The following is a 115,343-nucleotide window of genomic DNA, read 5'->3' on the forward strand; positions in this document are numbered from 1 at the left end:
GTCACACCCGTTCCCATACCGAACACGGAAGTTAAGCTCTTTAGCGCCGATGGTAGTTGGGGGCTTCCCCCTGTGAGAGTAGGACGTCGCTAGGCACATGAAAAACAGTCAACTATATGTTGGCTGTTTTTTTATGCGAATTTTATATATCGAGATACTTTTCAATCACATGCAATGTAGGCTATACATAAAGGCAGCTTAGTCATCAAAATTTTATGAGTGATTAAGCTGCCTTTAAATTTAAACAGTTATTCAATAGAAACCTACCTGAAAGAGTTACTAATCATTCCTATCCTCATTGTTTTCTTGTTTTTCTTTTGCTATATCCTCGCTTGATTTATCCTCAAATGTCGTATCACTAAAATCCTCTATTTTTTCAGCAACTGCTTCCTGCGTGTCTTGAATACGATTTTCTAGATTAGAAAGCTTTTCATATTTACGATCAATAAATATACCTCGATTAGCGTCTAAATTAACTTCGCTTTCTAGACGATGCTGTTCACGTTTTAATGCATCGTTAGTTGTATGTAACGTTTTAGCTTGATCTAAAAGTGTAGTTTTCACTAATAGTTCGTCAGTAGGAGTTGCTGAATGTTTGCCAGCGACTTGCATGTCTTCATTTGGTTTTTTCTGTTCAACTATCTGTTGTTCTGCAATCTGTGCGTCAATTTCGGCAATCTGCTTTTCAAATTCTTTTAGCTGCTCCTTAATCGATGTAATATCCTCACCGTTATCTATAGTACGCTCAGTCAAATTGCTTTTCATTTCCTGGATATTTTCACGTTGTTTTATTAAGCTCTCGATAAGATTTGTTTTGTGTTGTTGACCTTTAAATAAATTTCGGGCTTGTTGGCCAATTGTTAATTTATCTTTTTGGACACGATATTGTGTTTGTAGTATGTTCTTTTTTGAGGCTGACATAGTAGTAGTTTTATAGAAATTGATTGTTTCTTTACCAGTATTAATTTTCATTTTTTCACCTCTTTCATAAATGTATCGACTTTTTTTTTGTAGTTTAAAGTATACAATTAATTGTTATAAAATCTTACCTTCCCTATTAAGGATAACAATGTATAATTGGGTTTAAGTGAGGAAATCTATAAATGATACGAGAAGTGGAAGGAAGGACAACTTGGGAAAAAAGCAAATTTGGTATGAAGTAGAAGAAAATGAAACTATAGAAGAATGTTTGGCTCGAATGGAAAAGGATGGTTATATAGCGATGGGAAGAAAAGAAGAACCTGTCTTTCATATCGTAAATGGAGAACCAACGTATTTACGTCAAAAAATACAATTTAAAGCGATGTTATGTCAAGATTTTGAGTAGATATGACCGAAAACCGAACAATGCCATTTGGTGAAAATAAAACGTTCGCATTTTAGCATTGACGATAGTGTGTTCAATTGTTAAAATATGATAAGGAAAAACAATTAAATCCCCATATATGCTAGAGGATGGGCTCTAGTGTCTCTACCCGGCACCGTAAATGCCGGACTATGCGGGAAAGCAACTTTTGGCATGTTACGGGAAGGTGGATTACTAATGTGTAAATCTGCGTATTCTTTTCATCAATTGTCCTTAAGTAAGCTGCTTTCACGTGTACTGTAGAGAGTAGTTTATTTGAGGGTTTTTTTGTGCAGAAAAGTAAAAAATGCAGTGGCTATTGAAAAATAGTGGCGTGCACAACAATCGATCATTTTTCTATCGTTTAAAAGGAGCGACAATTCATGAATCCGAAAATCGGTGTCATTATGGGTAGTTCGAGTGACTGGGAAACAATGAAACATGCTTGTGATATTTTAGATGAATTACAAGTACCGTACGAGAAAAAGGTAGTATCTGCGCACCGTACACCTGACTTAATGTTTGAATATGCTGAAGCAGCAAGAGAACGCGGCATTCAAGTTATTATTGCAGGGGCTGGTGGTGCAGCGCATTTACCAGGAATGGTGGCAGCAAAAACAACATTGCCTGTTATAGGAGTGCCAGTGCAATCTCGTGCACTTAACGGTCTTGATTCATTATTATCCATTGTACAGATGCCAGGTGGTGTACCTGTAGCAACTGTTGCGATAGGTAAAGCGGGAGCAACGAATGCAGGTTTGCTTGCAGTGCAGATTTTGTCGACAACAGATTCAGAGCTTGCTAACAAACTAGATGCTAGACGCGAGGCGACGAAGCAACAAGTATTAGAAAGCACAGGTGACCTAGTGTGACAAAGATCATTTATCCCGGTCAAACGATAGGTATTATCGGTGGTGGGCAACTTGGACGTATGATGGCACTTGCAGCAAAAGAAGCAGGCTATAAAATTGCTGTACTTGAGCCATCCATGGATTCACCATGTGGACAAGTAGCAGACATTCGCATTCTAGCGCCATACGATGATGAAGCAGCGTTAGAGGAACTAGCAGAAGTAAGTGATGTGATCACGTACGAGTTTGAAAACATTGATTATGAAGGCTTGAAACGTTTAACAGAAATGGCATATGTGCCACAGGGTGCTGAATTAGTACGTATTACACAAGATCGTGTGATAGAGAAAGCGGCGATTGTAGAAGCAGGTTCCCCAGTTGCGCCATATGTTGTTGCTAGTACATATGCAGAGCTAGTAGAAAATATTGAAACAATCGGTTATCCGTGTATTGTGAAAACAGCAAGAGGTGGCTATGACGGAAAAGGACAGCAACTCTTAAAGTCAGCAGCTGATCTTCCGTTGGCTGAAGAGCTTTTTACACATTCACAATGTATTGCAGAAGGCTTTGTTCCTTTTGTGAAGGAAGTTTCAGTTATTGTACAACGTAATGGCGAAGGTGAATCATATTGTCAGCCGGTTGGCGAAAATATTCATGTGCATCATATTTTACATGAAACGATTGTGCCAGCTCGTATCCATGAGGCGACAGCACAGGCTGCTGAACGTGAAGCAATGAAAATTGCTGATTATTTAGATCTTGTGGGTACACTAGCAGTGGAGATGTTCGTCTTAGAGAATGGCGACATTGTCATTAATGAGTTAGCGCCAAGACCGCATAATTCAGGCCACTATTCAATAGAAGCATGTAATGTATCACAATTCCATCAACACATTCGAGCTGTTTGTGGTTGGCCATTGCGCAAACCAGAGTTATGGGCACCAACTATCATGGTGAACGTTCTAGGACAGCACGTAATGTCACTTAGTAATTCAATTGCAAAATATCCTGATTGGTCTTTACATCTTTACGGCAAAGCTGAAGCTAAAGTAAACCGTAAGATGGGCCACGTAACGATTATGACAAAAGATTTGGCACATACTTTACAAGAAATCGAACATTCTGGCATCTGGTCAGAATAGAAGGAGAAACGCGATGATCGAACGTTACACAAGACCCGAAATGGGCGCAATTTGGACAGAACAAAACAAATACCAAGCTTGGTTAGAGGTAGAAATATTAGCCTGTGAAGCTTGGGCAGAAATTGGTGACATTCCAAAAGCAGATGTAGCAAAAATTCGTGAAAATGCTTCATTTGATGTTGATCGTATTTTAGAAATTGAGAAAGAAACAAGACACGACGTTGTAGCCTTTACACGTGCCGTATCTGAAACACTTGGTGAGGAACGTAAATGGGTACATTACGGTTTAACATCAACAGACGTTGTAGATACAGCTCTTTCTTATTTGATTAAACAAGCAAATGATATTTTACGAAAAGATATTGTGAACTTTATTGATATTATTGCGGCGAAAGCGAAAGAACATAAACATACGGTAATGATGGGCCGTACACACGGTGTTCACGCAGAGCCAACGACTTTCGGTTTAAAACTAGGGTTATGGTACGAAGAAATGAAGCGTAACCTTGAACGTTTTGAAGCAGCAGCTAAAGTTATTGAAACTGGTAAAATGTCTGGCGCTGTTGGGACATATGCAAATATTGACCCACGCGTAGAACAATATGTATGCGACAAGCTTGGTCTTAGTGCATCACCTATTTCAACACAAACGCTGCAACGCGATCGTCATGCGCAGTACTTAGGTGCCCTAGCTTTAGTAGCAACGTCAATTGAAAAGTTCGCAACCGAGATTCGCGGTTTGCAAAAATCAGAAACAAGAGAAGTAGAAGAAGCCTTTGCAAAAGGTCAAAAAGGTTCATCAGCTATGCCACATAAGCGTAATCCAATCGGTTCTGAAAACATGGTTGGTCTGTCACGTTTAATGCGAGGTTATATGGTGACAGCTTATGAAAACGTGGCGTTATGGCATGAGCGTGACATCTCACATTCTTCTGCAGAGCGCGTGATTTTACCAGATGCGACAATTACATTGAATTACATGTTAAATCGCTTCGGTAACATCGTGAAAAACTTAACAGTATTCCCTGAAAACATGAAACGTAATATGGGTCGCACATTTGGACTAATTTACTCTCAACGCATTTTACTTGCACTAATCGATAAAGGTTTAGCACGTGAGGACGCGTATGACACAGTACAACCATTAGCGATGCAGGCATGGGACGAGCAAGTGCAATTCCGTACATTAGTTGATGCGAGCGACAAAATCACATCATTCTTAACAAAGGAAGAGCTAGATGATTGCTTCGACTACAACTACCATTTACAACATGTAGACATGATTTTTGAACGTCTTGGATTAAATTAGTTTTATTCAGTCAGTAGATTGAATAAAGTTAGTGCCTTGACGGATGTGATGGATATTGGATCGTGCGTGCACGGTTCAATATCTACACATGAATACGCCAAGGTGTATTTGAAAATATTATGGGGGAATGACGAAATGAAGAAAGATCAACTTTTGTATGAAGGTAAAGCAAAAAAACTGTATGCAACAGAGGAGCCCGATATACTCCTAGTTGAGTACAAGGATAGTGCAACAGCATTTAATGGTGAGAAAAAAGAGGATATTGTCGGAAAAGGTGTGTTAAATAACCGTATTACGTCATTAATTTTCGAAAAATTACAAGCAAACGGAATAGCGTCACATTTCTTAAAACAATTGTCTGATACAGAACAACTTGTGAAAAAGGTCGACATTATTCCAATTGAAGTCGTAGTTCGTAACATTGCGGCTGGTAGTTTAGCGAAACGCCTTGGCTTTGAAGAAGGCACACCATTAAAACGTCCAATCGTTGAATTTTACTATAAAGATGACGAGCTAGGCGATCCGTTCATTACGACGGAGCATATTGATGTACTAGACCTTGCAACACCGGATGAAGTAACAGCAATCTATGACGGCGCAATCGCTGTTAACAAAGTACTGCAACCAATCTTTGCAGATGTAGGTGTAACGTTAATAGACTTTAAGTTAGAGTTTGGGCGTGACACGGCTGGATCGGTATTACTGGCAGATGAAATTTCACCAGACACATGCAGACTATGGGATGCGTTTACGAAGAAAAAGTTAGATAAGGACGTCTTTCGTCGTGACCTCGGTAATTTAACTGAAGTTTATACTATTATACTTACTAGACTCGGAGGCAAATAAAATGAAAAAAGTTAAAGTTTACGTAACATTACGTGAGAGTATCTTAGATCCACAAGGTTCAGCAGTAAAAGGTTCATTAACAAAAATGGGATACGGTGAAGTTGAAGATTTACGTATCGGAAAATACTTAGAATTAACAATCGCTGACTCAGCTCGTGACATGGATACACTTGTAAAAGAAATGTGCGAAAAAGTGTTAACGAACGTTGTCATTGAAGATTACCGCTACGAAGTCGAGGAGGCTAACTAATCATGAAATTCGCAGTACTCGTATTCCCTGGGTCAAACTGTGACATCGATATGTATCATGCCATTAAAGATGAACTAGGTGAAGAAGTAGAATATGTCTGGCATTCTCAAACAGATTTAAGTAGTTTTGATGGAATTCTAGTACCAGGAGGTTTCTCTTATGGAGATTACTTGCGTTGTGGTGCAATGGCCAACCAATCGAACATTATGGCTGAAGTGAAAAAAGCAGCGGATGCTGGTAAACCAGTATTAGGTGTATGTAACGGATTCCAAATCTTAACGGAAGCAGGTTTACTACCAGGTGCTTTACTACGTAACAAAAACTTAAAATTCATGTGCCGTACAGTACAACTTAAAGTTGAAAACAACAATACAATATTCACAAACCAATATGAGCAAGGTCAAGTAATTGATATTCCAATCGCACATGGTGAAGGTAACTACTACTGTGACGAGGAAACATTACAACAATTAAAAGATAACAATCAAATCGTGTTTACATACTCAGGTGAAAATCCAAACGGTTCTTTACAAGATATTGCTGGGATTGTGAATGAGCGTGGAAATGTACTAGGAATGATGCCTCACCCTGAGCGTGCAGTAGATGCACTTGTTGGTGGAGCAGACGGTCTTGCCGTATTTAAATCAATTGTAAAGCAGTGGAGGGAAAATCATGTCAACAACTAAGTTTGAGCCAACAGCAGAGCAGATTAAAGAAGAAAAGCTATACGCTGGAATGGGTATGTCAGACGAAGAATTCGCAATGGTAGAAGGTATTTTAGGTCGTCTACCAAACTGGACAGAGACAGGTCTTTTCTCAGTAATGTGGTCGGAGCATTGCTCTTACAAAAACTCAAAACCAGTGTTAAGTAAATTCCCAACTAAAGGTCCTCAAGTATTACAAGGTCCTGGTGAAGGTGCGGGGATTGTAGATATTGGCGACGAGCAAGCCGTTGTATTCAAAATGGAATCACATAATCACCCTTCAGCAATCGAACCTTACCAAGGTGCAGCAACAGGTGTTGGCGGTATTCTTCGCGATGTGTTCTCAATGGGTGCACGTCCAATCGCAATGCTAAACTCATTACGTTTTGGTGAATTAAAAACAGCGCGTGGTAAATATTTATTTGAAGAGGTAGTAGCAGGGATCGCAGGTTACGGTAACTGTATCGGGGTTCCAACAGTAGGTGGGGAAATTCAGTTCGACCCTTGCTATGAGGGTAATCCACTTGTAAATGCAATGTGTGTTGGTTTAATCGACCATAAAGATATCCAAAAAGGTGTTGCTGCAGGCGTAGGTAACACAGTAATGTACGTTGGGGCAAAAACAGGCCGTGATGGTATTCATGGTGCGACATTCTCTTCTGAAGAACTTTCAGAGGATTCAGAGGAAAGCCGTTCAGCAGTACAAGTTGGTGACCCATTCATGGAGAAACTTCTTCTTGAAGCGTGTTTAGAAGTTGTAAAATCTGACGCATTAGTAGGTATTCAAGATATGGGTGCTGCAGGTCTTACATCATCTTCAGCAGAAATGGCTTCTAAAGCAGGCACTGGTGTGGAAATGAACTTAGACTTAATTCCACAGCGTGAAACAGGTATGACAGCTTATGAAATGATGCTATCAGAATCTCAAGAGCGTATGTTACTTGTTGTAAAAGCAGGTCGTGAAGAAGACATTAAAGCAATCTTTGAAAAATACGATTTAGACGCAGTAGCTGTTGGTCGTGTAACGGATGACAAACATTTACGTTTAATCCATAACGGTGAAGTAGTTGCGGATGTACCAGCTGACGCTCTTGCAGAAGATGCACCAGTTTACCATAAGCCATCTGCTGAGCCTGCTTACTACGCTGAGTTCCAAGCAATTGAAAATGCTGAACCAGCTGTAACAGATTATAAAGAAACGTTAAACGCACTTCTTCAAGCGCCTACAATCGCGTCAAAAGAATGGGTTTACGATCAATATGATTACCAAGTACGTACGTCAACAGTTGTTGCACCAGGGTCTGATGCCGCTGTTATTCGTGTACGTGGTACAAACAAAGGTCTTGCGATGACTACTGACTGTAACTCTCGCTACATCTACCTTGACCCAGAAGTGGGCGGTGCGATTGCTGTAGCAGAAGCGGCTCGTAACATTGTAGCAACTGGTGCGACACCACTTGCGATTACAGACTGCTTAAACTTTGGTAACCCAGAGAAACCAGAAATCTTCTGGCAAATTCAAAAATCAGCTGACGGTATCGCAGCAGCTTGTACAGCGCTAAATGCACCAGTTATCGGTGGTAACGTATCGCTTTACAATGAACGTTCTGGTGAAGCAGTTTACCCGACGCCAACAATTGGTATGGTAGGTCTAGTAGAAGACTTAGCACACGTAACAACACAAGATGTGAAGGCGGCTGGCGACGTAGTATTCGTAATCGGCGATACAAAAACTGAGTTCGGTGGATCAGAGCTTCAAAAATTACTAAATAATGGCGTGATTTCAGGTAAAGCACCTGCTATCGATTTAACGGTTGAAGTGGCTCGTCAAAATGATTTATTAAAAGCGATTAAAGCTGGACTTGTAGCTTCTGCTCATGACGTTGCAGAGGGTGGACTTGCAGTAGCAATTGCAGAAAAGACATTTGGCGCAACTGGTTTAGGCGTTGATGTAACACTAGATGGATCGGCTGTAACTGTTTTATTCAGTGAAACACAATCTCGTTTTGTGGTAACGGTTAAAGAAGAAAATGCAGCTGCGTTTATAGAAACAGTAAAAGATGCACAAAAAATCGGTGTCGTAACGAACGATGCGCTTGTTAAAATCAACGGTGACAACGGTGTGCTTGTAGAGGGTACAGTGGAGGAATTCCGTTCTAATTGGAAAGGAGCAATCCCATGCTTGCTGAACTCAGAGGCTTAAACGAAGAATGTGGGGTGTTTGGTATTTGGGGTAACTCAAGTCCAGCACACCTTAGTTATTACGGGCTACATGCTCTTCAACATCGTGGACAAGAAGGAGCTGGGATCGTCGTAACTGACGGCCAGCACCTTCGCGCGGTCAAAGGGGAAGGTCTAGTAAATGATGTGTTTAATGAGGATAAACTAAAGGCTGTTAGCGGCAAAGCAGCAATTGCACATGTACGCTATACGACAGCTGGCGGTGGAGGCATTGAAAACGTGCAACCGCTTTTATTTCATTCATCAACAGGTAGCCTTTCTGTTGCCCACAACGGTAACTTAGTCAATGCCAATCACTTAAAGCAGTATTTAGAGCGTCAGGGGAGTATATTCCACTCTAGCTCTGATACAGAAGTGCTTGCGCATCTAGTTAAGAAAAGCTCACATTCGCCATTTCGTGCGAAGGTGAAAAATGCCCTTTCATTATTAAAAGGCGCATACTCGTTCTTAATTATGACGAAGGATGAAATGCTTGTGGCACGTGATCCACATGGTTTACGACCGCTATCTCTAGGTAAGCTTGGGGATGGATGGGTTGTTGCTTCTGAAACTTGTGCATTCGATTTAATCGGTGCTGAGTTTGTTCGTTCTGTTGAACCAGGTGAGTTATTAATTATTAACGATGAAGGCGTAAAGTCTGATCGTTTTGCAGATATGGCAAATCGTGCGATGTGTGCGATGGAATACGTGTACTTAGCACGTCCGGATTCTGATATTGATGGTATTAATGTACATATGGCGCGTAAACGTATGGGGAAACAACTTGCACGCGAATGCGCACATATCGAAGCAGATGTTGTGACAGGAGTTCCTGATTCAAGTATTTCTGCAGCTATTGGATTTGCTGAGGAGAGCGGAATTCCTTACGAGCTAGGGTTAATTAAAAATCGTTATGTAGGTCGTACATTCATTCAGCCGACGCAAGAATTACGTGAACGCGGCGTAAAAATGAAGCTTTCACCAGTTGTCCAAGTTGTAAAAGATAAGCGCGTGATTATGGTCGATGATTCAATTGTACGTGGAACTACTTCTCGTCGTATCGTTAACATGTTAAAAGATGCGGGCGCAGCAGAAGTACATGTTGTGATTTCTTCACCACCAATGACGGACCCTTGTTATTACGGTATTGACACATCTACACATGAGGAGCTTATTGCTTCTAGTCATAGTGTCGAAGAAATTCGTGAGGCAATCGGTGCTGATTCTCTGACATTCCTTTCTGTAGAGGGCATGGTTGAGACAATTGCACGACCATACGATGACGAAAATCGTGGACTTTGCTTAGCATGTTTCACAAGTAAATACCCAACTGAAATTTTCCCAGATACAATCTTACCGCACGAAAAAGAACTGTTACGTTAAGATGATTCACTAGCGAAAAATCTTAATGAGCTTTGGCAATTGTCGTGGATTTTGTGCCATGTTAGCATGATACGAAATCTCGAGCCAAGGCGAATTTCATTTAAAGGAGGAACTCTGCATGTCAAAAGCATATGAACAAGCAGGTGTAAATATTGAAGCAGGCTATGAAGCCGTTAAACGAATGAAGTCTCACGTTGAGCGTACAAACCGTCTAGGTGTGATGGGTACGTTCGGTGGCTTTGGTGGTATGTTTGACTTGTCAGAACTAAATCTAAAAGAACCTGTTCTTATTTCAGGTACTGATGGTGTTGGGACAAAATTAAAACTAGCATTTATGGTAGACAAACACGATACAATCGGTGTTGACTGTGTCGCTATGTGTGTCAATGATATTGTGGCACAAGGCGCAGAACCACTGTATTTCTTAGATTACGTAGCACTTGGCAAAGCAGTACCTGAAAAAATCGAGCAAATCGTTAAAGGTGTAGCAGATGGTTGTGTACAATCAGGAGCAGCTTTAATCGGTGGAGAAACGGCTGAGATGCCAGGTCTCTATGAAGAAGATGAGTATGATTTAGCTGGCTTCGCAGTAGGTGCTTGTGAAAAATCTGCCATCGTGACAGGTGAGAAAATCGTAGAAGGTGACGTGCTTGTTGGTCTTGCTTCAAGTGGCGTGCATTCAAACGGTTATTCATTAGTACGTAAAATTGTTTTCGCTGATAACGGTTATGCAGTTGATGCAGTTGTAGAAGGATTCGAGGATTTAGGTCCAATTGGAGAAGCACTTCTAGTACCAACTAAATTATATGCAAAACCAGTGCTTGCAGCATTAAAAGCAGCTGACGTTCACGGTTGTGCACACGTAACAGGTGGAGGTTTCTATGAAAACCTACCACGTATGATGCCAGCAGGATTAGCAACTGAAATTGATCTAGGTTCTTGGCCAGTACTTCGAATTTTCGAATTCTTAAAAGAAAAAGGACAATTAGAAGATAAAGATCTTTATAATGTCTTTAATATGGGTATTGGATTCGTGATCGCTGTACCAGCTGCAGAAGCGGATAAAGTCATTGCTACTGCTGAAGCCAACGGTGAAAAAGCCTACAAAATCGGTCGCGTTGTGAAAGGTGAAGGTGTTGTATTTAACGGCTCACATGATGGGAGCTTAGTGTAATGACTGCACCAACCAAAATTGCCGTATTTGCTTCAGGCAGCGGCAGTAATTTTCAAGCGATTCAAGAAGCGATTGAACGAGGCGAGTTACATGCGAAAGTCGAGCTTGTTGTCACAGACAAGCCTGGCGCATTCGTTATAACTCGTGCTGAAAACTTTGATATATCAGTTTTAGCGTTAAATCCGAAAGAGTTTGCATCAAAAGCAGATTACGAGACTGCTATTATTGAAGCATTGCGCGAATGTGGCGTTGAGTGGGTAGTTCTTGCTGGCTACATGCGTTTAATTGGCGAAGTATTGTTAGCGGCTTATCCGCAGCGTATCGTCAATATTCATCCTTCATTATTACCGTCTTTCCCAGGCAAAGATGCCATTGGACAAGCGATGGACCATGGTGTCAAAGTAACTGGCGTAACAGTTCACTTTGTCGATGAAGGAATGGACACAGGTCCAATTATCGCACAAGCTGCTGTACCAGTTGTTGTTGGTGACCGCGTGGCGACTGAAACGGCGATTCATAAAGAAGAACATTCGTTGTATACAACAGCATTGCAACAACTATTGAAATAATTAAGATTGAAGTGGATAGGTAGCATAACAATGACCTATCCCTGCTCAATCATAAATTCCAAAGAGACAAATTAGGAGGATTTTGTTGTGACAAAACGTGCATTAATTAGTGTTTCAGATAAAGCAGGTATTTTAGAATTTGCGAAGGAATTAGTCGCATTAGGTTATGAAATTTTATCAACTGGCGGTACGAAAAAAATGCTACAAGACAACAATGTAGCGGTAACAGCTGTTGACGAAGTAACAAAGTTCCCAGAAATCTTAGATGGTCGTGTGAAAACATTAAACCCAATGATTCACGGGGGATTGCTAGGGAAGTTTGACGATGCAAGCCATCAAGCTCAAATGAATGAGCATGGCATTGAGCCAATCGAAATCGTATGTGTAAACCTTTACCCATTCGTTGAAACAATTTCAAAGCCTAATGTTACATGGGACGATGCAATCGAAAATATCGATATCGGTGGACCAACAATGCTACGTTCAGCAGCGAAAAACCACCAATACGTAACGGTGATCATTGACTCGAATGACTATGCAAAAGTTTTAGCGGAGTTAAAAGCAGATGGTGCAACAACTCTTGAAACACGTAAAAAACTAGCTGCAAAAGTATTCCGTCATACGGCAGCTTATGATTCATATATCTCAAACCACTTAACAGAAGAAGAGTTCCCAGAAAGTTTAACGATTACTTATGAGTTAAAACAAAATCTTCGTTATGGTGAAAACCCTCACCAAAAAGCAGCGTTCTACCAAAAACGTCTTGGCTCTGATTTCTCTTTAGCCTATGCAACGCAATTACACGGTAAAGAATTATCATACAATAACATCCAAGATGGTAACGCAGCACTTCAAATCGTAAAGGAATTCGAAATGCCAGCAGCAGTAGCTGTGAAACATATGAATCCTTGTGGTGTTGGGACAGGCGTAACATTAGAAGAAGCGTTTGATAAAGCATATGCAGCAGATCCAACATCAATTTTTGGTGGAATTATCGCGCTTAATATGGAAGTAGACGCAGCAACAGCTGAAAAACTAAGCCATATTTTCTTAGAAATTATTATTGCGCCATCATTTACACAAGAAGCGCTTGATATTTTAACGCAGAAGAAAAATATTCGCTTACTAACAATTCCATTTGAGCAAGCAAATAAAGATAAATTTAATGTTGTATCTGTTGAAGGCGGCTTACTTGTACAAGAGCCAGACCGCTACGGATTTGCAAATGCAGATATTAAAGTAGTAACAGACCGTGAACCAACTGAACAAGAGTGGGAAGCATTACAACTTGGCTGGTCAGTTGTAAAACATGTGAAATCTAATGCTATCGTTGTAACAGACGCACATATGACTTTAGGCGTTGGTGCTGGTCAAATGAACCGTGTTGGCGCAGCGAAAATTGCGTTCGAACAAGCTGGTGAAAAAGCAAAAGGTGCAGCACTTGCATCTGACGCATTCTTCCCAATGGGCGATACTGTTGAAGCGGCTGCTGCAGCTGGGATTACAGCTATTATCCAACCAGGTGGCTCAATTAAAGACCAAGACTCTATCGATAAAGCAAATGAATTCGGCATCGCTATGGTATTTACTGGCGTACGTCATTTCAAACATTAATTTTGAAAAATAATCAGCAAAATGACTCATCACTAAAAGTCGGGATGACCTTTAGTTAAAAGCATACCAATATTAGAATGCTCATTGATTGGAGTGGAGGCTGGGCGACTCCTGGGGGATTACAATAAAGGAACGAAGGCTAAAAACGTCACATCGTGTGACAACGCCTTCGTGACCAACATCATGTTGGCCCGAGAACCTGGAGCGAGCTTGTAGGGGAACGAAGGCTAAAAGCGTCACGTCCTGTGACAACGCCTTCGTGACCAACATCCTGTAGCCCCGAAGCGGCTCATCAGACGCCCCCCGGAAAGCGCCCGGCCGGAACGGAAATCAAGTTATGGTGACGAACCAACAATATACAGACACTTTAACCGAGATGGTGGTACATCTCGGTTTTACCTTCATTCAGCTGAATGAAGGTAAAGCCTCCGGCGGATGTCACAGATTTTGAAGGGAGTTAATTGTGCAAGCACAATTCAAAATCTGGACGCATTGTTTATCTGCGCGAAAGCAAAGTGACAACGAAGCGTCAGCGGCAAATACGCCAAGGCGAATTTGATTTACAAAGGGAGGATTTATCCACATGAACGTATTAGTAATCGGAAGCGGCGGTCGTGAGCATGCAATTGCCAAACAATTTAGCATCTCTCCGTCGGTAGAAAAAGTATTCGTAGCACCAGGTAATGATGGTATGCGCGGAGACGCAGAAGTAGTAGCAATCGATGCAATGGATTTTGCAGGCCTTGCACAATTTGCAAAAGAAAACGCAGTAGTCTTAACATTTGTAGGTCCTGAGCAACCACTTGCTGGTGGGATTGTAGACTTCTTCACAGAGCGTGGTTTACGCGCGTTTGGTCCAACGAAAGCAGCGGCTCAAATCGAAGGCAGTAAATCGTACGCAAAAGAAATTATGAATAAATATAATATTCCAACTGCCGCACACGAAACATTTACAGAGGCAGATAAAGCAGCAGCATACATTAAAGAGCAAGGTGCACCAATTGTTATTAAAGCGGACGGCTTAGCGGCTGGTAAAGGTGTAATCGTTGCTATGACGGAAGAAGAAGCGATTGAAGCGGTGCAAGATATGATTGGTAATCAACGCTTTGGCGAATCTTCATCTCGCGTTGTTGTAGAAGAATTTTTAGATGGCGAAGAATTCTCATTCATGTCGTTTGTTCATAAGGGGCAAATTTATCCGATGGTGATTGCACAGGACCACAAACGTGCATACGACGGCGATAAAGGTCCAAACACTGGTGGTATGGGCGCTTATTCACCAGTTCCACAAATTGCACAAGATGTTGTCGACCGTTCTTATAAAGAAATTGTTGAGCCAACAGTAGCAGCTATGGAACAAGAAGGTGTGTCGTTCACAGGTATTTTATATGCTGGCTTAATTTTAACGAAAAACGGTCCTAAAGTAATTGAGTTCAACGCACGCTTCGGTGACCCTGAAACACAAGTAGTATTACCACGTATGGCATCTGATTTTGGCGCATTCATGACAGCCTTAATGGACGAAAAACTGTTCGATCTACAATGGTCAGAGGATGCTATGTTAGGTGTGGTTATTGCGGCTGAGGGATATCCTGGCGATGTTGAAAAAGGTAATGCATTACCAAATCTAGCTGCACTATCCTCTTCACATGATGTGTTCCACGCAGGGACAAAATTAGTAGATGACAAGTTCGTTGGTAATGGTGGGCGTGTGCTATTAGTGGGTGCAAAAGCGGCAACATTAAAAGAAGCACAAGAAAAAGTGTATGCAGGTATTGCGACTGAGGAATGGGCAAACTTCTTCTTCCGTAAAGATATCGGTTGGCGAACATTTAAGTAATTAAGTCCATAAAAAACATGTCTCGCGATGAGACATGTTTTTGTTTTTAAGAAGGATTCTGTGTTTTGTTTGTGGAATTTGTATTGTCTGATGTGTTTTGCTTTTTTTCTGTCGCGTCGTTTGTTTTCGTAGTTGCCGGTTTATTTTCATTGGCATTACTTGAAAAAGCAGCAGAGAAATCTTTCATTAATTTATTCACGTCATCAGATGTCATAGAATTCTGACCACTGAGCATACTTTGCATAGTAGTGGACATGGCACTTTGCATGTTCGTGCTTAGCATTGCCTTTGTTGGGCAGTATTTAAAAATACCCTCTGCCATTTTCATGGCACCAAGGGCAATCATTAATTTGCCGGAAGTACAGTCAGGATTTCGTGAAACTTTAGCGATACCAAACGCGGTCATACTAGTACCTAAGAAAAAACGACAAAATGCATTTCTCTCACTTAAATTGGACTGTTGCAATATAAATTACCTCCTTTAGATTTTAGTGGTAAAATAACAAGCGGGCACTTTGCTTTACGAAAGTGCTGTGTTACGATTAAAACAAGATGGCTACATAAGCATAAAAGTTTAGGAGCTTATGCGATTGTAGTATGCGTTGTTTAAAATGATTTACACAAAGAAATATTACGTAATATAGGAAGGGGCGATTTTGATGAATCCAGTATGGAAAATTACAGAGCTTCGTCAACAATTAGCAGTAATAGACGGGAAAAAAGCGCCGGACATTGTTTTGAAAAATGCGCGTTATTTACATAGCATGCTGAAACAATGGATTGAAGGTAACATTTGGATTTTAGGTGATCGTATTGTTTATGCAGGTGACAAAATGCCTCCTTTCATAGATGGTACTGAAGTGGTGGATTGTACTGGGAAAACAATCGTGCCAGGCTATATTGAACCACATGTACATCCATTTCAACTTTATCATCCACAGTCATTTGCTGATTTTTGTGGCCAACTTGGTACAACGACATTTATCTCGGATAATTTGAGTTTTGCATTGGCTTTAGAAAACAAGAAAGCGTTTTCAATATTAGGTGATTTAAAGAAACTGCCATTTTCATTTTATTGGTGGGCACGTTTCGATTCGCAAACAGAGATGGAGCAAGAGGAAGAAATTTTCTCGAATACATCCATTTCAGAATGGCTAGAACGTGATGATGTTCTGCTCGGTGGCGAATTAACAGGTTGGCCGCGTTTGTTACAAGGTGATGATCGAATGCTGTACCGTATGCAAATGGCAAAGAGCGTGGGTAAAAAGATTGAAGGTCATTTTCCAGGTGCATCAGAACGTACATTAGCACGCATGAAGTTACTTGGTGCAGATGGGGATCATGAAGCGATGACGGTCGAGGAAGTGGAAAGACGTATATTACAAGGCTTTGCGGTAACGCTTCGCCATTCATCAATTCGACCTGATTTACCGAATCTGTTAAAAGGTATTATTGAAAAAGAACTTCCTATTTTCGATCATTTAATGATGACAACGGACGGCTCTACGCCTACGTTCCACCAAGATGGCGTTATGGATAAGTGTATTCAAGTAGCATTAGATGCAGGTGTATCACCAATTGATGCGTATCAAATGGCTTCATATAATACAGCACGCTATTACAATATGTCGAATTTACATGGATTCATCGCAACTGGTCGTTTTGCATCGCTCAATATTTTACAAGATGAATGGCATCCTGTTCCGGAAAGCGTGCTGTCGAAAGGGGTTTGGCTCAAACGTGATGGAGAACGAGTGCAAAGGCTGAGTAAGATTGATTATTCGGCGATTCCAGAATTTAATTTAGATTTTAGTCTAACATCTGAAAATTTTCAGTTCTCTATGCCGTTTGGAATTGAAATGGTCAACGATGTTATTACGAAACCATATAATTCAACGATTGCAAAGGAGAACCAGCTATCAAATCATGATGAATGCTATCTTATGCTCATAGATAGAAAGGGTAAATGGCATGTGAATACAATGATTAAGGGCTTTGCTACAGATCTACAAGGTTTCGCATCTTCCTACTCGAATACAGGTGATATTTTGCTCATCGGTAAAAATATAGCGGATATGGAAAAAGCATTCGAAGAGATGAAAGCAATGCGTGGTGGAATTGTACTTGTTGAAAAGGGTGAAGTTGTAGCTAGCCTCCCACTTACTATTGGTGGATTGTTATATGAGGGGAACGTTGAAGATTTAATAGAGCAAGAGATTGTATTAAAACAAGCTTTAGCAGAGCGAGGATATCATCTTGGAGACGCAATTTACTCGCTATTATTTTTACAATCGACGCATTTACCTTATATTCGTATTACGCAAAAAGGAATTTTCGATGTGATGAAAAATAAGCTATTATTACCAGCTGTAATGCTTTAATAGCATACAAAGATTGGGCGCAATTGACTTTAGGGAGGATATTATCTGTGTTTAAATCAAATAAGTTATTTATGGCTTTAGCAGTTAGCGCTTTATTCATCGGGGGATGCTCGAAGGAAAAAGAAGCGGAAGAAACACCAAAAGAAGAAAAGCCACCAGTTGTAGAGACTGTTGTTGAAGAGGTACATGTAGCACCGTTAACAGGAGAGGTTGTAGAAGAAGAAATCACACAACGTCCGATAATCGTGACAGTGAATAATCATCCTCAAGCCCGACCGCAGTCGGGTATAGCTGAAGCTGATATTATTTATGAAATGCTTGCAGAAGGTAATGTCACTCGCTTTTTAGCAGTCTACCAAAGTGCTTTACCTGAAAAAGTAGGGCCGGTGCGTAGTGCACGTAATTATTTTGTTGATATTGCTAAAGCCTATGATGCGTTTTACGTTGCCCATGGGTATAGCCCAGAGGCAAAGTCGATGCTTAGCAACAATGTAGTCGACAATATTAATGGGATGAACTATGATGGTACTTTGTTTAAACGCTCGACAGATCGTGTAGCACCGCATAATTCTTATATTTCCTCTGAAAATATATTAAAAGGCGCGGAAAAAGTAGGCGCTTCAATGAATTACAGTGAAAAAGTAGTTCAGGCTTTTTATGAACCTGATGAACATGGTAAGATAGGCATTGAAACAAGTCAAGTTGACGTTTACTATGGGAATAATAAGTCTTTCCACAATACTTATGTGTACGATCATCAAAACAATCATTATGAACGACAATCGGCAGGCGAAACTACAAAAGATTTGTTGACAGGCGATGCATTGACATTTGCGAATGTGTTATTTTTCGAAATGAACCATAAAACAATTGATAATGTAGGTCGACAAGATATTGATCTAACATCTGGTGGAAATGCGTACGTATTTCAGAATGGCTATTTGAGAGAAGTCAAATGGGCAAATGTAGATGGAATTCCAATGGCGGTTGAAGAGTCTGGGGAGCTTGTGAAGCTTGTGCCAGGAAAGTCTTGGGTTCATTTCGTACCATCCTCACCGGGGTTACAAGCAATAGTTAAAACGCAGCCTTAAAGGGAGGAAAGTTATATGCAAATCGAAAAAATTCGGGGGCATCAAACAGATCAATTATTTAAAGCCGTGTTAGAGCTTAATGATATTGAAGAATGCTATAAATTTTTTGACGACTTATGTACGATTAGTGAGATTCAATCACTGGCACAACGTTTTGAAGTGGCGCATTTATTACGTCTGAAGAAAACGTATGAATCCATTAAAAAGGAAACGGGTGCAAGTACTGCAACTATTTCACGTGTACGCCGTTGCTTCGATTATGGGAACGATACATATGATGAAATGCTAGGTCGTCTGTATCCTGATGAAAAGCCATTCCAAGCACCAAAAGAGTCAAATCATAAATAAGTCAATAGAGAGACTGGGTAGAACTTCTGCTCAGTCTTTTTCATTTTTTTGTGGTGTTGCTTCGGCTATACTTATTAATGAATATATATAAATAGAAAAGCTAGATAGGTGGTAATATAGATGGAATATTTAGAGTGGAGACATGTGTTCAAACTTGATCCAGCAAAAGAAATCTCTGAAGAGGCGTTAGAAAAAATCTGTGAATCAGGTACCGATGTCATCTTAGTCGGTGGCACTGACGGTATAACACTTGATAATGTGCTTGATTTATTAGTACGTGTACGTCGTTTTACGGTGCCGGTTGCTCTGGAAATTTCGACTGTTGAATCGGTTACGCCTGGTTATGATTATTATTTCATTCCAACAGTATTAAACAGTGATGACCCAAAATGGATTAAAAACTTACATCACGAGGCGATTAAAGAGTACGGGGATATTATGGTATGGGAAGAGCTTGTGGCAGAAGGGTATTGTATTTTAAATCCTGATTGTAAAGTGGCAAAACAAACGGGTGCAAATACGGATTTATCGGTAGACGATGTTATTGCATATGCACGTATGGCAGAAAACTTCTTTAAACTTCCTGTATTTTATGTAGAATATAGCGGCATGTATGGCGATATTGAAATTGTACAAGCTGTAAAAAATGAATTGAATCATACAAAGCTCTTTTATGGTGGAGGCATTACATCTGCAAAACAAGCGGAGGAAATGGCGAAGTACGCAGATACAGTAATTGTCGGCAATATTATTTATGACGATCTAAAGGCTGCTCTTGCTACTGTTAAGGCTGTTAAAAGTACGATATAATTAAGAACAAACGTTTGTGTATCTTCGTTCATCTGGCGCTTTAAAGCTAGTTGAATAAAGTGAAAGCCCCAGGTAGTGGTTTAATGTACCGAAAGTAGAGTAACAGGTACGATTTTACAGGGGTGAATTTAATAGGTGGTGCGAAATGGAACAATTAACGAAAAATTTATTAGCAGGAATGAATCCTGAGCAGGAAAAAGCGGTGAAAACAACAGAAGGGCCGCTACTTATTATGGCAGGTGCTGGATCGGGAAAAACACGCGTACTGACACATCGAATTGCATATTTAGTCGTTGAAAAAGAAGTCTATCCATCAAAAATTTTAGCCATTACATTCACGAATAAAGCAGCACGTGAAATGCGTGAACGTATTGACGCTATCCTTGGTAATGGAACTGGCGATAGTATGTGGGTATCAACATTCCACTCTATGTGTGTACGTATTTTGCGTCGTAATATCGATCAAATTGGCATGTCTCGAAACTTCTCGATTTTAGATTCTACAGATCAGCTATCGGTTGTGAAAAATGTTTTAAAGGAAGAAAATATCGATCCGAAACGTTTTGAGCCACGAGCAATTTTAAATGCCATTAGCTCAGCAAAAAATGAATGTATTACAGCAGATGATTTTGCTGCAAATATGAATGAAAATAACCCGTATGAAAAAACAGTAGCTAAGGTATATAAAGGCTATGAAAAACGACTGCGTCGCAATCAATCGCTTGATTTCGATGATTTAATCATGACAACCATTACTTTATTTAAGCGTGTACCTGAAGTACTGGAATACTATCAAAATAAATTTCAATATATTCATGTGGATGAATACCAAGATACAAATAAATCACAATATTTACTTGTGCAACTACTAGCAAAGAAATTCAAAAATATTTGTGTAGTAGGAGATTCTGACCAATCAATTTATCGCTGGCGTGGAGCAGATATCGGAAATATTCTATCGTTTGAAAAGGATTATCCGAATGCAAAGGCCATTATGCTCGAGCAAAATTATCGTTCTACAAAACGCATCCTCCAAGCGGCGAATGACGTCATTCAAAATAATACGACGCGTTATCCAAAAGAGTTACGTACAGATAATGCAGAAGGCGAAAAAATAGCTATGTACAAAGCGTACAATGAGCAGGAAGAAGCGCAGTTTGTCGTGCAAACAATTCAGCATTTAATCGACAAAGAAAACCGTTCACTCGATGATTTTGCTATTCTTTATCGGACGAATGCACAGTCACGTGTTATGGAGGAAGTGCTCGTTAAGTCGAATATGACCTATCAAATCGTCGGCGGTACGAAGTTCTATGATCGTAAAGAGATTAAAGACTTACTCGCATATTTACGACTTATCGCGAATAACGATGATGATTTATCTCTCGCACGTATTATTAATGAACCAAAGCGTAGTATTGGTGCCACTTCTTTTGAGAAAATGGCGCGCTATGCAATTGATCAAGATCGTTCAATTTTTGAAGCAATGAATGATTTGATTTTTATGGGGTTAACAGGTAAGGCTGCAGCATCTGCGGAGCATTTTTATGCGATGATTAAAGGCTTCACGGAGATGCAAGAATACTTATCTGTAACAGAGCTTGTGGAGCAAGTGATTGAGAAGTCGGGCTATCGTGCAATGCTACAAAATGAAAAAACGATTGAAGCAGAAAGCCGACTAGAAAACATTGAAGAGTTTTTATCTGTAACAAAAGCATTTGAAGAGCGTAGCGAAGATAAGTCACTGATTAGCTTTTTAACCGACCTTGCGCTGGTGGCAGATATTGATGCCCTCGACAAAGAGGATACATCTAAAGGCAGTATCATTTTAATGACGATGCATGCTGCAAAAGGATTAGAATTTCCGGTTGTCTTCATTATTGGGATGGAGGAAAATATTTTCCCTCACTCTCGTTCACTGGATGATAACGACGAAATGGAAGAAGAAAGACGTTTAATGTATGTTGGTGTGACACGTGCAGAAGAGCGATTGTATTTAACATGCGCCGGTTCACGTACGATTTTTGGGCGCACAAGCTATAATAATGCGTCGCGTTTCTTACGTGAGATTTCAGAGGATATTACAGAATCTATTTCTAAAGGTGGCAGTAAACCAGACGTGCCGTTTGCATCAAGTAATCGATCTGCTGGTGGCTATAAAAAACGTTCGCTTGGAGCGGTACAACAAACACAACCAGCATCTGCACGTTTACAATCAACAGGTGGCGACCAGTTTGGTTGGAAGGCTGGCGACAAAGCAGTCCATAAAAAATGGGGTACAGGCATGGTCGTTAGTGTAAAGGGTGAGGGTGATGGAACAGAACTTGATATTGCGTTCCCACAACCAATAGGTATTAAACGATTACTAGCACAATTTGCCCCAATCGAAAAAGCGTAAGCGGAGGAAATTAAATGAACGAAATTGAACAACGCATTGCGGAGTTAAATAAATTATTACATGAGTATGGACATGCATATTATGTGCTCGATAAGCCGGTTGTATCGGATAGCGTATATGACCAATTACTGCATGAATTAATAGCATTGGAAGAGGCAAATCCATCACTGGTTTACCCAGATTCACCAACACAACGAGTTGGCGGTGCAGTGGTTGATGGCTTTAAAAAAGTAACACACGATTATCCAATGCTCAGTCTTTCAAATGCCTTTAATGAGGCAGATTTGCGTGAATTTGACCGTAAAATTCGCCAAGCAATTGGTGATAATTTTTCTTATGTATGTGAACTGAAAATTGATGGCTTAGCGATTTCATTGAAGTATGAAAATGGTGTTTTTGTGCAAGGTGCAACACGTGGAGATGGTGAAGTTGGCGAGGATATTACTGCTAATTTGAAAACGATTCGTGCGGTTCCGCTTCGTTTAAAGGAGCCGTTAACGATTGAAGTGCGCGGTGAAGCATACATGCCTAAAAAATCTTTTGACAAGCTAAATACACAGCGTCTTGAAAATGGTGAAGAGCTATTTGCAAATCCACGTAATGCCGCTGCTGGTTCTCTGCGTCAGCTAGACCCTAAAGTTGCAGCTAGTCGTCAGCTATCAACATTTATTTATTCTATTGGTGGAGACGGTGAAGCATATGGTATCGATGGGCACAGCGAGATGCTTGATTATTTAGAAGGGCTAGGCTTCCCTTCAAATAAAGAGCGTCAGCATTGTACATCGATTGAAGAGGTATTAGGCTTTATTGAAAAGTGGACTGAAAAACGTCCAGATTTAGCATATGAAATTGATGGTATTGTTATTAAAGTCGATCGTTTTGCACAACAAGATGAGCTCGGATATACAGCGAAAAGTCCGAGATGGGCTATAGCGTATAAGTTCCCAGCAGAGGAAGTTGTGACAACATTACTTGATATTGATTTAACGGTTGGACGCACTGGTGTTGTGACACCAACAGCAATACTAGCACCAGTACAAGTAGCAGGAACGACTGTGCAACGTGCCTCACTTCATAATGAAGATTTAATTCGCGAGAAAGATATTCGTCTGGGCGATACTGTCATTATCCGAAAAGCAGGAGATATTATTCCGCAGGTTGTAGGTGTGCTAGTAGAGCAGCGCCCTGAGGATTCTGTCCCTTACGAAATGCCTGCAAATTGTCCGGTTTGTGACAGTGAACTGATCCGTATTGAAGGGGAAGTAGCGTTACGTTGTGTAAATCCCGCATGCTTTGCGCAAATTGCAGAAAGCATTAAATATTTTGTCTCTCGTAATGCCATGAATATTGACGGGCTTGGTGAAAAGGTTGTTGAACAATTACTACGAGCTAATTTAATTCATGACGTTTCAGATTTATATCAATTAAAGGTTGAACAGCTTATTGAACTAGAGCGCATGGGTGAAAAATCAGCGACGAATTTAGTAAATGCGATTCAAGCATCAAAGGACAATTCAATGGAACGTTTACTAATTGGGCTTGGTATTCGTCATGTTGGTGAAAAGGCAGCGAAAATTGTTTCGGAAGAATTTGAAACGATGGAGGCAGTCATGTCTGCGACTGAAGAACAGCTAGTGGCGATTCACGAAATTGGCGATAAAATGGCCTCATCGCTTGTCGAATACTTTGCAAATGAAGATGCCTGTGCAGTGATTGCTCGTCTTGCTGAAGTGGGCGTTAATATGACGTATAAAGGCAAAAAGGTCGAAGTGGCAGCAGGCGACAATCCATTCGCAGGTAAAACAATTGTGCTTACTGGTAAACTTGAGCAATTGACACGTAACGAGGCAAAAGCGAAAATAGAAGAGTTAGGTGGTATTGTCACTGGAAGTGTCAGCAAAAAGACAGATCTTGTTATTGCTGGTGAAGATGCAGGTTCTAAATTGACAAAGGCAGAGCAACTAGGCATTGAAGTTTGGGACGAAAACCGCCTAATCGAACAACTTTCATAGTAAAGGGGTATTAAAAAAATGAAGTCATTTCGACTCATTCCGGCATTAGTGGCGGCAGCAATGTTAGTAGGATGTGTGCCTGCTTCTAAGGAAGATACAGAGATTGCACAGGATAAGCAGCAGGAAAAAGCGGAAACAACGATTATTCCAAATATATCGATTGATGATTCTTATTATAAAACGTTAATCCCATATAAAGAAAGTGCTAGTCGTGGGTTAATTGTTTCAAATATTTACACGAAGTACGATATCAAGGAAGCAGAAACAGGGTTAATGCGTCTTTCTCAAAATGAGTTCGACACAGATAATTATTTTTTCCAAGAAGGTCAGTATTTAGCGGAAAGCACAGTGAAAGATTGGCTTGCGCGTAGCTCTCAAGAGGAGGATGGCTTAAACCCGCCAACCACTGATTCAATGACACCTGAAGAACGTGCAACAAAGGCACCTATTTATTTAGCGCATATTGTCGAGCAAAACTATTTAACAAAAACAGATGATAATAAAGTGAAACTAGGCGGAATTTCTATTGGTCTTGCCATGAATTCGATTTACTATTATCAAAAAGAACAGTACGGTGAATATTATGAGGAGCCAATTCCAGAAGCGGAATTAGTTAAGCAAGGGAAAAAGATGGCTGCTGAAATCGTATCTCGTTTACGTTCACGTGAGGAGCTAAACGATGTGCCAATTGTCGTTGGATTATTTAAGCAACAAGCACGCAATAAAATTATCCCAGGAACGTATTTCTCTTATGGTGTAGCGAAGGCTGGACAAAATGATATAAGTGATTGGCAAGCAATCGATGAAGAATATGTATGGTTCCCAACAGATGAATCTAAAGATGTCTACCGTGAAGTGAGTAAACACTTCAAAAACTTTAAGCAAGACGTCGATAAATACTTCTCAAACTATACAAGTGTTGTTGGTACAGGCTTCTATAAGAATAAAGAAATTCAAGAACTCAAGATAGAAATACCTATTCAATTTTTCGGCACTACTGAAGTAATTGGCTTTACACAATATTTGACGGGTTTACTCATTAAGCAATTCGATAATATTAATGTCGAGGTCAGCATTACATCTGTTAATGGTCCAGAGGCTTTAATTGTGAAAAAAGCGAATGATGGCGAACCTTACGTGCATATTTACGAAGGATGAAATATAGTCGGCATCGTGCTGACTATATTTTTATGCAATCAATTTTAGATGCTATGCTTTGGTATTAGAAGGCTTAACAAAACGCAACAACAGATATAATTCATTTCTTTTTTGCATATTATGACTGTCATCGTCAGTACTTTGTCATAGTAGAGAAAGTTTCCGTGTTTTTGGAGAAAGATGTGATTTTTAAGGTGAAAAATGTTATGATTGTTGGCATGGTTATCTTTCTTCAGCCCTATTGTTATCAATAAAAATAACGATTTTACCTTTATTCAGTTGGTATCGTAATTTCTGCTGAATAAAGATAAAGCCTCCGGCGGATGTCACAGATTTTGAAAGTAGAAGAGGGTGTCAGCTTAAGAACGTCGCATCCATGCGACAACAGCTGACTGACCTGCATCATGCAGGCCCGAGCACGATTCAAAATCTGGACTCAAATTCGCCGAGGCGAATTTGATGAATATTCGGAGGTGTAAATAATGGCGAAATTAACAAAAGAAGAAGTAAAGCACGTTGCTAATTTAGCACGTCTTGCAATTACTGAGGAAGAGGCAGAGAAATTTGCTGAGCAACTTGGTAAAATTACAGACTTCGCAGAACAATTAAACGAGCTTGATACGACAAATGTTGAACCAACTACACACGTTTTACCACTTGTTAACGTAATGCGTGAAGACGTAGCACACAAAGGTTTAGACCGTGAAGTAATGATGTTAAACGTAAAAGAACAAGAAGATGGTCAAGTAAAAGTACCAGCTATCATGTAATACTAAAATATAGGAGGATTCCTCATGACGTTATTCGAACGTTCAGCAAAAGAGCTACAAGCTGACATACAAGCAGGTAACTTAACGATCGCTGACTTAACAAAAGAAGCATACGAGCGCGTAGCAAAGCTTGATGGCGATGTACAAGCATTCCTGGCTCTAAATGAAGAAAAAGCAACTGCACAAGCAGCTGAAATGGATAAGGTACCTTTCAACGAACGTGGACCACTTTTCGGTCTTCCTATCGGGGTTAAAGACAACATCGTAACAGAAGGTTTAGAAACTACTTGTGCTTCTAAAATCCTTGAAGGTTTCATGCCAATTTACGACGCAACAGTTGTCCACAAACTACGCGAAGCGGGTATGGTGACAATCGGTAAATTAAATATGGACGAATTTGCAATGGGTTCTTCAAACGAAAACTCATACTATAAAACAACGAAAAATCCATGGAACTTAAATCATGTACCAGGTGGCTCTTCAGGTGCATCTGCAGCAGCAGTAGCTGCTGGCGAAGTTCCATTCTCACTTGGTTCTGATACAGGTGGTTCTATCCGTCAACCAGCAGCATACTGCGGCGTTGTAGGGATGAAACCTACATATGGTCGTGTATCTCGTTCTGGTCTAGTAGCATTCGCTTCTTCTTTAGACCAAATCGGACCGATTACACGTAATGTAGAAGATAATGCACTTTTACTTGAAGCAATCGCAGGCTTAGACCCGAATGATTCAACTTCAGCAAACGTAGAAGTACCAAACTATGTAGCAGCACTTACAGGCGATATTAAAGGTTTACGTATCGCTGTACCTAAGGAATTCCTTGGTGAAGGTGTTGGCGAAGCAGCAAAACAATCAGTACTAGATGCACTAGAAGTATTAAAATCTTTAGGTGCAACAGTAGAAGAGGTTTCACTTCCTCACTCTAAATATGCACTTGCAGCTTACTATATTCTTTCTTCTTCTGAAGCGTCTTCTAACCTTTCTCGTTTCGACGGTATCCGTTATGGCTTCCGTGCTGAGAACGTAGATAACTTACTAGACCTTTATAAAGAAACACGTGCACAAGGCTTTGGTGACGAAGTAAAACGTCGTATCATGCTTGGTACGTATTCACTTTCAGCAGGTACTTACGATGCTTACTACAAAAAAGCACAACAAGCGCGTACGCTTATCAAAGCAGACTACGACAAAGTATTTGAAGACTATGACGTAATTATTGGCCCAACTACACCAACACCAGCATTCAAAATTGGTGAAAATGTAAATGATCCAATGACAATGTACGCAAATGATATTTTAACAATTCCTATGAACTTAGCGGGCGTACCTGCGATTTCAATCCCATGTGGTTTTGAAAATGGTCTGCCATTAGGTTTACAAATTATTGGTAAACACTTCGATGAAGAGACAATTTACCGTACAGCGCATGCTTTCGAACAAGCAACTGAGTTCCATAAACAAGTTCCTCAAATTTGGGAGGGAAAATAACATGAACTTTGAAACAGTTATTGGTTTAGAAGTACACGTTGAGTTAAAAACTAACTCGAAAATCTTCTCTTCAGCACCTGCTCACTTCGGTGCTGAGCCAAATACAAATACAACAGTAATCGACCTAGGATATCCTGGTGTCCTTCCTGTATTAAATAAAAACGTAGTAGATTTCGCGATGCGTGCTGCACTTGCACTGAACATGGAAATCGAACAAGAAACAAAATTCGACCGTAAAAACTACTTCTATCCGGATAATCCGAAAGCATACCAAATTTCACAATTTGATAAGCCAATTGGTAAGAACGGTTGGGTTGATATTGAAGTAGACGGTTACACTAAACGTATCGGTATTACACGTCTTCACATGGAAGAAGATGCGGGTAAACTATCTCACGGTAGTGATCATTCTCTAGTTGACTTTAACCGTCAAGGTACACCACTTGTAGAAATCGTATCTGAGCCAGATATTCGCACGCCAAACGAAGCATATGCGTATCTTGAAAAAGTAAAATCAATCATCCAATATACAGATGTTTCTGACTGTAAAATGGAAGAGGGTTCTTTACGTTGTGACGCGAACATTTCAATCCGTCCGTACGGTCAAGAAGAATTCGGTACAAAAACAGAGCTTAAAAACCTTAACTCATTCAACTTTGTACGTCGTGGTTTAGAGCACGAAGAGTTACGTCAAGCAGACGTATTACTTTCAGGCGGCGTAATCGAGCAAGAAACTCGTCGTTTCGATGAAAAAACAGGGAAAACAATCCTTATGCGTGTCAAAGAAGGAACGGATGATTACCGTTACTTCCCAGAGCCAGACTTAGTGCGTCTTTCAATTGACGACGAATGGCTTGAGCGTGTACGTGCAGAAATTCCTGAGCTTCCAGATGCTCGTAAAAAACGTTATGTAGAAGAGTTAGGCTTAACAGCTTATGACGCAGGCGTACTTGTTCTTTCTAAAGAAATCTCTGACTTCTTTGAAGGTATGGTAGCAGCTGGCGCTGACGCAAAACTTTCGGCAAACTGGTTAATGGGTGATGTTTCTGCTTACTTAAACGCAGAACAAAAAGATCTTAAAGATACTGCTTTAACACCAGAAAACCTTGCAGCTATGGTGAAATTAATCGCGAACGATACGATCTCATCTAAAATCGGTAAAAAAGTATTTGCTGAATTAGTTGTAAATGGTGGTTCTGCGGATGAAATCGTTAAAGCTAAAGGGTTAGTACAAATTTCTGACGAAGGTGCATTATTAGCCATCGTTTCAGAAGTATTAGATAACAACCCACAGTCTATCGAAGACTTCAAAAATGGTAAGGATCGTGCAATTGGCTTCCTAGTTGGTCAAATTATGAAAGCAACTAAAGGCCAAGCGAACCCACCAATGGTCAATAAATTATTACAACAAGAAATTGCCAAACGCTAATTTCTTGTTGGTTGAAAAAAGCCAAGAGAGCAAAAGTGCTTTCTTGGCTTTTTATATGCAACAAAGATTCCAAAGAAATGTGTATACTAACAAATATAGTGGGATACTACATTTAATAGTTGTTTAAATTGAGTATTCATAGCAAAATATAGAATAGATGTAGTATTTGATTTCAAGGGGGAATGAAGTAAGATGAAAGCTGAACAAACATATTTCAATGAAGCAATTTCAATTCAACAATATATGGACGAGATGTCTACTTTAAAAGAGGAAAGTTTCCGAATTTATGATGGCTTTGAAGTACCGACAAAGGATGGTTTCATCGAGCTATTAAAAGAAAAGCAACCAAAGATCTTAACGATTACAGAAGATTGGTGCGGAGATGCTATGTTAAATAATCCAATTATTCGACGTGTTGCAGAAGCAGCTGGTTTGGACATGCGTACAGTATTACGCGATGCGGATACAGATTTAATTGATCGTTATTTAACAAATGGTGGTCGTGCTATTCCAATCTATGTATTATTAGATGATGAAGGACAAGTAATAGGCAAGTGGGGTCCTCGTGCACCAGAATTGCAAGAGAATGTCGTAAACAAACGAGCTAACTTGCCAGACAAAGAAGATCCAACATTTGAAGGCGCACAAAAAGCGTTGTACGCTGAAATTCGTGAAGAAAATATTTCGAACAAAGACTTTTGGACATTTGTCTATGAAGATTTTAAAAAACATGTAACAGCGGCATTACGATAAAAGCTATGCAACATTTCCGCGCAGTATGCGTTTAAGGAATAGAATCTTATGAAGCAGGAAGGTATGTTATGAAAAGAGCAAGAATCATTTATAACCCTACATCTGGACGCGAAGCATTTAAAAAGCATTTACCAGAAGTGTTGGAAAAACTAGAGGTAGCAGGCTATGAAACATCTTGTCACGCAACAACTTGTGAAGGCGATGCGACAAATGCGGCAAAGGCTGCTGTAGAACGAGGTTTTGATATTGTCATAGCAGTTGGTGGTGATGGTACGTTAAACGAGGTTGTTGCTGGTGTAAGTCAATTTGAAAATCGACCAAAAATCGGTTTAATACCTATGGGGACGACAAATGACTTTGCACGTGCGGTTCATATTCCAAGAAATATTGATGAAGCGATCGATATTATTGTTAAAGGGGATACGTTGCCGGTCGATGTTGGATTATTAAATGGAGAACGCTATTTCATTAATATTGCTGCAGGTGGTCGCATTACAGAGTTATCTTACGAAGTGCCGAGCAAGATGAAAACAATGCTTGGGCAGTTGGCGTATTATGTCAAAGCTGTTGAAATGATTCCATCCATCAAAGCGACACACATGCGTATTGAATACGATAATGAAGTGTTTGATGGCGATACAATGATGTTTTTATGTGGCCTGACGAATTCAGTTGGTGGCTTTGAAAAACTAGCGCCTGATGCGAGCATTAATGATGGTTTGTTTACATTAATTGTATTGAAAAAAGTAAGCTTACCTGAATTCGTACAACTTGCAGCAATGGCATTGCGTGGCGAGCATTTAAATGATGACCGCGTCATTTATAAAAAAGCTCGTTTTGTAAAAGTAACATCGCAGGATGAAGTACATTTAAATTTAGACGGAGAATACGGTGGAGATGCGCCGGCAACGTTTGAAAATCTAAAACGACACATTGAAATTTTTGTACCTATTGACGATATTCGTGAAGAAGATCGTGTGGAAAATCTCCAAAATGAGCAATTGTGAAATAAATAAGTGAAAAGTTTGACAATTGCACGTATATTAGTTGAACAAATATTGAAACCTTTATAATGGGCCGAATTTTCGGTTCATTATAAAGGTTTTTTTCATATCAATAGTGGAAAATGTGGGTATAAGAAGGAAAGGAAGTGTTGCATTTGTATAAATCGCAAGAAAAGAAGCTTATGTGGCTGAGCTTTGGAGTTGCAATTATTATGCTACTTTCCATACTCGGCAGAATATTTGGAAGTTAGGAGGGGGAAATGATGGTCAATGAATCAGCAGTCTTTTGGAGTAGAGCGTTAACGGAGTTGACTCTATCGTTCCACATTATCTATGCAACGATAGGTGTTGGTGTACCACTGATGATTATGATTGCACAGTGGACAGGATACAAAAACAATGACGAGCACTACATTTTATTGGCTAGACGGTGGGCGCGTGGATTTGTCATTACCGTTGCTGTTGGGGTCGTCACAGGAACAGCAATTGGGTTGCAATTATCACTGTTATGGCCAAATTTTATGCAGCTAGCCGGACAAACGATTGCATTACCACTTTTCATGGAAACATTCGCATTTTTCTTTGAAGCGATATTCTTAGGTATTTACTTATACACTTGGGATCGATTTGATAGTCAGAAAAAACATATGCTTCTACTCATCCCAGTAGCAATAGGTGCATCAATGTCTGCTGTGTTTATCACAATCGTTAATGCGTTCATGAATGCGCCACAAGGTTTTGATATTGTAGATGGTGAGCTCGTGAACATCCAACCATTTTTAGCAATGTTTAACCCTGCGATGCCGACAAAAGTTGCGCATGTACTTGTAACTGCCTATATGACATCGGCGTTTGTGTTAGCAGCAATTGCTGGATATCGCATGTTAAAAGGCTCAAACCATGTCTATCATAAAAAAGCTTTACTGTTATTAATGAAAATTGGATTAGTGTTCTCTATTGCATCAGCCATTATTGGTGACTTCTCGGGTAAATACTTAGCGGAATATCAACCAGAAAAATTGGCTGCAGCGGAATGGCATTTTGAAACAGAAGATAAAGCATCACTTGTGTTATTTGGTATTATGCAGGACGGTGAAGTGAAGTATGAAATTAGAGTGCCTTATGCCCTAAGTATTCTAGCGCACAATAATCCGAATGCAGAAGTAATTGGATTAGACCAATTTGCTGAAGAGGATCGACCACCTCTTTATATTCACTATTTATTCAACATCATGGTGTTTATAGGGATGTTCATGGTCTTTGTTTCATTGCTTTATGTTGTTGGTAAGGTACGGGGCTGGAAATTTATCCATGCACGTTGGTATAGATGGATTATTGTTGCAGGAGGACCACTATCTATTATTGCAATTGAAGCAGGCTGGTGGCTTGCGGAGGTTGGTCGTCAGCCATGGATTTTATATGGCCTAATGCGTACGCCAGAAGGAGCAACAACAAGTGATCATGTAGATTTAATGATGCTGTTATTTACAGGTGTTTATACGGTACTTGGAATTGGTAGTGTTATCGTACTGATTCGTATGTTTAAAAAGAATCCAATTGAACGTGAAATTGAAGATCGCCAATCTGAAAAGGGTGGTGACATCGTATGACGTTAGAAGTTTTAGGGATTTCAGTACTGTGGATTTTCTTATTTGGTTATGTGATTGTTGCATCAATTGATTTTGGAGCAGGTTTCTTTAATGCTTACAGTTTACTTATTGGGAAAAATCACATATTGACGAACATTATTAAACGTTATTTATCGCCAGTTTGGGAAGTGACGAACGTCTTTTTAGTATTTTTCTTCGTGGGGATTGTAGGATTCTTCCCGCAAACAGCGTTTTACTACGGTACAATTTTGCTCGTGCCAGTTAGTATCTCACTTGTATTACTGGCGATTCGTGGCTCGTACTATGCATTTGAATCGTATGGCTCGCGAGGGCATATCGGGTACACTTTAACTTATGGCATTTCAGGATTACTAATCCCAGCATCTTTTTCTGTCATATTTGCAATTGCAGGCGGTGGTTTCGTAGATATGGTGAATGACCAACCAGTACTCGATTATTGGGCGCTGTATACGAGCGCTTATGCATGGAGTATCGTCGTCTTGAGTATTGCAGCGGTGCTCTATATTTCAGCAGTATTTCTGACATGGTATGCACATAAAGCGAAAGATACGGAAGCGACTAGCCTAATGCGAAAATACGCACTTATTTGGGCAGCACCATTAATGGTTAGTGCGCTCGGCATTATGTATGAGATGAAAGGCATTAACCCAGAGAGCTACGACAATATGGTTAAACTATGGTGGCTGTTTGCTATCTCAGCGATCCTCTTTGTCATTACTGTTGTGCTTCTATGGATGAAGAAAAATTACGGTTTAGCAGTGGGATTACTAATTGCGCAGTTTGCCTTCGCGTTCTTTGCCTACGGTATCGCGCAATATCCGTATTTACTATATCCGTATTTAACAATTTACGATAGCTTCACAAGTAAACAAATGGCGATTGCATTAGTCATCGTATTTATTCTTGGGTTATGTTTATTGATACCGTCTTTATATTTACTGTTGAAATTATTCTTGTTCAACAAAGATTATCTAACAGGTAAAAAAGACAATCATGCATAGGAGGTATTAGGGATGGATGATTTCATCATTTTTTACGCGCCATTTATTGTGGTCATCTTAGGTATTGCCATTGCCTTTTGGTGGGCACCAAAAGATTCGCATGCTACGAAAAAAGATTTTATAGAGGATGAAAAATAAAGAAATGGACTATCCGAAAAGTCAGGTTGAGTGGCTTTATGGATAGTCCATTTTTTTAAAATTTTATAGCTTAAATTTTTGTGCGAGTATTTGAAGCTCATGTGCATTTTTGCTGAGTTCCGTTGATACATCTTCTATCTGATGTGTTGTATTAGATTGTTCTTCTGTTGTTGCAGCGATTTGAGCAATATTTGCGGAAGTTTGCTCCGTATTATAGGAAATCTCATTGACTGAAGCTGATACTTCCTCTGCGCTTGCAGAAATTTGTTGGGACGTTGCAGAAATGTCTTCAACCTGATCTGTAATGGACGCAATATTAGTTGAAATTGTAGTAAATGCTTCTCCAGCATGTTCAATCATATGGACACCTTCTGTGACAGAATGTAGGCCATGTTTAACAGCTTGATCCACATTTTTAGCATCGGTTTGAATATCGACTGTTAGACGGACGATTTGCGTTGCAGATTGCTTAGATTGCTCAGCAAGCTTACGTACTTCATCTGCAACGATGGCGAAGCCTTTACCATGTTCACCTGCTCGTGCCGCTTCAATTGCAGCATTTAAAGCCAGTAGGTTTGTTTGTTCAGTAATTTCTGTAATGACGTTTGTGATGTGATTGATTTCTTCAGTCTGCTTATTCAACTTATCTGTTAGTTCTGAAACGAGCGCTGTTGAGTCGTGAATAACTTGCATTTGAGAGCGAGCCTTTTCTACGGTTTCAACACCATCTGATGCTGTATGTGAAGTATCCAGAGCGTTTTGGTGAAGTACTTGAGTAGATTCAGCAATGCGTTGAACGCCAGTAGCTGTTTCTTCCATTGCGAGTGCACTTTCCTTTGCTGCTGCAGTCATCGTTAAAGCCATTTTTGATGTTTGATTTATACGTTCAACAATATCTCTTGAAGCGGCGGACATTTCAGTTGTATTAGTTGATAATTGACTGGAGGAAACTGTTAAATCATTTGTGTTGGCTTGTATGTTTTGTATCACGAGCTGGAAATTTTGTTTCATTTTATTAAATGCATCGGATAAATCACCAATTTCATCATTTTTTTCATGATGATAATCTGGGATCGATAAATCGCCATCGGCAAGTGTTCTAGCGGCATCCCCCACACGTTTTAGTGGCGCTGTAATTTGACGACGTACATAAATCATCAAGAGTGTCGCTATAATAATTGTTAGCACAATACAACCAATGGCTATAAATATAGAAAGTGAGGCGATACTTTTGGTGCTAGTTACAATATGTTCGAGCTCATTTGGTACGTCTTTACCGATTTGCTGTTGCACAATATAATCATTAATGGTTGCTTCTACTTTTTCACCAACTCGATAAAATTGAACTGACACGGTAATAAGCGATATGTATATTATTGCAGATAATGTTAAAAAACCGACGTTCAGTCTTGTACGAACGGACATCATGAAACATCTCCTTGCGCTATTTTAGTATAATTATAGTACAAGCATAGTGTAAACTATTTCCAATAATATCACAAATGAATAGTTTTTCATGTAAAGCAATCACGTTTAGGAGATGACATTTCGTGTGTGCATGCTACAATAGAAGAATTGAAATGGAGGATTTACGTATGTCAGCACCTGTAAAGAAGAATGATCGACTAACAGTTTATATAGAAGATTTAACGCATGACGGCAATGGCGTTGCCAAAATCGATGGCTATCCGTTATTTATTCAAGGCGCACTGCCTGATGAAACAGCAGAAGTGCATGTTTTAAAAACATTAAAGAACTACGGCTTTGCCAAAATTGTAGAAATCATCACACCATCACCAGACCGCGTAGAAGCGCCTTGTGAATATTTCTCACAATGTGGTGGTTGCCAACTACAACATCTGTCTTACGAAGGACAGTTAAAATGGAAAGAGAACATGGTGCGTAATGTCATGCAGCGTATCGGCAAAATCGACGCGCCAGTATTACCGGTAAAAGGGATGGAAGAGCCCTGGCAGTACCGAAACAAAGCACAAATTCCATTCTCAACAGATGAAGCAGGACAAGCAATTGCCGGTTTCTACAAAACGAAATCTCATACAATTGTGGATATGGAACGTTGTCTGATTCAAACAGGTGAAGCGGATGCCATTCTTGCAGATCTGAAAAGAGAATTATCTGCAATCGGCATTCGTCCATATAATGAAGGAACACACGAGGGGATGCTACGTCATGTAGTTGTACGTAAAGCACGTGCAACTGGTGAGGTCATGGTCGTACTCGTGACAAAAAAGAAAAAGTTCCCTCAAGCAGAAGCGGCTGTTGCGACAATTCAAAAGCTTGTACCGAATGTCACATCAATCATGCAAAACATTAATAGCGATAAAACAAATGTCATCTTTGGTGAGGAAACATTGAACCTTTGGGGCAAAGATGTCATTATCGATACGATTGGTGATATTCGATTTGAAATTTCAGCGCGTTCTTTCTACCAAGTGAATCCAATCCAAACAGAAGTGCTATATCAGCAAGCGTTAGATTACGCAAATTTACAAGGGGATGAACGTGTCATTGATGCTTATTGTGGTATCGGAACAATTTCATTATTCTTAGCGCAAAAAGCAAAAGCTGTCATGGGCGTGGAAATTGTGCCACAAGCAATTGAAGATGCAAAACGTAACGCTGAGTTAAACGGCTTTACAAACACGTATTTCGAGGCGGGACCAGCAGAAGAGGTCATTCCACGTTGGTACGAAGAAGGTAAAGAAGCGGATGTACTTGTAGTGGATCCACCGCGAAAAGGCTGTGACGAGGCGTTGCTTACAACAATTCTAGAACAACGACCAAAACGTGTTGTCTACGTGTCATGTAACCCAGGTACACTTGCTCGTGACCTTCGTATTTTAGAGGATGGCGGCTATAAAACACAGGAAGTACAGCCAGTAGATATGTTTCCGCACTCGACACATTGTGAAGCAGTTGCATGGCTTGAACTAGTATAATAATTAAAGAGCAAATTTCCACTATAGGAAATTTGTTCTTTTTTATTAAAAAGGAGTAAAGGTATTTTTGTTGAAGTTGTTGAACGAGGCAAGTTAGTTTAATAAGCAATTATATTTGGTAGTCTGTCGAAGTAGTTATATGACTATCCAACAATTTAATCAAGATGAACAACGTATAAAGGTTGTTATTCTAAAAAAGGAAGACGCCTTCCCAAATACATCGGATAGCGCCTTGATATTTTGAATAGTTCTTTTATGGGTTCGTCGACCAAAGTCCAGCATGTTTCAATACAACACGTGGATGGAGTTTTAGCTGTGCGATCATTAAGTCTGCTAAATCTTCAGCCTGCATTACTTTTTCTGGATTGCCGTCTGTTAAGTTTAACTCAACAGCCATATCTGTTGCAACCGTACTTGGTGTTAACGTTGTAACGCGGATATTTTTCTTACGTACTTCAAGCATTAATGACTCACTTAGTCCGATAACTGCAGCTTTTGAAGCCGAGTAAGCACTTGTGATTGGTGCACCTTTTTGACCAGCTGTTGATGAGATATTAATGATGTCGCCTGTGTTGCGCTCGATCATTTCTGGTAATACCGCACGTGTTGTGTAGTACACACCTTTTACGTTGACATCGATTATATTTGTCCATTCTTCGGGTGTTAAGTCCATAAAGCTACCGAATTTTGAAATTCCTGCATTGTTTACTAAAATATCGATTGCACCTAGCTCGCCACGAATGGATTCAACCGCTGTGGTGATAGATTCTAAATCCGCTACATTTGCCGCAGCGATTGCTACCTTCACATTATACTGTTTAAGTTCCTCTTTTACTTGTTGTAAATTTTCAAGCGTACGTCCAACAAGACCCACGTGAATACCTTCTTGCGCAAAAGCAACTGCTGTTGCACGTCCAATTCCACGCCCTGCTCCTGTAATTAACGCCACTTTTCCTGCGATTGTTTGCATGTTTTCGCTCCTTTAGATGAATTAAAGTATAGTAAACTAAATATAAAGGCTAAATTTGATGAACCTGAAGTAAATTCTTCTCTATCGCCAATATACTAACAATTGAGCTTGTAAGTGTTGAAATTATTTAGTAGTATCGTTTAATATTAAATGCATAAATCAATGTTAATCGAGATTTCCTACTTCAATACTTCGTATGTTTAAATATAAGAACTAACTTAATGCTTCAACCAGGCTTTTTCCAAATTCTTTTGCACCATCTGGGCCATCGCCTGTAATAATATCATCATGTGCTACGACATGCTGTTCAACGTATTCAACGTTAAGCGTTTTTAATTCGTTTTTTTGTACGTCAAGCGGGTAACATGTTGCTTTTCGGCCAGTCAGTAAACCTGTTTTCGCTACAGTTACAGCTCCTGCACAAATTCCTGTTACAAGAACATTTTGTTTATGAGCTTGTTTCAAGTAGCTTAGTAATTCTTGGTTTCCCCATAAATAATCGTTCGTACCAGATCCCCCAATGACTGCGAGAGCATCATAATCAGTGGCTGACACCTCAGAGAAGATCACTTCAGCGTTTGTCTTGCCTTGATAGTCACCAGTAATTTCACCTTTTTTTGTGCTTGCAATGGTTACTTCGATCCCTGCATTTTCTAATGCTTCTTTAGGTTGAAATAGTTCGTCTTCATTAAATCGCTCTGGTGGTATAATTAATAAAACTTTGTTATTCATAAATGTTTCCTCCTGAAATATAAAAAAGATATTTTTTAAGACTGACTTCATTCTACCTGCGGTGATCTACCTTGTGAAGAATGCACTTTTTTGTGCGTAGGTTACCAAACGGTTACTTATATAAGAAAAGGAGTTACACCCCTATGTCAGACATATTAAGAAAAGAGATTAAAGAGAGAATATTAAATCAAGATTATCATTGTGCAAAAGAACTTACTTTATCGATTATTAGTGGAAAATGGAAAGTTGTTATTTTGTGGCATTTAGGTGTAGAAGGGACACATCGCTTCAGCGAACTTCAAAAGCTTTTCCCAAAAATATCTCATAAGATATTAACAAACCAATTACGTGAACTGATAGAAGATGGAATCGTTCATAGAGAAGTGTATCCAGAAGTTCCTCCGAAAGTTGAATATTCAATGACGGAACTCGGGATGACGTTATTACCAATCGTTGAGATGATGTATGACTGGGGAAAAAAGCGAATAGATCAAATTAAACAAGAAAATAATTATATTGAATAAAAAATCTCGGACTTATTCTTTACTTATGAAAGAAGACCCTAGATAGGAAGAAAAACAGAGGGGAATATTAAAATTCTTTCTTCCACTAACAGGGGATTTAGTTGAATAAGCAACAGTATAAGATTAATAAGAAATATAGGCTCGATTCCATTGAAATAGGAATCGAGCCTATATTTATACCCACCAACATCTTTGAGTTGCCACATACACTCCACACATTGTGAAGCGGTGGCTTGGTTGGGGTTAATATAATTAAACAGTTAAATGAAAAAGAAGATGGTTTAGTAGTCCGATAATGTACTTCTAAATAATCTGCTTTTGCTTTTACATTTCCGATATAAATCAAGCTACTATTGTGGGAGAAAATTGATCAAAAGTATAAAATGGAACCGTGATTTTTAATATTTTTCTTCCTTAGTGAAATATATCGTAGAAGAGGACATTATGTGCAGATAAATTAATAAAGCTAGGTTATACTTTAAAATGATTTAATACCTTTAGCTCGCAAACATTTATGGAATGTCCACAGATATACCTAATCCTATTAGGTATTGGTGGACTTAATCTATCAATTATTAAACATGGCATAAGTGTTAAAGGAATAGAAACATTTTAGTTATTAATTTAGGGAAGAGCGTTTGACTATGTACCCATAATGAGAGGATTTGAATTTAGATATGACAGAAAATTTTTGGGAGGATTTACCGAAACCGTTTTTTGTACTCGCACCAATGGAAGATGTGACGGATGTTGTTTTTCGCCATGTAGTAAGTAAAGCGGGTAGACCGGATGTATTTTTCACAGAATTTACAAACTCGGATAGCTATTGTCATCCAGAGGGCATGAAAAGTGTGCGTGGCCGTTTGATTTTTACAGAAGATGAACAACCAATGGTAGCACATATTTGGGGGGATAATCCCGAATATTTCCGTCAAATGAGTATTGGCATGGCGGAGCTAGGATTTAAAGGCATCGATATTAATATGGGATGTCCTGTACCGAATGTGGCAACGAGAGGGAAAGGTAGCGGTCTTATCCTGCGTCCAGATGTTGCGGCAGAACTTATTCAAGCAGCGAAAGCGGGCGGACTACCTGTCAGCGTGAAAACACGACTTGGCTATAACGATGTAAGTGAGATGGAGGAGTGGCTAACGCATATTTTGAAACAGGATATTGCGAACCTTTCTATTCATTTACGTACAAGAAAGGAAATGAGCCAAGTAGATGCGCATTGGGAGCTAATTCCGGAAATCAAAAAATTACGTGACCGTATCGCACCAAATACGCTACTAACAATCAATGGAGACATTCCTGACCGTCAAACTGGGCTACAGCTTGCTGAACAATACGGTATTGATGGAGTTATGATCGGGCGAGGTATTTTTAAAAATCCTTTTGCTTTTGAAAAAGAGCCAAAAGAGCATAGTAGTAAAGAGTACCTTGATCTTTTAAGACTGCAGCTTGATCTTCAGGATCAATATGCGGAAGCACTACCACGTTCAATCACAGGGCTTCATCGCTTTTTCAAAATTTATGTCAAAGGATTCCGTGGAGCTGGTGAATTAAGAAATCAATTGATGAACACGAAATCTACAGATGAAGTGCGTGCATTGCTCAATAACTTTGAATCAAACAATGTTGATTGACGATGGGCTGTAGAATGATGTAACCGCCAAAAAGTTAGAGCCTATTAAGCAGTAAATTGGCAGGAATGAATGCGGTATTGAACCCACCAGCACGACATACACTCTGCATATGTCGCATCTCATATAAAAAGAAGGCAACTAATCCTATAGGGAAGTTGCCTTTTTCTTATTTTATTTGTAACGGATCATCCAAAGGTAAGTTAATTTTAGCTTCTAATTTTTGTTCAAGAACTTGAATACGTTTCTCTAACTCATTAATTTTTTCTTGTTGCTTTTTTATTTGATTGGTAGGAGTATTCATTGAATCGTAAGTATGATCAGATTTTGAAGAGCTATTTTTTATGTTTACGCTTTCTACATTAGTAGCACTTACAAAGATGATTTCATATGATTGTTCAAATATTTCCTTTATGATTTCTGAAATCATATGTCCATAATGATTTTCTATCCAATCTCTAGCAAAAGAGTTAGGAGAAATAATAGTCAATGTATTTTCGTTTAGTTCAGCTTTTGTACTTTTAAACCACGTTTCGTAACTTGGCTTTGAAATGTTTTCTCTAATTTTATGTAAGACGTTCTCCCACAAAAACTCCATTTAATAATTACTCCTTTTGGTTTTATTTAAATAATATCCAACTCATTTTACAATAAATTAATTATTAAAACCAACTTATGCCGACATGTCCTAATAGCTAGTTATTCCATCAACGTCCCTTAACTTCAAATGTTACACGGCTTCAAAAGTGCATTTCGAACTTCACCAAATGCTCTATAGTGCGAGTAAAATATACTGAAAAAATTTCTAATTTAAATTAAAAAATAACTCTGAAAAACAGGGTTTTACCGTTACATGCATTCATATACATAGAGTAAAAGCTAATAGGGAGTAGAAATCATTGGACAAACAAAATAGCAAATACAGATGGATTGTATTTGTTTCTGTATTGTTTACTTATTTGTTAATGGCGAGCCAACGGACTGCTCCAGGATTGATTACAGACCAATTGATGAGGGATTTTCAAGTAACTGCATCAACGATTGGGTTATTGACGAGTATACAATTTTTTGTTTACACGAGTTTGCAAATTCCAATGGGGATATTGGCTGATCGTTATGGGCCAAACTTTTTTCTAATTATAGGTGCTACACTTACAGGTTTAGGTACAATCATTTATAGTCTTGGTGCACATGAATTGATTCTGTTTTTTGCCAGAATACTTACTGGCGTAGGGGATGCGACCATTTGGGTTAATATGGTGCTTATTTTGGCTCAATGGTTTCATAAAAAGGAATTTGTTCGATTAATTGGCCTGGCGGGCATGACAGGAAGTCTAGGTTTTTTATTAGCGACAGTACCTTTCTCTGCATGGATAGATTTACTTGGTTGGAGGTCAGCATTTTTCTCAGCGGGACTACTATTATGTTTATGTGGGTTACTTCTTTATTTTGTACTTGTAATAAGAACAAAACGAATATTTTTGGATGAGCCGGTAGTTGTAACAGAAGAAGTACAACGTGAAAAAACATTAGTTTTACTACGAAGGATTTTTTCAAGTCGGCAAGCATGGGCTCTATTTTTTTGTCATTTTGGCGTAGTCGGCGGTTATGTAGGGTTTATCAGTTCTTGGGCAGTACCATATGGGATGAATATGTATGAAATGACACGCTCAGATGCAAGTCAGATGATTATGATCGGTCTTATCGGGGCACTTATTGGAGCTCCTCTAACTAGTTGGATTTCAAGCCGGTTAGAAACAATAAAAAGGCCCTATATTGTCGTTCATATTACTGTTTTATTGGGGTGGTTTTCATTCCTTTTATGTAATGGACATCCGCCATTGTTCTTGTTAATTATCCTGTTCTTTATCATTGGCTTTGGATATGGGGCAAGTGCATTAACCTTTGCAGGTGTACGTCAATCTTTCCCTATAAAAGAATCTGGCATTGTTTCTGGATTTGCGAATACTGGTGGCTTTCTAAGTGCTGTCTTGCTACCAATCATTTTTGGATTTATATTAGATCATTTCCAAACTACTTCGGGCAATCAAGCTGATGGTTATTATTATGGTTTCATAATACCAGTTATCTTCTCCATAATTGGCTTGATTGGAGTGACTTCATTTAAGGAAAAGCGTCAGGTAGCAGAGCATAAAACGAATATCCGCACATCTTAACTGGTATATTGTGAAGCGGTGGCATGGTTGTAGTTAAAGTGATAGCTGAGAGTTAAATCTCTAACATTTAAAACAAACCGCTGGCATCAGCAAAGTAAAATCTCGGTAATTCAGGAAACAACGATAAGCAGGAGTAAAGAGCTTGGACGCAAAGCGGCCATTCTTTACTCCTGTTTTTTATGTCCTTTTAACGTGATTTACAAGGTATACAAAAACAGTAAGAAGTTAGGTATAATTATATAATTGAGAAAAGGTATGAGGGGTTCTACGGGCTCTTGAAATTTGAATAAAGAATGATTAGAAAAGTCACCGAAGGCATTAAATTATAATTGGTAGAAGGTACATTATGATTAGATTAAAGCTTGTAACGAAAGGAAGACAAACCTGAATTGACAAATAAAAATAAAACGGTTGTCCGTTCAATGGACATCTTAAATCTATTTATCGATCATACAGAACTGTCATTTCAAGAAGTAATTGAGTTATCTGGAATTCCTAAAACTACTGCTTTCCGCATGTTAAAATCATTAGAGGAAATGGAGTTTTTGGAAAAGGGGTCTGATGCAAAATATAGGTTGGGTATTCTCTTCCTTAAATTTGGGCACCTAGTTTCCATACGTTTGGATGTACGGAAAATTGCATATCCGATTATGAATGAGTTACATAATGATGTAAAAGAAGCGGTTAATTTAATTGTTCGTGATGGTAACGAAGCTATGTATATTGAGAAAATTGATACGAAGCAAAAAGTCCGACTCTATACGGCAATCGGTAGAAAGAGTCCGCTTTATGCAGGGGCATGTTCTCGGGCAATCTTATCCTTTTTACCGGAGGCTGAAATAAAGGACTATCTCGAATCGATAGAACTTGAATCATTTGCAATGGGGACGATTACTGATATGGAACGTCTTTATGAAACGGTTGTACAAGCGAGAGAACTTGGCTATACAATCAGCCGTTCAGAATTAGAAAATCATACATCTGCTATTGCAGCACCGATTTTCAATCATAAAGGGGAAGTCATTGCAGCGATGAGCATAGCAGGATTAGAAACCAATTATCAAGGAGAAAATGTTGAAGTCTTCGTTGAGAAACTGAAGAATGTTACCGCAGAGATTTCCAAACAGTTGGGTTATGAACAGCATTAAAAAAGGTGTCTCAAAAGTCATTTGAGACACTTTTTTTGAGCTGAAATCACTCGTTTTTCACTCACAGTTGATGTAACCTTTTTAAACGAAGTCCAAATGCCAATTCGTTCATTTCTTTCTCTTGATGAATTAATGCCCTTTGCGCTTCTTCAAGCGTGACCTCTTTAAAATATACCTGACCATTTGTTTGCATTTGTGCTAAGGACGGTAAATCCGCAGAAATCACTTGGCCTATTTTAGGATAGCCACCAGTCGTTTGACGATCCGCCATTAAAATAATGGGTTGTCCATTAGAGGGCACTTGAATTGTTCCAAACGTAACCCCTTCGGATAATAATTCAAACGGCTCTTTTAATTGGATGTCTTCTCCTTCTAATCGATAGCCCATTCGATCTGAGTGTGTTGAGATGGTGTAATGCGTTGAAAAAAATTTTTGTAAACTTTCTTCATTAAAACGCTGATATTCAGAGCCCCTGATAATGCGGATTGTTTGAGTTTTGTTAAATGTAACAAAGGGTGCGTAATAAACTGACCAAGAAAGGTAAGTGTCTTTCTTTAGTAATTGATTAAAAAGATCCTCGCCTGACTCTGTTCGTTTATTGCATTCAAAAACATCATTCTTTTGCAGTCTTCTACCTTGAAAGCCACCAATGCCAGCACGTATGTAGGTACTTTTACTACCCATCACTTCGGGTACTTGAATGCCGCCACTAAATGATACATAGGCGCGGCTGCCACTAATCGCAGCATTAAATTTTAAAGTAGATCCTTTTCGAATTAAAAGTGGTTGCCACATTGGTACTTCTTTTCCGTCTATTGTAGGTTGTAGATTCCCACCTGTAATTGCAATTAGTTCATCACTTTCAAATAAAAGGCTAGTGCCAAAAAGTGTCACTTCAAGAGCGCCTTCTCCTTCAGAATTTTCAACGAGTAAATTGGCAATTCGTAAGGAAATTGAATCCATCGCTCCTCCTACGATAACACCAAACTTCTGTAGTCCATATCTTCCTAAGTCTTGAATGGTTGCCAGCATACCCGGCTGTAATACCTTTACGCCCATACTTTCATCTCCCAATCGCTTGTATATTCCTCCAATGAAATTGGTACAAATTGAATTCGATCGCCCGGTTGCAATAAGGTCGGAGGAGATTGTTCAGGTAGAAATAAACGAGAAGGTGTTCGTCCAATGATCTGCCATCCACCCGGTGTTTCTAATGGGTAAATCCCTGTTTGACTTCCCGCAATTCCAACAGATCCAGGAGCAATTGCTAAACGTGGCGTTTCTTTACGCGGTGTTGCAATTTGCTTGTCCATGCCGCCCATAAAAGGGAAACCTGGAGCAAAGCCTAACATATAGACAAGATATTCCGTGGAAGAGTGGATTTTAATGACTTCACTAGGAGTTAAACCATTATAAGATGCTACAAATTCTAAATCTGGTCCCATCTCACCACCGTATACTACAGGTATTTTTACAATACGATCAGTCGTCGTTTCAGTTCTGTGAAATTGGTTCATTAAGGAAATAATCGTTGTTTTCACATTTTCGTAAGGCGTTTTTACACCTTTTTCTAAATTTGAAAAGTAGACATTAATCGGATTGTAATAAACCGTCACATTGTTATAGGCAGGCACGGCCTCAACAAATCCACTAAATGGATGATTCTCTAATAAATTTAGTATATTTTTTACTTTCGTATGTGTTACCTCATTGATTCCTTCGCCCACTTGAATGACAAGTGCAGAATCGCTCAAAGGTCTTATTTGTACATTTTCTTTTAAATTTGGCATGAAAACCACCTCCTTAAGTTTCATAATTCGGTATGTAGGTTTTAAATAACGGATTATTAATATTATATTTTAAGAATAAACAAAAACAAGCTGAATCTTAATAAAAGTGAAAAAATTGTATTATTTCTTAAGATTTAAAATTTATTCTTTCCTACGATAATAAAATATGCTAAAATTTTTTTACATTTCAAAACTGAAGTTCCGAATATCGGTACCAAATATTTGGAAACGCATTCATTATAATGCGTTAGTGAAAAGAAAGTGGGGAAGAAGATGTTTCGTGTTGATTTGAACTGTGATTTAGGGGAAAGTTTTGGTCGTTATCAACTTGGAGAGCAAGAGGAAATCTTAAAATATGTAACATCTGCTAATATTGCATGTGGCTTTCACGGTGGAGATCCAACGGTTATGCGTGAAACCGTTAAGTTAGCGATTGCTAATGGTGTGAAAATTGGCGCACATCCAGGATTACCGGATTTAAATGGCTTTGGACGACGTGAGATGAATATCACGCCACAGGAAGCCTATGATATGGTCGTTTATCAAGTGGGGGCATTACAAGGTTTTTTAACAATCCACAATGAAACGATGCAGCATGTTAAGCCACATGGAGCACTTTATAATATGGCGGCTAAAGACGCAGCAATTGCTGAGGCAATCGCACAAGCCGTTTATGATATTTCACCTTCAATTGTGTTATTCGGTCTTTCGGGTAGTGAATTAACAAAAGCTGGAGAGAAAATTGGGCTTCAAACGGCTCATGAAGTATTTGCAGATCGCACTTATCAGCAGGATGGTTCGTTAACATCTCGCAAACAACTGGATGCATTGATTACCGATAACGGACAAGCTGTCGGGCAGGTTGTGAAAATGGTGAAAGAAGGAAAAGTATTGTCACAGCAACAAATCGAAGTCTCATTACAGGCAGATACAGTTTGTATTCATGGAGACGGGGAACATGCTGTTGAATTTGCGAAAGATATTCATGCTAAATTAACGGAGCAACAAATATCTGTACGTGCAATCAAGGAGGAACTCAATGGGAGCTAATAAAATCGAAGTTACTGCAAAAGAAATCGAGCACAAGAATAAAAGTAAGTTTGTGAAGAAAACAGCGAGTAAAAGTGTATTACTAGGCGCTGCATTTTTAATGGCTACCTCATCTATCGGACCAGGTTTTTTAACACAAACAACAATATTTACACAGCAATTAGCTGCTAGTTTTGGGTTTGTCATTTTAATTTCTTTAATTTTAGACATTGTCGCTCAGGTTAATGTTTGGCGAATCATCGCTGTTTCTGGTTTGCGTGGGCAAGAGATTGCCAATAAGGTATTGCCAGGGCTAGGTGTTGTCCTTGCCATCATGGTCGTTATAGGCGGTTTAGCATTTAATATAGGGAACGTTGCTGGAGCGGGTCTAGGGTTAAATGCCATGATTGGTTTAGATCCGATTACCGGAGCAATAATAAGTGCACTATTTGCCGTTTTTATCTTTGTCTATAAAGAAGCAGGGAAGGCAATGGACAAAGTAGCGCAAATGGCTGGTGGTATTATGGTTCTACTAATGCTATTTGTTGCTTTTAAAACTACACCTCCTGTAGGTGAAGCGATTGTAAGTACCTTTATGCCTCAAGAAATTAGCTTATTTGCGATTGTGACTTTGGTTGGTGGATCAGTTGGAGGATATATCATCTTCGCTGGTGGTCACCGCCTTTTAGATGCTGGCATTAAAGGCGAAGAATCTTTACCCGAAGTAACAAAAAGCTCAGTGACAGGGATTGTGATTACAGGTGTGATGCGAATTGCATTATTCCTAGCAGTTCTTGGCGTAGTTTCACAAGGTTTAGCGATTGATCCTGCTAATCCACCTGCATCTGTTTTCCAACTTGCCGCGGGTGATATTGGCTATCGCATGTTTGGTATGATTATGTGGGCTGCAGCGATTACTTCTGTTGTAGGTGCGGCTTATACATCGGTTTCTTTTATTCGTTCATTCCATCCAAAGATTGAAAAATATCATAATTGGGTGATTATCGGATTCATCCTTGTTTCAACAACAACTTTTGCCTTCATCGGACAGCCTGTTAATGTGTTAATTATTGTTGGAGCAATAAATGCACTGATTTTACCATTAGCACTTAGTATTATGTTGATTGCGGCACATAAAAAAGACATTGTGGGTACATATAAGCATCCTCGTTGGTTAACTGTGACTGGCGCAATCGTAGTTGTTCTTATGGGATATCTAAGCGTTGTCACACTAACGGAACAAATACAAAAATTATTTAGTTAATCAAACAACCATCCATGAGCATCTAACCATGGATGGTTGTTTTACAAGGAGCGAATTGATGATGACTACATATAGCACTATAGAGCCAAATGAAATACGTAAACTTATTCGAGATCAAGACATAACAGGACCAACTTCTGGCATGTCAATTGGATATACACAAGCAAATTTAGTGATTTTAAAGAAGGAACATGCCTTTGATTTTCTATTATTTTGTCAGCGAAATCCAAAACAATGTCCGTTATTAGACGTGACAGAACCGGGATCATTTATACCAGCTACAATTTCAAAAAATGCAGATATTCGCAAGGACATTCCGAAATATCGTATATATCGTGATGGTGTTTTTACAGAGGAAGTATTAGATATTACGGATTATTGGGAAGAAGATATGGTTGGATTTTCAATTGGTTGTAGCTTTACATTTGAAACACCGCTTCTTGAAGCAGGTATTCCAATTAGACATATCCAAGAAAACTGCAATGTACCAATGTATAAAACGAATATCCCATGTGTGAAAGCAGGGATGTTTGAAGGACCAACTGTTGTAAGCATGCGTCCAATGTCACCAGAAGATGCGATTCGTGCGATTCAAATTACCTCACGCTTTCCAACTGTACACGGTGCACCAATACATATCGGTAGTCCAGAACAAATTGGGATTACGGACATTTCAAAACCAGATTTCGGTGATGCCGTGTCCATTAAGGCAGGAGAAATACCTGTATTCTGGGCGTGCGGCGTAACACCTCAAGCCGTGGCAATGGAAAGCAAACCTGCAATTATGATTACGCATGCACCAGGTCATATGCTAATCACAGATATTAAAGAAACAAGTTTAAGCATCCTTTAAGAGATGTTCGAAGACGTCTATTTATTTTCTTCATCAATGTAAAGCTCACCAAGTCATTTTGGTGGGCTTTACACATTGGTGAAAAACAATTACATCAATAAATTCTTTGTGTATGAGAGTTTAGTCAAGGCCCCATTGATTTCCGTTACAGGCGGCGCTTTCCAGGGGGCGAGCCTTGAGCCGCTTCGTCGCCACGCTCCTGCAGGGTCTCAAGTTGCTTGCTGATCCCCTAGGAGTCGCCGCCTTCCACTCCAATCAACTAGATTTTTATTAAGATAAAGTTATATCATGCTCGTAGGTAATTGTAAGCGGCAGACCTTATTCAGAAATTTTAGAAGTACCATCTTTTTTAGTAAAATACACGCTACTCTTGAAGTAACGAGCTTGTGTTTTTGCTGATGCCTACATTTTTAAGACAGATTTATTCAGATGACTTTTATGGATAAGATACTTTTCTTGTCGGTTGCAATTCTACTGTAAAGATAATCATGATAATTATCTGAGGTATTGCATTGAACTGGAGGAAACGGGTGCTATAATAGGTACTGATAATGTACTTGTTGCCAATCATCTTCAATTTGAATTGATGTTTATTCCAATGTTGGATGAGATGATTGCTTCCAGAGTATAAAAATATAAAAGCAATCGAACACTAATATCTCTGTAGATACAAAAGCAATCATGACAACTGATTGTTTTTGTTATTTTGAAATATGGTATTTATAGTACCAAGATGTGATTGGTGAATTTTATTTGGAGGTTTATAAATGGATAATAACGATATTTTAATTAGAGTGCGCTATGCGCTAGATATAAAAAATCAAGATATGATTGAAATCTTTAAACTTGGTGGGATTGAAGTTACAAAGGAAGATGTGCTTAAGATTCTAACTAAGTCAAAAGAAGAATTTGATGATGTTGAAGTTGAGGAAAATGGCGATCAAATCAAATGCAACAATAAGATGCTAGAGGCATTTTTAAATGGCTTAATCACGTTTAAACGAGGAAAACAAGAAGAAAGACCAGGACAACCTCAAAATCCAGAACCAACTGTTCAAAAATCAGATAATGTGAATAATATGTTGCTGAAGAAATTAAAAGTAGCATTACAATTAACGACAGAAGAAATGCTGGATATCCTTGATGACGGTGGTATAGCTGTATCAAAAGGCGAATTAGGCGCTATTTTAAGAAAACCAGGGCATAGAAACTATAAAGAATGCGGCGATAATTTCGCGCGTAAATTTTTAAAAGGTTTAACTATAAAATATAGATCATAAAAGTAAAGTTAATCGTAAAAAAGAACGGATCCCAATAATCGGAATTCGTTCTTTTGTTTTATTTAATTGTATTAGTTACCTTTTGTTTGTCTTGTTTGTTCTTGAGCCATTTGAACAAGTCGCTTCGTGATTTCTCCACCAACTGAACCGTTTGAGCGAGAAGAAGCTTCTCCTCCAAGCTGTACGCCAAATTCTTGTGCAATCTCATATTTCATTTGATTCACGGCTTCTTGTACTCCTGGTACTTGAAGCTTATTTGAACTTCGGTTATTTGTAGCCATATCTTTCTCACCTCCTCGTGATATTAGAATGGTCTTGGATTTGTTTTTAATACATTTTAGAAAGTGGTATATATTAAACCTATATACTGTTTTATGATGGTCTAACATCAATCCCCAAAATTAATAGATCCTTTTAATAAAGGGATTTTAAATAGTTTATTTTATGTTTTTTTCTCTGATGTTTTCTTGACTATGCAAGATTGTGATACGACTTAACTATAAGTAAGTGCTAATCAAAAGCTTTTATCTGGTATTTACACTTATTCAAAACTAAGTCGTATCTCGTTATTACCTTTTCTAACATTTCGCAAGTTAATGTATACAAATCAATTTTTTAAAGAGAATAAAAATAGCAGCTGACGAATAGTATTTCTATAATGGTTGAGCTTTCAATCGAATATAGATCTACAAGGTGGTATGTAAATGGACATAATCGTACTCCTATATGTCATAGGTATTATATGGATTGTTATAGCATATTTAGTGAAAAGCACTATAGTAACTGGTATTTGTATTATCATCGCACTCGGAATGTTTATCTGGGCGAATATAGAGAGAAGAAACCAAGCTGCTAGAAAAGATGCTGAAAGAAGAAGGATTAGTGAAGAAGCACTTGCAAGAATTCCACATACTCAACATTTCTTATCCACGGATTATTTAAGCGCATTGTTAATAAATGAAGATACAAAGAAATTCTATATGGTAAAAAGAGAAGAAGATCATCCTCAATTTGAGATAAAAGAATATACATTCAATCAAATACTGGAAGCTGCTATTGAAGAAGATGAAGCTATCCTTTCTTTGTATCCCAAAGAAGGACTACTAGGTAGCACATTGCCTGATAGTGAGGAAAGTTCTGTCGTTTACATTGTAGAGTCAGACGATGAAGAAGACGAAGAAGGTGAAGAAGAAACTGTTGAAAAGCTAAGCTTAAAAATGGTAGTCGATGATTTAGGGGAACCTATCGTAGAATATGTATTTATGGAAAATGAAGATGCGATTGCCAAAGACTCTGAGGAATATGAGGAAGCATTTAAAAACTGTAATGAATGGTATCAAAAGATAAGTGTTATTATTAGGCGCCTTGAAAGAGTGCCAGTGAGACAATGGCGTTAACGCAATTTCAATGCTATTAATGAGAAATAAATCTAATTATGTCCCATCAAACTGTCCTTTACTATGGTATAGGGCTTTTTCTATGCATAAAATACAAAATTAATGTTTTTTAATCAATGCTAGAGGATAAATGGCTGTAAGGTTAGAAGTTAAAGACAAGGTAGGTAAATATCAGCTATGATAAAAGGAAATATTAATCTTTTAGATTATTTAAACTGGATTTAATTAAAGAGACCAACAAGTAAAGGTGAGTTATAGAATGAATGAAACATTACTAATAAATGCTGATGGGTGCTATCGGCAAGAGGAGCAGAGAGCTGCTCATTATTTTGCATCACTTTACGAACAGGTCCAGCAAAAAAACTATGGCCCAACCTTAACAAAAGATATACAAGGGTGGAAACAACAGCATATTCAACCTCGATCATTATTTACCTTTTTTTCGCGTGGTAAGGAAAAAACGAGTCCAAAAGGATATCACAACTATATTAAATGGTTGAATTACACAGGGAAATTAGATGATTATTTGGATCGTAGCATCTCCTATATTTTTATGCGAGATTTGGGCAAAGCGTTGGACACACCTGATACACAGATAAAGATTAGGGATGTAGTTGAAACCCTAAAAAAACAACTGACAGCAGATCGAGAAGAAGACATTGAGATGTTTAGTGTGCCTAAATTGTATAGGCTGGCTCAAAAAGAAGGTATTGAGTCCGCTATGATTTGGGTTATGAACAAACTAAATACTGTCTCCACTAATATTCCAGACGGGATGGATGCTGTGCACGCTCAGCGGAAACTTATTAAAATCATTGCTGGGGTAATACTACATGTCGTTGAGGAAATGGGAGATGAGGTATCTCCTAAAGAACGTACTCAAAAGCTAGATGAAGCGATTCGATTAGGATACTCCTATGGTCTGACGTATCCTTTCGTCGACGACCTTCTAGATGCCAATGTATTATCTGTTGAAGAGAAAAAAAAATATTCCGATTTAATACGTATCACACTCACAACAGGATCTGTACCAGAATTGGGTGATTGGACTGGTGGAAACGTAGAGCTTATCAGCTTTATTCATTCCGAGCTACGGGAAGCCTTCGAGTATATTAAATCCCACCAGCTACCAGAGACATTAAAAAGTTTTTTCGAGCAATCTTATGTATTTTTTAATGCGCAGGACGTGGACCGAGTAAAGGATCTTTCACATGCAAATTACTCCAATGAAGAATTATTTATACCGATTATTTTAAAATCGTCTTCTTCACGATTAATTACCCGTTCATTAATTAGCGCTCCTGAGGACGAGGGCTTTGACAATCGAACATTTTTATATGGTATTTACAATCAGCTAGCAGATGATTTTGCAGATATGTTTGATGACATGGAAGTTGGCGCGGTAACTCCTTATACGTACTATATGAAATATCATGGTGAGCGTCCTGATCTTATAAACCCTTTTGAATTGTACTGGACAGTTATCGCCAATCTGATTCATAACGTATACAACTCAGATACAAAAGCTTGTGAGGTGATTTTGGATCGTGCTATAAACGGCCTGAAACGATTTAAAGAACGAATGGGTAACGAAAAATATAATGAAGTGATGGAGCTATTTGCCTCTGGAGATCCTAAATTCAACAAAGTTATTCAAAACATGGTTCGTAAAGCAGATGATGTGGATTTCTTTGATAAACTGCTTCGTGATCACATCATTACGATATTGAAAAATGAACGTGAGGAGCGAGAAGACTTTTTAGACACGATTGCTTCTTTACGCATTCAGATGAACAACATCTTAAGTATTCCTCAAAAAGAGCAAGCATTTTTGGTAGAAGAGCCAATCATTGATGCGGCAAATTACATTTTAGAGGGTAATAGTAAACGATTGAGACCAATAATAACTTGGTTCATGGGGGTAAAAGCATATGGACTAAATGAGTCAGCAATTATACCGCTACTAAAATCATTGGAATATATGCATACAGCCTCTTTAATTTTCGATGATCTACCATCCCAAGATAATGCAACTATTCGTAGAGGACGTCCAACTTTACATCAAGTATATAACAGTGCTATTGCAGAATTAACGGGTCTCTTTTTGATGCAGAAGGCGGTTGAGGAACAAGCGTCTCTGGATCAATTTGATTCGCAGACTGTACTAAAAATAATTCAATATTCTGCTCAGGTGACTGGGGATATGTGTAGGGGACAGGCGATGGATTTGGGCTCCAAAGGAAAACCACTAACATTAGAGCAACTAAATATGATGTGCTTTTATAAAACGGGGATAGGATTCGAAGCTTCACTAATAATGCCTGCAATTCTGGCTCAGGCAAAAGAAGCTGAGATTGAAGCCTTAAAAAAATTCGCACGACATGCTGGCATTGCGTTTCAGATTAAAGATGACCTCCTAGATGTGAAAGGAGACACTAATTTACTCGGAAAATCAATAGGCAAGGATGCAGAAAACAACAGCTCCACTTTCGTATCCATCTTAGGTCAAGAAGGTGCCAAAAAAGAAATGTGGGACCATTACTGTATGGCAATAGAAGCACTACAAGGAGTCTCACACAATACCACTTTCCTGAAGCATTTTATGAATTATATAGTAAATCGAGATCGTTAAGAGTAGTAAAATTAAAATGTGAATGGTAAAGAGAAGTCCCTCCAATTGTTAGATGCGTTTCAAACAATTGGGGGGATTCTTTGTGTTGTGTAATTGGAATAGGAGTTGGGTTGTAGATAGCACAATAAGTTAGTTCATATGTTCAATAAAGTTTTCAGCGAATTGAAATATCTTTTCCGAAGGCACTGCTAAATTTAAATTTTGCCCTTTATCAAATCCAGCAGTAATTAAACCTACTAACCGCCCATACATATCTAGCAGTGCACCACCTGAGCTTCCATTAGAAATTGGAGCAGTAAATTGAATCATAGGGATATTATTAATCTCTCTGAAACCGGAAACAATACCATCAGAGATAGAATTGAATAACCCTAAAGGACTACCTATGGCAACAACCTTCTGCCCTCTAACTAAATGATCGTCAGTTTTAATAGTGAGGGGTGAGCAGTTTTTATCAACTCTAATAATCGCCAAGTCATATAGCTGATGATATTTAATGAGTTTATCTGTAAAATGTTCTTCCGTTTCATTTTCATAGAGTACTGAATAATAATGGCCACCCGCAACCACATGTAGATTCGTTAAAATATATCCACTGCTATGGATGACAACACCTGAGCCACCGCACAAAATAGTATTTTCTTCATCATAAACTTTAATCATGACAACAGAGTTTGATAGACCAGCCAACTGCTCATAACTAAATTCTTCAGCCAGAGGTCGACTTTGATGCTGTTTGGTAGGCTTAGATATCTTGGATTGAGAAATTGCATTCTGTGTAGGAGGCATGGGAGTATGCTCTAAATTTGGTGCAGGTGTATATTCAGGAATTGTGATGCTACCTGAATATAGGGCGCTGCACTTATATAACGTTGAGTATGTTTCTACGTCAGGATACAAATTGGCGATATCCTCTTTCGGATTCATATAGAAAATGTCACAGCCAAGTCTAGATAAGAAATATAAAAATAATAATTCATGGTGTTTAATATCTCCGATAAAAATGACTTTTGGAGATATGCCAGTAGGTTTAAAAAGCTTTGGTAAGTAGGTATCTATCCAATGCGAAAATTTAATAACAAAGTTTTTTTGTAGCGTTGTATTTGAATTCGGATTTGCATTTTTATACATTGAAAGAATTTTTACAAAGGTGTTTTTTTTAGTCCATTCAAGTGTTTCGTTATCTAATTGAGTGCACAGGGGTGTTTGATAAAGCGAATTAGGGTCAGTGATTGGATTGTTAAAGATATCCTTCCAACTGTCCCAAATGATTGATAATCTATTAATATCATTTTTATTTGATATTGGCTCAAGTCCATGTAATCGTAAGTATGGTGTAGTAGATAAATTTGAAGAAAAATATTGGTCTATTTTAAGAATATTCTCGTTATAAAGTTCGGTGGAATCAGGAATACCAATGTATCTTACAAAAAGGACCTCCATATTTGCAGCATAATGATTTAAGTGCATAAAATCTTCGAGAGGATTTTGTGTTTGTTTAAGCTTAATCTTTAAAGGTTTTGTTCTCACAATCATATCCATTCTCCATTTGAAAATGTATTTATTATTACAATTATAGATAAAATTAGAATTATTTCATAGTTAGAATTTTTTTAGATTTAAATTATCAAATCCATTGGCTCTATCTAAACTCTAACGATTGTAACAAGAAATTTGCTTAGAAATGATTCACCAAATTTCCTGAAAGAGATCAATCACTAGACGATGTGGGCAGTAAGAGGAAAGTACAACAAAATTTATCTCAAATTAAAACGACGAGTGACTATACATTATAGTTGCTCGTCGTTTTAAATTTATTGCTTAGCCTTTTTAGCTTGTCTTTCCCATTGCAAAAGAGACGGATAAGGGTCAAAAGCCCATTCCGTACGTCCGTTGAATTTATAGATGCCGTAGTGAAGATGAGGTGGGAACTTGCCAGACGTTCCTTCTTTACCATAACCAGAACTACCGACATAGCCAAGTAGCGTACCAGGCTCTACAACATCACCAACTTTAATTTCCTTATTATAACTACCAAGATGGGCATAATAATGATACGAGTTGTGATTATCGCGTATACCGATACGCCAACCACCGAACTGATTCCAGCCTTTTACTTCGACAACACCATAAGAGGTTGAAACTACTTGTGTGCCATAGCCGGCAAAAAGGTCTGTACCTTCATGGATTCTTCGTCCACCCCAACCTCTATTGGCACCCCAAGTCCCTCTGTAGCTATAATCAGCGCGAACTGGAATAGGGAATGTGTGGGCATCTAAATCCATTGTTTTAAAATGTTTGTAAAGCTTAAAAATGGTCATAATTTGATTTACCGCTTCTTCGCTTCTGTAATATTCCCATAAGGCTAATTTGTAATCTTCTTCTTTCGATCCGAAGCTGCTTAAATAATTTGCCATTGTGAACATCACATCTACATCGTCTTTTGGATTGGCAATTCCATCACCATTTCCATCAAGACCCATGCCTCCAAAAAAGTCAATTGTTGCTGGCGATGTATCTTGGCTAGATGGATTCAATGCTCCTGACCAATATTCGTCCGAAAATTGTATGGCAATCATGCCATCCCGTTTAGGAATATCTGAACGAACGGACTGTATATTTCGTTCATATTGATCTATTGCAGCTAAAGAGTACCATGGGACAAGTTGATCTTCAAATTGTACAAAATAGGTCATACGCTGCTGTAGTATCTCTTCCCTTGAGGGTTCTTCATTTGCTGATGCGGTGGTGAAAAAAGAAGCATTCCACAACATGGTAAATGCTAGGAAGGGAATAAGATTTCGAGCCAATATTTAACCTCCTTTCTTCTAGGATTAGAATAACCGAAATTTTATATTTCATAAGTCCAGTTTATCTACTGAGCATTAAAGCGGACTTTGACCTGTATCTAGTGATTAGTAATTTTAGTATCAATTGTTATATACCTACGTTCACCGTTTTCTACTTCATATGCTAGTAAGAAGAAAGTGAGGTGATAACATGATGAAATATAGCAATTCCATCACGATTCTAGGTAGTTCTGGCGGTGTAGCAAAAGCAATCCTTTCAGTACTAAATAAATCGGTTCAAGACAAGTATGACCCGTTAAATGCCGTTATCGAAAACAGCTTGATCCATTTAATAGACAAGAAGCAAGTGGACAAAGCATATTTTGAACAACATTTTACTAATTTAAAAAATCAATTTGCATTTCATCAATTTGACTTAACTGAGAGTAAAAAGCTAATTGAACATCTGAAAAAAACAAATACTACTGTAGTTATTGATGTATCGTGGGCAGATACGGTAGAAATGATGCAATGCTGTGATCAATTAGGTGTTGATTATGTGAATACCGCATTAGAAAATCCCTATATTGATGAAAACGAAGAGTTATTTGAAGGATTTGGTTTAATAGAAAGGCTACGGCATTTAGAAAAACATAAGGATAGTATTTCAAACTCAGCTTCAATTATTTGCTCTGGCATGAATCCAGGTGTTGTACAATGGATGGCTATTGAATTACTAAAAAAAGAACCAACAAAGGAGGTACCACTTGCTTGTTATATAGTGGAACATGATTCCTCTTTTTATAAGGATAAGAAAAAAGCAAAGAAGAATACTATATATACAACTTGGTCGCCAGAATGTTTTTTAGATGAGGCGATTTTAAGTTATCCGATGTTTATGAGTCAGAAAACACCGCTGTTCTTATACGAAAATGTTTATGATCTAGAGTTTAAGGTTACATTGGGGGACAAACAATTTTATGGCAGCTTAATGCCACATGAAGAAGTATATACCTTAGGGAAATTGTATAACATGGAAAGTGGATTTTTATACAAAATAAATGATCATACAACGGAACTAATCCTTACGAATATTGAGGATGTAGATAAGTTATGGGATTTTGAAATGAAAGTACTTGACCCTATGGATGGGGCATTAGAAGGCGAAGATTTGTGCGGTGTACTTCTCGTATATAACGATAGGGAAAAGTATATGTATAACGTATTGAAAAATGAAGATATCTTCTCGAAGTATCAGACGAATGCAACGTATTTTCAAGTTGCATGCGGTGTTTATGCATCTTTGGCTGTCCTATTATTAGATGATATCGAAAATGGTGCTTATTATGTTGATGAGCTTTTAGTCCATACAAATAATCATTTTGGAGATTATTTAACGTATTATATGACAGACTTTGTCATAGGCGAAAACAATAAGACAGACGGTTTATTATTAGAACGAATTAGAAGAAATAAAAAGTAAACATAAAAAATGGCAACCGAAAGTAAAATGTACCCTATAAAGTAGACAGTTCAAACGTCTACTTTATAGGGTGCATTTTTAGAAAGGGAAACATTTCTTGGTGAGGTTGTTCAGCCAACAATGTCCCAATGGAATGTTGAATGGAAGTTTTTAAAGTTGTGGAATTTGAAATGAAGATGATTTGCGGATGCAAGAGGAAGAAAATTCTCGACATTTCTGTAGAAATTATTTAGGAATACAAAAAGTATTAGGTATCATAATTTTTCTAGTTTCATACTATGATAGAAAACAAGCCCTGAATGGAGGGAAGGCTATCGACATTTTAAATAAGCTTAGAAGCTACCGTGAAGAAGAAGATAGGTTGAAGTGGGAAGGTACATTTGCGGATTACTTAGACATGGTGAGAGAAAGACCTGAAATTGCTCAAACAGCGCATTCTCGCGTGTACCATATGATTAAGAGCGCTGGATTAGGTGAAAGAGACGAACAGAAAATGTATAGTTTCTTTGGTCAAGAAATATTTGGGCTTGAAACAGCAATTGAAAGGCTTGTGGAGGAGTATTTCCATCCTGCAGCAAAAAGATTAGATGTTCGAAAAAGAATCTTATTATTAATGGGGCCAGTGAGTGGTGGTAAGTCGACGATTGTGACATTGCTAAAACGAGGGCTTGAGCAATACTCACGAACAGACGAAGGTGCAGTTTACGCTATAAAGGGATGTCCGATGCATGAAGATCCATTACATCTAATTCCACATCATTTACGTAAGGATTTCTTTGAAGAGTATGGTATACGAATAGAAGGTAGTTTATCTCCTTTAAATACGATGCGACTTGAAGATGAATACAATGGCCGTATTGAAAATGTCATGGTTGAGCGTATTATCTTTTCGGAAGACAAACGTGTGGGGATTGGAACATTTACACCTTCTGATCCGAAATCACAAGATATTGCAGATTTAACGGGAAGTATTGATTTTTCAACGATTGCTGAATATGGCTCTGAATCGGATCCTCGTGCTTATCGTTTTGATGGGGAGTTAAACAAGGCCAATCGAGGTATGATGGAGTTCCAAGAAATGCTTAAATTAGATGAGAAATTCTTATGGAACTTATTATCTTTGACGCAAGAAGGGAATTTTAAAGCTGGACGCTTTGCATTGATAAGTGCCGATGAGTTGATTGTTGCCCATACGAATGAAACAGAATATCGCTCCTTTATTTCCAATAAAAAGAACGAGGCTTTACATTCACGGATTATCGTGATGCCGATTCCGTATAACTTAAAAGTCAGTCAGGAAGAGCGAATCTACAAAAAAATGATTAATGAAAGCGATATTGCACATGTGCATATTGCGCCACATGCATTAAAGGCTGCAGCCATTTTCTCTGTGTTGACAAGACTTGAGGTTCCAAAAAAACAAGGCGTGGATTTAGTGAAGAAAATGCGTCTATATGATGGAGAAAGTGTTGAAGGATTTAACTCAGTGGACGTAGAGGAATTGAAGAAAGAGTTTCTGAATGAAGGTATGAACGGTATTGATCCACGTTATATCATTAATCGGATTTCTTCAGCCATCATTCGAAAAGAAGTACCGTCTATTAATGCTTTAGATGTACTGCGTGCGTTGAAGGATGGGCTCGATCAACATGCTTCGATTTCTCAGGAAGACCGAGAAAAATATATGAATTACATTGCAGTTGCCAGAAGAGAATACGATGAAATTGCGAAGAATGAAGTGCAAAAGGCGTTTGTGTATTCGTATGAAGAATCTGCAAAAACATTAATGAATAATTATCTCGATAATGTGGAGGCTTTCTGCAATAAAAATAAAATCCGTGATCCGCTAACTGGGGAAGAAATGAACCCAGATGAAAAATTAATGCGCTCTATTGAAGAACAAATTGGTATTTCAGAAAATGCGAAAAAGGCATTTCGTGAGGAAATTTTAATCCGAATTTCGGCATATGCAAGGAAAGGAAAACGATTTGAATACAATTCTCATGAAAGATTACGAGAAGCAATTCAAAAGAAATTGTTTGCCGATTTAAAAGATGTCGTGAAAATTACAACGTCGTCTAAAATGCCAGATGAGTCACAACTTAAAAAGATTAACGATGTTGTTGCAAGGCTTATTGATGAGCATGGCTATAATTCAACTTCTGCCAATGAGCTATTACAATACGTAGGTAGCTTATTGAATCGTTAATTAGTAAATAGGAGTGTCCAATTAATATTGGGTGGCACTCCTTTTTTATTTCTCAAAAGAAGTTAAATAATTCACTAGATTCGCATAGGATAGAAAAAGTGGGCTCATCAGCATAACTGGGGGTTGATTTCCATTCCGGCTGGGCGCTTTCCGGGGGGCGTCCGATGAGCCGCTTCACTCGCAAGCTCGCTCCAGGGTCTCATCTAGGACGCTAATCCCCCAGGAGTCGCCCAGTCTCCACTCCAATCAACAAACAATCTAAAATCAATACGCTCTTTAAATCAAATGTCATCCCTGACTTTTGGTTACGAAACAAAAAGGTGTGAATATTTACAATTATAGGTTCAGGTCGTTTGTAAGTTTTTTAAAAATTTTCTGTTAAAGATGGGTGAGGATAAAAATGACTGAAAATCAGAATAAACGTTTTGTCATCTCTCAGGAAAATTGGTCCCTCCATCGTAAAGGGTACCAAGACCAGCAGCGTCATATGGATAAAGTAAAAGATGCTATAAAAAATAATTTACCAGACTTAATAAGCGAAGAAAGTATTGTAATGTCGAACGGGCGAGATGTTATCAAAATTCCAATACGTTCTTTAGATGAATATAAAATTCGTTATAACTACGATAAATCAAAGCATGTTGGTCAAGGACAAGGTGATAGCAAAGTAGGCGATGTTGTGGCCCGTGAACCGGGTCAGGGGAATAAAGCGCCGGGGCAAGGTAAAGAAGCGGGTGACAAGGCTGGGAAAGACTACTATGAAGCAGAAGTTAGTCTTGAGGAAGTTCAGAATGTTTTATTTAAAGAATTAGAGTTACCAAACTTGCAACAGAAAGAAATGGCGGACATCACAACAGAAAAAATCGAATTCAATGATATACGCAAAAAAGGACTTATGGGCAATATCGATAAAAAACGAACAATCTTAACTGCTATTAAACGAAATGCTATGAAAGGTAAAGCAGAGATTGCACCTATTCATAATGACGATCTACGTTTTAAAACGTGGGATGAGGTTGTAAAACCCGAATCGCGAGCAGTGGTCCTTGCGATGATGGACACAAGTGGATCGATGGGGAATTTTGAGAAGTATTGTGCAAGAAGCTTTTTCTTTTGGATGACAAGATTTCTACGTTCTAAATATGAAACAGTTGAAATTGAATTTATCGCGCATCATACGGAAGCGAAAGTTGTGACAGAAGAAGAATTCTTCACAAAAGGTGAGAGCGGAGGAACCATTTGTTCGTCTGCTTATGTAAAAGCATTAGAACTGATTAAGGAAAAATATAATCCAGTTCGTTATAATATTTATCCAGTTCATTTTTCGGACGGAGAAAACATGTCCATGGACAATGAGAAATGTATGAAATTAGTTCAGGAATTAATGGGGATTTCTAGTATGTTTGGCTATGGAGAGGTAAATCAACATAGCCGTTACTCCACGTTAATGAATACGTATAAGAAGATCGACAATCCAAAATTTCGACATTATATTCTAAAACAAAAAAGTGACGTATACGAAGCGTTAAAAAGCTTTTTCCAAAAAGCAGAGGTTTAATCTTGGGCGAAGCATCGTCGAGAACTTATTCCTTAATAATAGACGCGGGAGGGATTTAGATAAATGGAAAAAGAGCTTCACCGTGTAATAGCTGAGATTACGGAAATTGCTGAAGGATTTGGTTTAGACTTTTATCCAATGCGTTATGAAATATGTCCTGCAGATATTATTTACACGTTTGGTGCATATGGAATGCCGACACGCTTTTCCCATTGGAGCTTTGGGAAACAATTTCATAAAATGAAGCTGCAATACGACTTTGGTTTAAGTCAAATCTACGAGCTAGTTATTAACTCTAACCCTTGTTATGCGTTTCTACTTAATACAAATACGTTAATACAAAATAAGCTGATTATTGCGCATGTACTAGCGCACTGTGACTTCTTTAAAAACAATATTCGCTTTTCCAATACAAGGCGAGACATGGTTGAGAGCATGACAGCAACAGCTGAACGAATTGCACACTATGAAATGCTCTATGGTAAGGATGAAGTAGAACAATTTTTAGATGCAGTGTTAGCCATTCAAGAACATATTGATCCATCCATCATCCGGCCAAAGATGCTAGCGAGCGATTATGAAGAGGACGAAGAAGAAATTATTGAACAAAAAACTGTATATGATGATCTTTGGCAGTTGGATCAAAAAGAAACTGAACCAAAGCCATTATGGAAAAAAATAAAAAAGTTTCCGCCAAAGCCAGAAAAGGATCTGCTACTATTCATCGAGCAGCATAGTCGAGAGCTAGAGGAATGGCAACGAGATATTTTAACGATGATGCGTGAGGAAATGTTGTATTTTTGGCCACAATTAGAAACAAAAATTATGAATGAAGGTTGGGCTTCATACTGGCATCAGCGTATTATGAGAGAACTCAAGTTAACAACGTCTGAAACGATTGAATATGCGAAGTTAAATGCCGGTGTTGTGCAGCCATCAAAAACATCCATTAACCCCTATTACTTGGGTATAAAAATCTTTGAAGACATTGAGGAGCGATATAATAACCCAAATAAAGAGATGTTAAAATTAGGGGTTAAACCAAACTCAGGTCGCGAGAAAATGTTTGAAGTCCGTGAGGTTGAATCGGATATTTCCTTTATCAGAAACTATTTAACAAAGGATTTAGTAAAACAGGAAGACCTTTATTTATTTGAGAAAAAGGGCAATGAATATAAGATATCAGATAAAGATTATAAAAAAGTCCGTGATCAACTTGTATCGATGCGGGTAAATGGAGGGTTTCCATACATTGAAGTGGTCAATGGAGATTACTTACGAAATGGTGAATTGTATTTAGTGCATGGCTATGAAGGGATGGAACTCGATCCACACTATTTAGAAAATGTACTAAAGTATATTTATCAGTTGTGGGGGCGCCCTGTCCATGTAGAAACATATAATGAGGAAAAGCAAACTCTTTACTCGTATGACGGTAAAAAGAATTATAAGCGCACTATTTAAAAATTTACTCAGTTGATATAGAGAGTAGAGTGACTATTGAATAAGAATCAGTCTTTATTACGTTAAGTAATAAGGGCTGATTTTTTTTTTTGTTATACACTATCTTATTGAATGCACCCATTAGTTTCTTGTTGCTTTTAAATTCGCGTGAAATTTTACTATATTATTATAATTTTTTGAAATGACATTGACAACGTTTACATAGATATGTAGTATGGTCGTTAAGAGGTCAAACCTCTTAACAAATAACGAGGTGATAATTCATGGAGAGCACAGGGAAAATGTTGCCAAACATCCAAGTTGAAGAAGGATCTATTGCGGAAAAAGTCATCGTTTGTGGAAGTCCAAATCGAGCAAAGGTGATTGGTGAGCGATTGGATCATGCTGAGGAAATAGCTTATTCCAGGGAATATCGAATCATTAATGGTTATTATAAAGGTGAAAAAATTACAGTAGCCTCACACGGCGTTGGTGCTCCTGGAGCTGCGGTATGCTTTGAAGAATTAATTAAAGCAGGAGCAAAAAAAATTATTCGTGTAGGTACGGCCGGGTCATACACTGAAGCATTACCACCAGGTAGTTTAATTATTGCTGATTCAGCTGTGCGAGCAGATGGGCTAACTAGACAGCTCGTTCCAGAAGGTGTACCAGCAGTTGCAGATTTTAAAATGTTGCTGAAATTAGAAGAATGTGCAAAAAAGGCGAATGTTACATATGGATTAGGAACAATCGCTACAATAGATGCGTTTTATGCTGGTCCAGTTGAAATACCACATATGTTATATAAAGAATCAGGTGTTCTTGGTGCAGAAATGGAACTTGCGGCTTTATATGTTATTGCGAGATTACGAGGTGTATCAGCAGTAGGGATTTTTGCACTTGATGGCTATGCTTTTGCGGATATGAATGATTATAATCCGCATAAAGATGTCGTTAATGCTGCGATTCAAGCAGAAATTGATATTGCGTTAGATACATTTATCAATCTGTAATGAGTGACCTCCTATGGCATATGTTGTCATGTATTATTTAACAATAGTATGATGTAAGATAGATGTCTTAGGGGGAATACAAATGAAAGATATTGGAATTGAAAAAAAATCATTATCATCTATAGCTTTTAAAAAAATTATCGAACTAATAGAAAATGATGTTCTTAAAGTTGGCGAAAAATTAGATGCTGAACAAAAGCTCGCAAACAAATTAAATATAAGTCGCCCTGTATTGAGAGAGGCCCTTCAAAAGTTGGAATTAGAAGGTTACATTTTGCGAAAGCATGGTGTTGGTACGTTTGTTATTTCTAAAACACCGATGCTTTCAACGGGTCTTGAGAGACTAGATAGCATGACAGACCTTGTCAAAGCACAAAACTATTCAGTTGGGACGATAGGTACAACTGAACTATGTAAATGTACAGATGATTCAATACGTGAAATGCTAGGCTTAGATAAAACGGATAATTTAATGTTTTTTGAGCGCATACGTACAGCAGACAAAAAACCATTTGCTTTGGACTATATTTACATTCCTGAGAAGTATGTATGTGAAGATTTTCACTCCATGTATGCGGATGCTTCTCTTCTGAATTATTTTAGTAATGTTCAAGGTACGCCTATATTTAGCTCTCAATGTAATATTTTTGCTGAAAATGCTTCGGCGGGTGTTGCAGATAAACTTGCTATTTTAGAAAATGACGCCCTTCAAGTATTGGAACAAATCTTTTATACAAATATGAATGAGCCCGTTTTTTATGGGAAAAGTCTTATAGTTAATAACATCATGAAGTTTCATTTGGTTCGTAGAAGGTAAGGAGAACCTCAAAATGTATAGTGAATTAAAACAAACGGTTCATGAGAATGCCTTGAAAGCCTATAATACTGGCTTGATGGCTGGAACTAGCGGTAATTTCAGTGCAGTTGACAGAGATTTAAAAGTGATGGCAATTACTCCAAGTGGTGCAGCTTATGAAACAATGGTGCCAGAGGATATTACTGTTATTGATTTTAATGGAAATATTCTGTCTGGCACTAAGCCGCCATCTTCTGAATGGCAGATGCATCTAAGTATTTATGAAAAAATATCAGATGTGGGTGGGGTTGCACATACGCATTCGCCGTATGCAACATCCTTTGCAGTCCTCAATCAATCGATTCCGGTAGTGTTGATTGAGATGGTACTGCTTGGCGGAGAAGTACCACTTGCTCCATTTGCAATGCCTGGCTCTAAAGAGTTAGGAGATGTTACAGCTGAAACTTTATTGAAAAAACAAACAACAGCGTGTCTACTGGCAAATCATGGCGCACTTGCAATTGGTAAAACGTTGGATGAAGCCTATATGAAAGCTGTCTATTTAGAGGATTCAGCGAAAATTTATCATATGGCAAAATCAATTGGTGAAGTCCACATTGTTCATGAGTCAGCGATAAATGAGATGAAGGAAAAATTAGGACTATAATAGGGGTTTTAATTTACTGAATATTTAAATAAAGGATGAGGTTTCATGAGAAATATAGAATCAGTTACATATAACGGCGAAAAAATAATTATACTTGACCAAACAAAACTACCGCTAGAGGAAGTTTATCTTGAAATCGATTCTGTAAAAGATGTATGGGATGCTATTGTTCAGTTGCAAGTCCGTGGAGCACCAGCGATTGGAATCGCAGCAGCGTACGGAGTAGCACTTGGAGCAAGCCAAGTGAAGGAAGATGATTATGAGTCATTCGCAGCTAAGTACGAAGAAATCTCAGCGTATCTTGCTTCTTCACGTCCCACTGCAGTTAATTTATTCTGGGCATTAAATCGAATGAAGAACACGCTTGTTGCAAATAAGGAACAGCCAGTCGCTGAAATAAAGCAAATTTTATTGAATGAAGCGGATGCAATTAAGAAAGATGATGCTGAAATTTGTAAAAGCATTGGAGAGCATGGCTTAACACTTTTAAAAGATGGAATGACCCTATTAACACATTGTAATGCTGGGGGAATTGCGACAGCTAAATATGGAACAGCGCTTGCGCCAATTTATCTTGCTAAGGAAAAAAATATGGATATTCGTGTATTTGCTGATGAAACAAGACCATTGTTACAAGGTGCAAGATTAACAGCATGGGAGCTTATGCAAGCAGATATCGATGTAACTTTGATAACGGATAGCATGGCTGCTATGGTGATGCAACAAGGAAAAGTAGATGCCGTAATTGTAGGCTGTGATCGTATTGCAGCGAATGGAGATACAGCAAATAAAATCGGGACTTATGGTTTAGCCGTATTAGCACAAAAGCATAATATTCCATTTTATGTGGCTAGTCCATTATCAACGATTGATTTGGAAACAAAAACGGGTGCTGATATACCAATCGAAGAGCGCTCAGCTGAAGAAATCACTTGTGGTTTCGGTAAACAAACCGCTCCAAATGGTGTGAAAGTGTTTAACCCTGCATTTGATGTGACGCCGAATGATTTAATCACAGCTATTATTACAGAAAAAGGAATTATTAACGCGCCGTACACAGAAAGTTTAAAAAATCTATTTTAATTGAATGGTAAGTTGCTATGTTTATCAAAAAAGTATTATAATTCGAAAGAAGAAATTAAAGGACATACTTTTCACAAACACATCAAACATTTACCGTTATCATTTTACGGAGGCCGAGTATAAGAAATGTTAGACTTTTAGATAACAAGATTATCATGTTGCTATGTTTGGATTGTTAAGAGTTTGAACTTATCGAAGGAGTAAATTATGGGCATATATCTGATTATTAACATCCTTGGTATATTTGCATTTATTGGTATTGCCTTTTTGTTTTCAAAGGACAAAAAGAAAATCAATTGGAAGGCTACTGGTATTTTAGTGTTATTCAATGCCTTCTTGGCTTGGTTATTAATTGCCTTTCCGTTGGGGAGATGGCTAGTTGAACAAGCTGCACTAGGTTTTAGTTGGTTAATAGACACTGCTTATTCAGGTATTGGTTTAGCTTTTGCTAGCATGGTAAATGTCGAAAATATGGACATGGTATTTAGTGCCTTAATGCCAATACTACTTGTTGTGCCACTGTTTGATATCCTTACGTATTTTGGTGTTCTTCCCAAAATCATTAAAGGGTTAGGCTGGGGACTTTCTAAATTGACAGGACAACCTAAATTTGAAGCGTTTTACGCGATTGAAATGATGTTTTTGGGTAATACAGAAGCATTGGCGGTTTCGAGTGGACAATTAAAGTCAATGAGTCAGGCACGCTTACTGACAGTATCACTGATGTCCATGAGTTGCGTTTCTGCAGCGATGATCGGAGTATACATACAAATGCTACCAGCACAGTATGTATTAACAGCGATCCCTTTAAATATCATTAATGCGATTATTATTACAAGTATTTTAAATCCAGTAGTTGTAACAGAAGAAGAAGACGTTATTTTTGAAATGAACAAACAAGATAAGCCACCCTTCTTTTCTTTCTTAGGAGATTCTATTCTTGGTGCTGGTAAGTTAATTTTAATCATTACAGCAATGCTCATTGCATTTGTATCACTTGCTGCTCTTGTAGACAAAGTGTTATATTTATTCGCTCCATGGTTATCGTTAAGTAGTATTTTGGGTGTCATCATGACTCCATTTTCGCTTCTTCTTGGTTTGCCAATTGATGAAGCATTCCAAACAGCTCAGTACATGGGGACTAAGTTAGTCACGAATGAGTTCGTTGTAATGGCTGAAATTGTGCCAATTATGGATTCATTCAATCCCCATATGATGGCGGTACTTTCTACATTCCTAGTGTCGTTCGCAAACTTTTCTACGATTGGTATGATTCTAGGTTGCTTTAACGGGATTGTCAAAAAAGAGCAAGCGGATAACTTGTCCAAAGGTGTTTGGATGATGATCCTTTCCGGAACACTAGTCTCTTTATTAAGCGCAGCATTGGTTGGCCTATATGTTTGGTAATAATGTTGATTAAATAAAGTAAGAAAACACCTTATTTTGCAGCCAGTTGACGGTATTGTACCGGCGACTGGCTGTTTAATTTTGTTTACCGTCAGAAAATTAAGTAGAAAAGGCCAAGAGGCATGTAACGAGCTCCTTCAAACTATATAGTAATCTTTTTAGCTATTTTGTTTGAAATTCTGCTTTAATGGAAATCACTAATAAGAATTATTTATTTTTGAAAATAGAGGTGTTTTTTATGAAAACATGGACAAAAAATATTGAAATAAACGCTCCAATTGAACATGTTTGGAAGTTTTTCAATGGTTCTTTAGAAGAAATGCAGAAGATTATGCCTCAAATAGTGGAAAATACACCTGTTAAAGTTACTGAAGAAGTGGTTGGCAGTGTTTATCGTCAAAAGTATAAAGAAGGAAAACACATTCAAGAATATGATGTAGAAACCTTTGAATACTTGGATAAACCTGATAAAAAAAGGCTGAAAGTAGGTTTCACACTCGCTAATTTATTTGAAATTATGGCTTTATATGAACTACGTAAAATAAATGAAAGCAAGACTTCATTTACATACACAGTGACTAATCGACCTTTAAAGTGGTTGGTGAAATTATTTTTAATATTTGCTAGCGAAAAGGTAGTAGTTAAGTTTGTAGATCGTGTGAAAAGCGTAGCTGAAGCTGAAATCAGTAATTGATGCTTGTATACGATTTATGCGAGAAGGGATCTTCAAAAAGTCAATATTGGACTTTTTTGACGATCCCTTCTTAGGTTTTAAGAAATATTTCTTGAAAAAATGATTGTCTATAAAAAGGTATAGTGAATAGTGATAATAGGGAAATACAAAGATTTAAAGGATGTGTGATGGTGGAATTTTTTCATGGACAAGAATCACTTACTGCCGTGCAATGGATTTTAAGGGCAATAATCGCTTTTTTCTTTTTACTCATTGCAGCAAAAATTATGGGACAGCGTTCGATTTCCCAATTGAGATTACTCGATTTTGTAATGGCTATTTCTATTGGGAATATTATTGCTCACCCCTTATCTGATGAAGGATTAGGTATGAAGGGTTCCATGATTACGATGACTGTATTAGTTGTTTTATATTTATTGGGGGTATTCTTGAGCCTCAACTGGATCTCCTTTAGACATTTTATAGATCCTTCTCCGCTACCGCTTATAAAAGAGGGTCAAATTATTTCGAAAAACTTAAAAAAGGCAAGGATTTCAGTTGATTTATTATTATCGGAATTAAGAAAAGAACAAATTGAAGATGTTCAAAGGGTGGCTCTCGCCTTATGGGAACCAGATGGATCGATTTCAAGCTTTTTATATCCTCAGTATCAGACACTGACACAAACAGATATGAACTTGGCACCTACACCTTTTTCTTTTCCAACAGTCATTATTAAAGAGGGAAAAGTTGATTATGATGAAGTGAATAATCAAAAAATGAATGTGGATTGGCTAAAACAAGAAATCATAACAACATACCACGTCGATACTAAGGATGTATTATTAGCGACAATCGATAGAAATAAAAATCTTCAGGTATTCTTATACAAGTAAAAACTTCTTTCTTTGAAAGCAGTAATTGAAGCTACAAGAGCTAAGGATATTGAATTGCATTTGAGATTGGATAGAAGATAAAATCTTACCATAACAGAGGGGTTGATTGAAGATCTGATACAATCGATACTCTGTTATGTGATTACTGTAGAAGCGTATTTTGTTGAATGAAAGCTTACTCATCTTCCATTAGGTCTTCTTGACTCTCGCTATGATTAGAGGATGAATGAATATCGCTGTCTAACACTAAACTATCTCTTACTTTGATTCCTTGTTGCCCGCCAGCTTCATCATTATTATCTCCAGCAATGCCACTTCGGCCATTTCCGTCTGCAAATTGAGATTTTTCATTACTTGTTTGGCTGCGGTTTAAAGCATTTTGCCCACCTTGGTTGGCATTCGTACCAACATCTTTATTGATTTGTCCGCCGCCCTCTGCTCTTTGTTCAATATGATATTCCTTTTTGCCAATATTAAAGGTGTTATGAATGTGAATAGTGATATTTAATTCATCTATATGAGGATTTTTATTGCAATTTTTGTCTTGTCTTTTATTAAAATTATAATTGTTTAAGTTACTCTCATTTCCTGACACGGGTTTTTTCACTCCTTTCTTTTGGTATACTATTAAAATATTAATTTTAATGAGATTTGTTTGTGCGTGTAGCCACTGTACTATGAAGAAATTTAGTAGAGATGAGATATTCGCTTGGTTATAGTAAGGTAGAGTTGTGAAAATCAGCTCGACATCGTGAAAATTTGTTAAAATGAGTAGGATTGAATAATTAAAGAACTGGATTGGTGAATACCCGTTGAAAACATTTAAAAAAGTATATATCGAAATTACGAGTGTGTGTAATCTTGCTTGTAGTTTTTGTCCGCCGACTGAACGTGCAAAAGGACTGATTAAGGTAGAGCAATTCAACAAAATACTTGATGAGATTCGACCACATACAAAATACATCTACTTGCACGTAAAGGGCGAGCCGCTGTTACACCCGCGCATCAACCAACTATTAGACGCTGCCCATGAAAAAGGATTCAAAGTAAACATTACAACAAACGGTACGCTGATTAAAAAGAATCGTGAAAAGTTACTTGGAAAGCCTGCGTTGCGTCAAATAAACTTCTCATTGCATAGTTTTGACGGTCATGAGGGCTCAGAAAATCGTGAAAAATATTTAGGCGATATTTTAGATTTTGTGCGGGAAGCGAAGGAATATAACACAATCATTTCGTATCGATTATGGAATTTACAACAAGAGCATGTGACAGATCTTGCAGCGAGACGGAATCGCGAAACATTAGAAATTCTAGAAAACGAATATGACTTAGATTATAAGATCGAAGAAAAAGTACAACCAGGTAAAGGTGTGAAAATTGCGCACAATGTGTACTTAAACCAAGATCATGAATTTAGATGGCCAAGCTTACTTGCACCTGAGGATGAGGGCAAAGGATTTTGTCATGCGCTTCGTAGCCAAGCGGCAATTCTTGTTGACGGTACAGTCGTGCCTTGCTGCTTAGATGGTGAGGGTGTCATAAACCTAGGAAACGTTAATGATAAATCTTTCACTGAAATTGTAGAAGGTGAGAGAGCGAATAATATAGTTGATGGATTTTCAAGAAGAGAAGCAGTCGAAGAATTATGTAGGAAGTGCGGATATAGACAGAAGTTTGGTATGTGAAAAAATGTATGAAAAACAGCTCTGTAAATAGAGCTGTTTTTTTTTTATTTATGGACAAAATATGGGAATTGTGAATGCTATACTTATTGGAAATATAGTTAAGATACATCGAGGATATAGGTTGGCTATATAAAACAATAATGGATAAGAAAGGGTGTTCAAATAATGACAATCTATGAGCAAATTAAAGAAATGATGATGAATAAAGACAACCAGATTATTTCACCAGCGGAAGTGAAGTCACAATTAAAAAGACAGTACGGCACTAATTCAGAAAGCGTGATTTTATCAGATTATTGTTACAACCGCTACAATAAAGGGATTACTTTCAACAAGCATCTGTTTCTATATGTTACAAAAAGTAATTACAAATACATAGGAGAAAACTTCGCTTATACAGGGCTGATTTTCCATAAGCCTCAGGGACAGACTGGTGAATTCGTTGTTGGCGAATGGAGAAATGGTGTAAAAGAACTTTATAATGAACCTATCAGTGTAAGTGATGCAATGGAGATGATTAGTACAGAACAAATCATAAAACTCTATGAAGATTATAATCAAATTTTACAATATGAAATGAATCTACTTGGCTGTAAACCTACTGAATTACGTCATTTAATTGGGCGGATTGGCGAATTTCTATGTGCGATTGTCACAAAAGGGAGTTTGTCTAGACAAACGAACCAGCACGGGTTTGATGTTGTAAGTAATGGCAAAAAAATCAGTGTGAAAACGACGGCTCAAACTGATGGTTTTATAACATTGAATCAAAATACGTTTGATGCATTTGATGAGGTATTTGTCGTTCAATATGTAAATGATGATTTTAAGGTGATTTATTTCGGACCAAAAGAACAAGTAAAAACGATAGCGAGACAGTATGATAATAAATTCGAAGTAGATATTAATCGCCTAAAAAAAATATATGCTGCTGATTAATAATAGTCGGAGAATCAGGTGTGTCGCTGTTTGACGAAACACGACTTAATAGCCGCTTTTCAGAATAGAATATATTAGATTTTTATCCCTAGACTCTTAAAAGAAAATCATATAGCACTTTTACTACAATAAATAATATTGATAGGTAAGAAAATAGAGGGAGTAGATATTTGATATGGAAGAGAAAAGAAAGGCATATGTCGCAGCAATTTTATATGCATGTATTATTGGTTTTTCATTTATGTTTGTCAAATTTACTTTAACGGTTGCAAGTCCGATGGAAACACTGGCGCATCGTTTTACCGTTGCCTTCATAGGTGCACTTATTTTGTTACGCGTGAAAAAAATTCAATTAAATATTACTTGGAAAGACGCATTGCAAATCCTACCCATGGCGTTATTATATCCGATTGCTTTTTTTGCTTTCCAAATATCTGGATTAGCTCGTATCTCCTCTTCAGAAGCTGGAATTATTCAGGCTGCTATACCTATTTTTACTTTAGTACTTGCAAGCGTGATATTGAAAGAAAAGGCTACACGAGGACAACTCGTATTCATTAGTTTGTCAGTATTTGGTGTCATCTATTTATTTATCATGAGTGGGGCAGGTGCGGAAATAGCTAATTTGATAGGAAGTGTATTTATTTTAACTTCAGCTTTAGCATCCGCACTTTATAACGTTTTTGTCAGAAAGCTTACACAGCAATATTCAGTAATTATCATAACTTTTATGATGACCTTTATCGGATTTGTTGTGTTTAATAGTATGGCAATTGGTCAACATGTCATGAGCGGAACATTAATTGAGTACTTCCAACCATTTATGCATATGAAATTCGTATTATCTATTTTATATTTAGGAGTTTTATCGTCACTTGTTACTTTATTTTTGTCCAACTATGCTTTGTCAAAAATAGAAGCAGCAAAAATGAGTGTGTTCAATAATTTTTCGACACTTATTACAATATTGGTAGGGGTCATGTTCTTGAAAGAGGATTTTTATCTTTACCATCTAATAGGAGCAATCTTTATTATTGTAGGAATTGTTGGTACGAATTACTTTGGAACGAAAGAGAAATCAAGTGAAAAAGTATAGTCTATTACTTTGGTGCTGTTATTTTAAGATAAAGTAGAAAGCGTAATAAAAGAGAATGTTTTGATTGTTTTTCAAAACATTCTCTTTTATTAAATTTCAATAATGATCGGTAATAGCATTGGTTTTCTTTTTGTTTGTGTATATATATATTGACCAACAACTTTTTTTAGTTCTTTTTTTATTATAAATGGTTGTTGGATACTCACTTCTTTTAGTTCGTCAACAGTTTCTTTCACAAGTATATTCACTTTTCTTAGAAGTGTTTCAGAATCTCTTGCGTATACAAAACCACGAGAAATTGTGTCAGGCTCAGAAAATAGTGTACCGTCAGATTTGTTTAATGTTAACACAATTACGAGCATTCCATCTTCAGAAAGCTGCTTACGATCACGCAGTACAATGCCTTCAACCTCACCGATGCCCACACCGTCAACGTACGAATCTCCAGCTGGTATTTTTCTTGTTTGGCGAGCTACTGAATTTTCAATATCGACTACGTCTCCATTTTTTATGATAAAGGTATGTCCCTTTTCTACACCAACAGATTCTGCTAACAAACGATGTAGATGTAGCATTCTATATTCACCATGAATAGGGATGAAGTATTTAGGTTTCATAAAGGTAAGCATGAGTTTTAAATCTTCTTGATAGCCATGTCCAGATACATGCATCCCCGTATGACTAGAGGATCCGTAAATTACCTTGGCACCGATTTTAAACAAATGATCTACGATACGCGAAACATCCTTCTCATTCCCTGGTATGGGCGATGCAGCAAAAATTACTGTATCCTCAGGTAAAACCTTTACTTCACGATGTTGCCCCCGTGCCAAACGAGCAAGTGCAGCTAATGGCTCACCTTGACTTCCTGTACATAAAACGACTACTTCTTCAGGAGGGAGGTACTTGACTTCCCTCGCATCAAGGAGCAATTCTTCAGGAACATTTAAATAACCGCGTTCTAATGCAACGGATACTACATTCACCATGCTTCGACCTAGTAATGCTATTTTTCGATTGACCTTTATTGCGGCATCTACTATTTGTTGAATTCGATTTACATTTGAGGCAAAAGTAGAGATGATGATTTTACGAGTAGCACGAGCAAAGGCATCTTCAATATGACCTCCTACTAACTGTTCTGATGGGGCAGATCCTGGTCGTTCGGCATTGGTACTTTCAGAAATGAGTGCTAAAACACCTTGTGACCCTATTTCGGCCATCTTATGAATATCCGAATATTGATTATTTACTGGAGTTAAATCAAATTTGAAGTCACCCGTATGAACGACTTTTCCTTCGGGGGTATCAAAGACAATGCCTAAACAATCGGGAATACTGTGGCTTGTTTTAAAAAAGCTAACATCCAATTTGCCAAAATTTAATTGTGAATCGGATTGTATCTCTTTTAACTCAGTAGCTCTTAAAAGTTTATGTTCTTTAAGTTTTAGTTCAATTAATCCAAGTGTAAAACGTGTAGCGTAGATAGGGACGTTTAGTTTATTTAAGAGATAAGGAATACCGCCAATATGATCCTCATGTCCATGTGTCACAACTAACGCTCTAATTTTATTTTTATTTTCCTGTAAGTAAGTAATATCCGGGATGATTAAATCAATGCCCAATAAACTTTCATCGGGAAATTTTGCGCCACAATCGATAATGATCAAATCATTTGCATATTGCACCACATACATATTTTTGCCGATTTCATTGATGCCACCTAAGGCGAAAATAGATAATAAATTCTCTTTAGAAGCCAAAATTATTTCCTCCTACTTTAACGTTGCTATGTTATTCATAAGTATTTCTTGAAGTACTTTGACTTATACTAATGGCGAAATTATATAAAAAAATAGCTCGGTTAGCAGTTTAGCTAACTGGGCTATTTTAATTATAAAGATAAAAAAGTATAACTTTTAATTTGATGTCTAGGCATTCGCGCCGCACGCTCGAGGTCGCTTCGGGCTCTCCAGCGCTTGTCGCGTGCAAATCTTTTTTCTGTGCGAAAGCGTAGCGGCAGCAACAGACGGGCTCGATGCGCTTTTCTTAGGGATGTATGAAAACTGGTGTACCTATTGGGATAATGCTGGCTAATTCTTCTACGTTGTTGTTATGCATACGAATGCAACCATGTGAGACGGCATGGCCAATGGAGCTTGGGTCGTTTGTTCCGTGGATACCGTAGTGTTCTTTGGATAAACTCATCCACATCGTACCAAATGGACCTCCAGGGTTAGGTGCTTTATTGATGATAATATAATTGCCTACTGGCGTATCATACAACATTCTGCCTACTGCAATAGGGTATTGTTTTAGAAGAATGTTATCTTTGTATAAACGTAACCAGCGATTGTTAACAGAAACCTCAATTCGATAGGGTATCGTATTAGGATTTGGAAAACCAGGTATCACAATTTGTTGTCCAATATAAAGGACATTTGGATTGATGCCTGGATTTGCGCTGATGATCGCGGATAAAGGCGTCCGATAATCTCTTGCTATTTGCGACAACGTTTGACCTGCTGTAACCGTATGAATCAGTGTTATCACCTCCAAAATTGCAAGTTTTTACAGTATTTTATGCTTTAAATGTAGAAAGTTTCGGTAGTATTTTTTGGTCGTATGAAGCGAAGAATCATTGGACATGATAATGAAAATTAATCTTCATTCAGCAGAAAACTCCCACCTCTATAGATGGTGAGATGAATGCTGTTCTAGCTTTTTTTCAGTAGGTGTCCAAACGCCTACTGAATGAATATAAGCCTCTGGTGGATGTCACAGATTTTGAATTGTGCAAGTACAATTCAAAATCTGGACGCAATTACGCCAAGGCGTAATTGATACTGTACGAATTAGGAGTTAAGGACACATGAAAGAATTTAAAGTAACTTATTTCTTTGAAGAGGAGCATTACATCAGAAGGTTTGTTCATGAGGAGTCTCAGAAACAAGTTGAAGCACTTATTAAAAGTGAGCGTGATCAGTGGATTTCATTTACAGATAGTAGAGGGATTTATCATGAGTTGCATACGAGAAATGTCCGGGTCATTCAAGTTTCTGAATACCATAGAATTGATAAATCTAAAAGTGAAACGTAATCTTCAACACATAATACGCGTACCTTTACACACATTAACGGTAAAGGAGCGTGATGTTTTGGATAAGGAAAATGTACCGCATGAGAAAAAGATTTTTTTGAACCTTGCGAGTAAAGACAAACCAGACATGGTCGATTCGGATACAATTAGTATTTTCGATTTGCACGAAGATATGCAAACAGTGGATGCCATACCGATTGAAGAGCTCAATAAAAAGGTGAAGCGAGAAGGCGATGAACTAGTCGAAATGCAGCCTGACGAATTATAGAAATGGAGGTTTTAGCATGAACGATTATAATGAAAAGCAATTTGCTTCTTCCGGCACCGACATTAATGAAGTGAAAAGACAAAATGCCGCGTCTGGCTTATCTTATAATGAAGTGAAGGAACTGCTGGCAAGAAGCGGTGGAAAAGGTACAGCTGTATACAGTGATACCAAAAGTGATGAAGTGAAGATGAAAAATCAATAGAGAATAGCTGAGGAGTGCGAAAATAAAAAAATTCGTACTCCTTCTTTAAATGTAGGAAGAAAAATACGTTGTTTTAAACCAAGACGTAGTTTGATATGGTGGTAGAGAAATAGGATAAGAACAATTAGATGATTTTGAGTAAGGAGTGAGTAAATTGCAAGTAGATGAAAAACATTGTCCTCTCTGTGGGGGAGATAATCATTGTAAGGTAGGTACAGATCAGCAAATGGCATGTTGGTGTGTCACGGCAAAATTTCCTAATGGGATTTTAGGAACTGTTCCAGTTGAAAGTCAGGGTAAACATTGTATTTGTCAAAACTGTATCGATACATATAAGTGTGAGTAGGGTTTAGGAATCGACTGGTACAAACGTCTATGGCACAACGACCTATAAGGCATACACTATTCTGAAAGGGGCGTATGACCTTATGGAAAAAATGGTTGAGTTAAGTAATGTGACGCAGGCGTACTTAGAGGAATATGAAAGAATCCTAAAAAAGATGATGAAAAGAATGACCTATATAACGATAACATGTAGTATTTCCGATAATTTTATCAAGCAGATGATTCCGCACCAAATAGCGGCCATTAAAATGTCAGAAAATATTCTGAAATGCACAACAAATTTAGACGTACAGTGTCTTGCTCAAAATATAATTGCAGAACAAAAAGAGAGTATTGAAAATATGAAAGCAATACAAAATCGATGCTGTATTGTTCAAAATTCGGAATATGAAGTATATGATTATATGTATGGCTTTAAAGAAATTGCTGAAGTGATGTTTTATGAGATGTGTTCAGCACCTATATCAAACAGTATAAATGTGAACTTTATACGAGAAATGCTTCCACATCATCAAGGGGCTGTAAGAATGGCACAAAACGTACTAAGATTTTGCATCTGTCAAGAATTAATTCCTATTCTGCAATGTATTATTAATACGCAATGTAAGCAAATCGAACTAATGCTAAAATTACTCGAGGGGTTATCGGATTGTTAATGCTTATAAAACGCTAAAATCCATGAGGGACTTTGGCGTTTTTATATTTATCTTAATAAACTGTGATTGAGTACGGATTCCATCTCATTTGTTCATAGGTATGTATTATGGACAGTTCTATAAACAAATCATTTTGCTCTATTATTGTGAATAGGTAGTTGGTAAAATGTATTTGTTCTATTTTTTAGAAAGTTACTTTATACATAGTGAATGTTACAAATTATAAATAAATGTATAAAACTGTTAATGTCGTTGTGGATTATAAGTAAATTGTACATATTTAAACTTGAGATAAAGGGAGGGAACTGCTCTTTAGAGAGGACAATTTTATAAAATGTTTTTTCATGGCTTTAACTTTAAATAAGGGTGTTTAAACACCTGCAACATAAGGTTAAAGCTTGCTGTGTTTATCAAACAATATGTCTTTGGAGGGTGAAAAAAAGTGTTTAAAAAGAAAAAAACTAATCAATCCTATGATTATTTCTCAGCAACGAAAAAATCAGATATTCAAGCAAATGAACGATTTAAAGAAAAACTAGACTTCTTGGCATTGTCTCGTATTAGAAGGGAATCCGTTAGCTTCCTACGGAAAATTTACGAAGATAATCGCCAAGATATTTTAGACAATTTCTACGATCGCCTATTAGAAATTCCAGAATTCAAGAATGTTATTAACAAGCATTCATCTGTAGAACGTTTAAAGGGATTATTCGATAATCATTTCTACAGTCTATTTGTAGATGAACTTAATCTTGAATATGTGTTTAAAAGAAGGAGTATTGCATATACGCATGCACGTATTGGTGTATTACCAAACTGGATGATTTCAGCTTATACGTTAATTAACCAACTAATCATTCCGTTAATCGTAAAAGAGTTATCGCGTAATCAGGCAGAAATGCTGGATGTACTGTTAGCGTATGATAGTTTAGTAACAATTGATCAACAAATTATTGTAGAAACCTACATCGAAATTCAAGCTGGTTCGGTTGTTAACGGTTTAGGGGAAATTATTACATATAATACACAGCTTGATTCTATTAAAGAATTAGTCCAATTCCAAGATGTGCAGCAAAAAGAAATTATAGCGGCGGATGATTCAATGCGCGATTTAGATGCGAGCATTGAAGAAATATCAGCCTCAGTTGGCGATATTTCTAGTCATACGAGAATAGCATTAAAAGAGTTAAACCAAGACTTAAATTCGTTACAGCATGTATCTTCTATTTTGCAAACGACTGACGAAGGTCAAAAGACAATGCAAGGAGACATTGAACAATTGGTAGAGCGTGTAAATAGTGTAGCGAAACTAATGGAACTTATTAAAGGCATTGCCGATCAAACAAACTTGCTTGCGTTAAACGCATCGATCGAGGCAGCACGTGCAGGTGAAGCGGGTAAAGGTTTCGCCGTTGTAGCAGAAGAAGTCCGTAAGCTTGCTGATGATACAAAAACATCTGTACAGTCTATTAATACGGATATACAAGCATTGCTCCAAATTACAAATAATATTAGCGCGTTAACACATCAATTCTCACAAGACTTACATCAAGGGGTTACAGATACATTACATATTTCTAATACGCTAGCAGATTTGAATAAAAACCTGCAACAGCAAGGTGCGAGATTTGAAGAAATTGCCACAACTGTTAAAGCGCAAGCAGCTTCAGCGAATGATATTACAGAGCGTAACCGTAATATTACAGTTAATATGGAACAAAGTAAGAACATTGTGTTTGAAACGGGCTCTGTTATTTATAAGTTAAGTAAAATGATTGACGATTATCGTTCGACTACGATTTCTAAAAATTTCATTATTAGTCAAGAGGATATTATTGAGCTTACTATTACTGACCATTTATTATGGCGTTGGAAGATTTATAACTTATTGCTTGGTTTTGAGTCATTGACAGAGAGTGATGTGGGATCCCCACAAGATTCACGTCTTGGTGAATGGTATTATGGTACAGGGAAAGCCCTATTAGGCAAAGAAGGTGCTTATATGGATTTAGAAAAACCATTCGTTCACGTTCACGATATAGCAAAAAGAGCTGTTAAGGCATATAACTGTGGCAATAAAATTGAGGCTGAAAAATATTTAAAGGACATTACGAGTGAATCTTTTGTTGTTATAGAAAAACTTAAAGAGTTAAAACAAATTTTAATCAACGAGAAAAAACGATATATGCATTAATGCAAAATTTATAAGTTTATATTGATTGAGAAAAGGGCTCTCCAATGATGGAAGGCCCTTTTTATAATGCGCACATAAATGTGATTGTTTTGTTGTTGCTATCATATAAGCACCATTCACGATGGTCTACAACGGAGCCGACATTCACTCCGTATTGTTTCTGCTGGAGTGCAATCGGTTTACCGAAAGTAATGTGAATAGGCATTTTTTTATTATTATTGTAAAGCCCAGATTCATGGCTATGGCCAAAGAAAAGAATTTGCTTTTTAAAGATAGGGAAAGTAGGCTGCCAATTGATGTTCCATTGAAACTGATGCCCATGCATAAGTGTGGCGCCGTCAATTTCTATTATTTCAGGTAGTTTAGAAAAAAGATTAATCCCTGTGACACTCGTAATACGCTCTTCTTGATTCCCACGAATAGAGGGAAATGTCAGAAGTTCCTCAAACCCATCTTCTACAATAGCTGCTTTTTGAAGCGGCAAATTTGAAATGTTTTTCGCTTTCTTCTTACTTACAGTACATTCATATAAATCCCCGAGACCTATAATTTTAGCATCACTGGCTGTTTGTTGTATTTGAGCTAATACTGCTTTTGTATCATCAATACTAGAATGTAAATCTCCTAAAAGTGCGTAAATAATAGCAATCAAGCCTTTCTAAATATAACTATAAAAGTATCATACACCCAATAGAATTTTATAGAAAAGCGATAAGTATAAGTATATTTTGTGACAATTTTAGAGAATGTGAAGTATGAATGAAAATTGCTAATCATATAGTAGCTTGATAGAATGTAAGTGTAATTTGAATTTTCTGAAAACTGGTAATGATATAACATTTTTTGCTTTGTTTCTGTATAGATAATATTGAAAGTACTAATGTATATCGGTCTAAATAATACTTTTGTTGATAGGGGGACTTACAATGACTTTTTTAATGACAGATGCTTTACAACAATATGCACAAAAGCAACCTGAAGCTTTAGCCACGATATATGGAGAAAGAAGTTGGTCATATCAAGAATTTTACGAGCGCGCTCGTAAATTCGCAGCTTACTTACAGGGGGAGGGGTTTGAAAAGGAAGATATCATTGCGCTCTATACACTTAACTCAGATTTATTTTTAGTAGCTTATATGGGTATACATTTAGCTGGTTTTGTGGCGATGCCAATTAATACAAAGCTTGCTGCACCAGAAGTCGAGTTTATATTCAATCATTCAGAAGCAAAAGGTCTTATTTTTGATGAAAGAAATGAAGAGATTATCGCAGAAAGTTCATACCTGTTTCAGCATAAAGTAAACCTAAAAGAAATGGCTGATATTATTGAACGTTATGATGCACCGTTGGAAGCGATATCACTAGATCCGAATGATACAGCTGTAGTGATGTATACATCGGGTACGACAGGTAAGCCAAAAGGAGTTTTACTGACTCATCAAAATATTGTTGCGGCAGCAGAAATTTGGTCCGCATCGATGTATATGACAAATGAAGACCGCATGTTTATTTGTACACCACTGTTCCATTGTGCGGGGCTACATGTATTTGCGATGCCAATTTTTTATCAAGGGGGCACCTTGATTATAGAAGAAGCCTTTTCACCTAGTATTACCTTAGAACAAATCGCAAAAACAAAGGCTACAATTTTCTTTGGTGTGCCAGCGATGTATACAATTCTATTAAACACACCTGCTTTACAAACGTACTCGTTGTCAAATCTTCGTTTACTAGGTTACGGTGCGGCTCCGATGCCGTATGAGCTGGTAAAGCAAGTGAAAGAGGTATTTCCAAATGTAAAAGTACAAAACTTATATGGTCAAACTGAAAACTCGCCAGCTGCGACTTCTCTACTAGATGCAGATGCACTAACGAAAATAGGTTCAGTTGGTAAAGCTTTAGCACAAACAGAACTTAAAGTTGTAGATAGTTACGGTGAGTCGGTACCTGCTGGAGAAGTAGGAGAGATTTGTGTAAAGGGTCCACAAGTAATGAAAGGATATTTACGCAATGAGGAGGAGACGGCGCGAACTTTAAGAGATGGTTGGTTATATACTGGGGATTTAGGTCGCTTTGATGATGAGGGATACTTATATATAGTGGATCGAAAAAAAGATATGATTATTCGTGGTGGGGAAAATGTTTATCCGATTGAAGTGGAAGAAGTACTATATCAAATTCCTGAAATTTTAGAAGCAGCGGTTGTTGGTCTCCCACATGAAGTATACGGAGAAGTTCCAAAGGCTTTTGTTGTACTAAAAGAAGGTAAAGGAATCGATGAAGAGGCGATTTTTGCATATTGTCGTACACATCTTGCGAAATATAAAATTCCTTATGAAATAGAGTTTTTAACCGAATTACCCCGTAATGCTTCAGGCAAAGTGTTGAAGCATACCCTACGACCAAAAGTGACAACATCATAGTTGTAAGTGGGTAGACAAAGATTCTCCATAATCATCAGAAAAGTATCATGATAACATGGGAACATACTTGAAGATGGCGTATAATGAAAACTATTAGAAATTGAAATAATAGAATTGAAGATATTCATTGTCTTTGAGCGAGATAGGAGAGAATTTCGCATTGTGGACGAAACATAAACGCCTGATTTTTATATGTTTTATAGTGTTGATGCTTTCAGGCTGTAAACAGCTAACAAAAGAAGAAAAAAATAAATTAACAGTATTAACTGTTGAATTTCATAGTGGAGCACCGATTCCAGATTTATATATAACCATAACAGATTTAGCGACTGGTGTAGAAGTTGAGGATGCGCTTGGATCAGCGGAGGGCGAAGCGACATTTTCAAAGTTAGTAGAAGGTAAAGAGTATGCAATAGCAGCGACTACCCTTGAAAATAGTGTAGCTGGCGATGGCTATACAACAATTGATACCTTTACGTATGATGGGACTAAACCATATTATAAGCTCCAAACGCAATTTTCACGTGATGAGCAAGAGTTAGATGTACCCATTGTGATGCAAAATCCAGAGTTGCCACACGGTTGTGAAATTACTTCATTGACTGCGGTGTTAAATTATTACGGTCTAAATGTTTCGAAGTTAGAAATGGCGGATAGGTATTTACCTAAGCAGAAATTTGAGTATGTGAATGGGCAGCGCTTTGGTCCAAACCCAGCACATGCCTTTGCAGGAAATCCGCGAGACAAACAAGATGGTATGTATGTTTTTGCTGCACCAATTGTTAAAGCAGCTGAAGCCGTAATTGCAGACAATCAGATGGATTTACGTGTAACTGATATGAGTGGTAAATCGAAGGAAGAAATTTTAAAGCTTGTACAGGACGGTATACCGGTCGTTGTGTGGGTAACGCTCGATTTATCATCACCAAAGAAAAATAAGGGCTGGATTTATGATGGCGAACAACGAGAAGGTTATAGCAATCTGCATGCAGTAGTGTTAACAGGGCATTTAGATGGGAAGGTTGTTGTAATGGACCCACTAAAAGGTTATGTCACATACAATGAAGATCAGTTTTTTAAAAGCTACCAACAACTTGGCACACAAGCAGTGGCAGTACATTAAGAACATTACAGCGAAGGAGGTGTCTCAAAAATCTTTTTGAGATGCCTCCTTTTGTACAAAAAAGTGAAGCGACAGGTACAAAGCAGTGCATTCTTGTTCTTTTTTTGATGGCAAGAACAAGAATACACGCGAAATATGATACACTTACTAAAAAAGAAAAGCTAAAGTGAGTTGAACAATATGGTCATTGAACACGCTTTTTTACCGGTTTTATTGGGAGATGAAATGAATGCTTATGGCATGGCACGTGCCTTTTACGAGTCCTATGGCGTAAAACCACTTGCGTTAAATCATACAAATAGGGCGAAAATTCAACAGAGTGATTTACTAACGTTTCGTGAGGTGCAAAGACTACATATCGAGGAACGATTTGTCATAGCTTTAAAAGCGATTGCAGAAGAATTTGCTGAGAAAAAATTATTACTTTTAGCATGCGATGAGTTTTATGTGAAAAAAATTATCCAGCATAGAGAAGAATTATCGGAGTTTTATGTGATACCTTATGTGGATGCGCCATTAGCCCAGCAGTTACTAACGCGTGAAAGTATGTATAAGCTTTGTTCAGAGTACGGTTTTGATTATCCGCCAATGCATGTGTGTACAGTTAATGATTATGAGGCGTTCGATGAACCTGTCGAGTACCCAGTTGTTATTAAGCCAATGAATATGACGAAGTATGAAACATGTATTTTCCCGGGCAAGAAAAAAGTTTTTATTGCACATAATGAAGAAGAAAAAGATGCGATTTTCCAGGCTATTTACAAGGAATCCGCTTATCGGGATGACTTGATGATTCAGCAATATATTCCAGGTGATGACGCAAATATGCGGGTAGTGAATGCTTACGTTGGACAAGATCACAAAGTCAAGCTACTATCTGTAGGAAACCCTATTTTAGAAGAGCATTCGCCAGACGGAATTGGACGATATGTCGCGATTATGACGACATATGATAAAGAACTTATGGATCGTGTAAAGACGTTTTTAGAGGCAATACAATTTCAAGGTTTTGCGACTTTTGACATGAAATATGATGACCGAGACGGACAGCATAAATTATTGAGTATTGAACTACATAATGAGCTTTCGAATTATTATGTAACGGCAAGTGGCTATAATTTAATGCAGTACGTAGCGGATGATTTTATTCGTGGCAGCAAGCTACCATTAACATACGTACAAAAGAGACATCTTTGGACGATTGTACCAAACGGTGTGTTATTTAAGTATGTTTCCAATGAAAAGTTAGTGATTGAAGCAAAAAGCTTAATTCGCCAAGGTTTAGCGACGGATTCTATATTTAATTATAAGGATATGAATGCTAAGCGCTTGATGAATGTGACGCTAGATAATTTAAACTATTATCGTAAGTACAAGAAATATTTTAACAACAAAGGTCTGACTAACATATGAAAAAACAAACTTTAGGTATTATTGGTGGCGTTGGTCCACTAGCAACAATGTTTATCGGTGAAATGATTGTAAGACGTACGAAAGCAGCGACGGATCAGGAGCACGTGCATACAATTATCGATAATGACACGAATATCCCCGATCGTACGGCTTATATTTTAGATAATACGAAGGAAAACCCGGTACCTGTATTAATCGAAGATGCGAAAAAACTTGCATCAGTCGGTGCGGATATGATTGTAATTCCATGTAATACTGCACATACATTTTATGAAGAATTAGCAGAAGGCTCACCTGTGCCAGTACTCCATATGATTCGTGAAACGGCGAAACGAGCACATGAATTAGGTGCGAAGCGTGTCGGTATTTTAGCGACAACAGGTACATTAACATCACGTATGTATCAAAATGCACTACAAGAGTACGGTATTACACCAGTTGTGCCTGATGTTGGTATGAAAGAAAAAGTGATGTCGATCATTTACGATTACGTAAAAGCGGGTAAGGATGTAACGAAAGAAGATTGGCAACCGATAGAAGATGCGATGCTAGCACTTGATTGTGATCGTATTATTTTAGGCTGTACAGAGCTTTCCATCGTTAATCGCGATTTAAAACTCAGTAAGAAATATATAGACTCTCTAATCGTATTAGCAGAATGTGCAGTGCTTGCATGTGGTTATGAATTAGTGGATTAACTTTAATCATCCTCAAGCGGATGTCGCAGATTTTTTGTGCGCAAAAGTGAAGCGTCAGCCAAAGATGTTTTTGGACACAAATTAGATTAAGAACTCGCCTTTTCAACAGAGGTGAGTTCTTTTACATGATTTTCGCAAATGCTTGTGTATAGTTAGTGTGTTAAACTAGTGTCAAGTAGAAAGAAAGTGGGAAAATATAATGTCAGTAATAAATTTATTAAATGAAGCATTACAAGCAAAGTGGAATTTCGAGGAACCAATGAAAATCCAAGAAGAAATGCTGCCAGCAATGATTGAAGGAAAAGATATCGTGGCTGAATCACCAACAGGTTCAGGGAAAACGTTAGCATATGTATTACCTTTATTAAATAAAGTAAATGGTGCAAAAAAACAAACACAAGGTTTGATCGTAGCGCCTTCACAAGAATTAGCGATGCAAATTGTTGAAGTTATTCGCGAGTGGACAGCGGGTACAGATATAACGGTGCAACAACTTATCGGTGGAGCCAACTCAGCACGCCAAATTGAAAAGTTGAAAAAGAAACCAACAATCGTTGTTGGGACACCAGGGCGTCTAAATGAATTAGCACGTGCAGGGAAGTTAAAGTTAAAAGAAGTTGAGACTGTTATTTTAGATGAATGTGATCAATTGTTAAGTCGTGAATATCGTGTGGTCGTGAAATCATTTATCGAGAATGCTGCTTTCGGTCGTCAGGTTGTCGTTGTATCTGCCACAATTACTGAAGAAATTGAGTTAGTGGCAAGTCGTATGATGTTCGAACCTATTCGTATTAAAATTAGACCTGAAGATATGGTGAAGTTCGGCAAAGTCGTGCATTCCTTTGTAAAAGTTGAAGAACGTGATAAAACAGATTTCTTACGTCGCCTATCTCATACAGAAGGTATTCGTGCATTAGCGTTCGTCAATAATATCGACCAGCTTTTAATGAAGGAAACTAAATTGCAATATCGTTCGGCACCAATCGTGACACTACATTCAGATATGAAAAAAGAAGAGCGTAAAAAAGCTTTAGACGCATTCCGTAAAGGTGATGCCCGTATTTTAATTGCCACTGACATCGCTGCACGAGGTTTAGATATTGCAGGTTTAACACATGTTATTCATGTTGATGTGCCTCGTACAATTGAGCAGTACTTACACCGTTCTGGTCGTACGGGTCGTGCAGGGGCTGACGGTGAAGTATTAACTTTACTTTCATATCATGATGAAAAAACGTATAAAAAATGGACACGTGAAATCCCAGGCAAGCCAGTGCAAAAAATTTGGCATGATGGTGAGCTAGTAGAAGGGAATTCTAAAACGGTCGTAAAAAAGCGAGGGAAATAATAAATGACATTTGAAGAAAAATTACAAGAATACGCAGAGCTTGCAGTAAAAGTTGGCGTAAATATTCAGCCGGGGCAGTACCTATTAGTAAATACATCTGTTGATGCATTAGATTTTGCGCGTTTAGTGGTAAAAGAAGCTTATAAAGCTGGAGCAGGGCGTGTTCATGTCAATTTTTCGGATGGTCAAATCGACCGTGCTTATTTTGAAAATGCCTCCAACGAAGAATTCAATCGTTATCCAGAGTGGATTGTCAAAATGCGTGATGAACTAATTGAACGTAAAGGTGCACTTTTATGGATTGATGCAGCGGATCCAGATTTGTTAACAGGAATTCCAGCCGATCGTTTATCGACACATCAAAAAGTTTCAGGTGAGGCATTAAAAAACTATCGCAATGCGGTCATGAAGGATCTAATCGCTTGGTCCATCGTGGCAGTACCATCAAAAAAATGGGCAGCGAAAGTATTCCCTAAATTAAGTGCGGATGAGCAAGTACCAGCTCTTTGGGAAGCAATCTTCAAAACCGTGCGTATTGGTGAAGGTGATGCAGTTGAAAATTGGCGTAAGCACGTCATAAATTTAGAGTCGCGTGCAGCATTATTAAATGCAAAAAAATATGCAAAACTGCATTACACAGCACCTGGTACAGATTTAACAATCGCGTTAGCACCACAGCATAAATGGCTTACAGGTGGTAGTAAAACACCAGATGATATTACGTTTATTGCAAATATGCCTACAGAAGAAGTATATACACTTCCGATGAAGCAAGGGGTGAATGGCTATGTAAGCAATACAAAGCCACTTGTGTATCAAGGCAATATTATTGATGAATTCAAGCTTACTTTTGACAACGGGAAAATTGTGAAGGCAGAAGCGGGTGTTGGGCACGATTTACTGCAAGAGTTAATCGCAGTAGATGAAGGCTCTAGCTATTTAGGTGAGGTCGCTTTAGTGCCGCATGAATCACCAATTTCAGCGTCTGAAATTTTATATTTCAATACGTTGTTTGATGAAAATGCATCAAATCATTTAGCTATTGGTGAGGCCTATCCGACATGCTTAGAAGGTGGCCGTGATCTTGCGAATGGTCAGTTAGAAGCATTAGGTGCGAATATTTCAGTGACGCATGAGGACTTTATGATTGGTAGCGGTGATATGGATATTGACGGTATCTTACCTGATGGCACAGTAGAGCCGATTTTCCGTAAAGGAAGCTGGGCGTTTTAAAATTGGAGGTGAGCAGATGAAACGATTATTGAGCTTAATAAGTGCGGTTGTACTTTCGTTGATGCTAGGCGTTTCATCTGCTTATGCATCTGGTGAGAATTATATTGCGCTTGGAGATTCACTAGCAGCTGGTCAAACACCACATCAGGAAATTGATGCAGGTTATGCCGACTTGATTGCGATGCGACTTGGTATGTTAGGACAACTAAACTACTATACGAAGGAGCTCGCTTTCCCTGGCTTTACAACTGCCGATGTATTAGAGCGAGTGCAGTCAGATGAAGCAAGTGTATTATTAAAAAATGCGACGCTCATCACGATTTCTGCTGGTGCAAATGATTTACTGCGATTGGTACAAGTGAATCCGAGTGCGGGCACTTTAGCATTTTCACAGTTACAGGCAGATTATGCGTTGAATGTGGCAAGAAAAAACATGGCTGAGATTTTAGCAGAATTGCAAGTACGTGCGCCAAAAGCGAAAGTATTTGTAATGGGATATTATTTTGCCTATCCGAATGTGCATCCATCACAAAAAGAGGGCACGAATGATCAACTTGTTCGATTGAATACAATCTTGCAACAGCAGGCTGAACAAGCAGGTGCTACATATGTTAATGTGTACGATGCTTTTGGCTTAAATGCAGTCAATTATTTACCAAACATTGCAGACGTGCATCCGAACTTTGAAGGCTATCGCCAAATGGCAAATGCATTTTTAAAAGCTTATAGCGGAAGTAATGCACTAACTATTCAATCTTCTGAGTTGCCAAAGCCTAATCCGAAGACGTTTGATGAAATTTTAGAAATGAAGCGTACAACTGAAGCAGAAGTTGAAGAGGATGAAGTAGCGGTCATTGTAGAAGAAATACTGCCATTGAGAAATATTTTTGGATATACGGCATTTATAGAACGTATTAAAGAGATTCGTGTAAGTTGAATCTCTTTTTTTAACACAATTTTAGAACATATATTCCTGTTTGAATCATGGTAAAATGAAAAAAAGACTGGGGGCACGATGAATGAAAATATTTCATACAGCGGATTGGCATTTAGGAAAGCTTGTTCAAGGTGTTTATATGACTGAAGATCAACACTATATTTTACAGCAATTTATGCAGGCAATTGATGAGGAAAAGCCGGATGCCATCATTGTGGCGGGCGATTTATATGATCGTTCAATGCCGCCTGTAGAGGCAGTGAATTTGTTAAATGATACGCTAGCTGAAATTGTATTGGAGAAGAAAATTCCGGTATTAGCGATTGCAGGTAATCATGATAGCGCTGGACGTTTGAATTTCGGTAGTCGTTTAATGCGCGAGAGTGGGCTTCATATCGCAGGGCAGTTTACGAAGGAGCATACACCGATTGTTCTGTCAGATGAATTTGGCGAGGTGCATTTTCACCTTGTACCATTTGCAGAACCAGCAGCGGTACGCACAATTTTAGCAGATGATACAATTCAGTCTCATCAAGATGCAATGCAGAAAATTATACAGCAAATTGAAGAGACGATGGATGAATCACAGCGCAATATTTTCATTGGACATGCCTTTGTGACGAAGTATGGAAAAGAAGAAGAAAACACGAGTGATTCAGAGCGCCCATTATCAATCGGTGGTTCTGAGTGTGTGGATGCAGCGCTATTCGAACATTTCAACTATACGGCTCTTGGGCATTTACATAAGGCACACTTTGTCTTAAATGAAACAATTCGTTATGCGGGTTCGCCGTTAAAATATTCACTATCCGAACATTTACATGAAAAGGGATTTTTAATAGTCGAGTTAGATGCAGAAGGGCAAGTAACGGTAGAAAAGCGCAAATTGATTCCGAGACGCAATTTACGTGTGGTGGAGGGCTTGATGGATGATTTACTAAAGCAGCCACCAAGTGATGATTATGTTTTTGTACGTTTAACGGACGAAATTCCAGTCTCTTCACCTATGGAGCGAATTCGTACAGTATTCCCAAACGCGTTGCATATTGAACGTAAGGCAGCTCATGCAGATTTATCACATGAAATCCAAGCAATTGAGACGGAAAAAGTAGAGGACATTGATTTATTCCGCGCCTTTTATGGGGAAATGATTGGCGAACAACCGGATAGTGAAACCGAGCGATTATTTACAGATATGCTACAAGAATTACTCGATGAAGAACGGGAGGCTGCCAGGTGAAACCATTAAAATTAACTATTACTGCATTTGGTCCATATAAAAATACAGAAGTCATTGATTTTGAGCAGTTAGGCGAACATCGATTATTTGCGATATCTGGGAAAACAGGTGCTGGTAAAACAACGATTTTTGATGCAATTTGCTATGCACTTTATGGTGCGGGTAGTGGTGAAGATCGACAAGATACAGCTACACTACGTAGTGATTTTGCAGAGGATGATGTCTATACATCAGTAGAGCTAGTATTCGAAATGCGCGGGAAAACCTATCAAGTGTTACGACAACCTGGACATATTAAAGCAAAAAATAAAAGTGTTACAGGTAAGAAGATTGAACTTGCAGAGATCAAGGCAAGTGTTGCTGATTTTAGCATTGTTGAAAAACAGCAAACGAATGAAGTCGATAAAAAATTGCAGGAAATCATAGGTTTAACGAAAGATCAGTTTAGTCAAATTGTGATGTTGCCTCAAGGTGAGTTTCGTAAACTTTTAACATCTGATTCTACTAATAAAGAAGCGATTTTACGCAAAATCTTTAAAACAGATCGCTTCGGTGATATGACGAAAAAGCTCGATGCCAAACGTAAAGAAGCAGAAAAAGATTTAGAACGTGCTAAACAATTAAAAGAGCATGTTTTAGGGCAAATTGCAGGAGCGTTGCCTCAGCGTCCATCGCCACTTTTTGACTGTATCACAAATAATACCGAAAATATGCATCAACTAAGGGGCGCACTTGAAGTAGAACAATCCTTTTATACTGAAAACATTCAAATAGAGCAAAGGCGTTATGATAATGCTTATGCACTGCATCAAAAAGAGCAAGAACATTATAGTATGGCGAAAGCGCTAAATGAGCAATTTGAAGAACAGGCCAAACGTCAAATTCGGCTTCAAGCACTTGAAAATGAGCGAAGTATGTATGCTGCAAAGGAACAGGAAATAAAAGTAGCTGAACGGGCGAATAGCCTAATTATTTTTGAGCAACAGTGTACAGATTTGCGAGCTGACCAAGATCGCAAAGAAGAAACGTATCAACAGGCAATGACAAAACACGAAAAAGCGGAAGCACAGTTTAAAGTTGCACAAGAGGTGTTTGTACAGGAGGAATCGAGAGAGCAGGAACGTCAACAAGCTGTAGAGCAAGAGTTACAACTGCAGGGACTATTACCGATATTCGAAACGTACGAAAGTAATCGACATCAATTGCAAGCATTAGAGCAAGAGGTGATAACTGCGCGGCAAGCCGTCACAGACAATCAAGTAAAGCTTAAGAAAGAGCAAGAGCAACTACAGCAATTTGCGCTAAGAATTGCAGACTATGAAGTACAACTAGAACCATACGAATCGTATTTAGAACAGCTTCCAATGCTCCGTGAGCAAGTAGCCTTACTGACACAAGTCGAGAAATATGAAAGCACTATTGAATCATCTAGTCATGAAGTAAACATGGCAGATTACCAGTATAAAAATTCTAAGCAGACACTTCAACAGCTAGAACAAAAATGGATTGCCAATCAGGCGAGTATTTTGGCTGCGAAATTAGTAGAGGGCGAGCCCTGTCCGGTATGCGGTAGCACGGACCACCAAGTAAAACACTTTGCTGATATAGAAGAGATTGATGAAGAACAGCTTGAGAAAATGCGTGATATGGTACATGCTGAAGAGCGTTTGTATTTTGAAAAAGAAGCGGCGCTTAAATCTGTGAAACAGCTTTATCAAGAAACCGATGAACAGTTAGCTACTTTGAATATTTCAGTAGTAGATCAAAGCGACATTAAAGCAACCTTACAGCATGTAGAACAACAGATTGCGATATTAAAAGTTGTTAGTGAACAATTGTCGCTAGTACGTTCAAAGCAAAAAAATCTATTTGAAGTAACAGAGAAATTGCAGGCGGGACAATTACAATATGAACGTCTTTTAGCAGAACGTTCAATGGAGCTAACAAAGCAACAGACGATTGTGGCAGAACAACAAAAACAGATTCCTGAAAACTTGCAGTCACTACAGGCATTGAAACGTGCAATTGATGAAGCCGGTAAATATAAAATAGCGTTACAAACAGCATGGCAAGCAAGCCAGCAAAACTTGCAGAAGACAAAAGAAGCTGCTAGTAATGCAACGACGGCTGTAGAATTAGCAAAGACCGCTTATGAAGAAGTACAAGTGAAATTAAATATAAAACGTGAGCAATTTTCAGAGAGTATGAAGGAAGCTGGTTTTGAAGGCTACCAGGCATATAATGCAGCAAAAAGAAGCGTAGCACAAATTGATGCATTGCGAAAAGAGTGCAACGATTATGAGTTACTAGTCCACACATTGCAAGTGCAAATTACGGAAGGTGCTAAGCAGCTTCAAGGTAAAGAGAAGCAAGATTTAAATGTGCTGGAAACTGAGCTAGTGACGTTACGGGCGACATATGAGGAAGCATTTAATAGTCTACAGCGTACTAAAGGTTATGCGAAGGCTTGTGCAGACTTCATTGTGAAGATAGAAGAGGTGGCTGGAGAAATACAGTCACTGGAGAAAGAAGCGGGGCGCGTTAAAGAACTGCACTCATTACTAAATGGTCAGAATGCGAAAAAAATATCTTTTGAGCGTTATATTCAAATCAATTATTTAGATAAAATTACAGCTGCAGCAAATATACGACTGTATCATTTATCAAATGGACAGTTCGAGCTTCGCCGTTCAGATCGTTTAGAAAAACATGCGAAGCAAAGTGGGCTTGGTTTGGACGTTTACGATGCTTATACCGACCAAATACGAGATGTAAAAACATTGTCCGGCGGTGAGAAGTTTAATGCGTCATTAAGTCTTGCACTTGGAATGGCAGATGTTATTCAGAGCTTCCAAGGAAATATTCGCATTGAAACAATGTTTATTGATGAAGGCTTTGGTTCTCTTGATGAGGAAGCATTAAATAAAGCAATAGATACTCTGATTGATTTACAGGATTCTGGTCGCATGATAGGCGTTATCTCCCATGTGGCAGAGTTAAAAGCGGCAATGCCAGCAGTTTTACATGTAGAAAAAACATTGAGTGGCTATAGTAAAACCCGCTTTGAAGTGAAATAAGAAAAGAGGCGCTGAACTAAAAGCGCCTCTTTTTATACTTTTTGATAAAGTATCTTGTCCATAGAAATTACGTGAATAAACCGAGCTTAAAAATGAGCTCTACACCAAAATACGTACTTGAAAGCTCCTTTAACTAAAGTAACGAGGGGGTGATTTCCGTTCCGGCTGGGCGCTTTCCGGGGGGCGTCCGATGAGCCGCTTCACTCACTACGTTCGCTCCAGGGTCTCATCTAGGACGCTAATCCCCCAGGAGTCGCCCAGCCTCCACTCCAATCAACCAGCAATCTAAAATTAGTATGTACTTTCATTAAACGTTATCCTTCACTTTGGGGGATGAATATAAATAATATAAGTAATACCATCAGAGCTATGCAAGATGCCTAACTTCACAGTAGTTTTTGTATCTTTATTCAAAATTAGATTTGTCCACCTTCTTTTACTATCTCGATAAGAAAATTCTAGTTGATTGGAGTGGAAGGCGGCGACTCCTAGGGGATCAGCGAGCAACTTGAGACCCTACAGGAGCGAAGCGACGAAGCGGCTCAAGGCTCGCCCCCTGGAACGCGTCCGCCTGGAACGGAAATCGACGGGTACCTTGAACAAACTCTCATAAATGATCACAAAGAATTTATTGACGTGATTTTTTTCAACAATGTGAAAAGAGGCGCTTAACTAGAAAGCGCCTCTTTTTTATAAATCGTCAATAATGATATAGGTCATATACATTGGACCGTGTACGCCTACGACTAAAATCATTTCGATATCAGCAGAGTTACTTGGACCTGAAATGAAATTAATGCATGAAGCTAATGTTTCTCCATTTTGTAAACGTTCACGAATTTGCACGGCAGCTTGTGTCATACGAGGAACGATAGAGCTTTTTGGTATTAAAATAATCGACTTTGTTGGCAAGAAGCTTACTGTACGACCGTGAGTTGGCTCGCTAAATAGTACCGCTGTACCAGACTCGGCCAGTGTGATATCACTTATCGTAATCCCGATATTGGCCTTTTCTACAAGTGCTATATTATCGCTCCCTACAGCGGGGTCCCAAGTGTGAAACTCGATTTTTTTTTCAGGTAATGTTTGTGCGAACAGTGGTGTAAGGCCGTATGCATCAAAGCGTTCGTCTTGCCAAGCCATAATTGGCCCACCACCGTTATCGGTAATGACGTTTTCCATCGCCGTAGATAAATCAGCAGAGGATGTAACAATACAGTTTGTATTAATACGTGTGCATTGTTTCTGTAAAATAGCTAACAGCTCATCTTGTGATAAATTTTGCAATGTTTTATGCTGCGGTGTATAACGCCATTGTGGACGCTCTACATGCTTAGGTGCAGCTGTACGTTGTAGTCTAGAGGATAATTGGCCTATAAATGATTCACGATTTTGGATTGTGCCTGTCATAATTACTGGTCTCCTTTTTGGCGATTGTCGAACCAGTCACGGAAGCGTTCTTTTTTCGGTGCAGGGAATTCGCGAATATCCGTCCAATTTTTTAATGGTCCAACACCTTTTGAAATATTGTCGCCTTTTGTCAATGGCTTTAATGCACTTGAGGCAACCTTAGATCCAAACTTATACATACCAGATGATGAAGAACCCATGCCAAAGATAGACATTAGGAAGCGTTCTGATATTGGCGCGCGACCTTCTTTTTCCACAATTGTTTGTCGATGCTTGTGTAGTAATTCGTGCAATGGAATTTTCACTGGGCAAACATCGGTACAAGCCCCACAAAGTGTAGACGCGAATGGTAATTCCTTATATTCGTCGTAGCCACCGAGTAATGGAGATAAGACGGCACCAATTGGACCAGAGTAAATAGAACCATAGGAGTGGCCACCAACATGACGATAAACAGGGCAAATATTAGCACAAGCACCACAGCGAATACATTGTAAAATCGATTGGAATTCACTACCTAAAATTTCAGAACGGCCATTATCTACAATGACTAAGTGGAAATCTTCAGGCCCGTCTACATCACCTTCTTGACGAGGCCCACTTAAGATAGTCACATAACTTGGGAGCTTTTGACCAACAGCGCTTCGTGTTAACATATTAACAAGCACTTCTAACTCTTCAAAAGTTGGTACAAGTCGCTCCATACCCATCACTGTAATTTGTGTTTTCGGTAAAGCAGTCGATAAATCCGCATTGCCTTCATTTGTTACGATACAAACGGAGCCCGTTTCCGCAACGGCAAAGTTACAACCAGTAATGCCGATATCCGCCGTTAAATAATCATCACGCAACATTTTACGTGCATGCTTTGTTAATTCTTCAGGACGTTCAGAGCCTTCGTATTGATGATGACGTTGGAAGCTTTCCTGTACTTGTTCTTTCTTGCGGTGCAAAGCAGGGGCTACGATATGTGAAGGTAGATCATCGTCGAGCTGTAAAATATACTCCCCTAAATCGGTTTCAATCACGCGACAATTAGCATGTTCTTCTAAATAATGATTTAAGTCAATTTCCTCTGTCACCATCGATTTTGATTTGACAATTTTTTTTGCCTTTTTGTCTTTGGCAACACTTGCGATATAGGCTCGTGCATCCTCAGCTGTGGCAGCAAAGAAAACATGACCACCCCGTGCTGCAACCTGATCACTTAACTGCGTTAAATAATAATCAAGGTTTGCTAACACATGCTGACGAATTTCCTCACCAAGTGAGCGCCACTCTTCCCAGTTACTAAGTTCCTCAACGGCTAATAAACGATTTGTTTCTAGACGATCTTGTGCTCCAGAAACAGCACTGCGCATAAAGGTATTTTGAATACCTTCTCCAACACGATTGTTAAATGGCTCATCGCCGACCTTCATTGGCATTATGCGTGCACCTCCGAGTTTCTAGAATTTAATATTTCAGCAATATGTAGTACTTGTACGTGTGTGCCTAATCGTTCTGCACGACCACGAATATTCATTAAGCAGCCTTCATCTGCTCCAACTAAATATTTAGCCTTCGTAGCGATAATATGCTGTACCTTTTCATCGACCATTTGCTCGGAAATCGGTGTCATTTTCACAGAGAATGTCCCACCGAAGCCGCAGCAAGTTGTTTTGTTTGGTAGCTCGGTATATGTTAATCCTTTAACGTTTTCTAGTAATTTTAAAGGCGCGCTTTTTACACCAAGTAGACGTGTCATATGGCATGACATGTGATAGGTTACATTGCCATCGAAGCTAGCGCCGACATCAGTAATGCCTAGTACATCGACGATAAATTGTGTTAGTTCGTAAGTTTTTTCAGCTAATTGTTTTGCGCGTGCTGCCCATAGAGCATCATCTGCAAATACTTTTTCATATTCACGGAACATATAAGCGCAAGAACCAGAAGGGCAGACAACATATTCAGCATCATCAAATGCTGTAATCATGTTTTTCATCGCTTCCTTTGCATCTTTCACATAGCCTGAGTTGTAGGCTGGTTGTCCACAGCAAATTTGTCCTTTGGGAAAAATGACTTCACAGCCAAGATGTTCTAGAAGTTCTACAGTTGCTTTGCCCACATTTGTTTGAAACATATCGACAATACATGTCGCGAAAAGTGAGACTTTCATGTGCGTTCATCTCCTACCGTTTAATTGGTTTCAATATCCTCATAATATGAGGATGTATAAGTATTATGAATAGATTAAAATAGCCGCAATTAATGCTGGAATGGCAGCTACTAATGGTCCGATGACCGATACAAAAAATATGTGTTTGTAGGCATCTTTATGCGTTAAGCCGATTACTGCAAGTACAGTAATAACTGCACCATTATGAGGTAATGAATCTAAACTACCAGAGGCAATAGCGGCAATACGATGAAGTGCTTCAGGATCAACACCCAAATCTAAATATGTTTGAACAAACGTTTCCATTGCGATACCAAGACCGCCTGATGCTGTACCTGTAATCCCCGCAAGTGCTGCAATGGCTACATAAAGGGAAATTAATGGGCTACCAGGGATGTTTGAAAGCATTTCCGTTATTAAACCGAAGCCAGCTGTAGCAGCAATGACTGTCCCATACCCGACATCAGCACTAGTATTGATGATTGGTAAAACGGTATTTGTTGCACCAATGTTTATCGCCTGTAATTTGTTATCGATATATTTCCAGAAGATAATGATCGCAATAAGAACCGTAAGCATTAATGTGTAGAGGATATCTACTTTAAACACGTTTAATGTGATGATTAAAAAGATTGGTGGAAAAACACTCAAGATAAAGGGTGGCAATTTTTTTGATGTTGCCTCAAATGCTTTTGAATCATGTTTATCTGGATTCTTCATATTTTCATATGTTTCACCACGAGCTTCTGATTTTGCTAATTGACGTTTTAAATAGAAGCAGTTCAAGAGAATGATGGTAATCGTTGCGACAATTCCAACAACAGGAGCTGCTGTAGTAGTTGTACCTAAGTATTTTGTCGGAATAATGTTTTGTACTGATGGTGAACCCGGAAGCATCGTCATTGTAAAGGTTGCTATTCCAAAGAAGAATGCGCCTGTAAACAAGTGCCACGGCATATTCAATTCCTTAAATAATGGCTTAGCTATTGGCAAAATAGCAAAAATAACAACGTATGTATTAATACCGCCTAGCGTTAAAAAGGCACAAATAATTACAATCGCCATCAGCGCATTGAATTTGCTGTTGCGCCCCATGACAGTTAATAGCTTTTCAGCAATTGATCGTGCTGCACCACTATCTTCCATAAACTTACCGAAAATTGCGGCAAACAAGAAGATGAGGTAGTAATTTTTCATAAAGTTCATAAATCCACTCATGTAGTTACCTTGTAGCGAATCTAGAATTGGCATTTGATTTAATATAATTACGACTAAGCTGGCAATGGGTGCAATGATAATAATGCTGAAACCGCGAAGTGCTAAAAATATTAATAGTGCTAGTGAAGCAATAATCGTAAATAAACTCCATATTTCCATTGTTCTCAGATCCTCCGTGTTTAACTTAAATATTCTGAAAATTCAACAAGTAGGATATAGTATAACAATGAATGCTATAAAATTACTATGTAAAAAACGACAAAGGTAGAGTTTGTTATTTGTCTGTTTTGGCTAATTTGGCATTTTGTAAATACGATTGCATATAGAGTGCGAGATTCAATTCAAACATAATTTGCCCGTTTTTTTCATTGACATCTAGCAATGAAAAAATAGTCTGAAGCCTATATTTAATCGTGTTTATGTGCACAAAGCACGCCTCCGCAGTGTGTTTGCGACTTTGATTATGTAGAAAGTACAGCTTGAGCGTGTATAACAAATCAGTTTTATGATGATTGTCATATTTGATAATTGGTCCAAGTTTCAACGCTATATATTCTGCCATTTCCTGTGGATCATTATTTAAAAAAAGTGTATAGGGACCTAATTTTTCATAGGACAATATGAGTGGTGCTTGTTCAAGTGTTTGTAAATAGTCGATACACTTTTTTGAATCACGGTGTGAGCTTGTAATATTTTCGATAGATTCGAAAACTCGTCCAAGACCTACATGAAAGGATAGAGAATTGTATATGTTCACATCTTTATCAATTAGCTCGAAAAACTGTTGAATGTGTTCTTTAAATTGTTCAACAGGTACTTGGAGGTTGTTCAAAAATAAAAATTGATAGTGGAAATCATGCTCCGAGATGAAAATCGGAAATGAAAACAAACGTGTAGCTCGATACAGTAATTTACTAAATTGTTGCTGCTGTTTTTTTGTTTGCACAACACCATAAGTATTTTCCTGAAGCTGTAGTGTAGCGCATAAGAAATGTGTTGTTTGTAGTGCTTCTTGGCGCTTATAAAACCCGGTGAAATCTAAGTTTAAAAGCTGTTGCAACAAATAGCCGTCGTATTTGAAGGAGATTTCAAGCTCCTTTTCTTGCTCGGCTAACTGAAGCGCAAATAGAGCACTTGCCTGTTCGACAGCAAACAAGTCAAGAGGGTCCATTTGCAAATGATTGTGCATCACAATGAGTAGCATCCCTATAACGCCACGCTCTGTATGTATAGGGAATAAGTAATTTACATACATGTCTTGATCTATCGTGATGTGAACTTGATACTGCACACATTGCTGTACGACTGTGTTAAGATGCTCTAATTGCTGCTCCACCAAAAATTCTGCAGCGTGTTTTGCTATTGGGGAAGATGCGACCAGTACATCATGAAAATCTGTCATAATGGCTACGGGTTGTCCAAGTAATGAAGCCAGTGTATCTGTCATATCGCTGAGGCGCCCACGTGTTAAAGAAACGCGTGTTAGGGCATCGTAAATTCGCTTGGACCGTTCATTTTGCGTGAATAGTTTTGCGTTTTCAATCGCAATAGATGATTGATTGGCGAATGCTTGTAGCATCATTAAATCGTTATTTTCAAATTGTGTATCGCCTGAGAAATTGACAATTGTTAATACGCCGATACACGTATTGCTTTTATCGAGAAGTGGTGCACAAACGGCGCTTTTGGGATAAGCAAAGTTACCAACTGCTTTTGTATAGTCTTCCTCATACAATGGGAATAAGTCGGACATGCTTTCTGTTACATCATCACTTGAATGGAACCTAAACGCTTTTTTTTGCGAAAATACTTTTCCTGTCATTCCTTCATTGGAAGCAAGGTGAATTTTCTTTAAATGAGCGAGATTATAGCCAATGGCATGTTTGGCAATCAGTCGATTTGTCCGAGTGTTTAGCATGAATAGTACGCCTGCATCGGCACCATCTATAACATTTAATACTTCACTCATCAGTTTTTCCAGCACTTGATTAATATCTAACGTTGAAGTAAGAACTTGCGCTGCATTGACTAAGCTTAGCAATTGTTTTTCGGTATTTATCGTAAACAGCTCCTTAATGTATTAATGATATTTATTGTAACTCGAAATGAGTAAATATTATTCGGAAAATTACCATAAATGAAAATTCATACAACCATCCATCAGAAGATCGTATCTATTCGATGAGTAGATTAACACATCACCAATAAATCAATGAAGGAGCTTATTCGCTCAAGGAGAGAGTCAAGTCGCTCAAGCAGAGGCTATAGCCTCTGCTTGAGCGTGGAGATGATTATAGGAACAGGGGAATTGTAGAAAGCTCTTCTCTTGGTAGGTATTTGAAGTGAATTTACTTATTATGAGTTGTAAAATAATGCAGACAATAAAAAAGCCATCCCCTGAATTGGGGATAGCTCTAGTGAACAAATTATTTTGTATATGTCTTTGTTGAAATAGGAGCCTTTCCTTTTTTAGCTTCTACAACTTTTCTTATGATAGGAATAACGATTGGTGCTAATTTAACAGCAGTTTTTACAACGTTGGATACTTTCATTTTATACCAACTCCCTTTTATCATTATTTCTACCTGCTTATTGTATTTATTAAACATTAACGGACAACGCGGACGGCTTGTATGATGTTCCAGATAATAATGCCGAGTGATACAAGTAAGTAAATAACAAAGGTAACCAGCCAAACAATGATGAGCGAATTGCCATTTGAAAATGGATCAGTAGTGTTAAAAGATATCGTTGAAAAGACGAATAGGATAAAGAAGACGATACCAAAAGCAACGGGAATTAAGTGTGATATGAGTGCTCGAATAGAGTGGCGCTTAACTTCACTATCCTTTGAAACAAAATAGACGACTAAAGGTACGATAAATGGTGCGAAAAAAATACTGAGATAACTAAATGCGGATAAGATTTTTTGATTCTCCATTAGTTGTCCCTCCTTTTTTAATATTTACGCACAAAAATCAGAAAAGTTTCAAAAAATTTTAGCAAAGAGATAGTTGTAATTTGGTAAGTGTTTGCGTACAATGATGATGTTCAAACAAAAATCTAGATGTAACGACCACAAGGGGTGCCGATGATGTCGGCTGAGATTGGGCACGTAATGCCTTCACTCTTTGAACCTGTAAGTTAACGCTTGCGTAGGGATTGTGGATAGAAACCGACACTTTAACGATGTGAGGCTCTGTCCTGGCATCGTTTTTTATTTTACCCATTTTAGTAGATTGCCAGACAGCTAAGCATTAAAGCAACTGATTTCTATTCCTGCTCTTGTATCCTACATCGGAACAAAGGAGAGAATAATGTTATGGACAAAAAAAAATTATTAATGCTGGTGGAAATTGCGATTTTTGCAGCAGTTGGGCTTGTGCTCGACCAAGTATCATTTAAAGTATGGGCACAGGGTGGCTCGGTTAGTCTTGTCATGGTGCCGATTGTATTAATTGCATTTCGTTGGGGACTTGGTGCAGGGGTAACAACCGGTCTACTTATTGGTGTTATGCAAACAATGTTCGGTGCTTATATCGTGCACTGGTTCCAAGGTTTATTAGATTATGGCATTGCCTTCACTGTTGTTGGTTTAGCAGCTATTGTACGTAAGCCAGTACTTGATGCAGCGGCGAATGCAAAAAAGGTGAAAATGGCAAATTATATTGTGATTGGCATTATTGTAGCAGGCTTTTTACGGTATGCAGCACATACGACTGCCGGTGCGGTGTTCTTTGCAGAATATGCTGGCGACCAAAATGCATGGGTTTATTCTATTATTTACAACGGAACGTATATGCTACCTGCGACAATTTTAACTGCGGTTGCTTGCGTACTATTATTTACATCCGCACCACAACTAATGCAACGAAAATCATAATTAATCAGCCGCGTGATCCCTAGAGTGATTGCGCGGTTTTTATCTTTTTTATGGGGTGTTTGAACACCCGATAAAAAAATAAAGCATCTGGCGGATGTCACAGATGTTTTGTGCGCGAAAGCGAAGCGTCAGCAGCAGATTTTTACAGCTGACTGACTTGCAACACGTAGGCCCAAGCACAATTCAAAATCTGGACGCAATAACGCCGAGGCGTTATTGGTATGCCAAATAACTCGGATTCCTCATCTTTATGCTGTAGTTGTGATATATTAAAGAGTAGACATTAGGATGAAAGGGACGTTAAAAATGATTGTAAAAACACAAGAAGAAATTGAAGCTTTTAAAAAAATAGGCCGTATTTGCGCTGAAATCCGTGAAGCGATGAAGGCCGCTACAAAACCAGGTGTGACGACACTTGAATTAGATGAGATTGCAGGGCGTATGTTTGCGGAGCGAGGCGCTGTATCAGGTCCTAAAGGAGAATATGATTTCCCAGGTTACACTTGTATTAGTGTCAATGAGGAAGTAGCACATGGTATACCAGGTAGCCGTGTGATTCAAGAGGGCGACATCGTGAATATCGACGTATCGGGTTCTTTAAATGGCTATTTTGCAGATACAGGTATTTCATTTGTAGTTGGTGAAGGCTATGAAGAGAAAGAGAAACTTTGTCGCGTAGCGAAAAGTGCTTTTGATCGTGCGATGACAAAAGTAAAAGCTGGCTCAAAATTAAACCAAATCGGTAAGGCTGTTGAACGTGAAGCGTATGCTAATGATTTAACAGTTATTATGAACTTAACGGGTCACGGTATAGGGAAGTCTTTACACGATGAGCCAAGTCATATTTTGAACTATTATGATGCCTGGGATACAACGATTATGAAAGAGGGTATGGTGCTTGCAGTAGAGCCATTCATCTCTGCTAAAGCTGAGCATATCGTCGAGTCTGGCGATGGCTGGACATTTGTAACGCCTGACAAATCATTAGTTGCACAAATTGAACATTCGATCATTGTGACAAAAGGTGAGCCAATCATTTTAACAACATTAGATGATGAACAATAAGTAATTAAAAAGAAAAAAACCCGTATACCAAATTATTTTTGGTATACGGGATTTTTTTTGATGAATAATATTCCAACAAGCAGGACACCACATAAAAAAAGTGCAGCTGTCGTCACAAGTAGTTCATCAAAGCCATTGTGCAATACAATGCCAATATATGCCCAAATGAAGACGATTGGATATGCAATATCGAAATGATGGAAGCGAACATGTAAAGCAATTGCCGTACCGATTGTTAGTAAAATAACAGCCCATAGAGGGTTGCTTAAGCCAAAACCGTTCCATTCATATGAGGTTAATGTAAAACTTAAATTCGTCAGGAGTAAAAAAGTTGTCCATGCAAAATAAATAGACAGCGGTACACGTCCAGTGAGCTTATTATTGCTGAGTGGATACGTATTATACAGCATAAATAAGTAAATCAATAACATGAACGTGACGATTAATGAGGCGATAAAAAGTTCTAAATGCCAGAAGATAATCATCAACATTTGCAGTATACATACGCTACCAAAAAGTATGCCCTGCTTTAGAGACAGGCTTTCCTGCGTGCGCTGATTTTTTAGATTCATAACTAACCAATAACCAAGTAATATAAAAATCACAATCCAAATAACATAACTAACATTTAAAGGGGCAAACATAACCGGAAAGCGGTTAGAAATTTCTAATGAAGATTGACCGTTTATCTTTATGAAATAGGATGAAAAGGTTAGGATGAGTGCGACAATATACGTAATTGTCACAAAAATAAATTGAGGCATAATTTCCTCTCCCTTCCTGTTAAATTGTATAGTGAAAAAGCAAATAAGTATACGATTGTCACTGAATTTCTATTTTATTATAGCCGAAATAGTGTCGGCTGTATCATTCTAATTCGCTATAATTATCTACAATTTACCATTTATGTATTCAAGGCTAAATATCTCTTGTACAATAAGAGTAAACAAATAAAGGGAGGGTTTTAAATGGCTCAAACTATAAAAAATTTAGATTTATCAATTGAACTAGATAAAAAAATGTATAAAAAGAAATTAAAAGTCCTTCAATATGAAATGTTAAATGCCCAACAATTTTTATTGAACAATAAAATTGGACTTATCCTTGTCTTTGAAGGCATGGATGCGGCAGGAAAAGGGGGCGCTATTAAACGTCTTATCGAGCGTGTAGACCCGCGCGGTTACGTCGTACATCCAATTGCGGCACCGCAGCCACATGAACTTCGTTATAACTATTTACAACGTTTCTGGCGTAAATTGCCGCAGCATGGGCAAATTGCGATTTTTGACCGTTCATGGTATGGGCGTGTACTTGTAGAACGTATAGAAGGATTTGCGACTAAAGAAGAATGGTATCGTGCATATGATGAAATTAACAACTTTGAAAAGTTACTGACAGACGGCGATTACATAGTTGTGAAGTTCTGGTTGCATGTATCCGATGAAGAACAATTAAAACGTTTTAAAGATAGAGCACAAGACCCGTATAAGGCTTGGAAGCTAACGGAAGAAGACTGGCGCAATCGTGAAAAAACACCTTTGTATGTCGAAGCGGCTAATGAGATGTTTGCGAAAACAGATAAGAAAAATGCTCCATGGATTTTAGTGGCGGGTAATGATAAAAAACATGCACGTGTACAAGTATTACAGGAAACAATTGCACAAATCGAGCGTGAGGCTCAAAAACGTGGTTTACATTTAACGAATATATTAGAAACGCCAGAATCATCAAATCAATAAATGAAAAATATAATAATAACAGAGATGTTGCCGCAACTAAACAATGAGTTAATTTAGTTGTAGTAGCATCTTTTTTTACATACAATTAGAAATATATCGACAATTATTGGAAGGTTTGTGTGGAGAAATGGTGTTGAAAATTTGGAATCTACTAAGGAAAAAGGGTGGAAATGTGGTATCGATTGAGGGGAAGAAATGCTACGTTCGAACATTCCAAGAAAAAGATGCACGGAGTTTAACAGGTCTTGTTAGTCGTAATAAATACTTTTGGTCTACATATGAACCATTGAATCGACCTGAATACTATACAGTAGACACACAATATAAAAAAATTCAAGAAACCTTATATTTAATGGGGTCACAACGAGAATTCACGTTTGGCATTTACGAGCTTGGCACAGATTATTTAATCGGACATATCGCACTTTATTCAGTGAAAAGACTACCGTATTCAAGTGGGTTTGTAGGCTATGCGATGGATGAGGCTTATGTAGGTAAGGGCATTGTGACAGAAGCGGTAAACTTAATTGTCCATTTTGCATTTGAAGAGGTTGGCTTACACCGTATTGAGGCATATGTATCACCAGAAAATAAGCCTTCTATTCGAGTGCTTGAAAAAGCAGGATTTCAGCAGGAGGGCCTCTTACGAAAGCTGTTATATATTAACGGTAAATGGGTAGATCACTATATGTATGCACGTTTAGAAGAATAATAATGAAAAAGATGTGTCTATCAACCGAGACTTCGAGGGATAGACACATCTTTTTATTGGTTAGCACCGTCTGCGATTAAATCTAGACGCCCTGTATTCGGATCGATGACTAGACCATGAACAGGAATATTTTTTACCATTAGTGGGTGATTACGAATAGTATCAACACTTTTCATCACACTTGTTGCTACGTCACCAAAGCCACGTAAAAATTCTTTTAAATCAATCCCGGAATACTCCATCATTTTAATCGTTTCTTCACTTACGCCTCGGTCTACCATCTTACTAAGCATAGACTCAGGATCTACTGCACTCATACCGCAGTCATAATGACCGACTACATATACTTCATCTGCCTGTAATTCGTAAACCGCTACAAGCAAACTACGCATAACTGCACCAAATGGATGACTTATTAATGCACCGGCACTTTTCACGATTTTTACATCGCCATTTCGTAGATTCATTGCTTTTGGTAAAAGCTCTACAAGGCGAGTGTCCATACAAGATAACACTACAATATGTTTATCTGGATATTTTGTTGTTATAAATGGTTCATATTTTTTGTCTTGAACAAAATCTTCATTGAATTCAAGAATTTCTTTTAACATTGTCATGAAAAATTGCTCCCTTCCCTACTGAAACATTTTAGATCAAAAATATAAAAACGCAAATAATAATGACAATATTCGCGCAATTTTGCGGAGAAAAAAGAAGTTTAGTAATTTACTTAGTATATCGAAATTAAGACAGTAAATAAATAGTAGTAGATTAAAAAAAGAAAAAACAGCTACAAAGAGTAGCTGTCTCAACATGGATTAAAATTTTTCTGATGGTTTTGGATCAACAGTTACTGAAGATTTAGAGTCTAAACCTACTTGTAGGTAGTGGATGAAGAATGCAGTTGCAATTAATAGAACGGCTGAAAAGCCAAGTACAGTTGTGATGAACATAGTTAAATACTCCTTTCTACTAGATAATCAACTTTCATTAAATGCAATTATACAATAGATTGTTATAAAAGAGTAAGGTTAATTTATGAAATATATGGTATCCGTTTATTGGGAATTTATTTATGTATTATATAAGTAGATTACAGTTTCAGCATGACTGTTAGACAAAATGTGATAAAAACTACGCATAATGTTGGATTTTACTGAGGGGCATGAAAATGAGTGATATTTTTGATGTTTTATTATAACAACTTCAAACCAAATTATCGTCTGAGAAATCATTTTTGTACTGTTTTAGTGTGTAGTTTTGATGATTATTTGAGTTGATATAAATTTATCAGTCTAACAACTCATATTAAATAGTACTCTTTTTTGGATATTTACTCCTACTTTCACCGCTAATTCAGCATAATGTAGTAAATTTGTGTTAAATGATAATAACAAATCCTTAATTCTTTTAGAATATGTACAAATTAGTGTATTATTCTTAATTCAATATAATCAAATGTAGCCAAAATTCAAAGAAATAGCATTTATGGCATCGATTAATTGTTAAAATACATTTATACTATATTTTATGATATGGAAAAATTAGACGTAATCAATACTGGTTTAAGATTTGGAGGTTCTATTAATGGATATGTCGTCGTTAGTCGGTATAATTTTAGCGTTTATTGCGCTACTAACAGGAATGGTGATGAAAGGTGTAAGTTTGGGTGCGTTTTACAATCCTGCTGCCATATTAATCATCATTGTCGGTACAGTCTCCGCTGTCACAATTGCCTTCCCAATGAAGGAATTAAAGCGTGTACCAAAGTTATTTAAAATCCTATTTAAAGAGACTAAATTAGCAGATGATATTGAAATCATTAAAATGTTTTCGCAGTGGGCTGATTTAGCACGTCGAGAAGGTTTACTAGCTCTTGAAAGTAAAGCTTCTGAAGTTGAAGATCCATTCTTGAAAAATGGCCTTACATTAGCCATTGATGGTCAAAATGCAGATTATATTCGTGATGTATTGACGGAAGAAGTAGAAGCAATGGAAGATCGTCATACAAGTGGTGCTGCAATCTTCTCTCAAGCAGGTACATATGCCCCGACACTTGGGGTACTTGGTGCGGTAGTTGGTTTAATCGCCGCATTAGCAGATATGAATGATATAGAAAAATTAGGGCATGCCATTTCAGCTGCCTTTATGGCAACATTGTTAGGTATCTTCACGGGTTATGTATTATGGCATCCATTTGCCAACAAGTTAAAACGTAAGTCATCAGTTGAAGTGAAGCAAAAGCGCATGATGATTGAAGGTATCCTTTCTGTTTTAGAAGGGGAAGCTCCACGTGTTATCGAACAAAAATTATCTTCTTACTTAACGATGGAAGAGCGTCGTCAAATTACGGGTGAAAGCGGGGCGGGCGGCCTTGGCAAAGAAAGCTAGGAAAAAAAAGCATGAAGAGCATATGGATGAGTCTTGGTTAGTACCGTACGCAGATATTTTAACGCTGTTATTAGCGCTATTTATCGTATTATTTGCTTCAAGTTCGGTTGATCAAGAAAAGATAGAGCAAATGTCAGCAGTTTTTAATCAGGTGTTTGAAGGTGGGACAGGCTTTTTAGAGCAACCAGCACCAATACAAACCCCTGATGCTGAGAATGACCAAACACCTCAAGAGACTCAACAAAATTCAGCTTATTTGAAGGATCAGCAAGAACTAGCTGGGATTAAGGACAGCGTTGATAATTTCATTGCAGTTAATGAAATGGAAGGTCAATTTGCTACAGAAATGACAGAGGAAGGTTTGTTAGTAACGATTCGTGATAGCATACTATTTGACTCGGGGAAAGCAGAAGTTAAACAAGAATATATTCCGACTATTCAAGAGCTTGCTGCTGTATTAGTTTCTGATCCTGCTCGTAATATTGTCATTACAGGGCATACAGATAATGTTCCAGCAGGACCTAATTTCAAATCAAATCTAGAGTTATCATTAATACGTGCTTCAAATTTCTTTTTGGTTCTTACAGAGAGTAATGAACAGCTAGATTCGACAAAATTTAGTGCTAAAGGTCACGGTGAGAATCGTGCCATTGCACCAAACGATACAGCTGAAGGGCGTGCGAAAAATCGCCGTGTAGAAGTGTTAATTCAGCCAAATGTCGCAGAAGATGGTTCATCCACAATAACTACGCAATAACAATAAAAGCTATTAGCAACAGGCTTAACGCCGTAGCTAATAGCTTTTTATTATTTACGCAGTGAGCCTAGTTCTGCAACGATCGCTTGCATTTCACTAGGGCTAAATGAATCACGCTTCATGACCATTTCATATAAATATACTAAATCTTCATAATTGGCTTCATTGAAATTCTCTGACTTCATCGCATCTACATTGACCATGCGAAGTTTATCCTTCATTTGCTCAACCATATAAATAACGTTTTCTTTTGATGGTGTTGATAAATTCATTGGTTAAAACCTACCTTTCGTAGTCCTCGCCAATATCATTTCATTGAATAAAAAAATTGTCAATACTGTATTTGAGCATTGCTTTAAAAATATCCTATTTTTGGGTAGAATAGAGGAGGTAAGCTGTTTAGTTATCATATTAAAGGGAATGTATATTAACATCAGTAGGAGGTATTATAGTATGGGACAAAGTAAGTTATTAGCATCAATCATCGTTGGCGCTGCAGTAGGTGCTGCACTTAGTATGCTAGATCGTACAACACGTGAAAAAACAATCGCTTCTACAAAAAGAATTACTGAAACAGTATCTTATTATGCAGAGAACCCAGCGGAGTTGCAGGAACTAATTCAAGAAAAAGTGACGGCTGCTCAATCATTTTACGAAAGCGCGTCAGAAAATGTCAGTATGTTAGTCGAAAAAGCAGATGAGTTTAAAGAGTTACCTTCCACAATTCAAGATATGATTAGCGACACAAAATCTGCTTTCTCTCCAACAGATAAAGAATAAGATTAACTTCAATTAATAAATGTTTTATGTACTGAAGCGTTAGCGATATGTACAATTCCGCCAAGGCATAATTGATAGTAAGGAGAGGAACTGTATGGAAAAGAAAAAAGCATCAGCAAACGCTACATTAGGTGCTGTAAAATCCTTTCTCTCAGCGGATGTAGCAACTGTAGACGTCACAACATCAAAGGGTTTTGTGCAAGATATACTGCTTCGAATACAACGAGTTGAAATATCTGCCCTAAGTGCCCAACTTGCTTATTTCTTTTTATTATCCTTCTTCCCGTTACTAATCTTTCTTGTAACATTATTACCTTATCTAAATTTAGAAACGGAGCTAATGTATTCAACATTAGTGAACATATTGCCCGACGAAGTATATCGGCTAATTGAAAGCACACTAAATGAAATTTTAACGCATCGAAATAGTAGTTTATTATCAATAGGGATAATCGGTACAATATGGTCTGCATCGAAAGGAATTAATGCCTTGTTCCGTGCATTAAATAAAGCTTACGATACGGAAGGTAGAGTAGGAATTGTGAATAGAGGACTATCACTCGTTTTTACAATCGCACTCGTAGTTGTTGTGGGTGTTGCGCTCTTATTACCTGTCTTTGGTCAGCAAATTGGACACTTTTTGTTTTCGATAGTCGGAGTTGAAGAGAAATTTATAACGTTTTGGAATAATATACGCTGGATCATGCCGCTATTGCTCATTTTTTTAGTTTTGATGGGTCTTTACTGGTTTGTTCCTAATACTAATCCGCGGCAAAAATTAATGGGTGTTTGGCCTGGTGCGATATTCTCAACATTAGCCTGGTTAGCCTCAACATATGGTTTTTCTTTTTATATTAATAATTTCGGGAACTACTCTGCTACATACGGCAGTATTGGTGGTGTCATTATTTTAATGCTATGGTTGTATTTCACCGGTATGATTTTGATTTTTGGCGCAATGTTAAATGCATCAATGCAGAAAAGAGCGCTACAAAAAGAGTTATACAAACATCGAAAATCACCTGAGTTTTGATACTATTAAAAAAGCCTTGCATCACGATTATGTGATAGCAAGGCTTTTTTGTTATACATTTTTATTGAGCATACGTAAGCTGTTTAAAATAACGAGGATCGTACTGCCTTCATGACCGATAACACCTAGAGGTAAATCGACAACTTGTAAAAAGTTAGAGGCTATTAATAATGTAATGACACCGATAGAGAAGACAATATTTTGTTTTACAATACGCTGCATTTTGCGTGATAGGCGTACTGCATATGCAATTTTGGATAAGTCATTTTTCATTAATACAACATCTGCTGTTTCAAGTGCAACATCTGTTCCTTCTCCCATAGCAATGCCTGTTGTTGCTGTTGCAAGGGCAGGGGCATCATTAATGCCATCGCCAACCATTCCAACGTAATTGTATTGACCAAGTAGACGTTTCATTTCAGTGACCTTTGTTTCTGGTAAGCACTCTGCCACGTATTCAGTAACGCCTGCTTCTTTCGCAATAACTTTAGCTGTTTTTTCATTGTCGCCAGTTAACATAACTACATCAATATGAAGCTCTTTTAGAAGTGTGATAGCGTTTTTTGCTTCATTGCGAACGGTATCTTTTAACGCAGCAAGTGCAATAATTCCTGTATTATCCCGAATGAAGATAACGGTTTTTCCTTGAGAAGCAAGGGTTGCTGCTGCTCCGTTTGCAAAGGTATTTGCTTCGTCTTCGCCAACAAAATCAGGTTTACCCACTAAGTATTCAACCCCATCTATAGAGCCTTTTATCCCCCAACCAGGAATGTCTTCGATACTTGCCGACGGAAATAGTGCGATGCCTTTTGCTTTTGCATACATCGTAATGGCTTGTGCGAGAGGGTGATTTGATTGCGCTTCAATTCCAGCAAGTAGTGCAATTGTATGCTGTTTATCTAAACCATCACGTACGATAAAGTCTGTTACGACAGGCTTTCCTTGTGTCAGTGTCCCAGTTTTATCGACTGCTAATGCATTTAATACACTTAAGTGTTCTAAATGTAAGCCGCCTTTAAAAAGAATTCCGTTTTTTGCACCATTTGAAATTGCCGCAAGTGTTGCTGGCATAATTGAAGCAACGAGTGCACACGGTGATGCAACAACTAGTAGCACCATCGCGCGGTAAAGTGTCGTAGTCCAGTCCCATCCTAGTAAAAAGTGTGGAAGGAACATCATGAGCACCACAGCAAGTAAGACAAATTTTACATAAGTACCTTCAAATTTTTCGATAAATTGCTGAGAAGGTGATTTTTCACTTTGTGCACTTTGCACAAGGGTAATAATTTTTTGGAACAATGTTTCTGAGTTCGGTTTTGTCATTTCCATCGTGATGGCACCGTTTAAGTTTACTGTCCCTGCGAAAACTTCATCGCCTTCTCGCTTCGCAACAGGTAACGGCTCACCGCTAATGGCTGATTCATCAATAGAAGATTGCCCTTTAAAGATAATTCCATCTGCTGGTACACGTTCACCAGGTTTAATAAGAAGATGATCGCCAATCTTTAATGTTGAAACAGCAACTTTCATTGGTTCAAAACCACCACGTGCAAGCCAAGCTTCTTCGGGTTGTAAATTCATGAGTGCAGAAATTTCACGATGGCTTTTATTCATCGCGTATGTTTCTAAAGCGCCACTTACTGCGAAAATAAAAATAAGGATTGCGCCTTCAGTCCAGTAGCCGATTGCTGCAGAACCGATTGCGGCTAAAACCATAAGCAATTCCACATTCAATTTCTTGTCGGCAATAGTTTCTTCGATACCTTCTTTTGCTTTCGCAAAACCGCCTACACAAAAGGCTGTAATGTATAAAAGAACAGAAGCGGTTGTTTGGCCGTTCGTATCTAATCGCCATGCAAGTAAGATGAATAACCCCGCTACTAAAGCAGCGATTAGTTCCGCATGCTCTTTTGTTTTCTCAATTAAATCATAGTTTTCTCGATTAGAGTATTCCATTCATATCCCTCCTGATAATGAAAATCAATATCATGAACCTTATAAAATAGTAATACTGGCGTATCGTAATGAATGGCCAGTACTTTTGTGGTCTGTATTATAATTTAGAATTATTATAACAAAGGGTTTTGCAAAATGGAAGTGGGAAGTTAGCGTAATCGACAAAAAAAGGAATAAGCGTATTTGCACGCTTATTCCTTACAATAAATAGCTATTTGTTTTTTAACAGTAGAAATATTTTATTCTAATCGTAAAATTGCATTATATTATAGATGGAAATTTTTTTAGAATACGCGTTCTGCGTGTTTAGATAGTTTATCTAATGAAGATTTGTCTACATCAGCGTGTAATGAGTTCCCGTGAGAGTCCATTGTTACAACTGCTGTGAAACCTTCAACGTTTAAGTGCCACATTGCTTCAGGAATACCGAATTCCATTAGGTCAACGCCGTCTACACCTTTAATGCAGTCTGCGTAGTACTGAGCTGCACCACCGATAGCGTTTAAGTAAACACCACCGTGTTCGCCTAGTGCTTTTAGTGTTTTTGGTCCCATACCACCTTTACCGATGACAGCGCGGATACCGAATTTTTTCATGATGTCGCCTTGGTATGGCTCCTCGCGAATTGAAGTTGTTGGACCAGCTGCCTTAACTGTCCAGTTGCCTTCTGCATCTTTTGCCATTACTGGACCACAGTGATAAATAACTTGTCCGTTAAGGTCTACTGGAGCATCGTGGCTCATTAAGTGATGGTGGATTGCGTCACGGCCAGTGAACATGCGACCAGTGATAGAAACAACGTCACCAACTTTTAATGCGCGAATTTGTTCTTCAGTAATAGGTGCAGTTAGTTCTACAACATTTGTTGAAGTTTCTTCTGTCGTTGCAGCAACTTGATCGTCCTTGAATGTGATTTTTTCGCCATCTTGGTAGTGCCACTTGATGATTTCGCCAGTCTCAGGGTTGATGTCGATTGCCATACGACGGTATGCCCAGCAGTTATACGCTACAGATACATAGAATGAAGCAGGGATACGGTGCATCACGCCAATTTTACAACCAAGTAGAGTTGCTTCACCGCCGAAGCCCATTGTTCCAATACCGAATGTATTTGAAGTTTTAACTACATAATCTTCTAATTGTGCAAGTTCTGGATTTGGATTTGTATCTTCCACGTGACGGAATAATTGTTCTTTAGCTAAATCGTAGCCAGAAGAACGGTCACCACCGATACCTACACCGATGAAGCCTGCTGAACAGCCTTGACCTTGTGCTTGGTATACAGAGTGCAGGATACATTTACGGATACCGTCTAAGTCACGACCGGCACGGCCAAGACCTTCTAGTTCTGTTGGAAGGCTATACTGGATATTTTTGTTTTCACAGCCGCCACCTTTAAGGATTAGCTTAATCGTAATGTAATCGTTTTCCCATTGTTCAAATTTCATAACAGGAAGACCTTCACCAATGTTGTTCCCGCTATTTTCCCCAGTTAATGAATCAACAGCATTTGGACGTAATTTAGCATCAGCAGACGTATCAATAATTGCTTTTTTGATGGCTGCTTTAATTTCTAATTGATTTACGCCAACAGGAGTGTAAATCTTAAATGTTGGTAGACCAGTATCTTGGCAGATAGGTGATACATTGTCTTCCGCCATTGCGATATTGTTAGTGATTGTGTCTAAGCTCATCGCAGCACGAGTGCCAGCGTTTTCAGCTTCTTTCGCCTTTTTAATGGCACGACGTACGTCTTTTGGTAAATTTGTAGATGTTTCAGTTACTAAATCGTAAAGACTTTTCTCCAAAGCTTGTAAATTCATTAGTATTGCCCCCCATAAATAAATTGACTATTTCCACATTACATTATACTCTTTTCGACAATTTAAAAAAAGAGTGTCTGTAGCAGTACTCGGAATTATATATAAATAAAAGCGCAAGTAGCCTCAGCTAACTTGCGCTTTTATTCATAAATATTCTAGATATTCGCGTCATTTCAATAGGCTTACGCCAAGTGAGTCAATTCGACGGTAAGGAGCGTAAATATCTTTTTTTATTATTTTTCACGAGCGTTAAATTGCTCCATTTTGTCTTCTAAATCATCCATCATTTGAATTAAGCGATCGATGTCTTCTAATTCAGTCGTTTCAGGATCAATAGCATCTAGGACTTCTAAAAAGAT

General features: G+C 38.0%; 105 protein-coding genes, 1 rRNA gene and 2 riboswitches (1 of these 108 running past the window's edge). Of the genes, 77 read left to right on the top strand and 29 right to left on the bottom strand.

Annotated elements, in window-relative coordinates; all coding sequences use genetic code 11:
- Window positions 1-95, top strand: a 5S ribosomal RNA gene (gene rrf / locus ACIQ2D_RS14300); the annotation flags it as partial.
- Window positions 96-279: 184 nt separating this feature from the next.
- Here rrf and ACIQ2D_RS14305 read toward each other — a convergent pair.
- A complete protein-coding gene (locus ACIQ2D_RS14305; protein ID WP_402865117.1) occupies window positions 280-972 on the bottom strand; it encodes a hypothetical protein in 693 nt (230 codons plus the stop codon).
- 160 nt (window positions 973-1,132) lie between these two features.
- Between ACIQ2D_RS14305 and ACIQ2D_RS14310 the strand changes: the two genes are divergently transcribed.
- The 13 genes from ACIQ2D_RS14310 (at window position 1,133) to purD (ending at window position 15,247) form a co-directional block, all read left to right on the top strand.
- Window positions 1,133-1,327 carry an NETI motif-containing protein gene (locus ACIQ2D_RS14310; protein ID WP_402865119.1) on the top strand — a complete coding sequence of 65 codons (195 nt, stop codon included), beginning with the start codon at window positions 1,133-1,135 and terminating at the stop codon, window positions 1,325-1,327.
- A 92-nt stretch (window positions 1,328-1,419) separates the two neighbouring features.
- Window positions 1,420-1,518, top strand: a riboswitch (purine riboswitch).
- Window positions 1,519-1,728: 210 nt separating this feature from the next.
- Window positions 1,729-2,217 carry a 5-(carboxyamino)imidazole ribonucleotide mutase gene (gene purE / locus ACIQ2D_RS14315; RefSeq protein WP_402865120.1) on the top strand — a complete coding sequence of 163 codons (489 nt, stop codon included), beginning with the start codon at window positions 1,729-1,731 and terminating at the stop codon, window positions 2,215-2,217.
- A complete protein-coding gene (gene purK, locus ACIQ2D_RS14320; protein ID WP_402865122.1) occupies window positions 2,214-3,338 on the top strand; it encodes a 5-(carboxyamino)imidazole ribonucleotide synthase in 1,125 nt (374 codons plus the stop codon). The genes purE and purK overlap by 4 nt, the downstream gene beginning before the upstream one ends.
- Before the next feature lie 13 nt (window positions 3,339-3,351).
- Window positions 3,352-4,647 carry an adenylosuccinate lyase gene (gene purB / locus ACIQ2D_RS14325; protein WP_402865124.1) on the top strand — a complete coding sequence of 432 codons (1,296 nt, stop codon included), beginning with the start codon at window positions 3,352-3,354 and terminating at the stop codon, window positions 4,645-4,647.
- Window positions 4,648-4,782: 135 nt separating this feature from the next.
- On the top strand, window positions 4,783-5,493 hold the full coding sequence (purC, locus tag ACIQ2D_RS14330; RefSeq protein WP_402865126.1) for a phosphoribosylaminoimidazolesuccinocarboxamide synthase: 711 nt from the start codon (window positions 4,783-4,785) through the stop codon (window positions 5,491-5,493).
- Between the two features lies 1 nt (window position 5,494).
- Window positions 5,495-5,743, top strand: coding sequence for a phosphoribosylformylglycinamidine synthase subunit PurS (gene purS, locus ACIQ2D_RS14335; protein WP_402865128.1), 249 nt, complete (start codon window positions 5,495-5,497; stop codon window positions 5,741-5,743).
- A 2-nt stretch (window positions 5,744-5,745) separates the two neighbouring features.
- Window positions 5,746-6,429 carry a phosphoribosylformylglycinamidine synthase subunit PurQ gene (gene purQ, locus ACIQ2D_RS14340; protein ID WP_402865130.1) on the top strand — a complete coding sequence of 228 codons (684 nt, stop codon included), beginning with the start codon at window positions 5,746-5,748 and terminating at the stop codon, window positions 6,427-6,429.
- Window positions 6,416-8,650 carry a phosphoribosylformylglycinamidine synthase subunit PurL gene (gene purL / locus ACIQ2D_RS14345; RefSeq protein WP_402865132.1) on the top strand — a complete coding sequence of 745 codons (2,235 nt, stop codon included), beginning with the start codon at window positions 6,416-6,418 and terminating at the stop codon, window positions 8,648-8,650. The genes purQ and purL overlap by 14 nt, the downstream gene beginning before the upstream one ends.
- Window positions 8,626-10,050 carry an amidophosphoribosyltransferase gene (gene purF, locus ACIQ2D_RS14350; RefSeq protein ID WP_402865133.1) on the top strand — a complete coding sequence of 475 codons (1,425 nt, stop codon included), beginning with the start codon at window positions 8,626-8,628 and terminating at the stop codon, window positions 10,048-10,050. Before purL ends, purF begins: the two co-directional genes overlap by 25 nt.
- A gap of 118 nt (window positions 10,051-10,168) precedes the next feature.
- The gene (purM, locus tag ACIQ2D_RS14355; RefSeq protein ID WP_402865135.1) at window positions 10,169-11,224 is read left to right on the top strand and encodes a phosphoribosylformylglycinamidine cyclo-ligase; all 1,056 of its coding nucleotides are present in this window, start codon (window positions 10,169-10,171) and stop codon (window positions 11,222-11,224) included.
- Complete coding sequence (gene purN, locus ACIQ2D_RS14360) at window positions 11,224-11,793, top strand: phosphoribosylglycinamide formyltransferase (protein WP_402865137.1); 570 nt, start codon at window positions 11,224-11,226, stop codon at window positions 11,791-11,793. Before purM ends, purN begins: the two co-directional genes overlap by 1 nt.
- A gap of 87 nt (window positions 11,794-11,880) precedes the next feature.
- The gene (gene purH / locus ACIQ2D_RS14365) at window positions 11,881-13,407 is read left to right on the top strand and encodes a bifunctional phosphoribosylaminoimidazolecarboxamide formyltransferase/IMP cyclohydrolase (protein WP_402865139.1); all 1,527 of its coding nucleotides are present in this window, start codon (window positions 11,881-11,883) and stop codon (window positions 13,405-13,407) included.
- 583 nt (window positions 13,408-13,990) lie between these two features.
- The gene (gene purD, locus ACIQ2D_RS14370; protein WP_402865141.1) at window positions 13,991-15,247 is read left to right on the top strand and encodes a phosphoribosylamine--glycine ligase; all 1,257 of its coding nucleotides are present in this window, start codon (window positions 13,991-13,993) and stop codon (window positions 15,245-15,247) included.
- A 46-nt stretch (window positions 15,248-15,293) separates the two neighbouring features.
- On the opposite strand, the gene ACIQ2D_RS14375 is transcribed toward purD, so the two are convergent.
- Complete coding sequence (locus ACIQ2D_RS14375) at window positions 15,294-15,713, bottom strand: hypothetical protein (RefSeq protein ID WP_402865143.1); 420 nt, start codon at window positions 15,711-15,713, stop codon at window positions 15,294-15,296.
- Between the two features lie 193 nt (window positions 15,714-15,906).
- Here ACIQ2D_RS14375 and ACIQ2D_RS14380 point away from each other — a divergent pair, with 193 nt between their 5' ends.
- The 15 genes from ACIQ2D_RS14380 to cydS all read left to right on the top strand — a co-directional run bounded on the left by ACIQ2D_RS14380 (window position 15,907) and on the right by cydS (window position 33,659).
- Entirely contained in the window at window positions 15,907-17,628 is a 1,722-nt protein-coding gene (locus tag ACIQ2D_RS14380) for an adenine deaminase C-terminal domain-containing protein (RefSeq protein WP_402865145.1), read from the top strand.
- A 47-nt stretch (window positions 17,629-17,675) separates the two neighbouring features.
- Window positions 17,676-18,719: a DUF3048 domain-containing protein gene (locus tag ACIQ2D_RS14385; protein ID WP_402865147.1), complete on the top strand. Its 1,044-nt coding sequence runs from the start codon at window positions 17,676-17,678 to the stop codon at window positions 18,717-18,719.
- A 15-nt stretch (window positions 18,720-18,734) separates the two neighbouring features.
- A complete protein-coding gene (locus ACIQ2D_RS14390; protein WP_402865149.1) occupies window positions 18,735-19,067 on the top strand; it encodes a YerC/YecD family TrpR-related protein in 333 nt (110 codons plus the stop codon).
- A 120-nt stretch (window positions 19,068-19,187) separates the two neighbouring features.
- Window positions 19,188-19,877, top strand: a complete 690-nt coding sequence (pcrB, locus tag ACIQ2D_RS14395; protein ID WP_402865151.1) for a heptaprenylglyceryl phosphate synthase — start codon at window positions 19,188-19,190, stop codon at window positions 19,875-19,877.
- A gap of 145 nt (window positions 19,878-20,022) precedes the next feature.
- Window positions 20,023-22,275, top strand: coding sequence for a DNA helicase PcrA (gene pcrA / locus ACIQ2D_RS14400; protein ID WP_402865153.1), 2,253 nt, complete (start codon window positions 20,023-20,025; stop codon window positions 22,273-22,275).
- A gap of 14 nt (window positions 22,276-22,289) precedes the next feature.
- Window positions 22,290-24,287: an NAD-dependent DNA ligase LigA gene (gene ligA, locus ACIQ2D_RS14405; protein ID WP_402865155.1), complete on the top strand. Its 1,998-nt coding sequence runs from the start codon at window positions 22,290-22,292 to the stop codon at window positions 24,285-24,287.
- Window positions 24,288-24,305: 18 nt separating this feature from the next.
- On the top strand, window positions 24,306-25,445 hold the full coding sequence (locus ACIQ2D_RS14410) for a CamS family sex pheromone protein (protein ID WP_402865157.1): 1,140 nt from the start codon (window positions 24,306-24,308) through the stop codon (window positions 25,443-25,445).
- A 482-nt stretch (window positions 25,446-25,927) separates the two neighbouring features.
- Entirely contained in the window at window positions 25,928-26,215 is a 288-nt protein-coding gene (gene gatC, locus ACIQ2D_RS14415; RefSeq protein WP_053581921.1) for an Asp-tRNA(Asn)/Glu-tRNA(Gln) amidotransferase subunit GatC, read from the top strand.
- Between the two features lie 24 nt (window positions 26,216-26,239).
- Window positions 26,240-27,703: an Asp-tRNA(Asn)/Glu-tRNA(Gln) amidotransferase subunit GatA gene (gene gatA, locus ACIQ2D_RS14420; RefSeq protein ID WP_402865159.1), complete on the top strand. Its 1,464-nt coding sequence runs from the start codon at window positions 26,240-26,242 to the stop codon at window positions 27,701-27,703.
- Window position 27,704: 1 nt separating this feature from the next.
- Window positions 27,705-29,132 (top strand): Asp-tRNA(Asn)/Glu-tRNA(Gln) amidotransferase subunit GatB, encoded by a 1,428-nt coding sequence (gene gatB, locus ACIQ2D_RS14425; RefSeq protein WP_402865161.1) that lies wholly within the window; start codon window positions 27,705-27,707, stop codon window positions 29,130-29,132.
- Between the two features lie 192 nt (window positions 29,133-29,324).
- Window positions 29,325-29,885 (top strand): thioredoxin family protein, encoded by a 561-nt coding sequence (locus ACIQ2D_RS14430; protein ID WP_402865163.1) that lies wholly within the window; start codon window positions 29,325-29,327, stop codon window positions 29,883-29,885.
- A 68-nt stretch (window positions 29,886-29,953) separates the two neighbouring features.
- Window positions 29,954-30,892 (top strand): diacylglycerol kinase, encoded by a 939-nt coding sequence (locus ACIQ2D_RS14435; RefSeq protein WP_402865165.1) that lies wholly within the window; start codon window positions 29,954-29,956, stop codon window positions 30,890-30,892.
- A gap of 260 nt (window positions 30,893-31,152) precedes the next feature.
- Window positions 31,153-32,499, top strand: a complete 1,347-nt coding sequence (locus ACIQ2D_RS14440) for a cytochrome ubiquinol oxidase subunit I (RefSeq protein ID WP_402865364.1) — start codon at window positions 31,153-31,155, stop codon at window positions 32,497-32,499.
- Window positions 32,496-33,521: a cytochrome d ubiquinol oxidase subunit II gene (locus tag ACIQ2D_RS14445; protein ID WP_402865167.1), complete on the top strand. Its 1,026-nt coding sequence runs from the start codon at window positions 32,496-32,498 to the stop codon at window positions 33,519-33,521. Before ACIQ2D_RS14440 ends, ACIQ2D_RS14445 begins: the two co-directional genes overlap by 4 nt.
- Before the next feature lie 12 nt (window positions 33,522-33,533).
- Window positions 33,534-33,659: a cytochrome bd oxidase small subunit CydS family protein gene (gene cydS / locus ACIQ2D_RS14450; protein WP_402865169.1), complete on the top strand. Its 126-nt coding sequence runs from the start codon at window positions 33,534-33,536 to the stop codon at window positions 33,657-33,659.
- A gap of 63 nt (window positions 33,660-33,722) precedes the next feature.
- On the opposite strand, the gene ACIQ2D_RS14455 is transcribed toward cydS, so the two are convergent.
- A complete protein-coding gene (locus tag ACIQ2D_RS14455) occupies window positions 33,723-35,087 on the bottom strand; it encodes a methyl-accepting chemotaxis protein (RefSeq protein WP_402865171.1) in 1,365 nt (454 codons plus the stop codon).
- Window positions 35,088-35,254: 167 nt separating this feature from the next.
- On the opposite strand from ACIQ2D_RS14455, the gene rlmD reads away from it, so the two are divergent.
- Window positions 35,255-36,619 (top strand): 23S rRNA (uracil(1939)-C(5))-methyltransferase RlmD, encoded by a 1,365-nt coding sequence (rlmD, locus tag ACIQ2D_RS14460; RefSeq protein ID WP_402865173.1) that lies wholly within the window; start codon window positions 35,255-35,257, stop codon window positions 36,617-36,619.
- A 253-nt stretch (window positions 36,620-36,872) separates the two neighbouring features.
- Here the strand turns inward: rlmD and ACIQ2D_RS14465 are convergent, their stop codons facing one another.
- The gene (locus ACIQ2D_RS14465) at window positions 36,873-37,589 is read right to left on the bottom strand and encodes a 3-ketoacyl-ACP reductase (protein ID WP_402865175.1); all 717 of its coding nucleotides are present in this window, start codon (window positions 37,587-37,589) and stop codon (window positions 36,873-36,875) included.
- A 213-nt stretch (window positions 37,590-37,802) separates the two neighbouring features.
- Window positions 37,803-38,321, bottom strand: a complete 519-nt coding sequence (locus tag ACIQ2D_RS14470; RefSeq protein ID WP_402865176.1) for a DJ-1/PfpI family protein — start codon at window positions 38,319-38,321, stop codon at window positions 37,803-37,805.
- 143 nt (window positions 38,322-38,464) lie between these two features.
- Here ACIQ2D_RS14470 and ACIQ2D_RS14475 point away from each other — a divergent pair, with 143 nt between their 5' ends.
- Both ACIQ2D_RS14475 and ACIQ2D_RS14480 read left to right on the top strand, forming a co-directional pair.
- Window positions 38,465-38,845 (top strand): winged helix-turn-helix transcriptional regulator, encoded by a 381-nt coding sequence (locus ACIQ2D_RS14475; RefSeq protein WP_402865178.1) that lies wholly within the window; start codon window positions 38,465-38,467, stop codon window positions 38,843-38,845.
- 677 nt (window positions 38,846-39,522) lie between these two features.
- Window positions 39,523-40,491: a tRNA dihydrouridine synthase gene (locus ACIQ2D_RS14480; RefSeq protein ID WP_402865180.1), complete on the top strand. Its 969-nt coding sequence runs from the start codon at window positions 39,523-39,525 to the stop codon at window positions 40,489-40,491.
- Window positions 40,492-40,657: 166 nt separating this feature from the next.
- Here ACIQ2D_RS14480 and ACIQ2D_RS14485 read toward each other — a convergent pair whose 3' ends face one another.
- A complete protein-coding gene (locus tag ACIQ2D_RS14485; RefSeq protein WP_402865182.1) occupies window positions 40,658-41,086 on the bottom strand; it encodes a DnaA N-terminal domain-containing protein in 429 nt (142 codons plus the stop codon).
- A 301-nt stretch (window positions 41,087-41,387) separates the two neighbouring features.
- Between ACIQ2D_RS14485 and ACIQ2D_RS14490 the strand changes: the two genes are divergently transcribed.
- Window positions 41,388-42,665, top strand: coding sequence for an MFS transporter (locus tag ACIQ2D_RS14490; protein ID WP_402865184.1), 1,278 nt, complete (start codon window positions 41,388-41,390; stop codon window positions 42,663-42,665).
- Window positions 42,666-43,054: 389 nt separating this feature from the next.
- Window positions 43,055-43,813, top strand: coding sequence for an IclR family transcriptional regulator (locus tag ACIQ2D_RS14495; RefSeq protein WP_402865186.1), 759 nt, complete (start codon window positions 43,055-43,057; stop codon window positions 43,811-43,813).
- Between the two features lie 61 nt (window positions 43,814-43,874).
- On the opposite strand, the gene ACIQ2D_RS14500 is transcribed toward ACIQ2D_RS14495, so the two are convergent.
- Together ACIQ2D_RS14500 and pxpB are read right to left on the bottom strand one after the other, a co-directional pair.
- Window positions 43,875-44,873 carry a 5-oxoprolinase subunit C family protein gene (locus ACIQ2D_RS14500; protein WP_402865188.1) on the bottom strand — a complete coding sequence of 333 codons (999 nt, stop codon included), beginning with the start codon at window positions 44,871-44,873 and terminating at the stop codon, window positions 43,875-43,877.
- Entirely contained in the window at window positions 44,864-45,604 is a 741-nt protein-coding gene (gene pxpB, locus ACIQ2D_RS14505) for a 5-oxoprolinase subunit PxpB (protein WP_402865190.1), read from the bottom strand. The genes ACIQ2D_RS14500 and pxpB overlap by 10 nt, the downstream gene beginning before the upstream one ends.
- Before the next feature lie 273 nt (window positions 45,605-45,877).
- Between pxpB and ACIQ2D_RS14510 the strand changes: the two genes are divergently transcribed.
- From ACIQ2D_RS14510 to ACIQ2D_RS14525, 4 genes are all read left to right on the top strand, one after another.
- The gene (locus tag ACIQ2D_RS14510; RefSeq protein ID WP_402865192.1) at window positions 45,878-46,654 is read left to right on the top strand and encodes a LamB/YcsF family protein; all 777 of its coding nucleotides are present in this window, start codon (window positions 45,878-45,880) and stop codon (window positions 46,652-46,654) included.
- Window positions 46,644-47,897, top strand: a complete 1,254-nt coding sequence (locus tag ACIQ2D_RS14515; protein WP_402865194.1) for an NRAMP family divalent metal transporter — start codon at window positions 46,644-46,646, stop codon at window positions 47,895-47,897. Before ACIQ2D_RS14510 ends, ACIQ2D_RS14515 begins: the two co-directional genes overlap by 11 nt.
- Before the next feature lie 61 nt (window positions 47,898-47,958).
- Window positions 47,959-48,750, top strand: coding sequence for a putative hydro-lyase (locus ACIQ2D_RS14520; protein WP_402865366.1), 792 nt, complete (start codon window positions 47,959-47,961; stop codon window positions 48,748-48,750).
- Window positions 48,751-49,517: 767 nt separating this feature from the next.
- On the top strand, window positions 49,518-50,030 hold the full coding sequence (locus ACIQ2D_RS14525; RefSeq protein WP_402865196.1) for a YehS family protein: 513 nt from the start codon (window positions 49,518-49,520) through the stop codon (window positions 50,028-50,030).
- Window positions 50,031-50,101: 71 nt separating this feature from the next.
- Here the strand turns inward: ACIQ2D_RS14525 and ACIQ2D_RS14530 are convergent, their stop codons facing one another.
- Window positions 50,102-50,311 carry an alpha/beta-type small acid-soluble spore protein gene (locus tag ACIQ2D_RS14530; RefSeq protein WP_402865198.1) on the bottom strand — a complete coding sequence of 70 codons (210 nt, stop codon included), beginning with the start codon at window positions 50,309-50,311 and terminating at the stop codon, window positions 50,102-50,104.
- A 423-nt stretch (window positions 50,312-50,734) separates the two neighbouring features.
- Between ACIQ2D_RS14530 and ACIQ2D_RS14535 the strand changes: the two genes are divergently transcribed.
- On the top strand, window positions 50,735-51,427 hold the full coding sequence (locus ACIQ2D_RS14535) for a hypothetical protein (RefSeq protein ID WP_402865200.1): 693 nt from the start codon (window positions 50,735-50,737) through the stop codon (window positions 51,425-51,427).
- A 259-nt stretch (window positions 51,428-51,686) separates the two neighbouring features.
- On the top strand, window positions 51,687-54,059 hold the full coding sequence (locus ACIQ2D_RS14540) for a polyprenyl synthetase family protein (protein ID WP_402865201.1): 2,373 nt from the start codon (window positions 51,687-51,689) through the stop codon (window positions 54,057-54,059).
- A gap of 129 nt (window positions 54,060-54,188) precedes the next feature.
- On the opposite strand, the gene ACIQ2D_RS14545 is transcribed toward ACIQ2D_RS14540, so the two are convergent.
- Window positions 54,189-55,595, bottom strand: a complete 1,407-nt coding sequence (locus ACIQ2D_RS14545; protein WP_402865203.1) for a trypsin-like peptidase domain-containing protein — start codon at window positions 55,593-55,595, stop codon at window positions 54,189-54,191.
- A 278-nt stretch (window positions 55,596-55,873) separates the two neighbouring features.
- Window positions 55,874-56,833 (bottom strand): M23 family metallopeptidase, encoded by a 960-nt coding sequence (locus tag ACIQ2D_RS14550; RefSeq protein ID WP_402865368.1) that lies wholly within the window; start codon window positions 56,831-56,833, stop codon window positions 55,874-55,876.
- A 226-nt stretch (window positions 56,834-57,059) separates the two neighbouring features.
- Between ACIQ2D_RS14550 and ACIQ2D_RS14555 the strand changes: the two genes are divergently transcribed.
- The 11 genes from ACIQ2D_RS14555 to ACIQ2D_RS14605 all read left to right on the top strand — a co-directional run bounded on the left by ACIQ2D_RS14555 (window position 57,060) and on the right by ACIQ2D_RS14605 (window position 70,076).
- Window positions 57,060-58,331, top strand: coding sequence for a saccharopine dehydrogenase NADP-binding domain-containing protein (locus tag ACIQ2D_RS14555; protein WP_402865205.1), 1,272 nt, complete (start codon window positions 57,060-57,062; stop codon window positions 58,329-58,331).
- 313 nt (window positions 58,332-58,644) lie between these two features.
- The gene (locus ACIQ2D_RS14560; RefSeq protein WP_402865370.1) at window positions 58,645-60,540 is read left to right on the top strand and encodes a PrkA family serine protein kinase; all 1,896 of its coding nucleotides are present in this window, start codon (window positions 58,645-58,647) and stop codon (window positions 60,538-60,540) included.
- A 400-nt stretch (window positions 60,541-60,940) separates the two neighbouring features.
- Window positions 60,941-62,098: a sporulation protein YhbH gene (gene yhbH, locus ACIQ2D_RS14565; RefSeq protein ID WP_402865207.1), complete on the top strand. Its 1,158-nt coding sequence runs from the start codon at window positions 60,941-60,943 to the stop codon at window positions 62,096-62,098.
- 63 nt (window positions 62,099-62,161) lie between these two features.
- Complete coding sequence (locus tag ACIQ2D_RS14570) at window positions 62,162-63,562, top strand: SpoVR family protein (RefSeq protein WP_402865209.1); 1,401 nt, start codon at window positions 62,162-62,164, stop codon at window positions 63,560-63,562.
- Window positions 63,563-63,825: 263 nt separating this feature from the next.
- On the top strand, window positions 63,826-64,554 hold the full coding sequence (locus tag ACIQ2D_RS14575; protein ID WP_402865211.1) for a nucleoside phosphorylase: 729 nt from the start codon (window positions 63,826-63,828) through the stop codon (window positions 64,552-64,554).
- Between the two features lie 82 nt (window positions 64,555-64,636).
- On the top strand, window positions 64,637-65,371 hold the full coding sequence (locus tag ACIQ2D_RS14580; protein ID WP_402865213.1) for a GntR family transcriptional regulator: 735 nt from the start codon (window positions 64,637-64,639) through the stop codon (window positions 65,369-65,371).
- 13 nt (window positions 65,372-65,384) lie between these two features.
- Window positions 65,385-66,017 (top strand): class II aldolase/adducin family protein, encoded by a 633-nt coding sequence (locus ACIQ2D_RS14585; RefSeq protein ID WP_402865215.1) that lies wholly within the window; start codon window positions 65,385-65,387, stop codon window positions 66,015-66,017.
- 45 nt (window positions 66,018-66,062) lie between these two features.
- Window positions 66,063-67,100, top strand: a complete 1,038-nt coding sequence (gene mtnA / locus ACIQ2D_RS14590) for an S-methyl-5-thioribose-1-phosphate isomerase (protein WP_402865217.1) — start codon at window positions 66,063-66,065, stop codon at window positions 67,098-67,100.
- A 213-nt stretch (window positions 67,101-67,313) separates the two neighbouring features.
- A complete protein-coding gene (locus ACIQ2D_RS14595) occupies window positions 67,314-68,507 on the top strand; it encodes a NupC/NupG family nucleoside CNT transporter (protein ID WP_402865373.1) in 1,194 nt (397 codons plus the stop codon).
- 238 nt (window positions 68,508-68,745) lie between these two features.
- Window positions 68,746-69,201 (top strand): SRPBCC family protein, encoded by a 456-nt coding sequence (locus ACIQ2D_RS14600; protein WP_402865218.1) that lies wholly within the window; start codon window positions 68,746-68,748, stop codon window positions 69,199-69,201.
- Window positions 69,202-69,371: 170 nt separating this feature from the next.
- Window positions 69,372-70,076, top strand: a complete 705-nt coding sequence (locus tag ACIQ2D_RS14605; RefSeq protein ID WP_483869750.1) for a DUF421 domain-containing protein — start codon at window positions 69,372-69,374, stop codon at window positions 70,074-70,076.
- Between the two features lie 175 nt (window positions 70,077-70,251).
- On the opposite strand, the gene ACIQ2D_RS14610 is transcribed toward ACIQ2D_RS14605, so the two are convergent.
- The gene (locus tag ACIQ2D_RS14610; RefSeq protein WP_402865220.1) at window positions 70,252-70,671 is read right to left on the bottom strand and encodes a hypothetical protein; all 420 of its coding nucleotides are present in this window, start codon (window positions 70,669-70,671) and stop codon (window positions 70,252-70,254) included.
- Window positions 70,672-70,888: 217 nt separating this feature from the next.
- Between ACIQ2D_RS14610 and ACIQ2D_RS14615 the strand changes: the two genes are divergently transcribed.
- The 3 genes from ACIQ2D_RS14615 (at window position 70,889) to ACIQ2D_RS14625 (ending at window position 73,799) form a co-directional block, all read left to right on the top strand.
- Window positions 70,889-71,764 (top strand): radical SAM/SPASM domain-containing protein, encoded by an 876-nt coding sequence (locus ACIQ2D_RS14615; RefSeq protein WP_402865222.1) that lies wholly within the window; start codon window positions 70,889-70,891, stop codon window positions 71,762-71,764.
- A 165-nt stretch (window positions 71,765-71,929) separates the two neighbouring features.
- Window positions 71,930-72,703, top strand: a complete 774-nt coding sequence (locus ACIQ2D_RS14620; protein WP_402865224.1) for a DUF7225 domain-containing protein — start codon at window positions 71,930-71,932, stop codon at window positions 72,701-72,703.
- A gap of 175 nt (window positions 72,704-72,878) precedes the next feature.
- On the top strand, window positions 72,879-73,799 hold the full coding sequence (locus tag ACIQ2D_RS14625; protein ID WP_402865226.1) for a DMT family transporter: 921 nt from the start codon (window positions 72,879-72,881) through the stop codon (window positions 73,797-73,799).
- Between the two features lie 89 nt (window positions 73,800-73,888).
- Here the strand turns inward: ACIQ2D_RS14625 and ACIQ2D_RS14630 are convergent, their stop codons facing one another.
- Window positions 73,889-75,496, bottom strand: a complete 1,608-nt coding sequence (locus tag ACIQ2D_RS14630) for a ribonuclease J (protein ID WP_402865378.1) — start codon at window positions 75,494-75,496, stop codon at window positions 73,889-73,891.
- A gap of 352 nt (window positions 75,497-75,848) precedes the next feature.
- Entirely contained in the window at window positions 75,849-76,343 is a 495-nt protein-coding gene (locus ACIQ2D_RS14635) for a L,D-transpeptidase family protein (protein ID WP_402865380.1), read from the bottom strand.
- A gap of 328 nt (window positions 76,344-76,671) precedes the next feature.
- Between ACIQ2D_RS14635 and ACIQ2D_RS14640 the strand changes: the two genes are divergently transcribed.
- The 6 genes from ACIQ2D_RS14640 (at window position 76,672) to ACIQ2D_RS14665 (ending at window position 80,564) form a co-directional block, all read left to right on the top strand.
- On the top strand, window positions 76,672-76,899 hold the full coding sequence (locus ACIQ2D_RS14640) for a hypothetical protein (RefSeq protein ID WP_402865228.1): 228 nt from the start codon (window positions 76,672-76,674) through the stop codon (window positions 76,897-76,899).
- 58 nt (window positions 76,900-76,957) lie between these two features.
- Complete coding sequence (locus ACIQ2D_RS14645) at window positions 76,958-77,167, top strand: hypothetical protein (protein ID WP_402865230.1); 210 nt, start codon at window positions 76,958-76,960, stop codon at window positions 77,165-77,167.
- Window positions 77,168-77,183: 16 nt separating this feature from the next.
- Window positions 77,184-77,369: a gamma-type small acid-soluble spore protein gene (locus ACIQ2D_RS14650; protein ID WP_402865232.1), complete on the top strand. Its 186-nt coding sequence runs from the start codon at window positions 77,184-77,186 to the stop codon at window positions 77,367-77,369.
- Between the two features lie 145 nt (window positions 77,370-77,514).
- Complete coding sequence (locus ACIQ2D_RS14655) at window positions 77,515-77,715, top strand: cysteine-rich CWC family protein (RefSeq protein ID WP_402865234.1); 201 nt, start codon at window positions 77,515-77,517, stop codon at window positions 77,713-77,715.
- An 82-nt stretch (window positions 77,716-77,797) separates the two neighbouring features.
- Complete coding sequence (locus tag ACIQ2D_RS14660; RefSeq protein ID WP_402865236.1) at window positions 77,798-78,370, top strand: DUF305 domain-containing protein; 573 nt, start codon at window positions 77,798-77,800, stop codon at window positions 78,368-78,370.
- A gap of 442 nt (window positions 78,371-78,812) precedes the next feature.
- Window positions 78,813-80,564, top strand: a complete 1,752-nt coding sequence (locus tag ACIQ2D_RS14665; protein WP_402865238.1) for a methyl-accepting chemotaxis protein — start codon at window positions 78,813-78,815, stop codon at window positions 80,562-80,564.
- A 61-nt stretch (window positions 80,565-80,625) separates the two neighbouring features.
- Here ACIQ2D_RS14665 and ACIQ2D_RS14670 read toward each other — a convergent pair whose 3' ends face one another.
- The gene (locus ACIQ2D_RS14670) at window positions 80,626-81,207 is read right to left on the bottom strand and encodes a metallophosphoesterase family protein (RefSeq protein WP_402865382.1); all 582 of its coding nucleotides are present in this window, start codon (window positions 81,205-81,207) and stop codon (window positions 80,626-80,628) included.
- A gap of 283 nt (window positions 81,208-81,490) precedes the next feature.
- On the opposite strand from ACIQ2D_RS14670, the gene ACIQ2D_RS14675 reads away from it, so the two are divergent.
- The 9 genes from ACIQ2D_RS14675 to ACIQ2D_RS14715 all read left to right on the top strand — a co-directional run bounded on the left by ACIQ2D_RS14675 (window position 81,491) and on the right by ACIQ2D_RS14715 (window position 94,056).
- Complete coding sequence (locus ACIQ2D_RS14675) at window positions 81,491-82,987, top strand: class I adenylate-forming enzyme family protein (protein ID WP_402865240.1); 1,497 nt, start codon at window positions 81,491-81,493, stop codon at window positions 82,985-82,987.
- Window positions 82,988-83,147: 160 nt separating this feature from the next.
- On the top strand, window positions 83,148-84,110 hold the full coding sequence (locus tag ACIQ2D_RS14680) for a C39 family peptidase (protein ID WP_402865242.1): 963 nt from the start codon (window positions 83,148-83,150) through the stop codon (window positions 84,108-84,110).
- A gap of 180 nt (window positions 84,111-84,290) precedes the next feature.
- On the top strand, window positions 84,291-85,523 hold the full coding sequence (locus ACIQ2D_RS14685; protein WP_402865244.1) for a carboxylate--amine ligase: 1,233 nt from the start codon (window positions 84,291-84,293) through the stop codon (window positions 85,521-85,523).
- Window positions 85,520-86,221 carry a cysteate racemase gene (cuyB, locus tag ACIQ2D_RS14690; protein WP_402865246.1) on the top strand — a complete coding sequence of 234 codons (702 nt, stop codon included), beginning with the start codon at window positions 85,520-85,522 and terminating at the stop codon, window positions 86,219-86,221. Before ACIQ2D_RS14685 ends, cuyB begins: the two co-directional genes overlap by 4 nt.
- Window positions 86,222-86,420: 199 nt before the next feature.
- A complete protein-coding gene (locus ACIQ2D_RS14695; RefSeq protein WP_402865248.1) occupies window positions 86,421-87,569 on the top strand; it encodes a DEAD/DEAH box helicase in 1,149 nt (382 codons plus the stop codon).
- Between the two features lie 3 nt (window positions 87,570-87,572).
- Entirely contained in the window at window positions 87,573-88,802 is a 1,230-nt protein-coding gene (locus ACIQ2D_RS14700) for an aminopeptidase (RefSeq protein ID WP_402865250.1), read from the top strand.
- A gap of 16 nt (window positions 88,803-88,818) precedes the next feature.
- Window positions 88,819-89,739, top strand: a complete 921-nt coding sequence (locus ACIQ2D_RS14705; RefSeq protein ID WP_402865252.1) for an SGNH/GDSL hydrolase family protein — start codon at window positions 88,819-88,821, stop codon at window positions 89,737-89,739.
- Between the two features lie 82 nt (window positions 89,740-89,821).
- On the top strand, window positions 89,822-90,979 hold the full coding sequence (locus ACIQ2D_RS14710; RefSeq protein ID WP_402865254.1) for an exonuclease SbcCD subunit D: 1,158 nt from the start codon (window positions 89,822-89,824) through the stop codon (window positions 90,977-90,979).
- Complete coding sequence (locus tag ACIQ2D_RS14715) at window positions 90,976-94,056, top strand: AAA family ATPase (protein ID WP_402865256.1); 3,081 nt, start codon at window positions 90,976-90,978, stop codon at window positions 94,054-94,056. Before ACIQ2D_RS14710 ends, ACIQ2D_RS14715 begins: the two co-directional genes overlap by 4 nt.
- 690 nt (window positions 94,057-94,746) lie before the next feature.
- Here ACIQ2D_RS14715 and ACIQ2D_RS14720 read toward each other — a convergent pair.
- The 7 genes from ACIQ2D_RS14720 to ACIQ2D_RS14750 all read right to left on the bottom strand — a co-directional run bounded on the left by ACIQ2D_RS14720 (window position 94,747) and on the right by ACIQ2D_RS14750 (window position 101,786).
- Complete coding sequence (locus ACIQ2D_RS14720) at window positions 94,747-95,466, bottom strand: LutC/YkgG family protein (RefSeq protein WP_402865258.1); 720 nt, start codon at window positions 95,464-95,466, stop codon at window positions 94,747-94,749.
- A gap of 2 nt (window positions 95,467-95,468) precedes the next feature.
- A complete protein-coding gene (locus ACIQ2D_RS14725; protein WP_402865260.1) occupies window positions 95,469-96,893 on the bottom strand; it encodes a LutB/LldF family L-lactate oxidation iron-sulfur protein in 1,425 nt (474 codons plus the stop codon).
- A complete protein-coding gene (locus tag ACIQ2D_RS14730; protein ID WP_402865262.1) occupies window positions 96,893-97,627 on the bottom strand; it encodes a (Fe-S)-binding protein in 735 nt (244 codons plus the stop codon). Before ACIQ2D_RS14730 ends, ACIQ2D_RS14725 begins: the two co-directional genes overlap by 1 nt.
- A gap of 63 nt (window positions 97,628-97,690) precedes the next feature.
- Complete coding sequence (locus ACIQ2D_RS14735) at window positions 97,691-99,004, bottom strand: GntP family permease (protein ID WP_402865264.1); 1,314 nt, start codon at window positions 99,002-99,004, stop codon at window positions 97,691-97,693.
- A gap of 115 nt (window positions 99,005-99,119) precedes the next feature.
- Window positions 99,120-100,886: a helix-turn-helix domain-containing protein gene (locus ACIQ2D_RS14740; protein WP_402865266.1), complete on the bottom strand. Its 1,767-nt coding sequence runs from the start codon at window positions 100,884-100,886 to the stop codon at window positions 99,120-99,122.
- Between the two features lie 385 nt (window positions 100,887-101,271).
- Window positions 101,272-101,397: a hypothetical protein gene (locus ACIQ2D_RS14745; RefSeq protein WP_402865268.1), complete on the bottom strand. Its 126-nt coding sequence runs from the start codon at window positions 101,395-101,397 to the stop codon at window positions 101,272-101,274.
- Window positions 101,398-101,453: 56 nt separating this feature from the next.
- Window positions 101,454-101,786, bottom strand: a complete 333-nt coding sequence (locus ACIQ2D_RS14750; RefSeq protein WP_402865269.1) for a magnetosome magnetite crystal formation protein family — start codon at window positions 101,784-101,786, stop codon at window positions 101,454-101,456.
- 130 nt (window positions 101,787-101,916) lie between these two features.
- A riboswitch (TPP riboswitch) is annotated at window positions 101,917-102,025 on the top strand.
- Window positions 102,026-102,167: 142 nt separating this feature from the next.
- Here ACIQ2D_RS14750 and thiT point away from each other — a divergent pair.
- Window positions 102,168-102,728 carry an energy-coupled thiamine transporter ThiT gene (gene thiT / locus ACIQ2D_RS14755; protein ID WP_402865270.1) on the top strand — a complete coding sequence of 187 codons (561 nt, stop codon included), beginning with the start codon at window positions 102,168-102,170 and terminating at the stop codon, window positions 102,726-102,728.
- Window positions 102,729-103,034: 306 nt separating this feature from the next.
- On the top strand, window positions 103,035-103,793 hold the full coding sequence (gene map / locus ACIQ2D_RS14760) for a type I methionyl aminopeptidase (RefSeq protein ID WP_402865272.1): 759 nt from the start codon (window positions 103,035-103,037) through the stop codon (window positions 103,791-103,793).
- Between the two features lie 32 nt (window positions 103,794-103,825).
- Here the strand turns inward: map and ACIQ2D_RS14765 are convergent, their stop codons facing one another.
- Entirely contained in the window at window positions 103,826-104,557 is a 732-nt protein-coding gene (locus ACIQ2D_RS14765; protein ID WP_402865274.1) for a tryptophan-rich sensory protein, read from the bottom strand.
- 204 nt (window positions 104,558-104,761) lie between these two features.
- On the opposite strand from ACIQ2D_RS14765, the gene ACIQ2D_RS14770 reads away from it, so the two are divergent.
- Window positions 104,762-105,532, top strand: a complete 771-nt coding sequence (locus ACIQ2D_RS14770; protein ID WP_402865276.1) for a polyphosphate kinase 2 family protein — start codon at window positions 104,762-104,764, stop codon at window positions 105,530-105,532.
- Between the two features lie 127 nt (window positions 105,533-105,659).
- A complete protein-coding gene (locus ACIQ2D_RS14775) occupies window positions 105,660-106,244 on the top strand; it encodes a GNAT family N-acetyltransferase (RefSeq protein ID WP_402865277.1) in 585 nt (194 codons plus the stop codon).
- Between the two features lie 53 nt (window positions 106,245-106,297).
- Here the strand turns inward: ACIQ2D_RS14775 and ACIQ2D_RS14780 are convergent, their stop codons facing one another.
- Together ACIQ2D_RS14780 and ACIQ2D_RS14785 are read right to left on the bottom strand one after the other, a co-directional pair.
- The gene (locus ACIQ2D_RS14780; protein ID WP_402865279.1) at window positions 106,298-106,861 is read right to left on the bottom strand and encodes a beta-class carbonic anhydrase; all 564 of its coding nucleotides are present in this window, start codon (window positions 106,859-106,861) and stop codon (window positions 106,298-106,300) included.
- Window positions 106,862-107,062: 201 nt separating this feature from the next.
- Window positions 107,063-107,197, bottom strand: a complete 135-nt coding sequence (locus ACIQ2D_RS14785; RefSeq protein WP_402865281.1) for a hypothetical protein — start codon at window positions 107,195-107,197, stop codon at window positions 107,063-107,065.
- A 634-nt stretch (window positions 107,198-107,831) separates the two neighbouring features.
- Between ACIQ2D_RS14785 and motA the strand changes: the two genes are divergently transcribed.
- Together motA and motB are read left to right on the top strand one after the other, a co-directional pair.
- Window positions 107,832-108,635, top strand: a complete 804-nt coding sequence (motA, locus tag ACIQ2D_RS14790) for a flagellar motor stator protein MotA (RefSeq protein ID WP_402865282.1) — start codon at window positions 107,832-107,834, stop codon at window positions 108,633-108,635.
- Entirely contained in the window at window positions 108,619-109,392 is a 774-nt protein-coding gene (motB, locus tag ACIQ2D_RS14795; protein WP_402865284.1) for a flagellar motor protein MotB, read from the top strand. The genes motA and motB overlap by 17 nt, the downstream gene beginning before the upstream one ends.
- Window positions 109,393-109,442: 50 nt before the next feature.
- Here motB and ACIQ2D_RS14800 read toward each other — a convergent pair whose 3' ends face one another.
- Window positions 109,443-109,664: a DUF1128 domain-containing protein gene (locus ACIQ2D_RS14800; RefSeq protein ID WP_053582006.1), complete on the bottom strand. Its 222-nt coding sequence runs from the start codon at window positions 109,662-109,664 to the stop codon at window positions 109,443-109,445.
- Window positions 109,665-109,845: 181 nt separating this feature from the next.
- Here ACIQ2D_RS14800 and ACIQ2D_RS14805 point away from each other — a divergent pair, with 181 nt between their 5' ends.
- Window positions 109,846-110,172 carry a YtxH domain-containing protein gene (locus tag ACIQ2D_RS14805; protein ID WP_402865286.1) on the top strand — a complete coding sequence of 109 codons (327 nt, stop codon included), beginning with the start codon at window positions 109,846-109,848 and terminating at the stop codon, window positions 110,170-110,172.
- 94 nt (window positions 110,173-110,266) lie between these two features.
- Window positions 110,267-111,205, top strand: coding sequence for a YihY/virulence factor BrkB family protein (locus tag ACIQ2D_RS14810; RefSeq protein WP_402865288.1), 939 nt, complete (start codon window positions 110,267-110,269; stop codon window positions 111,203-111,205).
- Between the two features lie 51 nt (window positions 111,206-111,256).
- On the opposite strand, the gene ACIQ2D_RS14815 is transcribed toward ACIQ2D_RS14810, so the two are convergent.
- The 3 genes from ACIQ2D_RS14815 to ACIQ2D_RS14825 form a co-directional block, all read right to left on the bottom strand.
- On the bottom strand, window positions 111,257-113,161 hold the full coding sequence (locus ACIQ2D_RS14815) for a heavy metal translocating P-type ATPase (protein ID WP_402865290.1): 1,905 nt from the start codon (window positions 113,159-113,161) through the stop codon (window positions 111,257-111,259).
- Between the two features lie 284 nt (window positions 113,162-113,445).
- A complete protein-coding gene (locus tag ACIQ2D_RS14820; protein WP_402865292.1) occupies window positions 113,446-114,984 on the bottom strand; it encodes a fumarate hydratase in 1,539 nt (512 codons plus the stop codon).
- A gap of 233 nt (window positions 114,985-115,217) precedes the next feature.
- Window positions 115,218-115,343, bottom strand: partial view of an SE1561 family protein gene (locus tag ACIQ2D_RS14825; RefSeq protein ID WP_010857232.1) — the 3' portion only. Its footprint extends 60 nt past the window's final position; the window shows 126 of its 186 coding nt (coding positions 61-186); the start codon falls outside the window, past its right edge; it ends in the stop codon at window positions 115,218-115,220.

The sequence above is a fragment of the Lysinibacillus sp. NPDC097287 genome (genome assembly GCF_044761695.1).
GTDB lineage: Bacteria > Bacillota > Bacilli > Bacillales_A > Planococcaceae > Lysinibacillus.

What these genes read in the sequence shown, in the direction of transcription:
- ACIQ2D_RS14305 (WP_402865117.1), bottom strand. Translation starts at nt 972, where the DNA reads ATGAAAATTAATACTGGTAAAGAAACAATCAATTTCTATAAAACTACT.
- purE (WP_402865120.1), top strand. Translation starts at nt 1,729, where the DNA reads ATGAATCCGAAAATCGGTGTCATTATGGGTAGTTCGAGTGACTGGGAA.
- purB (WP_402865124.1), top strand. Translation starts at nt 3,352, where the DNA reads ATGATCGAACGTTACACAAGACCCGAAATGGGCGCAATTTGGACAGAA.
- purC (WP_402865126.1), top strand. Translation starts at nt 4,783, where the DNA reads ATGAAGAAAGATCAACTTTTGTATGAAGGTAAAGCAAAAAAACTGTAT.
- purS (WP_402865128.1), top strand. Translation starts at nt 5,495, where the DNA reads ATGAAAAAAGTTAAAGTTTACGTAACATTACGTGAGAGTATCTTAGAT.
- purQ (WP_402865130.1), top strand. Translation starts at nt 5,746, where the DNA reads ATGAAATTCGCAGTACTCGTATTCCCTGGGTCAAACTGTGACATCGAT.
- purL (WP_402865132.1), top strand. Translation starts at nt 6,416, where the DNA reads ATGTCAACAACTAAGTTTGAGCCAACAGCAGAGCAGATTAAAGAAGAA.
- purF (WP_402865133.1), top strand. Translation starts at nt 8,626, where the DNA reads ATGCTTGCTGAACTCAGAGGCTTAAACGAAGAATGTGGGGTGTTTGGT.
- purM (WP_402865135.1), top strand. Translation starts at nt 10,169, where the DNA reads ATGTCAAAAGCATATGAACAAGCAGGTGTAAATATTGAAGCAGGCTAT.
- purN (WP_402865137.1), top strand. Translation starts at nt 11,224, where the DNA reads ATGACTGCACCAACCAAAATTGCCGTATTTGCTTCAGGCAGCGGCAGT.
- purD (WP_402865141.1), top strand. Translation starts at nt 13,991, where the DNA reads ATGAACGTATTAGTAATCGGAAGCGGCGGTCGTGAGCATGCAATTGCC.
- ACIQ2D_RS14380 (WP_402865145.1), top strand. Translation starts at nt 15,907, where the DNA reads ATGAATCCAGTATGGAAAATTACAGAGCTTCGTCAACAATTAGCAGTA.
- ACIQ2D_RS14390 (WP_402865149.1), top strand. Translation starts at nt 18,735, where the DNA reads ATGCAAATCGAAAAAATTCGGGGGCATCAAACAGATCAATTATTTAAA.
- pcrB (WP_402865151.1), top strand. Translation starts at nt 19,188, where the DNA reads ATGGAATATTTAGAGTGGAGACATGTGTTCAAACTTGATCCAGCAAAA.
- pcrA (WP_402865153.1), top strand. Translation starts at nt 20,023, where the DNA reads ATGGAACAATTAACGAAAAATTTATTAGCAGGAATGAATCCTGAGCAG.
- ligA (WP_402865155.1), top strand. Translation starts at nt 22,290, where the DNA reads ATGAACGAAATTGAACAACGCATTGCGGAGTTAAATAAATTATTACAT.
- ACIQ2D_RS14410 (WP_402865157.1), top strand. Translation starts at nt 24,306, where the DNA reads ATGAAGTCATTTCGACTCATTCCGGCATTAGTGGCGGCAGCAATGTTA.
- gatC (WP_053581921.1), top strand. Translation starts at nt 25,928, where the DNA reads ATGGCGAAATTAACAAAAGAAGAAGTAAAGCACGTTGCTAATTTAGCA.
- gatA (WP_402865159.1), top strand. Translation starts at nt 26,240, where the DNA reads ATGACGTTATTCGAACGTTCAGCAAAAGAGCTACAAGCTGACATACAA.
- gatB (WP_402865161.1), top strand. Translation starts at nt 27,705, where the DNA reads ATGAACTTTGAAACAGTTATTGGTTTAGAAGTACACGTTGAGTTAAAA.
- ACIQ2D_RS14430 (WP_402865163.1), top strand. Translation starts at nt 29,325, where the DNA reads ATGAAAGCTGAACAAACATATTTCAATGAAGCAATTTCAATTCAACAA.
- ACIQ2D_RS14435 (WP_402865165.1), top strand. Translation starts at nt 29,954, where the DNA reads ATGAAAAGAGCAAGAATCATTTATAACCCTACATCTGGACGCGAAGCA.
- ACIQ2D_RS14440 (WP_402865364.1), top strand. Translation starts at nt 31,153, where the DNA reads ATGGTCAATGAATCAGCAGTCTTTTGGAGTAGAGCGTTAACGGAGTTG.
- ACIQ2D_RS14445 (WP_402865167.1), top strand. Translation starts at nt 32,496, where the DNA reads ATGACGTTAGAAGTTTTAGGGATTTCAGTACTGTGGATTTTCTTATTT.
- cydS (WP_402865169.1), top strand. Translation starts at nt 33,534, where the DNA reads ATGGATGATTTCATCATTTTTTACGCGCCATTTATTGTGGTCATCTTA.
- ACIQ2D_RS14455 (WP_402865171.1), bottom strand. Translation starts at nt 35,087, where the DNA reads ATGATGTCCGTTCGTACAAGACTGAACGTCGGTTTTTTAACATTATCT.
- rlmD (WP_402865173.1), top strand. Translation starts at nt 35,255, where the DNA reads ATGTCAGCACCTGTAAAGAAGAATGATCGACTAACAGTTTATATAGAA.
- ACIQ2D_RS14465 (WP_402865175.1), bottom strand. Translation starts at nt 37,589, where the DNA reads ATGCAAACAATCGCAGGAAAAGTGGCGTTAATTACAGGAGCAGGGCGT.
- ACIQ2D_RS14470 (WP_402865176.1), bottom strand. Translation starts at nt 38,321, where the DNA reads ATGAATAACAAAGTTTTATTAATTATACCACCAGAGCGATTTAATGAA.
- ACIQ2D_RS14475 (WP_402865178.1), top strand. Translation starts at nt 38,465, where the DNA reads ATGTCAGACATATTAAGAAAAGAGATTAAAGAGAGAATATTAAATCAA.
- ACIQ2D_RS14480 (WP_402865180.1), top strand. Translation starts at nt 39,523, where the DNA reads ATGACAGAAAATTTTTGGGAGGATTTACCGAAACCGTTTTTTGTACTC.
- ACIQ2D_RS14485 (WP_402865182.1), bottom strand. Translation starts at nt 41,086, where the DNA reads ATGGAGTTTTTGTGGGAGAACGTCTTACATAAAATTAGAGAAAACATT.
- ACIQ2D_RS14500 (WP_402865188.1), bottom strand. Translation starts at nt 44,873, where the DNA reads ATGGGCGTAAAGGTATTACAGCCGGGTATGCTGGCAACCATTCAAGAC.
- pxpB (WP_402865190.1), bottom strand. Translation starts at nt 45,604, where the DNA reads ATGCCAAATTTAAAAGAAAATGTACAAATAAGACCTTTGAGCGATTCT.
- ACIQ2D_RS14510 (WP_402865192.1), top strand. Translation starts at nt 45,878, where the DNA reads ATGTTTCGTGTTGATTTGAACTGTGATTTAGGGGAAAGTTTTGGTCGT.
- ACIQ2D_RS14515 (WP_402865194.1), top strand. Translation starts at nt 46,644, where the DNA reads ATGGGAGCTAATAAAATCGAAGTTACTGCAAAAGAAATCGAGCACAAG.
- ACIQ2D_RS14520 (WP_402865366.1), top strand. Translation starts at nt 47,959, where the DNA reads ATGACTACATATAGCACTATAGAGCCAAATGAAATACGTAAACTTATT.
- ACIQ2D_RS14525 (WP_402865196.1), top strand. Translation starts at nt 49,518, where the DNA reads ATGGATAATAACGATATTTTAATTAGAGTGCGCTATGCGCTAGATATA.
- ACIQ2D_RS14530 (WP_402865198.1), bottom strand. Translation starts at nt 50,311, where the DNA reads ATGGCTACAAATAACCGAAGTTCAAATAAGCTTCAAGTACCAGGAGTA.
- ACIQ2D_RS14535 (WP_402865200.1), top strand. Translation starts at nt 50,735, where the DNA reads ATGGACATAATCGTACTCCTATATGTCATAGGTATTATATGGATTGTT.
- ACIQ2D_RS14540 (WP_402865201.1), top strand. Translation starts at nt 51,687, where the DNA reads ATGAATGAAACATTACTAATAAATGCTGATGGGTGCTATCGGCAAGAG.
- ACIQ2D_RS14545 (WP_402865203.1), bottom strand. Translation starts at nt 55,595, where the DNA reads ATGATTGTGAGAACAAAACCTTTAAAGATTAAGCTTAAACAAACACAA.
- ACIQ2D_RS14550 (WP_402865368.1), bottom strand. Translation starts at nt 56,833, where the DNA reads ATGTTGTGGAATGCTTCTTTTTTCACCACCGCATCAGCAAATGAAGAA.
- ACIQ2D_RS14555 (WP_402865205.1), top strand. Translation starts at nt 57,060, where the DNA reads ATGATGAAATATAGCAATTCCATCACGATTCTAGGTAGTTCTGGCGGT.
- yhbH (WP_402865207.1), top strand. Translation starts at nt 60,941, where the DNA reads ATGACTGAAAATCAGAATAAACGTTTTGTCATCTCTCAGGAAAATTGG.
- ACIQ2D_RS14570 (WP_402865209.1), top strand. Translation starts at nt 62,162, where the DNA reads ATGGAAAAAGAGCTTCACCGTGTAATAGCTGAGATTACGGAAATTGCT.
- ACIQ2D_RS14575 (WP_402865211.1), top strand. Translation starts at nt 63,826, where the DNA reads ATGGAGAGCACAGGGAAAATGTTGCCAAACATCCAAGTTGAAGAAGGA.
- ACIQ2D_RS14580 (WP_402865213.1), top strand. Translation starts at nt 64,637, where the DNA reads ATGAAAGATATTGGAATTGAAAAAAAATCATTATCATCTATAGCTTTT.
- ACIQ2D_RS14585 (WP_402865215.1), top strand. Translation starts at nt 65,385, where the DNA reads ATGTATAGTGAATTAAAACAAACGGTTCATGAGAATGCCTTGAAAGCC.
- mtnA (WP_402865217.1), top strand. Translation starts at nt 66,063, where the DNA reads ATGAGAAATATAGAATCAGTTACATATAACGGCGAAAAAATAATTATA.
- ACIQ2D_RS14600 (WP_402865218.1), top strand. Translation starts at nt 68,746, where the DNA reads ATGAAAACATGGACAAAAAATATTGAAATAAACGCTCCAATTGAACAT.
- ACIQ2D_RS14620 (WP_402865224.1), top strand. Translation starts at nt 71,930, where the DNA reads ATGACAATCTATGAGCAAATTAAAGAAATGATGATGAATAAAGACAAC.
- ACIQ2D_RS14625 (WP_402865226.1), top strand. Translation starts at nt 72,879, where the DNA reads ATGGAAGAGAAAAGAAAGGCATATGTCGCAGCAATTTTATATGCATGT.
- ACIQ2D_RS14630 (WP_402865378.1), bottom strand. Translation starts at nt 75,496, where the DNA reads ATGTATGTGGTGCAATATGCAAATGATTTGATCATTATCGATTGTGGC.
- ACIQ2D_RS14640 (WP_402865228.1), top strand. Translation starts at nt 76,672, where the DNA reads ATGAAAGAATTTAAAGTAACTTATTTCTTTGAAGAGGAGCATTACATC.
- ACIQ2D_RS14650 (WP_402865232.1), top strand. Translation starts at nt 77,184, where the DNA reads ATGAACGATTATAATGAAAAGCAATTTGCTTCTTCCGGCACCGACATT.
- ACIQ2D_RS14660 (WP_402865236.1), top strand. Translation starts at nt 77,798, where the DNA reads ATGGAAAAAATGGTTGAGTTAAGTAATGTGACGCAGGCGTACTTAGAG.
- ACIQ2D_RS14675 (WP_402865240.1), top strand. Translation starts at nt 81,491, where the DNA reads ATGACTTTTTTAATGACAGATGCTTTACAACAATATGCACAAAAGCAA.
- ACIQ2D_RS14685 (WP_402865244.1), top strand. Translation starts at nt 84,291, where the DNA reads ATGGTCATTGAACACGCTTTTTTACCGGTTTTATTGGGAGATGAAATG.
- cuyB (WP_402865246.1), top strand. Translation starts at nt 85,520, where the DNA reads ATGAAAAAACAAACTTTAGGTATTATTGGTGGCGTTGGTCCACTAGCA.
- ACIQ2D_RS14695 (WP_402865248.1), top strand. Translation starts at nt 86,421, where the DNA reads ATGTCAGTAATAAATTTATTAAATGAAGCATTACAAGCAAAGTGGAAT.
- ACIQ2D_RS14700 (WP_402865250.1), top strand. Translation starts at nt 87,573, where the DNA reads ATGACATTTGAAGAAAAATTACAAGAATACGCAGAGCTTGCAGTAAAA.
- ACIQ2D_RS14705 (WP_402865252.1), top strand. Translation starts at nt 88,819, where the DNA reads ATGAAACGATTATTGAGCTTAATAAGTGCGGTTGTACTTTCGTTGATG.
- ACIQ2D_RS14710 (WP_402865254.1), top strand. Translation starts at nt 89,822, where the DNA reads ATGAAAATATTTCATACAGCGGATTGGCATTTAGGAAAGCTTGTTCAA.
- ACIQ2D_RS14720 (WP_402865258.1), bottom strand. Translation starts at nt 95,466, where the DNA reads ATGACAGGCACAATCCAAAATCGTGAATCATTTATAGGCCAATTATCC.
- ACIQ2D_RS14725 (WP_402865260.1), bottom strand. Translation starts at nt 96,893, where the DNA reads ATGCCAATGAAGGTCGGCGATGAGCCATTTAACAATCGTGTTGGAGAA.
- ACIQ2D_RS14730 (WP_402865262.1), bottom strand. Translation starts at nt 97,627, where the DNA reads ATGAAAGTCTCACTTTTCGCGACATGTATTGTCGATATGTTTCAAACA.
- ACIQ2D_RS14735 (WP_402865264.1), bottom strand. Translation starts at nt 99,004, where the DNA reads ATGGAAATATGGAGTTTATTTACGATTATTGCTTCACTAGCACTATTA.
- ACIQ2D_RS14745 (WP_402865268.1), bottom strand. Translation starts at nt 101,397, where the DNA reads ATGAAAGTATCCAACGTTGTAAAAACTGCTGTTAAATTAGCACCAATC.
- ACIQ2D_RS14750 (WP_402865269.1), bottom strand. Translation starts at nt 101,786, where the DNA reads ATGGAGAATCAAAAAATCTTATCCGCATTTAGTTATCTCAGTATTTTT.
- thiT (WP_402865270.1), top strand. Translation starts at nt 102,168, where the DNA reads ATGGACAAAAAAAAATTATTAATGCTGGTGGAAATTGCGATTTTTGCA.
- map (WP_402865272.1), top strand. Translation starts at nt 103,035, where the DNA reads ATGATTGTAAAAACACAAGAAGAAATTGAAGCTTTTAAAAAAATAGGC.
- ACIQ2D_RS14765 (WP_402865274.1), bottom strand. Translation starts at nt 104,557, where the DNA reads ATGCCTCAATTTATTTTTGTGACAATTACGTATATTGTCGCACTCATC.
- ACIQ2D_RS14770 (WP_402865276.1), top strand. Translation starts at nt 104,762, where the DNA reads ATGGCTCAAACTATAAAAAATTTAGATTTATCAATTGAACTAGATAAA.
- ACIQ2D_RS14775 (WP_402865277.1), top strand. Translation starts at nt 105,660, where the DNA reads ATGGTGTTGAAAATTTGGAATCTACTAAGGAAAAAGGGTGGAAATGTG.
- ACIQ2D_RS14780 (WP_402865279.1), bottom strand. Translation starts at nt 106,861, where the DNA reads ATGACAATGTTAAAAGAAATTCTTGAATTCAATGAAGATTTTGTTCAA.
- ACIQ2D_RS14785 (WP_402865281.1), bottom strand. Translation starts at nt 107,197, where the DNA reads ATGTTCATCACAACTGTACTTGGCTTTTCAGCCGTTCTATTAATTGCA.
- motA (WP_402865282.1), top strand. Translation starts at nt 107,832, where the DNA reads ATGGATATGTCGTCGTTAGTCGGTATAATTTTAGCGTTTATTGCGCTA.
- ACIQ2D_RS14800 (WP_053582006.1), bottom strand. Translation starts at nt 109,664, where the DNA reads ATGAATTTATCAACACCATCAAAAGAAAACGTTATTTATATGGTTGAG.
- ACIQ2D_RS14805 (WP_402865286.1), top strand. Translation starts at nt 109,846, where the DNA reads ATGGGACAAAGTAAGTTATTAGCATCAATCATCGTTGGCGCTGCAGTA.
- ACIQ2D_RS14810 (WP_402865288.1), top strand. Translation starts at nt 110,267, where the DNA reads ATGGAAAAGAAAAAAGCATCAGCAAACGCTACATTAGGTGCTGTAAAA.
- ACIQ2D_RS14815 (WP_402865290.1), bottom strand. Translation starts at nt 113,161, where the DNA reads ATGGAATACTCTAATCGAGAAAACTATGATTTAATTGAGAAAACAAAA.
- ACIQ2D_RS14820 (WP_402865292.1), bottom strand. Translation starts at nt 114,984, where the DNA reads ATGAATTTACAAGCTTTGGAGAAAAGTCTTTACGATTTAGTAACTGAA.